This window comes from Streptomyces kanamyceticus (assembly GCF_008704495.1).
In the GTDB taxonomy this organism is placed as follows: Bacteria; Actinomycetota; Actinomycetes; order Streptomycetales; family Streptomycetaceae; genus Streptomyces; species Streptomyces kanamyceticus.
The window spans coordinates 9072782-9188124 of the sequence record NZ_CP023699.1 but is presented as its reverse complement, the minus strand read 5'-3'; the positions used below and the strand labels follow the sequence as shown (position 1 = coordinate 9188124).

The 115343-nt window shown below is 71.8% G+C and carries 100 protein-coding genes and 2 pseudogenes (2 of these 102 running past the window's edge); 57 read left to right on the top strand and 45 right to left on the bottom strand.

Annotated elements, in window-relative coordinates:
* Positions 1-1163: the 3' portion of an ATP-binding cassette domain-containing protein gene (locus CP970_RS39810; protein WP_055553994.1), read on the top strand. Its footprint begins 517 nt before the window's first position; the window shows 1163 of its 1680 coding nt (coding positions 518-1680); its start codon lies off the left edge, out of view; its stop codon occupies positions 1161-1163.
* On the opposite strand, the gene CP970_RS39805 is transcribed toward CP970_RS39810, so the two are convergent.
* From CP970_RS39805 to CP970_RS39795, 3 genes are all read right to left on the bottom strand, one after another.
* Complete coding sequence (locus tag CP970_RS39805; protein ID WP_055553996.1) at positions 1129-2529, bottom strand: aminotransferase class V-fold PLP-dependent enzyme; 1401 nt, start codon at positions 2527-2529, stop codon at positions 1129-1131. The two genes, CP970_RS39810 and CP970_RS39805, sit on opposite strands and share 35 nt — an antisense overlap.
* A gap of 59 nt (positions 2530-2588) precedes the next feature.
* Positions 2589-4031 carry an FG-GAP repeat domain-containing protein gene (locus tag CP970_RS39800; protein ID WP_055553998.1) on the bottom strand — a complete coding sequence of 481 codons (1443 nt, stop codon included), beginning with the start codon at positions 4029-4031 and terminating at the stop codon, positions 2589-2591.
* A 234-nt stretch (positions 4032-4265) separates the two neighbouring features.
* Positions 4266-4811: a hypothetical protein gene (locus CP970_RS39795; RefSeq protein WP_055554000.1), complete on the bottom strand. Its 546-nt coding sequence runs from the start codon at positions 4809-4811 to the stop codon at positions 4266-4268.
* Between the two features lie 219 nt (positions 4812-5030).
* On the opposite strand from CP970_RS39795, the gene CP970_RS39790 reads away from it, so the two are divergent.
* Positions 5031-6680 (top strand): helix-turn-helix domain-containing protein, encoded by a 1650-nt coding sequence (locus tag CP970_RS39790; protein ID WP_150494583.1) that lies wholly within the window; start codon positions 5031-5033, stop codon positions 6678-6680.
* On the opposite strand, the gene CP970_RS39785 is transcribed toward CP970_RS39790, so the two are convergent.
* From CP970_RS39785 to CP970_RS39775, 3 genes are read right to left on the bottom strand one after another with little or no spacing between them, the layout of a single operon-like run.
* Positions 6646-7626, bottom strand: a complete 981-nt coding sequence (locus CP970_RS39785; protein ID WP_055547724.1) for an NAD-dependent epimerase/dehydratase family protein — start codon at positions 7624-7626, stop codon at positions 6646-6648. The genes CP970_RS39790 and CP970_RS39785 overlap by 35 nt on opposite strands.
* Positions 7627-7643: 17 nt before the next feature.
* Positions 7644-8996: an activator-dependent family glycosyltransferase gene (locus CP970_RS39780; protein ID WP_055547722.1), complete on the bottom strand. Its 1353-nt coding sequence runs from the start codon at positions 8994-8996 to the stop codon at positions 7644-7646.
* Between the two features lie 4 nt (positions 8997-9000).
* The gene (locus CP970_RS39775; protein WP_055547720.1) at positions 9001-9849 is read right to left on the bottom strand and encodes an SDR family NAD(P)-dependent oxidoreductase; all 849 of its coding nucleotides are present in this window, start codon (positions 9847-9849) and stop codon (positions 9001-9003) included.
* A gap of 152 nt (positions 9850-10001) precedes the next feature.
* On the opposite strand from CP970_RS39775, the gene CP970_RS39770 reads away from it, so the two are divergent.
* Positions 10002-11240 carry a cytochrome P450 gene (locus CP970_RS39770; protein ID WP_055547718.1) on the top strand — a complete coding sequence of 413 codons (1239 nt, stop codon included), beginning with the start codon at positions 10002-10004 and terminating at the stop codon, positions 11238-11240.
* A 26-nt stretch (positions 11241-11266) separates the two neighbouring features.
* Here CP970_RS39770 and CP970_RS39765 read toward each other — a convergent pair whose 3' ends face one another.
* Positions 11267-11635, bottom strand: a complete 369-nt coding sequence (locus CP970_RS39765) for a nuclear transport factor 2 family protein (RefSeq protein ID WP_107098939.1) — start codon at positions 11633-11635, stop codon at positions 11267-11269.
* Between the two features lie 238 nt (positions 11636-11873).
* Here CP970_RS39765 and CP970_RS39760 point away from each other — a divergent pair, with 238 nt between their 5' ends.
* The 5 genes from CP970_RS39760 to rfbA are packed head-to-tail and all read left to right on the top strand — an operon-like array spanning position 11874 to position 16472.
* Positions 11874-12653, top strand: a complete 780-nt coding sequence (locus CP970_RS39760; protein WP_055547714.1) for a cyclase family protein — start codon at positions 11874-11876, stop codon at positions 12651-12653.
* 38 nt (positions 12654-12691) lie between these two features.
* Positions 12692-13402: a class I SAM-dependent methyltransferase gene (locus tag CP970_RS39755; RefSeq protein ID WP_055547712.1), complete on the top strand. Its 711-nt coding sequence runs from the start codon at positions 12692-12694 to the stop codon at positions 13400-13402.
* A 37-nt stretch (positions 13403-13439) separates the two neighbouring features.
* Entirely contained in the window at positions 13440-14549 is a 1110-nt protein-coding gene (locus CP970_RS39750; protein ID WP_055547710.1) for a DegT/DnrJ/EryC1/StrS family aminotransferase, read from the top strand.
* A complete protein-coding gene (locus CP970_RS39745) occupies positions 14546-15583 on the top strand; it encodes a Gfo/Idh/MocA family protein (protein ID WP_055547708.1) in 1038 nt (345 codons plus the stop codon). The genes CP970_RS39750 and CP970_RS39745 overlap by 4 nt, the downstream gene beginning before the upstream one ends.
* A gap of 13 nt (positions 15584-15596) precedes the next feature.
* On the top strand, positions 15597-16472 hold the full coding sequence (gene rfbA, locus CP970_RS39740; RefSeq protein ID WP_055547706.1) for a glucose-1-phosphate thymidylyltransferase RfbA: 876 nt from the start codon (positions 15597-15599) through the stop codon (positions 16470-16472).
* Positions 16473-16534: 62 nt separating this feature from the next.
* On the opposite strand, the gene CP970_RS39735 is transcribed toward rfbA, so the two are convergent.
* The 3 genes from CP970_RS39735 to CP970_RS39725 all read right to left on the bottom strand — a co-directional run bounded on the left by CP970_RS39735 (position 16535) and on the right by CP970_RS39725 (position 19619).
* On the bottom strand, positions 16535-18070 hold the full coding sequence (locus CP970_RS39735) for an alpha/beta fold hydrolase (RefSeq protein ID WP_055547704.1): 1536 nt from the start codon (positions 18068-18070) through the stop codon (positions 16535-16537).
* Entirely contained in the window at positions 18067-19086 is a 1020-nt protein-coding gene (gene rfbB, locus CP970_RS39730; protein WP_055547702.1) for a dTDP-glucose 4,6-dehydratase, read from the bottom strand. Before rfbB ends, CP970_RS39735 begins: the two co-directional genes overlap by 4 nt.
* Positions 19087-19184: 98 nt before the next feature.
* Entirely contained in the window at positions 19185-19619 is a 435-nt protein-coding gene (locus CP970_RS39725) for an ester cyclase (RefSeq protein ID WP_055547731.1), read from the bottom strand.
* A 181-nt stretch (positions 19620-19800) separates the two neighbouring features.
* Between CP970_RS39725 and CP970_RS39720 the strand changes: the two genes are divergently transcribed.
* Positions 19801-20868 carry an SDR family oxidoreductase gene (locus tag CP970_RS39720; RefSeq protein WP_079043522.1) on the top strand — a complete coding sequence of 356 codons (1068 nt, stop codon included), beginning with the start codon at positions 19801-19803 and terminating at the stop codon, positions 20866-20868.
* Here CP970_RS39720 and CP970_RS39715 read toward each other — a convergent pair.
* From CP970_RS39715 to CP970_RS39705, 3 genes are all read right to left on the bottom strand, one after another.
* Positions 20861-22189, bottom strand: coding sequence for an activator-dependent family glycosyltransferase (locus CP970_RS39715; protein WP_055547700.1), 1329 nt, complete (start codon positions 22187-22189; stop codon positions 20861-20863). The genes CP970_RS39720 and CP970_RS39715 overlap by 8 nt on opposite strands.
* A gap of 117 nt (positions 22190-22306) precedes the next feature.
* Positions 22307-23191 (bottom strand): SDR family oxidoreductase, encoded by an 885-nt coding sequence (locus CP970_RS39710; protein WP_055547698.1) that lies wholly within the window; start codon positions 23189-23191, stop codon positions 22307-22309.
* Positions 23188-23799, bottom strand: coding sequence for a TetR/AcrR family transcriptional regulator (locus tag CP970_RS39705; RefSeq protein ID WP_055547696.1), 612 nt, complete (start codon positions 23797-23799; stop codon positions 23188-23190). The genes CP970_RS39710 and CP970_RS39705 overlap by 4 nt, the downstream gene beginning before the upstream one ends.
* Positions 23800-23919: 120 nt before the next feature.
* Here CP970_RS39705 and CP970_RS39700 point away from each other — a divergent pair, with 120 nt between their 5' ends.
* From CP970_RS39700 to CP970_RS39675, 6 genes are all read left to right on the top strand, one after another.
* The gene (locus tag CP970_RS39700; RefSeq protein ID WP_224058967.1) at positions 23920-25746 is read left to right on the top strand and encodes an ABC transporter ATP-binding protein; all 1827 of its coding nucleotides are present in this window, start codon (positions 23920-23922) and stop codon (positions 25744-25746) included.
* Positions 25747-25858: 112 nt separating this feature from the next.
* The gene (locus CP970_RS39695) at positions 25859-27160 is read left to right on the top strand and encodes an activator-dependent family glycosyltransferase (RefSeq protein ID WP_055547694.1); all 1302 of its coding nucleotides are present in this window, start codon (positions 25859-25861) and stop codon (positions 27158-27160) included.
* Positions 27161-27293: 133 nt separating this feature from the next.
* Entirely contained in the window at positions 27294-27908 is a 615-nt protein-coding gene (locus tag CP970_RS39690; RefSeq protein ID WP_055547693.1) for a dTDP-4-dehydrorhamnose 3,5-epimerase family protein, read from the top strand.
* A gap of 47 nt (positions 27909-27955) precedes the next feature.
* Entirely contained in the window at positions 27956-29383 is a 1428-nt protein-coding gene (locus CP970_RS39685; protein WP_079043525.1) for an NDP-hexose 2,3-dehydratase family protein, read from the top strand.
* Positions 29384-29408: 25 nt separating this feature from the next.
* Positions 29409-30641 carry a cytochrome P450 family protein gene (locus tag CP970_RS39680; RefSeq protein WP_055547689.1) on the top strand — a complete coding sequence of 411 codons (1233 nt, stop codon included), beginning with the start codon at positions 29409-29411 and terminating at the stop codon, positions 30639-30641.
* A gap of 10 nt (positions 30642-30651) precedes the next feature.
* On the top strand, positions 30652-31938 hold the full coding sequence (locus tag CP970_RS39675) for an activator-dependent family glycosyltransferase (protein WP_055547687.1): 1287 nt from the start codon (positions 30652-30654) through the stop codon (positions 31936-31938).
* A gap of 63 nt (positions 31939-32001) precedes the next feature.
* On the opposite strand, the gene CP970_RS39670 is transcribed toward CP970_RS39675, so the two are convergent.
* From CP970_RS39670 to CP970_RS39660, 3 genes are read right to left on the bottom strand one after another with little or no spacing between them, the layout of a single operon-like run.
* Positions 32002-33324 (bottom strand): activator-dependent family glycosyltransferase, encoded by a 1323-nt coding sequence (locus CP970_RS39670; RefSeq protein WP_055547685.1) that lies wholly within the window; start codon positions 33322-33324, stop codon positions 32002-32004.
* Positions 33325-33352: 28 nt separating this feature from the next.
* Complete coding sequence (locus CP970_RS39665; RefSeq protein WP_055547683.1) at positions 33353-34180, bottom strand: NAD(P)H-binding protein; 828 nt, start codon at positions 34178-34180, stop codon at positions 33353-33355.
* A gap of 15 nt (positions 34181-34195) precedes the next feature.
* Positions 34196-35005: an FkbM family methyltransferase gene (locus CP970_RS39660; protein ID WP_055547681.1), complete on the bottom strand. Its 810-nt coding sequence runs from the start codon at positions 35003-35005 to the stop codon at positions 34196-34198.
* Positions 35006-35187: 182 nt separating this feature from the next.
* Here CP970_RS39660 and CP970_RS39655 point away from each other — a divergent pair, with 182 nt between their 5' ends.
* Complete coding sequence (locus CP970_RS39655; RefSeq protein WP_055547679.1) at positions 35188-36321, top strand: nucleotide disphospho-sugar-binding domain-containing protein; 1134 nt, start codon at positions 35188-35190, stop codon at positions 36319-36321.
* Positions 36322-36395: 74 nt separating this feature from the next.
* Here the strand turns inward: CP970_RS39655 and CP970_RS39650 are convergent, their stop codons facing one another.
* From CP970_RS39650 to CP970_RS39640, 3 genes are read right to left on the bottom strand one after another with little or no spacing between them, the layout of a single operon-like run.
* Complete coding sequence (locus CP970_RS39650) at positions 36396-36821, bottom strand: ester cyclase (protein ID WP_055547678.1); 426 nt, start codon at positions 36819-36821, stop codon at positions 36396-36398.
* The gene (locus tag CP970_RS39645) at positions 36818-37732 is read right to left on the bottom strand and encodes an alpha/beta fold hydrolase (protein ID WP_055547675.1); all 915 of its coding nucleotides are present in this window, start codon (positions 37730-37732) and stop codon (positions 36818-36820) included. Before CP970_RS39645 ends, CP970_RS39650 begins: the two co-directional genes overlap by 4 nt.
* A complete protein-coding gene (locus CP970_RS39640; protein ID WP_079043521.1) occupies positions 37729-38790 on the bottom strand; it encodes a methyltransferase in 1062 nt (353 codons plus the stop codon). The genes CP970_RS39645 and CP970_RS39640 overlap by 4 nt, the downstream gene beginning before the upstream one ends.
* A 192-nt stretch (positions 38791-38982) precedes the next feature.
* Here CP970_RS39640 and fabG point away from each other — a divergent pair, with 192 nt between their 5' ends.
* The 4 genes from fabG (at position 38983) to CP970_RS39620 (ending at position 44454) form a co-directional block, all read left to right on the top strand.
* A complete protein-coding gene (gene fabG / locus CP970_RS39635; RefSeq protein WP_055547671.1) occupies positions 38983-39768 on the top strand; it encodes a 3-oxoacyl-ACP reductase FabG in 786 nt (261 codons plus the stop codon).
* Positions 39769-39830: 62 nt separating this feature from the next.
* Positions 39831-40781, top strand: a complete 951-nt coding sequence (locus CP970_RS39630) for an aromatase/cyclase (protein ID WP_055547669.1) — start codon at positions 39831-39833, stop codon at positions 40779-40781.
* Between the two features lie 23 nt (positions 40782-40804).
* Positions 40805-42112 (top strand): activator-dependent family glycosyltransferase, encoded by a 1308-nt coding sequence (locus CP970_RS39625; RefSeq protein WP_055547667.1) that lies wholly within the window; start codon positions 40805-40807, stop codon positions 42110-42112.
* Positions 42113-42306: 194 nt separating this feature from the next.
* Positions 42307-44454: an AfsR/SARP family transcriptional regulator gene (locus CP970_RS39620; RefSeq protein ID WP_150494581.1), complete on the top strand. Its 2148-nt coding sequence runs from the start codon at positions 42307-42309 to the stop codon at positions 44452-44454.
* Between the two features lie 109 nt (positions 44455-44563).
* On the opposite strand, the gene CP970_RS39615 is transcribed toward CP970_RS39620, so the two are convergent.
* Positions 44564-45781, bottom strand: coding sequence for a class I SAM-dependent methyltransferase (locus CP970_RS39615; RefSeq protein ID WP_150494580.1), 1218 nt, complete (start codon positions 45779-45781; stop codon positions 44564-44566).
* A gap of 157 nt (positions 45782-45938) precedes the next feature.
* Between CP970_RS39615 and CP970_RS39610 the strand changes: the two genes are divergently transcribed.
* Both CP970_RS39610 and CP970_RS39605 read left to right on the top strand, forming a co-directional pair.
* Positions 45939-46667, top strand: coding sequence for a class I SAM-dependent DNA methyltransferase (locus CP970_RS39610; RefSeq protein ID WP_150494578.1), 729 nt, complete (start codon positions 45939-45941; stop codon positions 46665-46667).
* Between the two features lie 46 nt (positions 46668-46713).
* Complete coding sequence (locus CP970_RS39605; protein WP_150494576.1) at positions 46714-47511, top strand: phytanoyl-CoA dioxygenase family protein; 798 nt, start codon at positions 46714-46716, stop codon at positions 47509-47511.
* 64 nt (positions 47512-47575) lie between these two features.
* Here CP970_RS39605 and CP970_RS39600 read toward each other — a convergent pair whose 3' ends face one another.
* Genes CP970_RS39600 through CP970_RS39590 form a run of 3 tightly spaced genes read right to left on the bottom strand, consistent with a single transcriptional unit; the run spans position 47576 to position 51169 of the window.
* Positions 47576-48793 (bottom strand): acyl-CoA dehydrogenase family protein, encoded by a 1218-nt coding sequence (locus CP970_RS39600; protein WP_150494574.1) that lies wholly within the window; start codon positions 48791-48793, stop codon positions 47576-47578.
* Between the two features lie 11 nt (positions 48794-48804).
* Positions 48805-49569: an NAD-dependent epimerase/dehydratase family protein gene (locus CP970_RS39595; protein WP_150494572.1), complete on the bottom strand. Its 765-nt coding sequence runs from the start codon at positions 49567-49569 to the stop codon at positions 48805-48807.
* Between the two features lie 16 nt (positions 49570-49585).
* The gene (locus tag CP970_RS39590; RefSeq protein ID WP_150494570.1) at positions 49586-51169 is read right to left on the bottom strand and encodes an FAD-binding oxidoreductase; all 1584 of its coding nucleotides are present in this window, start codon (positions 51167-51169) and stop codon (positions 49586-49588) included.
* A 181-nt stretch (positions 51170-51350) separates the two neighbouring features.
* Here CP970_RS39590 and CP970_RS39585 point away from each other — a divergent pair, with 181 nt between their 5' ends.
* On the top strand, positions 51351-52211 hold the full coding sequence (locus CP970_RS39585; RefSeq protein WP_398657029.1) for a class I SAM-dependent methyltransferase: 861 nt from the start codon (positions 51351-51353) through the stop codon (positions 52209-52211).
* Here CP970_RS39585 and CP970_RS39580 read toward each other — a convergent pair.
* From CP970_RS39580 to CP970_RS39550, 7 genes are all read right to left on the bottom strand, one after another.
* Positions 52189-53217 carry an acyltransferase domain-containing protein gene (locus tag CP970_RS39580; protein WP_150494567.1) on the bottom strand — a complete coding sequence of 343 codons (1029 nt, stop codon included), beginning with the start codon at positions 53215-53217 and terminating at the stop codon, positions 52189-52191. The two genes, CP970_RS39585 and CP970_RS39580, sit on opposite strands and share 23 nt — an antisense overlap.
* Before the next feature lie 49 nt (positions 53218-53266).
* The gene (locus CP970_RS39575; protein ID WP_055549685.1) at positions 53267-54298 is read right to left on the bottom strand and encodes a ketoacyl-ACP synthase III family protein; all 1032 of its coding nucleotides are present in this window, start codon (positions 54296-54298) and stop codon (positions 53267-53269) included.
* A gap of 11 nt (positions 54299-54309) precedes the next feature.
* Complete coding sequence (locus CP970_RS39570; RefSeq protein ID WP_055549687.1) at positions 54310-54585, bottom strand: acyl carrier protein; 276 nt, start codon at positions 54583-54585, stop codon at positions 54310-54312.
* Entirely contained in the window at positions 54582-55799 is a 1218-nt protein-coding gene (locus CP970_RS39565; protein WP_055549689.1) for a ketosynthase chain-length factor, read from the bottom strand. Before CP970_RS39565 ends, CP970_RS39570 begins: the two co-directional genes overlap by 4 nt.
* Positions 55796-57067, bottom strand: a complete 1272-nt coding sequence (locus CP970_RS39560) for a beta-ketoacyl-[acyl-carrier-protein] synthase family protein (RefSeq protein WP_055549691.1) — start codon at positions 57065-57067, stop codon at positions 55796-55798. The genes CP970_RS39565 and CP970_RS39560 overlap by 4 nt, the downstream gene beginning before the upstream one ends.
* 300 nt (positions 57068-57367) lie before the next feature.
* On the bottom strand, positions 57368-58141 hold the full coding sequence (locus CP970_RS39555; protein ID WP_055549693.1) for a polysaccharide deacetylase family protein: 774 nt from the start codon (positions 58139-58141) through the stop codon (positions 57368-57370).
* Between the two features lie 188 nt (positions 58142-58329).
* Positions 58330-58818: an RrF2 family transcriptional regulator gene (locus tag CP970_RS39550; RefSeq protein ID WP_055549695.1), complete on the bottom strand. Its 489-nt coding sequence runs from the start codon at positions 58816-58818 to the stop codon at positions 58330-58332.
* A gap of 128 nt (positions 58819-58946) precedes the next feature.
* Here CP970_RS39550 and CP970_RS39545 point away from each other — a divergent pair, with 128 nt between their 5' ends.
* The 8 genes from CP970_RS39545 (at position 58947) to CP970_RS39510 (ending at position 70645) form a co-directional block, all read left to right on the top strand.
* Positions 58947-59693: an SDR family oxidoreductase gene (locus CP970_RS39545; protein ID WP_055549697.1), complete on the top strand. Its 747-nt coding sequence runs from the start codon at positions 58947-58949 to the stop codon at positions 59691-59693.
* Positions 59694-59924: 231 nt separating this feature from the next.
* A complete protein-coding gene (gene abc-f, locus CP970_RS39540; protein ID WP_055549699.1) occupies positions 59925-61559 on the top strand; it encodes a ribosomal protection-like ABC-F family protein in 1635 nt (544 codons plus the stop codon).
* 81 nt (positions 61560-61640) lie between these two features.
* Positions 61641-63290, top strand: coding sequence for an ABC-F family ATP-binding cassette domain-containing protein (locus CP970_RS39535; protein WP_055549701.1), 1650 nt, complete (start codon positions 61641-61643; stop codon positions 63288-63290).
* 90 nt (positions 63291-63380) lie between these two features.
* Positions 63381-64082: a hypothetical protein gene (locus CP970_RS45290; RefSeq protein WP_224058963.1), complete on the top strand. Its 702-nt coding sequence runs from the start codon at positions 63381-63383 to the stop codon at positions 64080-64082.
* Between the two features lie 114 nt (positions 64083-64196).
* Positions 64197-65231, top strand: a complete 1035-nt coding sequence (locus CP970_RS39525; protein ID WP_224058961.1) for a sulfotransferase — start codon at positions 64197-64199, stop codon at positions 65229-65231.
* A gap of 181 nt (positions 65232-65412) precedes the next feature.
* On the top strand, positions 65413-66543 hold the full coding sequence (locus CP970_RS39520) for an alpha/beta hydrolase (RefSeq protein ID WP_055549703.1): 1131 nt from the start codon (positions 65413-65415) through the stop codon (positions 66541-66543).
* 113 nt (positions 66544-66656) lie between these two features.
* The gene (locus tag CP970_RS39515; protein WP_055549705.1) at positions 66657-67442 is read left to right on the top strand and encodes an SAM-dependent methyltransferase; all 786 of its coding nucleotides are present in this window, start codon (positions 66657-66659) and stop codon (positions 67440-67442) included.
* A 170-nt stretch (positions 67443-67612) separates the two neighbouring features.
* Positions 67613-70645 carry a family 16 glycoside hydrolase gene (locus tag CP970_RS39510; protein ID WP_055549707.1) on the top strand — a complete coding sequence of 1011 codons (3033 nt, stop codon included), beginning with the start codon at positions 67613-67615 and terminating at the stop codon, positions 70643-70645.
* A gap of 25 nt (positions 70646-70670) precedes the next feature.
* Here CP970_RS39510 and CP970_RS39505 read toward each other — a convergent pair whose 3' ends face one another.
* The 7 genes from CP970_RS39505 to CP970_RS39475 all read right to left on the bottom strand — a co-directional run bounded on the left by CP970_RS39505 (position 70671) and on the right by CP970_RS39475 (position 77539).
* Positions 70671-71129 (bottom strand): OsmC family protein, encoded by a 459-nt coding sequence (locus tag CP970_RS39505; RefSeq protein WP_055549709.1) that lies wholly within the window; start codon positions 71127-71129, stop codon positions 70671-70673.
* A gap of 99 nt (positions 71130-71228) precedes the next feature.
* Positions 71229-72446 carry an ABC transporter permease gene (locus tag CP970_RS39500; RefSeq protein ID WP_063806130.1) on the bottom strand — a complete coding sequence of 406 codons (1218 nt, stop codon included), beginning with the start codon at positions 72444-72446 and terminating at the stop codon, positions 71229-71231.
* On the bottom strand, positions 72434-73132 hold the full coding sequence (locus tag CP970_RS39495; RefSeq protein WP_055549713.1) for an ABC transporter ATP-binding protein: 699 nt from the start codon (positions 73130-73132) through the stop codon (positions 72434-72436). The genes CP970_RS39500 and CP970_RS39495 overlap by 13 nt, the downstream gene beginning before the upstream one ends.
* Positions 73129-74349, bottom strand: coding sequence for a hypothetical protein (locus CP970_RS39490; protein WP_055549715.1), 1221 nt, complete (start codon positions 74347-74349; stop codon positions 73129-73131). The genes CP970_RS39495 and CP970_RS39490 overlap by 4 nt, the downstream gene beginning before the upstream one ends.
* Entirely contained in the window at positions 74349-75344 is a 996-nt protein-coding gene (locus tag CP970_RS39485; protein WP_150494565.1) for a hypothetical protein, read from the bottom strand. The genes CP970_RS39490 and CP970_RS39485 overlap by 1 nt, the downstream gene beginning before the upstream one ends.
* A gap of 107 nt (positions 75345-75451) precedes the next feature.
* Positions 75452-75865, bottom strand: coding sequence for a peptidase inhibitor family I36 protein (locus CP970_RS39480; RefSeq protein WP_079043661.1), 414 nt, complete (start codon positions 75863-75865; stop codon positions 75452-75454).
* 276 nt (positions 75866-76141) lie between these two features.
* Positions 76142-77539, bottom strand: coding sequence for an FAD-dependent oxidoreductase (locus CP970_RS39475; protein WP_055549721.1), 1398 nt, complete (start codon positions 77537-77539; stop codon positions 76142-76144).
* Positions 77540-77951: 412 nt separating this feature from the next.
* Here CP970_RS39475 and CP970_RS39470 point away from each other — a divergent pair, with 412 nt between their 5' ends.
* The 5 genes and pseudogenes from CP970_RS39470 to CP970_RS39450 all read left to right on the top strand — a co-directional run bounded on the left by CP970_RS39470 (position 77952) and on the right by CP970_RS39450 (position 82258).
* Entirely contained in the window at positions 77952-79364 is a 1413-nt protein-coding gene (locus tag CP970_RS39470; RefSeq protein ID WP_055549723.1) for a family 2B encapsulin nanocompartment shell protein, read from the top strand.
* Positions 79365-79408: 44 nt separating this feature from the next.
* Positions 79409-80689, top strand: coding sequence for a family 2 encapsulin nanocompartment cargo protein terpene cyclase (locus tag CP970_RS39465; RefSeq protein WP_055549725.1), 1281 nt, complete (start codon positions 79409-79411; stop codon positions 80687-80689).
* A 17-nt stretch (positions 80690-80706) separates the two neighbouring features.
* The gene (locus tag CP970_RS39460; protein ID WP_055549727.1) at positions 80707-81588 is read left to right on the top strand and encodes a geranyl diphosphate 2-C-methyltransferase; all 882 of its coding nucleotides are present in this window, start codon (positions 80707-80709) and stop codon (positions 81586-81588) included.
* Positions 81589-81630: 42 nt separating this feature from the next.
* A pseudogene (locus CP970_RS39455) lies at positions 81631-81801 on the top strand (SAM-dependent methyltransferase); the annotation flags it as partial.
* A gap of 25 nt (positions 81802-81826) precedes the next feature.
* Complete coding sequence (locus CP970_RS39450; RefSeq protein WP_055549731.1) at positions 81827-82258, top strand: VOC family protein; 432 nt, start codon at positions 81827-81829, stop codon at positions 82256-82258.
* A 1-nt stretch (position 82259) separates the two neighbouring features.
* Here CP970_RS39450 and CP970_RS39445 read toward each other — a convergent pair whose 3' ends face one another.
* Positions 82260-82874 carry a dihydrofolate reductase family protein gene (locus CP970_RS39445; protein WP_055549733.1) on the bottom strand — a complete coding sequence of 205 codons (615 nt, stop codon included), beginning with the start codon at positions 82872-82874 and terminating at the stop codon, positions 82260-82262.
* 254 nt (positions 82875-83128) lie between these two features.
* Here CP970_RS39445 and CP970_RS39440 point away from each other — a divergent pair, with 254 nt between their 5' ends.
* The 3 genes and pseudogenes from CP970_RS39440 to CP970_RS39430 all read left to right on the top strand — a co-directional run bounded on the left by CP970_RS39440 (position 83129) and on the right by CP970_RS39430 (position 88334).
* Complete coding sequence (locus tag CP970_RS39440) at positions 83129-84628, top strand: carotenoid oxygenase family protein (RefSeq protein WP_055549735.1); 1500 nt, start codon at positions 83129-83131, stop codon at positions 84626-84628.
* A gap of 50 nt (positions 84629-84678) precedes the next feature.
* Positions 84679-86412: pseudogene (locus CP970_RS39435) on the top strand (ABC transporter ATP-binding protein).
* Positions 86409-88334 (top strand): ABC transporter ATP-binding protein, encoded by a 1926-nt coding sequence (locus CP970_RS39430; RefSeq protein ID WP_055549737.1) that lies wholly within the window; start codon positions 86409-86411, stop codon positions 88332-88334. The pseudogene CP970_RS39435 and the gene CP970_RS39430 overlap by 4 nt, the downstream one beginning before the upstream one ends.
* Positions 88335-88355: 21 nt before the next feature.
* Here CP970_RS39430 and CP970_RS39425 read toward each other — a convergent pair whose 3' ends face one another.
* The 7 genes from CP970_RS39425 to galE all read right to left on the bottom strand — a co-directional run bounded on the left by CP970_RS39425 (position 88356) and on the right by galE (position 95914).
* On the bottom strand, positions 88356-90428 hold the full coding sequence (locus tag CP970_RS39425) for an iron ABC transporter permease (protein WP_055549739.1): 2073 nt from the start codon (positions 90426-90428) through the stop codon (positions 88356-88358).
* Positions 90429-90432: 4 nt separating this feature from the next.
* Positions 90433-91419, bottom strand: coding sequence for an ABC transporter substrate-binding protein (locus CP970_RS39420; RefSeq protein WP_055549741.1), 987 nt, complete (start codon positions 91417-91419; stop codon positions 90433-90435).
* Positions 91416-92276, bottom strand: a complete 861-nt coding sequence (locus CP970_RS39415) for an ABC transporter ATP-binding protein (RefSeq protein ID WP_055549743.1) — start codon at positions 92274-92276, stop codon at positions 91416-91418. Before CP970_RS39415 ends, CP970_RS39420 begins: the two co-directional genes overlap by 4 nt.
* A 102-nt stretch (positions 92277-92378) precedes the next feature.
* The gene (locus tag CP970_RS39410; RefSeq protein ID WP_055549745.1) at positions 92379-93209 is read right to left on the bottom strand and encodes a hypothetical protein; all 831 of its coding nucleotides are present in this window, start codon (positions 93207-93209) and stop codon (positions 92379-92381) included.
* A 15-nt stretch (positions 93210-93224) separates the two neighbouring features.
* Positions 93225-93956, bottom strand: a complete 732-nt coding sequence (locus tag CP970_RS39405) for a GntR family transcriptional regulator (RefSeq protein ID WP_055549746.1) — start codon at positions 93954-93956, stop codon at positions 93225-93227.
* A gap of 45 nt (positions 93957-94001) precedes the next feature.
* Entirely contained in the window at positions 94002-94913 is a 912-nt protein-coding gene (locus CP970_RS39400) for a UTP--glucose-1-phosphate uridylyltransferase (protein WP_055549747.1), read from the bottom strand.
* 47 nt (positions 94914-94960) lie between these two features.
* Complete coding sequence (gene galE / locus CP970_RS39395; protein ID WP_055549749.1) at positions 94961-95914, bottom strand: UDP-glucose 4-epimerase GalE; 954 nt, start codon at positions 95912-95914, stop codon at positions 94961-94963.
* A 690-nt stretch (positions 95915-96604) separates the two neighbouring features.
* Here galE and CP970_RS39390 point away from each other — a divergent pair.
* From CP970_RS39390 to CP970_RS39300, 18 genes are all read left to right on the top strand, one after another.
* Positions 96605-97627 (top strand): NAD-dependent epimerase/dehydratase family protein, encoded by a 1023-nt coding sequence (locus CP970_RS39390; RefSeq protein WP_055549751.1) that lies wholly within the window; start codon positions 96605-96607, stop codon positions 97625-97627.
* A complete protein-coding gene (locus CP970_RS39385; protein WP_055549753.1) occupies positions 97624-99276 on the top strand; it encodes an alpha-amylase family glycosyl hydrolase in 1653 nt (550 codons plus the stop codon). Before CP970_RS39390 ends, CP970_RS39385 begins: the two co-directional genes overlap by 4 nt.
* A 57-nt stretch (positions 99277-99333) precedes the next feature.
* A complete protein-coding gene (locus CP970_RS39380) occupies positions 99334-100674 on the top strand; it encodes a glycosyltransferase (RefSeq protein WP_055549755.1) in 1341 nt (446 codons plus the stop codon).
* Between the two features lie 49 nt (positions 100675-100723).
* Positions 100724-101425 (top strand): SDR family oxidoreductase, encoded by a 702-nt coding sequence (locus CP970_RS39375; protein ID WP_055549758.1) that lies wholly within the window; start codon positions 100724-100726, stop codon positions 101423-101425.
* A 37-nt stretch (positions 101426-101462) separates the two neighbouring features.
* Positions 101463-102674, top strand: a complete 1212-nt coding sequence (locus tag CP970_RS39370) for a sedoheptulose 7-phosphate cyclase (protein ID WP_055549760.1) — start codon at positions 101463-101465, stop codon at positions 102672-102674.
* On the top strand, positions 102664-103422 hold the full coding sequence (locus CP970_RS39365) for a cupin domain-containing protein (RefSeq protein ID WP_055549762.1): 759 nt from the start codon (positions 102664-102666) through the stop codon (positions 103420-103422). The genes CP970_RS39370 and CP970_RS39365 overlap by 11 nt, the downstream gene beginning before the upstream one ends.
* Positions 103419-103793 carry a cupin domain-containing protein gene (locus tag CP970_RS39360; protein WP_055549764.1) on the top strand — a complete coding sequence of 125 codons (375 nt, stop codon included), beginning with the start codon at positions 103419-103421 and terminating at the stop codon, positions 103791-103793. Before CP970_RS39365 ends, CP970_RS39360 begins: the two co-directional genes overlap by 4 nt.
* 111 nt (positions 103794-103904) lie before the next feature.
* The gene (locus CP970_RS39350; protein WP_079043664.1) at positions 103905-104477 is read left to right on the top strand and encodes a VOC family protein; all 573 of its coding nucleotides are present in this window, start codon (positions 103905-103907) and stop codon (positions 104475-104477) included.
* Positions 104478-104480: 3 nt separating this feature from the next.
* Positions 104481-105395 carry a TIGR03619 family F420-dependent LLM class oxidoreductase gene (locus CP970_RS39345; RefSeq protein ID WP_055549766.1) on the top strand — a complete coding sequence of 305 codons (915 nt, stop codon included), beginning with the start codon at positions 104481-104483 and terminating at the stop codon, positions 105393-105395.
* Positions 105392-106291 (top strand): SDR family NAD(P)-dependent oxidoreductase, encoded by a 900-nt coding sequence (locus CP970_RS39340; protein WP_055549768.1) that lies wholly within the window; start codon positions 105392-105394, stop codon positions 106289-106291. The genes CP970_RS39345 and CP970_RS39340 overlap by 4 nt, the downstream gene beginning before the upstream one ends.
* A 4-nt stretch (positions 106292-106295) precedes the next feature.
* Entirely contained in the window at positions 106296-106772 is a 477-nt protein-coding gene (locus CP970_RS39335; protein WP_055549770.1) for an NUDIX hydrolase, read from the top strand.
* Positions 106769-107446: an HAD family hydrolase gene (locus CP970_RS39330; protein ID WP_206188661.1), complete on the top strand. Its 678-nt coding sequence runs from the start codon at positions 106769-106771 to the stop codon at positions 107444-107446. Before CP970_RS39335 ends, CP970_RS39330 begins: the two co-directional genes overlap by 4 nt.
* A gap of 66 nt (positions 107447-107512) precedes the next feature.
* Positions 107513-108688 carry a zinc-dependent alcohol dehydrogenase gene (locus CP970_RS39325; RefSeq protein WP_055549772.1) on the top strand — a complete coding sequence of 392 codons (1176 nt, stop codon included), beginning with the start codon at positions 107513-107515 and terminating at the stop codon, positions 108686-108688.
* Positions 108685-109929 (top strand): MFS transporter, encoded by a 1245-nt coding sequence (locus CP970_RS39320; RefSeq protein WP_150494563.1) that lies wholly within the window; start codon positions 108685-108687, stop codon positions 109927-109929. Before CP970_RS39325 ends, CP970_RS39320 begins: the two co-directional genes overlap by 4 nt.
* Entirely contained in the window at positions 109926-111278 is a 1353-nt protein-coding gene (locus CP970_RS39315) for an amylo-alpha-1,6-glucosidase (protein ID WP_150494561.1), read from the top strand. Before CP970_RS39320 ends, CP970_RS39315 begins: the two co-directional genes overlap by 4 nt.
* Position 111279: 1 nt before the next feature.
* The gene (locus CP970_RS39310; RefSeq protein WP_055549777.1) at positions 111280-112314 is read left to right on the top strand and encodes a Gfo/Idh/MocA family protein; all 1035 of its coding nucleotides are present in this window, start codon (positions 111280-111282) and stop codon (positions 112312-112314) included.
* Between the two features lie 26 nt (positions 112315-112340).
* Entirely contained in the window at positions 112341-113504 is a 1164-nt protein-coding gene (locus CP970_RS39305) for an aminotransferase class V-fold PLP-dependent enzyme (protein WP_224058959.1), read from the top strand.
* Between the two features lie 211 nt (positions 113505-113715).
* On the top strand, positions 113716-115343 hold the 5' portion of the coding sequence (locus CP970_RS39300) for a hypothetical protein (RefSeq protein WP_055549781.1). The gene runs 2059 nt beyond the window's last position; the window shows 1628 of its 3687 coding nt (coding positions 1-1628); its start codon is at positions 113716-113718; its stop codon lies beyond the right edge, outside the window.

Here is a 115343-nt window from a genome sequence, read left to right as displayed (position 1 = left end):
GGGCGCGGCTGACCCGGTATCTGGTCCGCCTCGCGGCGAGTGGCGTCACCGTCGTGTTCACCACGCACACACCGGCCGACCTGCACCACTGCGACCAGGTCATGTTCATCGCGCCGAACGGCCGCCCCGGCCCGTCGGGCACCCCGGCCGAGCTGCTCGACCTGTCCCCCGACGGCACGTTCGAGGCGCTGTACTCGATGGAGGTGCCGCAGGGCGGCGAGCAGTCGCGCGGCAGGGCACCACGGGCGTCGACCGAGCCGCCCCTGCCGTCCACCCCCGCCCGCTTCTCCCCCGCGACCGGCCGACTGCGCCAGTGGGCCGTCCTGACCGGCCGTGATCTGCGGCTCCTGCGGCACGACCGGCTGACGGCCGCCATCACCGTCGGCTCGCCGCTGATCATCATCACGATGTTCGCGCTGCTGTTCCGGCCGGGTGTCTTCGATCCCGCACGCCCCTCGCCCGCCGCCTCCGCGATGGTGTTGTTCTGGATCGCGTTCGGCGCGTTCTTCTTCGGGCTCGCCTACGGACTCCCCCAGATCTGCGGCGAGTTGGCGGTGGTGCGCCGGGAGCGCAGGACCGTACTGCGACTGTGGCCCTATCTGCTGGCCAAGCTCACCGTCCTCGGCCCCGTCCTGCTGCTCGCGGACGCGCTGCTGCTCGTGGTGCTTCGCGCCCTGGACCGGCTTCCGGCCGCCGCGATGTCCGTCCACGCCTCGCTGTTCGCGACGACGGCGCTCGCCTCGTTCGCCGCGCTCGCGCTCGGCCTGTGCTGCTCGGCGCTCGTCTCCGAACCGAGCCAGGCCGCCCTGGTGCTCCCGCTGCTCTGCTTCCCCCAGGTGCTCTTCTCAGGGGCGTTCGTGCCGGTGCCCGGCATGGCGGCGGGCGGACGCTGGATCAGCGTCGCGATGACCAACCGGTGGGCCTTCGAGGCCCTCGGTTCCGGGGCCGGCCTGGAGACGCTGTGGCGCGGCGGCGGCGCGGCGGGGCGGACGCTGCTCGACTCGTACGGGAACAGCTTCGGCCACCCGGCGTGGGTGGGGTGGCTGATCCTCGCCGGATGCGCCGTCGCCCTGCTCACCGCGGCCTGGCTGGTGCTGCGGCGGCGCTGTCCGACGTCGGCGCACCGGCTCAGCACGTCAGACGCGGGGCCAGTTCGCCCCTGACCGGCGTGGCGGCGGCGAAGGTCGCGTGCAGGAAGTCCACGAAACGGTCGATGTCCGCGGCCACGTTCGCGATGCCGGGCGAGACGCGCACCGCGCCGCCGGACGGCAGCCCGAGCCGCCGGATGTACCCGTCGATGGTCTCCGCGCGCGCCCGCCCGGTGCCCGTGCGCCGCAACAGGCGCGGCGCGATGGCGAAGGCCTCCTCGCCCGCGCCCGGATTGCAGAAGCATCCCGTACGGACCGAGATGCCCGCCGCGGCGCACTCGCGGGCCACGATCCGCTCGTCGACGACCTTCCCCCTGCCGTCCAGGACGTTCAGGGCGACCGTGCCGCCGCGTCCCTCGGTGCCGCGCGGGCCGTAGACGCGGACCAGCGGTCGGCCGTCCCGGTGCCGGAGCTCGGCCAGCGCCCTCAGCAGACGCCCGGTCAGCCCGCTGACGTGCCCGGCCACCGCGTCGGCGCCCACCGCTTCGTACCAGTCGAGTCCCGTGGTGATCTGAGGGACGGCGTGGAAGTCGGGGGTGCCGTCCTCGAAGGCCGCGGGCGCCTGCGCCATGCGGTGCCAGTGCGCCTGCGCACTGACCACTTGTATCGTGCCGCCCGCGAACCAGGGCCTGCGCAGCCGGGCGAGCGCCTCGCGCCTGGCCACCAGGCTGCCCACGCCGGACGGGTAGCCGAAGACCTTGTACCAGCTGGCGACCACGAAGTCCGCGGGCACCCGGCGCAGCGACAGCGTTCCGGTCGGCAGGTACGCCGCCGCGTCCAGGAGCGTCTGCCAGCCCGCCGACCGCGCCCGCGCCACCCACTCCAACGGATGCCGTACGCCGGTGAAGTTGCTCTGCGCCGGATAGCAGAAGAGACCCCGGTGCCGCCCGGCGAGCGCCCTGCTCAACGCCGCGTCGGAGAGGCGCAGTTCGTCCCCTTCGAACGGGACGAGGCCCACTTTCGCGCGGGCGGCCCGCGCGAACTCCCGTACGCCGTTGACGGAGTTGTGGTTGTCCTGCGTGAGCAGCAGCGCGCCCGAGCTCCGATGGAACGGATAGGCCTCGGCGACCAGCTTGACCGCCTGGGAGGCGTTGGCCGTGAACACCACCGTGTACGTGGCCGGATCGGCGTCCAGGAACCGCAGGACCCGGAGCCTGGCCTCCTCCACCAGGTCGGTCGACGCGGCGGACGCGGGGCTCTCGGTGTGCGGATTGCCGAACACCTGCCCGCCCAGGCGCGCGGCCTGCGCCCGGGCGAGACTCCGCGGCACCGGCGCGGTGCCGGTGTGGTCGAGGTAGGTCTGCCCCGTCTCGTCGAGGTACCCGAACTCCTCGGCGCGCAGCCGCTCGAAGAACGCCGCGCCCTTTCCGTCCTCCTCCATGCCCGCAGGGTCTGGCATCCGCGTGCGGCTGTCCAGACCGCCTGGGACGGGCGCGGGTGTCAGGATCCGAACGCGCTGCTCGGCATGGAACGGCCGAAGTAGGTGTACGGGTCCTTGGAGAGTCCCGCCGTCGCCGCGGAGAAGCTCACCGCGTGCGAGGAGGTCACCCCGCCGGCGGATCCGCGCAGGCTCCACAGCGCGCCGTTGCTCTCGTTCTCCATGGGAGCGGCGGCGGCGAGGTCGGCGTGGCCGTCACGGTTGGTGTCGGTCAGGCGCACGGCGGAGCCGAAGCGGTCGTACGCCTCGTTCGCGCCCGGCACTCCCTCGGTCCCCTGGTGCACGACCTGCGATCCGGTGCCGGTGAGGCCGTCGGCCGAGCCGCGCAGGACGACGACCTCGCCCGCGTTGGGGACCGGGCCGACGGTCTCGAACTCGACGCCCACCGCCGCGTCGTCATAGCCGTCGCCGTCCACGTCGCCCACAGCGACCGCCTCGCCGAAGGCGTCCTCGGGCTCGGTGACGCCCGGGACCCCGGGGCTGTCCTGGGTGAGGGTGCGACGCCCCGTCGCCGTCAGGCCATCGGCACCGCCTCGGTAGGCGGTGACCGCGTTGGCGTCGGGAGATCCGAGGAGCAGGTCGTCCTTGCCGTCGCCGTCGAAGTCGCCCGTGGCGGCCGCGTGCGCCTCGTCCGGCAGGACGGTGGGGGTGCCGGTCGCCGCGGGGTAGACGAGCGAGGCACCGTCGTAGCTGCCGTCCTTGTCGTAACGGCCTCCGACGACGAGATCGTCCTTGCCGTCCCCGTCGAAGTCGCCCGCCACCAGGGCACGGTAGTAGTCCGAGCCGTCCGGGGCCATGTCGGTCCGCAGCTCGCGGTGGCCCGCGACGCCCGTCTTGGAAATGCCGTCGTAGATCCACACGTCGTCGCTGCCGGTGCCCACGGCCAGCTCGGGACGTCCGTCGCCGTCGAAGTCACCGACGGCGAGGCGGTTGCCGAAGAGGTCGTGCGCCGCGGGAGCCGGGTCGGTGAGCGTCACACCGCCGGAGAGCCCGGACTTCGAACCCCACAGGACGGCCACGGTGCCGCCGTCCACGTCGTCGCCGACCTTCTCGTGAGGGGTGCCCGCGACGACGTCGGTGTAGCCGTCGCCGTTCAGGTCGCCGGTGGCGAGCGCCGAGCCGAACTGGTCGTTCTCCTCGGCGGCGCCGGGGACGCCGGGCGAGTTCTGCGTGACGATCTGCGTACGACCGGCCGAGACCCCGTCGGCCGAGCCGGTGTTCACGACGATCGCGCCCGCGCCCTTGGCGCCCGAGACGGTGGCCTCGGAGGCGGTGACGAGATCGCCGTAGCCGTCCCCGTTCACGTCGCTCTGCCCGCTGGGCGAAGCGGACGGCGCGGCAGGCGCGGTAGGCGCGGTGTGGGCGGCGTGGGCGGGTGCCGCGGCGAGCAGACCGGCCGCCAGAGCTACGGCGAGGGCGGGGGAGGTACGGAAGCGGGGATGCATGGGCCCTTTTCTGTTGGTGGATCCCTGTCGGCGGACATCTGCCGGTGGAGCAGGCCGATCACGACTCGTCCCGGCCCGCGAGAACAAGACACACCCGCACGTCAAAGGGTTGTACGAGGCCCCGCATGTCGACGAAGCCGTTCGCCACGAAAAGAGCTGGCGGACGGCTTCGTCGTGTCAGCGCGTCGCTGACGGCGCGCGCTCAGGTCGGTGATCCCCCCGACCAGGCGTCCCTCACGGGAAGGTCACATAACACCTCGCCACCGAACCCAGGGTTTCGCAGCGTGCGTTGTCGATGTCGGTGATCTTCGTCCAGACGCCCTTCTTGAAGCCGCCCATGTACTTCATCTTCTTGTTGTCGCCACTGCCGAACTGCATGTACAGGTCGTAGGCGCGGTCTTCGAAGGTGAAGCCGTCGACGTCGTCCCCGGGACCGCCCGCCTTCTTCCCCGCCTTCAGCGCAATCTGCTCGCAAGGCAGGTTCTTCCAGTTGTCTTTGCGCGCCGTCAGGCTGTTGTTCCACACATCGCATCGGTGAGCGTTACCACTGAAGTAGGCATACTCCATGGTCCAGCGCGTGTTGTTGCGGAGCTCCCCGTAGGCGGCAGCCGGAGCGACGCCGGACGCCCCGCCCTGGTCCGCCGCGGCGGTGCCGCTCGGCGTCAGCACCAGGAGACTCGCCACCGCGGCCATCGGCACCGCGATCCCGACCGCCGTCCGGCGGAGCGTCCGCCTCGGCCTCGTCCTCTCCACCCAGATCCCCGTGTTCGTCTTGCCCATGGTCGTTCCCCGTGTTCTCGAGCGGTGAGCGAGCCGACTTCAGCCGTCGGCCCGGCGGGGCCTACTATCCGGCCTCGGCCGCCCAGCAGCTCGCGGATCCGCGTCCCACATCGTCACGGGACGCGCGCTCCCCCGCTGAACTGCGCTTTCATACACCGAATGGGACAGCCGTAGAACGCGAGGACGAGCCGATGAGGCCCGTCGGGGGGGGTGGGGGATGTGGCAGAGGCAGACGGCGTACGGGAGTTGGCCGCCGCACTCGCGGCGCTCAAGGAGCGCAGTGGGCTCAGCTACCAGGAGTTGGGTCGGCGGGTGTTCACCAGCCGCTCCACGCTGCACCGCTACTGCACCGGCCGGGCCGCGCCGGGCGACTACGGCCTGCTCGTCCGCATCGCCGAGGAGTGCGGAGCGGGACCGGAGGAACTCAACGAGCTGCTGCGGCACTGGCGGACGGCCACGGGACGCGAGCAGCCGCCCACCGGCTCCCCAAGCCCACAGCCGCGGCCCCGGCCCCGGCCCCGACCCCGACCCCGACCCCGACCCCGACCCCGACCCAACGCTCCGACCGTGCGGTTCGTCCTCGCCGTCGTCGTCGCCCTGTTCGTCCTCAGCGGCGCAGTGGCCAGCGCGCCGGGTCACGACGCGGCCGCGCGCGTGCCCGCTCCCACGGCCGCGGCCGCGGCGAGTTGGGCGGGGGCGCCGAAGGCGGTCGATCCAGAGGTGTTCGGTGTGACGATGAACAGCTCCAGCGGGGCGACACCGTCCTTCCGGGTCGGCTCCCTGCGCCTGTGGGACAGCGAGACGCGCTGGGCCCAGCTGGAGCCCGAGCAGGGCACGTACGACTGGTCCACTCTCGACCGGCTCCTCGACGCCGCCGAACGCGAGGAGCTGCCGACCCTGTTCGTCTTCGGCGGCACCCCCGCCTGGGCCGCACCCGATGCCCGCAGGGCCGCCTACCCGGACGGCTCGCGGGCGGCGCCGCCGGACGACCTCGCCGACTGGGACGCCTTCGTCCGTGCCCTGGTGCGGCACGCGGGCGACCGGATCGACGCGTACGAACTGTGGGTCATGGCCAACCATCCCCACCACTACAACGGGAGCGTGCGGACCCTGGTGGAGATGACCCGCCGGGCGAGCGCCACCATCCGGGCGGCCGACCCCGGCGCGACCGTGGTCTGCCCCTCGGTCACCGGGCTGTGGGACCGGAAGGCACACGACTACCTGCTGCGCTTCGCCGAGGCGGGCGGGTACCAGTACTGCGACGCGGCGGGCGTCAAGCTCTACCAACGCCGCGTCACCGACCCTCCGGAGACCATGCTGGACGCGGTCCTGGGGATCGAGCGCACCTTCCAACGCGCCGGATACCACCTGCCGGTGTGGAGCACGGGGACCACCCAGTCGCTGCCGCTCAACGATCCGCTGGACGAGGACACGGCCGCCGACTACGCGGTCCGCTTCTATCTGACCGGTCTGTACGCCAGGAACCGCGGCGTGGCCCGCCTGTACTTCTACGCCTGGGGCAACGGCAAGCTCCCCCTCGTGCTCCAGGCGGAGGGCCAACCACCCACCAAGGCGGGCGAGTTCGTGGGCCGCCTCCAGCGGTGGCTGTCCGGCGCGCGGCTGCGCGGCTGCGGCAGCGGCGCGCGGGCCTCCCTCCCGGACAACGTCTGGCAGTGCGAGTTCCGCGTACGCGACTCCGGCGGCCGCCCGCGGACCGCCCGCGTCCGGTGGACCCACACCGGCACGGCCGAGGTGCCAGGCGGACCTGGCGCCGAACGCGTCCGCCGACTCGACGGCTCCACGCAGCGGGTACGGCCCGGAGACCGCCAACTCGTCACGGAACGGCCGGTGTTGATCGAGTACGGGTGACGGTGGGGGTGTGGCTCGCCACGGCGCGGGTGGCCCACATGTCCCGCATGGCTCGGGCGAGATCGATGCGGGGGCGCCAGCCGAGGAGTCGCTCCGCGAGGGAGATGTCGGCGCGCGTCCAGCCGCCGCCCTTGCTCTCCACCGCCGCGGAGCGTTCCCTGACCGCGTGGGCGGGGAAGCCGGACGCGGCCACCAGCAGCGCGACGAGTTCCCGCATGCTCACCGCCTCCCCGCGCCCCACATTGACCACCTGTCCGACGGCCGGGGCATGTGCCGCCTTGACCACCGCTTCGGCCAGGTCCCGCACGTCCAGGTAGTCGCGCCGGGCGTCGGCGACGGTCAGTTCGATGCCTTCCTCCTCCGTCGCCACCGCCAGGCGGGCCATGACCGCACCGAGGAAACTGGCCTCCGTGGTGTGCGGGCCGCACACGTTGACGGCCCGCAGCACCACTCCGTCGACGTCGCCCGCCCTGGTGGCGGCGAGCACCGCTTCGGAGCCCGCGTGCTTCGTCACGGCGTACGGCGTCGTCGGATTCGGCGCGATCCGCTCGTCGATGGGCACTCCCTCGGGGACGAACCCGTACTCGTGGATGGTGCCGACCTGTACGACCCTGGGCCGTTCGGCCATGCGCGCCGTCGCCGCCAGAACGCGGTCGACCAGGCGGACATGTGCGTACTCCATGGCCTCCTGGGTGAGCACCCACCCGCCGGTCGCGTTGACGACCACGCCGACCCGCTCGGACGTCAACACCTCGGCCAGCTCGGCCGGTTCGGCCGCTGCGACGTCGAGAGGGATGAACGTGTGACCTTCGACGTGGGGGCGGTGGTTCCGGGCGATGGCGAGGATCTCGTGTCCGGTGCGGGCGAAGGCGGCGCACACCTCTCGGCCGACGCACCCGGTCGCGCCCAGTACGGCGACCTTGGGCGGTGTGTGGGGTGAGTTCATGGCGGTACGTGACTCCTTTACCGAGGGGTGCGGTGTGACCGAGGGCCGCGGTGTGCGGCGGTGAGCCGTTCCAGTACGGGGACGAGGTCGGCCGGGGCCGGTGCGGCGAGCGTCTGTGTGCGCAGCGCGGCGGCGGACCGGGCGAAGGACGGCTCGCCGAGGACCCGGGTGAGCATGGTGCGCAGCTCGGCGGCCGAGAAGTCCTCCGCGGGACGGCACAGCCCCGCGCCGAGTTCGGCGACCCGGCGCGCCTTGGGGATGTTGCACCACATCCGGGCGGGCACCATGATCTGCGGCACGCCGTGCGCGAGCGCCGTGGCGACCGTGCCCGATCCGCCGTGGTGGATGATCGCGGCGCAGGTCGGCAACAGCAGGTCGAGGGGGACGAAGTCGACCACGCGCACGTTGTCGGGAACGCCGTCGAGCTCGGCGAGCTGGTCGGCGTTGAGGGTCGCCACCACCTCGATGTCCAGGTCGGACACGGCGTCGAGGAGAGCGGGCACGGAGGCCTTGTCCCCGCCGACGATCTCGCGGAAGGAACGGCCGAGGGTCAGGCAGACGCGGGGCCGCGGGGGCGGTTCGCGCAGCCAGTCGGGCAGTGCGGAGGGGCCGTTGTACGGCACGTAGCGCACGGGGACGTAGGGGTGGTCCACGGGCAGTCGCAGCGCGGTGGGCAGCGGGTCCACCGTCCACTGGCCGAGCACGGCCTCTTCGGCGAACTCGCGTCCGTAGGGGGCGAGGAGCGAGCCGAGCCACTCCTCCATCGGGTCCTCGCGCAGCACGGGCGGCCGCTCGGACAGGAGGGTGCGGTAGCGGGCGCGCATCCGGCCCATCAGGTCGAGGCCGAACATGAGGCGGGCGTGCGCGGCGCCCGTCGCCATGGCCGCGACCGATCCCGCGTAGTACATGGTGTCCCAGATCACCAGATCGGGCCGCCAGTCCTCGGCGAAGTCGACGAGTTCGGCCACGACCGGGCGGGGGTTGGTGGCCTGGTGGATCACATGGGTCCAGGCGGTGAGGGTGCCGTGGACGTAGTCGTAGGTCAGTCGCTCGGGGCGCCGCTCGCCGATGTCGAGCACGTCGAGCCAGGACTCGTCGTCCGCGTCGAGTTGCGCTTCGTCGGCGGTCGACGCTTCGTCAGCGGGATCGGATCCGTCGACGGACGCCGCTTCCTCCTGGTTCATCTTGGCGCCGACGTCGAGGACTTCGCCGATGGGCACGGCCGTCAGTCCCGCGCCCAGGATGTCCTCGCACACGTCGGGCTGGGTGGCCACGCACACGTCGTGGCCCGCCGAGCGCAACGCCCAGGCCAGCGGCACCTGCGTATTGACGTGTGTGGTGGCGGGAAAGGGAGTGAACAGGACCCGCATCCCGTCAGCCGCCCTGACGGCTCAGGGAGGCCCACTCGGTGTACGCGTCGGCCCGCTCACGCTGCTCCGCGACCGCCTCGTCGTACGCCGCGGCCCCCAGGACGAGGCGGCGCGGCGGGTCGTCCATCCCGACGACTTCCAGGACGACGGCCGCCGCAAGGGCGGGCGACGGCGGGGGCGGCGAGTCGGCCCAGGACGCCTCCAGCGCGGCGCGGGGACCGTCGTAGGCGGGGTCCGGCTCGGTGGCGGTGAGGCCGTGGTGGCCGAGTCCGGTGTCGTAGGGGCCCGGCTCCAGGAGGGTGACCTTGATCCCGAACGGCTCGACCTCCTCGGCCAGTGCCTCGCTCAGCGCGTTCAGGGCCGCCTTGCCCGCGCCGTAGAGACCGGTCGCGGCCGAGCCGCCGCCCGCTCCCGCCACGGTGACCTGGAGGATGTGTCCTGACCCTTGCGCGCGCAGTACGGGCAGTACGGCCTGGGTGACCCACAGCGCGCCGAAGAAGTTGGTGTCGAGATGGTGGCGGGCCTGTTCCTCGGTGGTCTCCTCGACCATGCCGAACAGGAGCTGTCCGGCGTTGTTGACGACGACGTCGATCCGGCCGAAGGCGGCGGTCGCGCGCTCGACCGCGCCGTGGACGTCCTCGCGGCGGGTCACGTCGAGGGGCAGGGCCAGCAGTCGGCCGTCGTGGGCGGCCGCGCGCGCTTCGAGCGCGGCGACGTCCCTGGCCGTGGCCACCACCCGGTCTCCGGCAGCGAGCGCGGCCTCGGTGAAGGCGTACCCGAGGCCCCGGGAGGCTCCGGTGACGAACCAGACCCGGCTCTCGTGAGGCGGTTCGGTGACGGGAAGTTGAGTCATCCGGCCACCGTGCCCGGAGGTCATCGAGTTTGCGTTGAGTCGCGCTCGAAGCCCAACGCCCACGCTACGCACGACACGTCGACGCGTGTCGCCCCGCCGTGTCGCACCCGTGTGCGGCGCGGCGGACCGTCATCGAGCGAGGGAGCAGCAGCATGAACACCGCAGACCACGTCCTCGACCGGCTCCTCGCCCAGGGGCAGGACGATCCGTATCCGCTCTACGCGGAGCTGCGCGGCACCGCCCCGGTGCATTTCAGTCCCCAGCTGGGCAGTTACGTGCTGACCCGGTTCGAGGACTGCGCGTACGTGATGAAGAACCCCGCGCTGTTCCCCGCGCCGGACCCCGCGTCCTTCGCCTCGTTCATGCCGGAGCACAGCACGTACGACGCGTTCCGCGTGCTGGTGAACTCGATCGTGAACGCCAATCCGCCGCAGCACACCCGGCTGCGCCGACTGGTGAGCCGTGCCTTCACCGCCCGGCGGGTGGAGTCCCTGAAGGCGGGCGTGCTGACCATCGCGGGCGACCACGTGGACAAGGTCGCCGCGCGGTCCGCCGACGGCGCGGTGCTCGACTTCCATGACGAACTGTCCGTTCCCGTGCCGCTGCAGGTGATGGCGCGGCTGCTCGGGCTGCCCCTGGAGAACGACCGGCTGCTCGCCGGTCTGATTCCGCGGATCATCAACGTGGTCGACCCGAGCAGTGACACGGCGGCGCTCAAGGACGCGGACGACGCGTTGCACACCCTGCTCGACCTGCTCTGGGAACTCGTCGAACAGCGGCGGGCACAGCCTGCTGACGACCTGGTGTCGGCTCTGGTGGCGCTGGAGTCCGATCGTGGCGTCGCGGCCGCTGACCGGCTGACCGAGGACGAGCTCAAGGCCGTGTTCGTGGCGTTGCTGACCGCGGGGTTCGAGACGTCGGCGACGGCGATCGACATCGCCGTCCACACGCTTCTCACCCGTCCCGAACACCGGCCGGGCCTGCGGAGCTACGCGGGGGCGCTGCGCTTCGTCGACGAGGTGCTGCGATGGGACGCGCCCGCGCCCATGTCGGCGGGGTTCCGGTACGCGGCCGAGGAAGCCGTGTTCGGCGAGCACGTGGTCCCCGCGGGGTCGCCTGTGCGGGTCCTGCTCGGCGCCGCCAACCGGGATGCCGCGGCCAACGTGGACCCGGACCGGTTCGACCCGGCGCGCAAGGCGCCCCGCACGCTCGTCTTCGGCGGCGGGGTGCACCACTGCCTGGGCATGAACCTGGCGCGGATGGAGATCGCGGCGGTGCTGATGGCGATCGCGGACAGGCTCCCCGGCCTGCGGTTCGCCGAAGAGCCCGTCCGCCGCCGCTCGTTGCCCCTGCGGGACTTCGCCTCGTTCAAGGTGCGGCTCGAAGGATGATCGCGGTCACCGGAGGGTGACCGCGATCAGGCCGGGCGGTCGTCGCGGGTGACCCGGCGTTCGCGTACGAGCAGTGCGCCGCCCTCGCGTACCAGGACGTCCTCGCACACGCACATCAGGTGCAGCCTCGGCTCCCCGCCACGCGGGGTTGCGATGATCTGCGCGTAGCTGCGGACCCGCAGGGATCCTTCGCCCTGCGGGTCGATGTGCACCGTGCTGAGGACGTGCCGGTGCGCCTCGCCCGCCTCGGCGAGGGCGGCCGCCGACTTGCGGACCCCGGCGGCCAGTTCGGCGCGGCCCCGGACCGGCTCCGGGAGGGACGGCGGGGCGAACGTGCCGTCCTCGGTGAAGGTGCGGGCCCAGCCGTCGGCGTCCCCGCTGTCCAGGAGTTGCATGTGGCGTGCGAGGAACTGCTGTACCTCTGCGACGACTTGGGCTGACACGGCGTCCGACACGGCGGTCTCCTCAACGGCTGCGGATGGGTACGGGGACGATCCCGTACCGGCTTCGAGATCCGTTCAATGCGCCGCCCCAGCGATTCGACGTGTCGCCCCAGCGATCCTCGATCGGCGCGCGGTGTGCTGCGCGCACCATCGGACCGCCCCCGCGTTCCGGCCGTCCCGAAGGTGACGTATGCGCCTCATCGACCTGTCCTCGCCCGTGGATTCCTCGTTCGTCGAGCCCGACCCGGTGATCCACGACATCCTCACGCCGCGCCAGGGTGCCGTGCACATGAGCGCGGAGATGCGGGAGCACTTCGGCATCGACTTCGATCCGGACGAGCTGCCGGACGGCGAGTTCCTGTCCCTGGACCGGATCTCGCTCACGACGCACACCGGCACCCACGTCGACGCGCCCTCGCACTACGGCTCGAAGGCCGGTTACGGCAGTGGAGTGCCCCGGCACATCGACGAGATGCCGCTGGACTGGTTCCACCGGCCGGGGATGGTCCTCGACCTCGGCGACGCGCCGACCGGGGTGATCGGCGCGGACCGCCTGGAGAAGGAGTTCGCCCGGATCGGCAGGCGTCCCGAGCCGCTGGACATCGTGCTGTTGCGCACGGGCGCCGACGCCCGCGTGGGCGATCCCTCGTACTTCACCGACTTCGCGGGGCTCGACGGTCCCGCCACCCATCTGCTGCTCGATCTGGGGGTGCGGGTGATCGGCACGGACGCGTTCAGCCTGGACGCCCCGTTCGGCGACATCATCGCCCGCTACCGGGCCACCGGTGACCGGGAGGTGCTGTGGCCCGCGCACTTCGCCGGGCGGCGGCGCGAGTACTGCCAGATCGAGCGGCTCGCCCGGCTCGACCAGCTGCCCGCCCCCTACGGCTTCACCGTCTCCTGCTTCCCGGTGAAGATCACCGGCGCGGGGGCCGGGTGGGCCAGGGCCGTGGCCCACGTCGAGGAGTGAGTCCCCACCGATGCCAGCTCCGACCCCAGGGAGAAACGATGTACGGGCAGGAACTCGCCAAGGTCTACGAGATCTTCTACCGCAGCCGCGGCAAGGACTGGACCGCCGAGGCCGAAGAGGTCACCCGGCTCGTCCGGGCCCGCATGCCTGAGGCCGGCACCCTGCTGGACGTGGCCTGCGGCACCGGCGCCCATCTGGCCACCTTCCGCGAGCAGTTCGACACGGTGGAGGGCCTGGAGATCGCTCCCTCGATGCTGGAGCTCGCACGCCAGCGGCTGCCCGGACTGACCTTCCACGACGGCGACATGCGCGACTTCGCGCTCGAGGACACCTTCGACGCGGTCGTCTGCATGTTCTGCGCGATCGGCTATCTCGGCACGGTCGAGGAGCTGCGGGCCGCGGTGCGCGCGATGTCGGACCACCTCTCCCCCGGCGGAGTGCTGGTGATCGAGCCGTGGTGGTTCCCCGAGGACCACGTCGAGGGATACGTCGCGGGCGACCTCGGCAAGGAGGACGGGCTCACCGTCGCCCGGATCTCGCACTCCACGCGCCAGGGCCGGGCCACCCGCATGGAGGTGCGCTTCCTGGTCGGCGAGAGCGCCGGGATCAAGGAGTTCACCGAGATCGACGTGCTGACCCTGTTCACCAGGGACGAGTACACCCAGGCGTTCCTCGACGCCGACTGTTCCGTCGAATACCTGCCCGGCGCGCCCACCGGCCGGGGGCTGTTCGTCGGTATCCGTCATTGACCAACCACCAGCGACTGCCAGGAGGGCCGACCACGCCATGACCACACACGTGTGGGACTACTTGCCGGAATACGAGAACGAGCGCGCGGACATCCACGACGCCGTCGAGACCGTGCTGCGCTCCGGGCAACTGGTGCTCGGCCGCAGCGTCCGCGGGTTCGAGGAGGAGTTCGCCGCCTACCACGGCCTGCGCCACGGGGTCGGTGTCGACAACGGCACCAACGCCATCAAGCTCGGCCTCCAGGCCTGCGGCATCGGCCCCGGCGACGAGGTGATCACGGTGTCGAACACCGCGGCGCCCACCGTCGTCGCCATCGACGGCACCGGTGCCACCCCCGTCTTCGTGGACGTCGACCCCGAGACGTATCTGATGCGCGTCGACCAGGTCGAGGCCGCGATCACACCCCGCACCCGGGCGCTGCTGCCCGTGCACCTGTACGGCCAGTGCGTGGACATGGCCCCGCTGAAGGCGCTGGCCGAGCGGCACGGCCTGGTGATCTTCGAGGACTGCGCACAGGCTCATGGCGCGCGCCACCACGGTCGGCTCGCGGGCACGATGGGCACGGCGGCCGCGTTCTCCTTCTACCCGACCAAGGTGCTCGGCGCCTACGGCGACGGCGGCGCCACGCTCACCGACGACGACGAGGTCGAGCGGAACCTGCGCCGACTGCGCTACTACGGCATGGAGGAGCGGTACTACGTCGTCCGCACCCCCGGCCACAACAGCCGTCTCGACGAGCTGCAGGCGGAGATCCTGCGCCGCAAGCTCACCCGCCTGGACGCCTACGTCGAAGGGCGGCGGGAGGTGGCCAGGCGGTACGCGGAGGGTCTTGCGGACACCGACCTCGTGCTGCCCGCGCTCGCGCCGGGCAACGACCACGTCCACTACGTCTACGTCGTGCGCCATCCGCGCCGCGACGCCGTCATCGAGGCGCTCAAGGCGTACGACATCTCCCTCAACATCAGCTATCCGTGGCCGATCCACACCATGAGCGGCTTCGCCCACCTCGGGTACGCGCGCGGGGCGCTGCCGGTGACCGAGCGGGTGGCGGACGAGATCTTCTCGCTGCCGATGTATCCCGCCCTGTCCACCGGCGTACAGGACAAGGTGATCGGCGCGCTGCGCGATGTGATGGCCGCTCTGTGAGGGACGCCCGCCACGGCCCCGTGCGCGTCGGCGTGCTCGGGTGTGCCGACATCGCGCTGCGCCGGATGCTGCCGGTCCTGGCGGCGGAGGCGTGCGTCGAGCTGGTGGCGGTGGCGAGCCGGGACGCGGACAAGGCGGCCAGGACCGCGGCCCGGTTCGGGTGCGACGGCGCCCGCGGCTACGACGCGCTGCTGCGGCGGGACGACGTCGACGCGGTGTACATCCCGCTGCCGCCCGCCCTGCACCGCCACTGGATCACCGAGGCGCTGGGGGCCGGAAAGCACGTGCTGTGCGAGAAGCCGCTGAGCACCTCCTACGACGACACCCTGGAGCTCCTGAAGCTGGCGCGCTCGCGGCAGTTGGTGCTCGCCGAGAACTTCATGTTCCCGCACCACTCCCAGCATCGGGCGGTGCGGGAGCTGCTCCAGGAGGACGTGGTGGGGACCGTGCAGGTCTTCTCCAGTTCGTTCGGGGTGCCGCCGCTCGATCCGGCCGGATTCCGCTACCGGCCGGATCTCGGCGGCGGCGCGCTGCTCGACACGGGGGTGTATCCGCTCCTCGCCGCGCAGCTGTACCTGGGCGGCGAGCTGGAGGCGCTGGGGGCGACCCTGCGCATCGACGAGCGAACAGGCGTCGACGTGGCGGGCACCGCGCTGCTCTCGGCGGCGGACGGTACCGCGGCACAGGTGTCGTTCGGTTTCGACCACTCCTACCGGGCGCACTACGCGCTCTGGGGAACCCGGGGCCGCCTCACGGTCGAGCGGGCGTTCACCCCTCCCGAGCAGCTCAGGCCGCCGGTGCGGATCCAGCAGCAGGACCGGGTCACCGAGTTGACCCTGGCCCCGGACCATCAGGTCCGCAACTCCGTGCGGGCGTTCGCCGAGGCCGTCGTCTCGGGTCCCCTCGGGCCCGCGGAGGAAGAGCTGACGCTACGTCAGGCCCGCCTCGTCGAGGACATTCGGCTCAAGGCCCGTCGGTTCAGCCACCGGCCGGGCCCGGTGTGGAACGCACCGGACAGGACGCATCAGAGATGAGGACGGGGCGAACATGAAGGGCATCATTCTGGCCGGCGGGGCGGGTACCCGGCTGTACCCGATCACCTTGGCGGTGTCGAAGCAGCTCATCCCGATCGGCGACAAGCCGATGATCTACTACCCCCTGTCGGTGCTGATGCTGGCCGACGTCCGGGAGATCCTGCTCATCGCCACCCCCGAGGACCTGCCCCAGTTCCAGCGGCTGCTCGGGGACGGCGCGCATCTCGGCCTGCGGATCGAGTACGCCGAGCAGGCCCGTCCCGGCGGTCTCGCCGAGGCGTTCATCATCGGCGCGGACCACATCGGCACGGAGCCGGTGGTGCTTGTGCTCGGCGACAACATCTTCCACGGCCACCGCTTCTCTGACGTCCTGGCCGGGCACGCGGGACACGTCGACGGCTGTGTGCTGTTCGGATACGCCGTGCACGATCCGCAGCGGTACGGGGTGGGTGAGGCGGACCCCGAGGGCCGGTTGGTCTCCATCGAGGAGAAGCCGGTCCACCCGCGCTCCAACCGCGCCATCACGGGCCTCTACTTCTACGACAACGACGTGGTCAACATCGCCAAGAACATCACCCCTTCCCCCCGGGGAGAGCTGGAGATCAGCGATGTGAACCGGGTCTACCTGGAGCGCGGCAAGGCCCAACTCGTGGATCTGGGGCGGGGGTTCGCCTGGCTGGACACCGGCACTCCCGAGTCGCTGCAGGAGGCGGCCCAGTACGTGAGCACGCTGGAACACCGGCAGGGGATACGGATCGCCTGCGTGGAGGAGATCGCCCTGCGGATGGGGTTCATCGACGCGGACGCCTGCCATGCCCTGGGGAAGGCCATCGGAAAGTCGGACTACGGCAAGTACGTGATGTCCATCGCGCGGGAGTTCCACGACTGAGGCGGCCGCATCGAGGGGGCGGGACCACCGTGGCGGCCCCGCCCTCTTCGTGCCCCCGGCGGCTAGGGCTCAGGAACGGCCGGACAGCTCGCGCCGCGCGGCGGCAGCGCCGAGGTGGCCAAGTAGCGGTCGACCCGCTCGGAGATACAACCGCTGACCCAGTAGTTGCCGTGGCCCCAGCCCTCGTACGTGAGCAGCCGCGCCCGCGATCCGGCCTGGGCGCTCACCTTCCGCGCCCAACCGTGCGGCGTGGAGGGGTCGTGGCGGCTGTTGGTGAGGAGGATCGTGGGAGCCCTCGCGTCGAGCCGCAGCGGCTGCTGCGGGTTCTTCACCTCGTCGTCCTGACGGCCCAGACAGTCGGTGACGCCGCTCCAGGCCAGGGCGGTGAGCCGACTGTGCGGAGCGTTGGCGAGGGCCAGTTCCCGTAGCCGTACGAGATCGGCGAACCCCCGTACCGGCATGCGGTGGTCCGCGCAGAACGAGGCGCTCTGCGGGTAGTGGATCTTCCCCGGCGGCACCGACGGGACCTCGGCGGCCGAGCCGTCGAAGAGGCACCCGGGCCGGTTCGCGTCGACCTCGCCGAGACAGCGGGAGAGTTCGGGCCACCGGCGCTGGAAGAAGGAGAAGGCGACCTGGGTGCCGAGCAGATAGCCGTCGAGGGCGAACGGCGGGGTGCCGGGCAGGGTGACGGTCAGCTCGCCCCGCTCGGCCCTGCCGCGCAGCCGGTCGTACCACCGCGCGCTCCCTCCGGCGCGCTGGGCGCAGGACGGGGCGCGGTCGCACCAGGAGAAGAAGCCCTGGAAGGAGTCCTCGACGGCTGCCGAGCGTTCGGCCACCCAGCGGGAGACGTCCGTGGTGTGGTCCATGTTGCTGTCCCAGACCGCGGCGCGCAGCCGGGTGGGAAAGAGCTCGGCGTACGCCTGCCCGACGAGGGTGCCGTAGGAGTCGCCGTAGTAGCTCAGGCGTCGCTCGCCCAGCGCGGCGCGGACGGCGTCCAGGTCGCGGGCGACGCTGCGGGCGTCCATGTGGTCGAAGACGGGCCCGGTCTGCGCACGGCAGTTGGCCACGAACGCCTTCTGCGCCTCGACCGCGCGTGAGTACGCGGCGGGGGTGGCGGGGACGGTCCCGGCGTCGGCGGGGTAGGCGGCCGCGTCGCACAGGACCGGGTGGCTACGGCCCGTGCCGCGCGGGTCCACGCCGATGAGGTCGAAGCGCTCGGTGGTCCCCGCGGAGAACAGCTGCGGGTTGTGGACCACGGCGTCCACACCGGAAGCGGCCGCTCCCGGCTGGTACAGGAGCGGTCCGACGCGCCGATCCGGTGCGGTGGCCGGTCGCCGGGCGACGGCGATGTCGAGGGTCGGGCCGCCGGGATCGGCCCAGTCGACGGGGACGGTGACAGTGGCGCAGCGCACCGGGTCGTCTGCGGCCGCCGCGGCACAGGGGGTCCAGACGACGGGGCGCTGCCCGGCTGGCTCGGCGGCCCGCGCCGCCTGCGCGGGGGCCGGTGCGACGAGCGGTCCGAGCAGCGTCGCGGCCAGGAATCCGGCCGCGACGCCCCGGATCCTCGTCGCACCGGCCGCGATGTGCCCGCGTCTCACCCCGCCTCCCGTACGCCGCCCCAGTCGCCCTCGTTGACGGGTGCGCGGTCGAGCAGCGGCTCCCACCAGTCGCGCCGCTCGGCATACCAGCGCACGGTCTGCCGCATGCCCTCCTCGAAGGGTACGCGCGGCCGCCAGCCCAGCTCGTCGCGGAGGGTGCTCCAGTCCAGGACGTACCTGCGGTCGTGTCCTGGCCGGTCCGCCACGATCGTCTTCATCGAGGCGGGCAGGCCGAGTTCGTCGAGGACCAGGTCGGCGATCTGCTCGATGGACGCCTCGTCCCCGGTGCCGACGTGGTAGGTGCGGCCGACCTCGCCGCGTTCCAGGACCGCCTCGATGGCGCGGCAGTGGTCGACGACGTGGATCCACTCGCGCCGGTTCTCCGTCTGCGCGTACAGCTGGAGCGGCTTTCCGTCGAGCGCAGCCGTGGTGAAGGCGGGGACGACCTTTTCGGGGAACTGGTGGGAGCCGTAGTTGTTGGCGCAGTTGGAGATGGTGATCGGCAGCCCGAAGGTGTGGTGATAGGCGCGCACCGCGTGGTCGGCGCCCGCCTTGCTCGCGTTGTACGGGGTGCGCGGGCGGTAGGGGGTCGATTCGGTGAAGAGTTCGGTGGCCTCGAGGGCGAGGTCTCCGTAGACCTCGCAGGTGGACACGTGGTGGAAGCGTGCGAGGCCGACGCGTCGGGCGGCCTCCAGAAGGGTCTGGGTGCCCATCACATTCGTACGGAAGAACTGGCCCGGCTCCAGCAGGGCGTACGAATTGTGGGACTCCGCGGCGAAGTTGACGATCACGTCGACGTGGTGGGTGCGCAGGACGCGCTCCATCGCCGCGAGGTCGTCGATGCTCGCCTTTTCGAAGACGATGTCGTCCCAGACGTCGTCGAGATTGGCTGTGTTTCCCGCGTACGTCAGCGCGTCCACGACAATGACGCGGTCCCCTGGATGGGTACCGCGCCAATGCCTGATGAAGTGCGATCCGATGAATCCGGCCCCGCCGGTGACCATGAGGGTACCCATGCGCTCACGCTAGGAAGGCGCGGTGGTGAACCGGCCGGATCCCGCTGGAGGCCGCCGGACGGTCGCCCGCGCGGGCACCTCCGGCCGCCTCTGTGCGGCTACGGGCGCCAGCCGCCCGCCTCCGGCCACGGCTCGCCGAGCTGGCGCAAGGTGCTCTGGAACTCCGGCCAGTCCCGGTGGTCCCGGATCTTCCCGTCGACGAAGCGGAAGAGGTGGACCTGCTCGCCCGCGAACTTACGGCCGGTGGGGGCGAAGCCGACGAGGTTTCCGACGTGCCGTCCGTAGAGCACCAGGTAGGCGCGGACCCACTCGCCCTTCTCCTCGATCCTGACCTCTTCGAGGTGGGCCTCGTCGGAGAAGGTCATCCGCACCCACTTGACGATCATGCCGAACCCGGCGGGGCCCGGCGGAATGCCGTGCTCCTGCGTGGCCGGGTTCAGGTACTCCTCGTGGAGGTACTCGCCCGCGTCGTCGGCCTCTCCGGTGTTGAAGGCGTTGATCACTCGTCGTACGGCATCTATTTGATGGCTCATCAGCTGCACTCCGGTTGGTCTCGTCGTCGGCCGGTACTGCCTGGGCCGAACGTGACAGCCGGCGGTCGCCGATGCGTCGACATCCGCTCGATGCCGTCCAACCGGCCCCCAGCGGGCCGCGAGAGGCGTCGCCCATGCTGGCCCGGCCCAGCCGTAGACCTTTCAGAGGGGTGTGCCGCACATGACCGATCACCAGCCCGGCGACGGGGTCACCTTCGTCAACACCTTCACGCTCTCGGCCCCGCCGGAGGAATTCGAGGCGGCCTTCGCCCGGACCTCGCAGTTCATGGCCCGGCAGCCGGGTTTCCGGGAGCACACGCTCGTCCGGGGCACCAAGGACCCGACGCGTTACGTCAACATCGCCCGCTGGGACGACGCCGCCTCGCTCCAACGGGCCGTAGGACAGCCGGAGTTCCAGGCACACGCGGCCGCCCTGGGCGAGCTGAGCAGCAGTGATCCGCAGCTCTACACACCGGTCCGCACGGTGCGCCCCGCACCGTCCGGGCACTCCCCCGTGGTGGTGGTCACCGGCGGCGGCACCGGCATCGGCCGGGCCACCGCACGCGCCTTCGCCGGGCAGGGCGCTCGCGTTCTGGTCGTGGGGCGCACGGAGTCGAGCCTGGCCGAGACCGCAGAGGGACACGACGGCATCAGGACCGCGGTGGCCGATCTGACCGCCCCCGGTGCGGCCGATGAGGTCGTGGAGCGGGCCCTTGCCGCCTTCGGCCGGATCGACGTCCTGGTCAACAACGCGGCCGTGTCCCTGCACGGGGGCCTGGCCGACCACACCCGCAAGGACGACGAGACACAGATCGCGACGAACCTGCTGGCGCCGATCTCCCTGACGCGCGCGGCCCTGGACGCGCTGGAGGCGAGCGGCGGCACCGTCGTCAACGTCAGCACCTCGGGCTCGCTGGGGCTGCGGACCTGGCCGGGCGCGGGCGTCTTCGGCGCGAGCAAGGTGGCCCTGGACTTCCTCACCCGCACCTGGGCCGTGGAGCTGGCGCCGCGCGGGGTGCGGGTGGTGGGTCTTGCCCCGGGGGTCGTGAACAGCGGCATCGGGGTGCGGAGCGGCATGTCCGCGGAGCAGTACGACGGGTTCCTCGACCAGATGGGCGACAAGGCCCCGGCGGGCCGGGTGGGGACGCCCGAGGAGATCGCCTGGTGGATCACGCAGTTGGCGCGGGACGAGGCCGCCTACGCCAACGGCGTGGTGGTGCCGGTGGACGGCGGGCTCTCGCTCACCTGACGGCCAGCGGGCTGGGGCGCCTGTGCAGGGCCGTCAGGCGCTCCAGCACGGGCACGATGTCACCGGGCGCCGGGGTGGCGATGACCTCGTCGCGCAGCCGAGCGGCCCGCTCGGCGAAGGAGGGGTCCTCCAGGATCCGTACGAGCAGGGCGCGCAGTTCGGCGGCGGAGACGTCGTCCACGTCGGCGACCCGGAGCGCGGCTCCGTACTCCTCCATGCGCTGCGCCTTGCGCTCGCTGTCCCAGATCATGCAGGGCAGGAAGATCTGCGGGACCCCGTGGGCGAGCGCGGTCTGCGAAGTACCGGCGCCGCCGTGGCTGATGACGGCCGCGCACGTGGGCAGCAGGGCGTCGAGGGGGACGAAGTTCACCACGCGTACGTTGTCGGGGACGTCCCCGCCGAGTTTGGCCACCTGCGCCGGGTGCAGGGCGGCGACGACCTCGATGTCGAGCGTGGCGACGGTCCGGATGATGTCGCCGACGGAGGACCGGTCGCGTCCGAACACTTCCTGGTTGGAGACGCCGAAGGTGACGCAGACCCGGGGCCGCTTCGGGGGCTCGAGCAGCCATTCGGGCAGCACGGAGGGCCCGTTGTACGGGACGTACCGCACGGGTACGCGCAGTCCGTCGGTCGGCAGGGCGAGCGAGTCGGGCACCGGGTCGATGGTCCACTGCCCGGTCACGACCTCCTCGGTGAAGGACAGGCCGTGGTCGGCGAGGGCCCAGCCGAGCCACTCGGACATCGGGTCGTCCCGCAGCACTTCGGGCCGGTTCCGCAGCCCCGCCAGATGGTGGCGCCGCATGCCGCCGACGAGGTCGAGGCCGAAGAGGAGCCGGGCGTGCGCGGCGCCGGAGGCGAGCGCGGCGATCGGTCCCGCGTAGGTGAGGGTGTCCCAGATGATCAGGTCGGGCTGCCACCAGCGGGCGTAATCGACCAGGTCATCGGTCATCTCCCAGGAGAAGTACCGGAAGATGAGCGGGGCGTAGGCGGCGAACACGCCCTGGGTGTAGTCGGGGGTGAGCCGGTCCGGGGAGGTCTCGGCGATGTCGAGGATCTCGGTCCAGGTCGTCATGTCGACCGCGTGCGGGTCGGCGGCGGTCTCCGGTTCGAGCGCCCGGTCGTCGATGGTGGCCGCGTCCGCGGCCTGGTCGAGCGGCTGGCCGAGGGGAACGGCGGTCAGTCCCGTACGGGTGATGTCGTCGGCCAGGTCGGGCTGCCCGGCGATCCGGACGTCGTGCCCCGCCGAGCGAAGCGCCCAGGCCAGCGGCACCTGGGCGTACATGTGCGACCGTGCCGCGAACGTCGTGAACAGGATCCGCATCCCCAACTCCTCTGCCGGTGCCTTGCGTGCGGAGGCCACCGTAGAGGCGGGCCTGCGGATCCGGCTCGCATCGCGCTGGAGTGCCCCCGCGGGCGGGCGGGGGCACTCCAGCGGCGCTCAGCGGAAGTCGTCGGCGTGGTCGTGCGCCCAGGTGAGGTACGAGCGCGGGGCCCGGCCCGTGACCGCGTCGGCGGTCACCGTGCCCGGGGCCGTCTCGGGCTCCGCCTGCTCCGGCTCGTCCGCATCGCCGGGCTCGTCGGGGTCCGACTCCACACCGGAGTAGTCCTCGTAGCCGAAGAGGAAGTCGACGTTCGCCGCGGCCCAGCCGCCCTGCTCGTGGTAGAAGGCGCGGGCTTCGGCCGGGGTCACCGTCTCGATGCGGATCTCCTCGCCGATGGCCTCGGCGATCGCGGCCACCTGCTCGCGGGGAGTGACAGGACCCGGCCCCGACAGGGTGTACGCGGTGCCGACGTGCCCCTCCTCGACGAGCGCGGCGGCCGCGACGTCGGCGATGTCCCACTCGTGGATCGGGATGCCGACGCGGTCGGGGTACGGCTCGACGACGGTGCGGCGCGCACGGACCGAAGGGCCCCACATGTGCAGGGAGTTGACCGCGAACTCGCCGGGCCTGACATGGGTCCACTCCACGCCGGACGCCTCCACGGCCCGCTCGACGGGCAGGTGGTACTCGGTGTCCCAGCCCGCGGTGACGGTGGCGGAGGAGAGCAGCACGATCCTGCGCACCCCTGCCTTCACGGCCAGGTCGATCACTTCCTGGGCGGCTTCGAGGACGGGGAAGAGGAACATCCTCTCCACTCCCGTCAGGGCGTCCCGCAGCGTCTGCGGACGCGCCATGTCGCCCGCGACGACCTCCACCCCGGCGGGCAGCCCCGCGCTGTCCGGCCTGCGGGTCAGCGCCCTGACGTCCTCACCGGCCCTCAGTAATTCCCCGACCACCCGTCGGCCCACGTTCCCCGTCGCGCCGGTCACCAAGATCGTCACTGCGCTTCACCGTCCCCTCGACTCTGTACACGGATACCGTTCTCGAGCATGCGGATGACCGCGGCGGCGACTCCGTGCCGCGGCAGCACGCCGCGGCTCGCCGAGTCACAGCCGGTGTAGACCAGGGCCCACACCGTGTCCTGGATCCACTGCACGGCGACGCTCGGGTCGAACACCCCCGCCGCCTGGCCGCGCTTGATCAGGTCGGTCATCATCTGCGCCACGGAATCCGGCCCGGCTCCCGCCTCCTCGTCGCCCGCCTCGAAGCCTTCGAGCACGCTGGAGTCGCCGTACAGGAACAGCAGGCGGTCGCCCGTGTCCACCATCGCCGCGACCAGTCGGCGCAGGGCCTCCACGGGCGGGCCCTCGTCCACCGACGCGTCCTGGATCGACTGCTGGATCACCAGGTAGGCGTCGGCCACGGCCGCCTTGACCAGGACGTCCCTGTCGGGGAAGTAGCGGTGCAGCGTGCTGCGTCCGACCTCCGCGGCCTTGGCGATGTCGGCGAGTGTCGCGGCGCGGTCCCTGGCGAGCACTTCGGCGGCCGCCCCAAGGATGGCGCGACGCGTACGACCACGCGTTCCGGACTCCACAGATGCGCTACTCATGTGCCGAACGTAGCAGATCAACATTCAATCCAGGAACTCGACATGCTATTTTGGGACACCGATGTTCCATTTAGAGTCTTGGACGTACTGCACACGCTGTCCTAGCGAAAGGGTCTGCACGTGAACGTGGAGGACACGACGGTGGCGGCGACCTCGCCACCCGAGAAGCCGCCGAAGCGCTTCTCCAACCTGCGGGTGCTCTGGTCGTTCGTACGCCCGCACCGGTGGACTTTGCTGACAGCCTTCGTACTGACCGCCATCACCACCGGCACCACACTGGCCACCCCGATGGCCACCAAGGGGATCCTGGACGGACTCGCCGACGACTCCCCCCTCGCCCGGTCCATCTGGATCCTGGTCGGCCTGCTCGCCATCGGCTCGGTCGTGGGCTGGATCCGGCTGATCATGCTCGGCAGGCTGGCCGAGCAGATCGTCCTCGACGCCCGCGTCGGCATGGTGGAGCGGCTGCTGCACGTGCCGATCGGGGGCCTCGGCCGCCGCTCCCCCGGCGAACTCGTCACCCGCGTCACCTCCGACACCCTGCTGCTGCGGGAGGCCGCCTCCTCCACCGCGCTCGAATTCTTCGGCGCGGTGGTCATGGTCGTCGGCTCGCTGGCGCTGATGGCCTCCCTCGACTGGGTCCTGCTCCTGGTCATGTTCGTCACGATCGTCGTGATCGCCGGGGTGATCGGCCTGGTCATGCGCCCGCTCGCGGCGGCGCAGCGGGAGGCGCAGGCCGCGATCGGGCGGCTCGGCGGCGTTCTCGAGGGCGCCATGCGCGCCATCCGCACGGTGAAGGCGAGCCGGGCCGAGCGGTGGGAGAGCGACCGCATCCTCGACGAGGCGCGGGAATCCTTCCGCCAGCGGATGCGGGCGGTCCGGATCGAGGCCCTCACCTGGACGCTGACCGGTGTCGGCTTCCAGGGCGCGATCCTGGCGATCCTCGGTGTCGGCGCCTGGCGGGTGAGCCTCGGCGAGCTGACCGTGTCGGGCCTCGTCGCCTTCCTGCTGTACGCCTTCCTGATCGTCGACCCGATGACCCAGCTCAGCCAGTCGGTCTCGCTGCTCCAGTCCGGTCTCGCCGCCGCGTCCAGGATCCGGGAGATCCACGAACTGCCCGTCGAGGACACCCGGGCGGTCCCCGCGCGGTCCCTGGCCCCCGTGACCGGCGGTGCCTCGCCGGTGCTCGCCTTCCACGACGTCCACGCCCGGTACGGTCCTGGCGCGCCCCGCGCGCTGAACGGGGTCCGCCTGGACATCGCACGGCGCGGCCACACCGCGATCGTCGGCCCCTCCGGCGCCGGAAAGACCACGATGTTCTCGCTCATGCTCCGCTTCCTGGAGGCGGAGAACGGGGTCATCTCGCTCGACGGCGTACCGCTGGACCAGTACGTCCTCGCCGACCTGCGCGAACGGATCGTCTACGTCGAGCAGGACACCCCCCTCGTCTCGGGCACCCTGCGGCAGAACCTGCTCTACACCCACCCCGACACTGACGAGGAGGCGCTGTGGGCGGTCCTGCGGGACGTCCGCCTCGACGACCGCGTCCGCACCCTGGAGCAGGGCCTCGACACCCCGCTCGACGGCTCGGTGATATCCGGCGGCGAGCGGCAGCGCATCGCGCTGGCGCGGGCCCTGGTCGGCGAGCCGGAGATCCTCCTCCTCGACGAGGCGACCGCTCAGCTCGACGGCCTGACCGAGACCGCGATCCACGACGCGGTCGAGCGCGTGGCCGCCAGGGGCGCCGTGATCACCATCGCGCACCGGCTCTCCACCGTCGTGGACGCCGACCAGATCCTCGTCATGGAGGACGGTCTGTGCCGGGCCACCGGTACGCACGACGAACTGCTCGTCACCGACGACCTGTACCGGGACCTGGTGGCGGCGCTGCGCATCGCGACGATCACCCAGGACCGGGAGAAGGAGGACTCGGCCGTGACGGGCTGACCGGACCCGGCGACGGCTGGACGCCCGCCGGGCGGGCGTCCAGCCGTCGTCGATCGGGCTGCGAGGGACGTTGGCCACGCTTCGGGGCGGAAGAAGCAGAGGAGAGTCCTTGATGCGGGTCCTGTTCACGACCTTCGCCGCCAAGTCCCACCTGCACATCCAGATTCCGCTCGCCTGGGCCCTGCGTTCGGCGGGCCACGACGTGTGCGTGGCCAGCCAGCCGGATCTCGTCGAGTACATCTCCCACACCGGGCTGATGGCCGTCGGGGTCGGCGAGAACCTGGATCTGGACGTGCAGATGGCCGGGGCCAACAGACGGCGAGACGACACCGAGGAGGAAGTGCCCGGCGATCCGGACTTCCTCACCCACGCCGACCTTTCCGGCCTCGACCCGGAACACCGTACCTATCCCTACCTGCACGACGCCTTCGCGCTGATGGCCGATCACGTCTACCCGGCGCTCTCGTCGGGCGCGATGATCGACGACCTGGTCGGGTTCGCCCGGCAGTGGAAACCCGACCTGGTCCTCTGGGACACCCACACGTTCGCCGGGGCGATCGCCGCGACGGCGGCCGGCGCGGTCCACGCCCGGCTGCTGTTCGGCGCGGACCTCCTCGCGCACTCCCGGAAGACCTTCCTGCGGGAACGGGACCTCCTCCCGGCCGCCGAGCGCGCCGATCCGCTGGCCGACTGGCTCGGCGGTGTCCTGGACCGGTACGACCTGCCGTTCACCGAAGAGGTGGTGACCGGCACGTGGGCGGTGGACCCGGTGCCCGCGTCCATGCGGCTGCCGTCGGACCAGCACCACGTGCCGATGCGCTACGTCCCCTACAACGGCCCGTCCGTACTGCCCGACTGGCTGAGCGAGCCGCTGGAGCGGCCCCGGGTGTGCCTGACCCTCGGCTGGAGCGGCCGGGACGTGCTCGGCGCCGACCGGGCGTCGGTCGGTGAACTGCTCGCCTCCGTCGCCGACTTGGACGTCGAGGTGGTGGCCACCTTGTCGGCCGGTCAGCTGGCGCGTCTGGAGAAGGTGCCGGACAACGTCCGCGTACTGGACTTCGTCCCGCTGGACGCGCTCCTTCCGACCTGTTCGGCCGTCATCCACCAGGGCGGCGCGGGCACGTTCCAGACCTCCCAGCTCCACGGCGTCCCCCAGATCATCGTTCCTGACCTGCTCTGGGACTACGCCCACAAGACGCGCCACGTGGAGTCGACGGGCAGCGGACTCGCCGTGCCCGACGTCGACCGGTTCACCGCGGCGGAGCTGCGGAGCATGCTCGTCCGGCTCCTTGGGGAGCCCTCGTTCGCCGAGAACGCGGCCGGGATCCGCAGGGAGATGCTGAGCATGCCCGCGCCCCGTGACGTCGTACCGGTCCTGGAGCGGCTGACGGCCGAATACCGCAGGTCGCCGTGACCACCGCGCGCGCCGCACACACGTCGCACACGTCGCGCACGACGCACACCTCGCACACCTCGCACACCGAGAACTTCCCCCGTACCGCGCAGATTTCGCCGATCACCGTACGCAGCACCCGGGAGACGGACAGATGACCTTCACCATGCAGTCACGCAAACTCGCCGTCGACGGCGCCTTCGAGTTCAGTCCGCGGGTCTTCGGGGACGAGCGCGGGACCTTCGTCTCTCCCTACCAGGAGAGCGCCTTCGTCGAGGCCGCGGGCCACCCGCTGTTCCGGGTGGCCCAGACGAACCACAGCAACTCCCGGCGCGGTGTCGTGCGCGGGCTGCACTTCACGGCCTGCCCGCCGGGCATCGCCAAGTACGTGTACTGCGGCCGCGGGCGCGCGCTGGACATCGCCCTCGACATCCGGGTCGGCTCGCCCACCTTCGGCACCTCGGACGCGGTGGTCCTCGACCCGGCGGCCGCCCGCTCCATGTACTTCCCCGTCGGCGTCGCCCACGCCTTCGTCGCCCTGGAGGACGACACGGTCGTCTCGTACATGCTCTCGGGCGAGTACGTGAAGGAGGACGAGCTGGCCCTCTCCGTGCTCGACCCCGCGCTCGCACTGCCGATCCCCGAGGACATCGACCCGATCATGTCCGAACGCGACACCGGGGCCCCCACCCTGGCCGAGGCGGCGGCGTCCGGGATCCTTCCCGACTACGAGAAGTGCCTGGAGATCGACCGGGCGCTGCGGTCGTGAGGGCCGCCCACCACAGATCCGACACGCCGCTGCGGCTCGCCGAGTCGATGGCCCACGGCCCCTCGGACGGCGGCGGCATGCGTGACCGGGTGGACGACATCCAGCGGTGGTTCACGGAGTTCGGCCGGTACGCCTACACCACGGTGACCCCGGTCGACCTGGACGCGCTCGAAGGCTGGTCCCGCGACCGGCGCACCGGGAACATCCACCACCACAGCGGCAAGTTCTTCACCATCGAGGGCCTGTCCGCCCTGGCTCCGGACGGCCCTGTCCCCCGCTGGACCCAGCCCATCATCAACCAGCCCGAAGTCGGCGTGCTCGGCCTGCTCGTCAAGGAGACCGGCGGTGTGCTGCGCGCGCTCGTCCAGGCCAAGGTGGAGCCGGGCAACCGCAACGGCCTCCAGCTCTCCCCCACCGTGCAGGCCACCCGCTCCAACTACACCCGGGTCCACCAGGGCCGTGCCGTGCCGTATCTGGAGTACTTCCGCGAGCACCGGCGGCACCGGGTGATCGCCGACGTGCGCCAGTCCGAGCAGGGCGCCTGGTTCTACCGGAAGCGCAATCGCAACATGGTGGTGGAGACCGTCGAGGACGTCGAACTCCTCGACGGCTTCCGCTGGCTGACGCTCGGTGAGCTGTACGCGATGCTCGCCGAGGAGGACCGGGTCAACATGGACCTGCGCTCGGTGCTGTCCTGCCTGCCGCTCGCCACACCCGGCCTGGACACCGTGCTGCGCGGCGACGGATCGGGCTTCCACGGCGCGCTGGTCCGCTCCTGCGCGCCCACGTCGGGCACCCGCCACTCGCTGGGCGAGCTCCTCAACTGGATCACCGACACCCGCACCCGCACCGACATCCACACCGAACGCATCCCGCTCGACGGGCTCGACGGCTGGCGGCGCACGCCCGCGTCGATCACGCACGAGAGCGGACGGTTCTTCTCCGTCATCGGGGTGGACGTCGCGGCCGGGGGCCGGGAGGTCGCCCACTGGACCCAGCCGATGGTCAGGCCCGAGGGCCAAGGGGTGATCGCCCTCCTGGTGGGTGTGATCGACGGCGTTCTGCACGCACTGCTCCACGCGTGTGTGGAGCCCGGGTATCTGGACGTGGCCGAACTGGCCCCGACCGTGCAGTGCGTCCCCGACACCCTGGAGGCGCTGCCCGCGGCGGCCCGCCCGCCGTTCCTCGACGCCGTGCTGAGAGCGGATCCTTCCGACATCCGCTACGACACGGTCCTGTCGGAGGAAGGCGGCCGCTTCTACCACGCCCTGAGCCGGTACATGATCGTGGAGACGGATCCGGCAGGGATCGACCATCCCGACTACCGCTGGATCGCGGTCCACCAGCTGATGGAACTCCTGCCGCACAGCCACTACGTGAACGTCCAGGCGCGCAGTCTGGTGACGTGCCTGCACAGCCTCGTCGGCTCGTACGGGGCGACGAGGCGGAGCACAGCGGGAGTCGAGGGAAGCTAGAGGGACCCGGCCTAATTTCGGTCCCATGATTTCCACCAAGACCGACAGCGATCTGGGTCCCGAACTGATGACGCTCCGCGGCATGCAGTGGATCTACGGCATCAAGAACGACCCGTACGCCCTGCTGCTGCGGGCCGAGAGCGACGAACCGCACGCACTCGGCCGCCAGGCGCGCGAACACGGCGCGCTGATGTGGAGCACGGCCGAGACCTGGGTGACGGCGCGGTACGACACCGCGTCGGCGCTGCTGAGCGATCCGCGGCTCGGGGTGCACTACCCGCGTCCGGAACCCGGCGCCGGTGACGAGGAGGCGATGGCCTGGCAGATACCGGCGCTCCACGACGTCCTCCCCCTGGGCGACGTCTCCCTCGCCCTTGACCGGGCGTCGTACCGGCGGCTGCGCGGCCAGGCCGTGGCAGCCGTTGGCACCGGACGACCGGCCTTCGCGGCGGAACTGGCGAAGCGCTCGGAGGGCCAACTCGACCTGCTGGACACGGACTTCGACCTCATGACCGACTTCGCGCACCCCCTCGCGGCGCACGCGCTGGCCGACCTGCTGGGGGTGGCGGTGGCGGACCGCGAGCGGTTCGCCGGGCTCTGCGTCGACGTGGCGCCCGCGCTGGACGCCACGCTCTGCCCGCCGCGTCTGGTGACGGCGCGGGAACTCATCACCGCCGCACGGGAGATCGGGGAGCTGCTCGGTGCCCCGGCCTCGGACCGGGGCGCGGACGACGAACGCGCCTCCCGGCTGCTGCTGGCCGTCGCCGGAGTGCAGCTGGCCGCCAACCTCACGGCCAGGACGGTGTCGGCGCTCCTCGACCACCCCGAGGCCTGGGCGAGCGTCCGCGACGACGCGGCCCTCGCCCCGGCCGCCGTGCGGGAGACGGTGCGGTACGCGCCTCCGGTACGGCTGCAACAGCTCTTCGCCCACGAGGACGTGAAGGTGAAGGGCACGACGATCACGGCGGGCCGCACGGTGACCGTCCTGGTGGAGGCGGCCAACCGTGACCCGGAAGCCTTCACCGAACCGGACCGCTTCGACCTCGGCCGGGAAGCAGCCGCGGCGCCGCTGACCTTCGTCGACGACCTGTACACCGGCACGCTCGAACCCTTCGCCACAGCGGTGGCGACGGCCGGTGTGGCCACGCTCGCCGCCCGGCTCCCCGCCCTGCGCAGGGCCGCCCCCGAACTGCGCCGACTGCGCGCCCCCGTGACCGGCGGAGTGCTCCGGATGCCCGTGACCGGCACGGCGGGCTGAGGAGCTGACGATGCGGGTACTGATGACGTCGTTCGCGGAGGAGAGCCACTTCAGCGGTTCGGTGCCGCTGGCCTGGGCGCTGCGCACCGCCGGTCACGACGTGCGGGTGGCGAGCCAGCCCGCGCTGACCGACACGATCGTCGGCGCGGGCCTCACCGCCGTGCCGGTCGGCGACGACCCGGCCCTGCACACCGTGTTCGGCGCGGTGGGCGCCGAGCTCATGGCGTTCCACGGCGAGCCCGACTACCTGGAGAAGCGGCACGAGCAACTGCCGTTCTCCTTCCTCAAGGGCCACGACACGATCATGGCCTCGCTGTTCTACTCCTGGATCAACAACGACTCGATGGTCGACGAGCTGGTGGACTTCGCCCGCAGCTGGCGTCCTGACCTGGTCATCTGGGAGCCCTTCACCTTCGCGGGGGCCGTCGCCGCCCGGGCCAGCGGGGCCGCCCATGCCCGACTGCTGTCGTTCCCCGACCTCTTCGGCAGCACGCGGCGACTGTTCCTCGAACAGTCGGCGGCGCGGGGGTTCGGTCAGTACGACGACACCCTGGGCGAGTGGCTGGCCTGGACCCTGGCCCGGCACGGCTGCGCGTTCGACGAGGAGATCGTCACCGGCCAGTGGTCGATCGACCAGATGCCGCCGAGCGTACGGCTCTCGCTCGCGCAGCCGCTGGTGCCGATGCGGTACGTCCCGTACAACGGTCAGGTCCCGACCGTCGTGCCGCACTGGCTGCGTGCGGAACCGGACAGGACCAGGATCTGTGTGACGTCGGGGATGACGGCCCGCGGTGCCGGCTCTCCCCACACCGCCCTGGTCGAGGACGTCTTCGAAGCGGTGCGGGGTCTGGACGTCGAGGTGGTGGCGACGCTGACGCCCGGCGAGCGGGAGCAGTTCCCCGACACGGCGGAGAACATCCGGATCGTCGACCACGTGCCCTTGGATGTCCTGCTGCCGACCTGCTCGGCGGTCGTCCACCACGGCGGCGCGGGCACCTGGGCCACGGCCACGGTCGCCGGGGTGCCGCAGATCTCGCTGGGCCGCATATGGGACTCGGTCTACCGCTCGCGGCGGCTCCAGGAGATCGGCGCGGGCCTCCATCTGCCGCCCGGTGGCGTCTCGGCGCGGAGCATACGCGGCGGCCTGCTGCGGCTCCTCGACGAGCCGGGGTTCGCCCGGCGAGCGGGTCTCCTGAAGGAAGAGGTCCGTTCCGCCCCGAGCCCCAACGAGGTGGTGGAGGTGCTGGAAAGGCTCACCGGGCGCCACCACGGCCGCCCGGTCGCGGTGGCGTCCTGAGCCGCCCGGTCCGCGGCGGCGTGGTGTCGCCCGCCGCGGACCGGGTCCCTCGCACCGGCACGGTCAGCGCGCGAACGTCCCACCGCGGTGGTCCTCGGTCAGGCGTTCGAGGACGGGCACGAGCTCACGGGGCGAGGGCGTTCCCAGCATCTCCCTGCGCAGCTCCTGGGCGCGGCGGGTGAACGACGGTTCCTCCAGGACCCGTACGAGCATGTCCCGCAGGGTCGTGGCGGTCGGGGCCTGCCCTTCGCGGACGTGCAGCCCCGCCCCCGCCTCCTCGATCCGCCGGGCCTTGAGGAGGTTGTCGAACAACAGCGCGGGGACGACTACCTGGGGAACACCGTGGGCCAGCGCCGTCTGGGTCGTGCCCGAGCCGCTGTGGTGGATGATCGCCGAGCAGCTCGGCAGCAGCGCGTCCAGCGGGACGAAGTCCACGGCCCGTACGTTGTCCGGCAGCCGGGGCAGTTCGGCGAGCTGGGCGGCGTTGAGGGTCGCGACGACCTCGATGTCCAACTCCGCGACCGCGTCCAGGAGTTCGGCGACCGACGCCCGGTCGCCGCCGAGGAGCTCACGGAACGAACGGCCCAGGGTGAGGCAGACCCGGCGCCCGCGCGCCGGGGTGCGCAGCCAGCCGGGGATGGTGGAGTGGCCGTTGTACGGGACGTACCGGACGGGCAGGTACGGGTGGTCGACCTCCAGGCGCAGCGAGGACGGCACCGGATCGATCGTCCACCGGCCGACCACCGCTTCCTCGGAGAACGCGCTGCCGTACCGTTCGAGCAGCGGTCCCAGCCACTCCTCGAAGGGGTCCTCGCGGTGTTCGGGCGGCCGCTCGCGCAGCGCGTCGAGGTAGCTCCCGCGCATCCGGCCGAGCACGTCGAAGCCGAACATCAACCGGGCGTGCGCCGCGCCCGTCGCCATCGCCGCGACCGCTCCGGCGAAGGTCGTCGGGTCCCAGATCACCAGGTCGGGCCGCCACTGCCGGGCGAAGGCGACCAGGTCGTCGACGGTCTCCGGTGAGGAGGTCTGCCGGAAGTTGTGGGAGATCCAGGCTTCGAGCACGCAGTGCATGTAGCTGTACGTCAGGTGCTCGGGGCGCAGTTCGCACAGGTCGAACAGGTCCCAGGCGATGCCGCCCTGCGCGTTCCAGATGTTCTCCTCGCGGTTCAGGTCCGCCTCGCTCAGCGGGGAGACGTCCGCCCACTGCTGGGGGTCGAGGGCGCGCCCGACCGGTACGGCGGTGAGGCCGGTGCGGACGATGTCGTCCACCAGGTCGGGCTGGCTGGCCACGCGCACCTCGTGACCCGCGGCCCGCAGCGCCCAGGCCAGCGGGACCTGGGCGTGCAGGTGGGTCGCTGCCGCGAGGGTGGTGAACAGCACGCGCATCAGCGGGCCCCCTCACCGGCGCGGGCGGTCACCGGAAGTCCTGCCTGTGGTCGGCGCCCCACCGGGCCAGATCGTGGGCGGGCCTTCCGGTGAGCCGCCGGACGGTGTCGTGGACGGGGGCGGGCCGGTCCACCCAGCGCGCCTGGTGGGCGAGGATGTAGTCGGCGACGGACTCCGGGAAACCGTCGCGCAGCATGTCCGCACGGGCCTCGTCATGACCGACCTCCACCAGGCGCAGCGCCCGGTCGAGGCCCCTCGCCAGGGCGGCGACCTGGTCGCGCACGGCGAGCGCCGAGGGCCCCGACACGCGGTGCACCGCCCCGGCGTGCCCGTCCTCCAGAAGCGCCGCGGCGGCCACGGCGGCGACGTCGGCCTCGTGGACGGGGGCGCCGACGGCGGTGGGATAGGCGCTGCGGACGACGCCCTCGGCGCGGATGGAGCGGTGCCAGAGGCTGAGCTTGTTGGCGGCGAACTCACCGGGGCGTACGTGGGTCCAGGCCAGGCCGGAGGCTTCCACGGCCTCCTCGACGGGGCGGTGGTGGTCGGGGTCGCTGCCTTCGGTGACGGCGTCGGAGGAGAGGACCACGATGTGTGCGACGCCCGCCCGTTTCGCCCGGTCGACGACCTCGTGGGCGGTGGCGGGCTCGGGGAACAGGTAGAGGCGCTCGACCCCGGCCAGGGCCGGGACCAGGCTGTCCGGGCGCAGCAGGTCGCCCTCGAACACCTCGGTGCCGGGCGGCAGTCCGGCGGCGTCGGGTGTGCGGGTCAGCGCGCGGACCGGTGCGCCGGCCGTCACGAGGAGGTCGACGACGTACCGGCCGACGCTTCCGGTGGCTCCGGTGATCAGAATGGTCATGTGGGAGGGGTCCGTTCAGTCTCGGGTGGCGAGGACCAGGTGGACGCTGCCGCCCGCGAACACTCCGTACTGGGACACCTCGGAGCGCAGTCCGTGGCGGTCCAGCAGGGCGACGGTCTCCGCGAGGCGGCCTTCGATGTCGTGCACCTCCAGCAGGACGCGGCGGACCATCGGCCAGTGCGCGTCGTCCAGGCCCTTGAGCACGTCCAGTTCGCCGCGCTCGACGTCGACCTTGAGGAGCCCGATCCGCTCGACGCCCTGCTCGCGGATGACCTGGCTGAGCGTGCTCACCTCGACTTCCACGTCCTGCCGCACGTCGAACATCTGCCGGACCACCTTGCGGGTCAGATCGTCCGCGTCGACGTTGTCGAGGTTGGCCGCGAGGTTGCGTTCGTTGTCCTCCGCGTCCTCGAACAACGAGGACGCGGAGGGGATGTACGGATGGAAGACGAGCGCGGCGGTGCCGGGCTCGGCGCCGAGGGCCAGGTTGAACGCGGTGCCGCCGGGGACGTGTTCGGCGAGGTTGGCCGCCAGACAGCCGTAGGTCTTCGGGGCGGGCTCGAAGGCCAGGACGCGGGATCCCGCCGACTGCCGCGCGAAGCTGAGGGCGGCCAGCCCGATGTGCGCGCCGACGTCGACGATCGCCTCGTCCGGGCCGAGCCCGGCCGCCGCCTTCCGGTATTCGGGTGCTTCGGTCAGCTCCGTCCAGATGGTTTCGGCCTCGGCCTGGTTCATGGCCTGGACGGTGGGCCCGTCGGCGAGCGTGCAGCGCACGGTCGGCGGGTCCAGCGGGAGCTCGGCCGGGAGGTTCCAGTAGTCCACCATGCGGGCCACGATGGGGGTGCGTCCACGAGTTCCCCCAGCAAACCGGTGGAGCCGCGCGCCGGGCCCCCGCTCCCGAGGTCCACCGATGATCCGTTCCCGTACGAGATCGCCCTGCCACGCTCGCCCGAAGCCCGCGCCCTGCCGCCCAGAGGCCGGTGGCGCACTTTGTCGACAGGGGAACCATGCGCGCACTGTTCGTCACGTCTCCCGTGCTGAGTCACATCTTTCCGACGATCCCGGTGGCGCACGCGCTGCGGGCGGCCGGGCACGAGGTCCGGTACGCCGCGGGCGAGGCGCTGGACGCCGTCACGGCGGCCGGGCTGCACGCCGTCGACGTCACACCCGGGGTGGACTACGAGAAGGTCTGGGTGCCGGAAGGCACCGAGGATCCGATGCACGTGCGGGACGCCGGTGTGGAGTTCCTCGCCGAGCTGTTCGGCCGGGTGTCGGGTGTCGAGGTCGACGGTGTCCTGGCGGCGGCCCGCTCCTACCGCCCCGATCTGATCGTGCACTCGGCCGCTCAGGGCGCGGGAGCGCTCGCCGCCGCCGCGCTCGGGATCCCCTGTGTCGAGTTGCCGCTCGGCCCCGCCGACAGCGACCCGAGGCTGGCCGGGCTGCTGCGCGAGGCCATGAAGGACGATTACGCGCGCCACGGCGTCACGGGCACGCCGCGCGGGACCGTGCGCATCAACACGGTGCCGCGACGCCTGTCCGCGCTGCTGCCCGGTGGGGAGCGTCCCGAGAACGAGTGGGCGATGCGCTACGTCCCGTACAACGGCGGGGGCGTGCTCCCCGAGTGGCTCGCGCGGCCGACCGAGCGGCCGAGGATCGCGGTCACGCTCGGTTCGATCGGCGCGCAGTGGGGCGGGATCACCGTGCTGGCGCCGCTGATGGCGGCGGCGGGCCAGGTGGACGCGGAGTTCGTCCTCACCCTTGGCGGCGGTGACGTGGAGCTGCTGGGCGAACTGCCGGAGAACGTGCGGGCGGTGGAGTGGGTGCCACTGGCGCCCCTGCTTGAGACCTGCGCGGGCATCATCCATCACGCCGGGTCGGGGACGCTGCTGACCGCCCTGACGCTCGGTGTTCCGCAGTGCGTGATTCCGGACGGCGCCTATCAGCAGGCCAACACCGAACTGCTCGTGGGCAGCGGCGCGGGGTTCGCGGTGGCCCCGGACGAGCTGGGGGCGACGGAGTGCCGTCGGCTGCTTGAGGACGGGGAGCTGAGGGCCGCGGCGGAGGGGATACGGGACGAGCTGCCGAGGACCATGCCGAGCCCGGCCTCGCTGGTGCCGCGGTGGGAGGAACTCGTGGCGTGAGAACGGCCGGTGCCGGTGTCCCGTGGAGGTGGCGGGAGCACCGGCACCGACGTGCGCGGGCGGTCAGGGGCGTGTCAGAGGCCGTCGGGGACGCTCCCCAGCGCGCGGAAGAGGGGCGAGAAGTTCATGACGTCCCAGTGCTCGACGACCTGGCCCCGCTCGTTGAAGCGCAGCTCCTCCAGGTAGTGCCAGGTGACCGGTTTCCCGGTGGCGGGTACGCCCATGAAGTCGCCCGCGTGGGTGGCGGTGACGGTGATCCGGAGCATCACGCGGTCGTCCTCGGCGACGATGCTCTTCGCCTCCAGGTGGAGGTCGGGGAAGGAGTTCAGGGAGCCCCGCATGATGTCGGCGATCTGTTCGGCGGGCATGGGCCCGCCGTCCTCGTCGTAGTGGACCGCGTCGGGTGCCCAGTAGGCGATGACACCGTCGGGTTCGCCTCGGTTCCAGGCGGCGACCATGTCCAGGGCACGGCGCTTGTTGTCGGCGGGTGACACGGTCATCGCTCTCCTCGCGGCAGGGGGCTCGCGCCCCGGACGTGGGTGGTGATCGCCTCGGCGAGCACGGCGTGGACGGAGCCGGGCAGGGCGTGGCCCATGCCGGGAATCTCCACGAGCGAGGCCCCCGGAATCAGTTCCGCCAGGTGGCGCCCGTGCGGGGGCGGGGCGATGGGGTCGTTCAGGGCCTGGACGACCTGGGTGGGCACGCGGACCCCGGCGAGTTCGGTGGCGCGTTCCCGTGGATGGGAGCCGAGCCCGTGGTGGGCGGTCGGTTCGGCGGCCGTCCCCGCGTGGTCGGCGGCTGCCCGCTCCCAGCGGCGGAACTCGGCCGGGTCGAAGGGCACTTGGTCGCCGGAGAAGATCCGGGACCGCTCGACGCGGCGCTCGATCTCGGCGTCGTCGCCGTCGACGGGCTCGGACATCAGGGCGAGCACGTCGAGCAGGGCCTGTCCGGGCAGGGGGAGACCGTCCACGGACGGCTCTGACTTGAAGAGCCGCTCGATGTTCCCGTCGAAGTCGACGTCGAGTCCGCCGCCGAGCATCAGGGTCAGGCTGAGCAGTCGGCCGGGGTGGTCGAGGGCGAGGAGCTGGCCCGTGATCGTCCCCATGGACATGGTGACCACGTGCGCGGCGGGGATGTCGTGGGCGTCCAGGACGGCGACGACGTCCTCGGTCAACTCGGCGTACCCGTAGGGATGTTCGGCGAAGTCGCGGGTGGTGGAACGGCCGGTGTCGCGCTGGTCGTAGCGGATCACCCGGTGACCGGCGGCGGTCAGCAGGTCGACGAAGTCGCGCGGCCAGGCCCGGGAGGACTGGTTGCCGCCCGCGATCAGGAGCAGTGGCGGGTCTTCGGGGCCGCCGAGGGCCTCGCTCCACAGCTCGACGTCCTTGGACACCGCGATGCGCTCGGTCATACGGGGCTCATTTCGATGAGGCAGAAGTCGAAGGGGACGACGGGCGAGCTGATGGGCGTCACCAGCGAGGTGACGGCGAGACCGGCGGACGCGGCGAGCGCGGTCCACTCCTCCTCGGTGCGCACCCTGCCGCCGAGGAACACCAGCATGCGCATGTCCAGCACGCTGAAGTAGCGGTCGGAGGTGGAGACCGTCGCGTCCTTCTGGGGTTCGGCACGTTCGCGCAGCAGGATGCGGCCGCCGGGCTCCAGGGCTTCTCTGCACCGCAGCAGGATGCGCCGGGCATCGTCGTCCTGCCAGTTCAGCAGGACCATGGAGAGCAGCACCAGGTCGGCCCTGACCGGCAGTTCGTCGAAGAAGTCGGCGCCGACGACGTCGATGGGCGCGTTGGGGTCCATCGCGGTGAGCCGCCCGCGGGTGCGGTCGGCCGGTCCCGGCAGGTCGAGCACGGTGCCGCGTACGTGGGGTGCGTGGCGGACGACCGACTGCAGGAAGCCGCCGGGGGCGCCGCCGACGTCGAGGACGTGGCGCACGCCACTCCAGTCGTACGCGGCGACGGGCGCGGCGTGGACGGCCTCCTCCTCCGTGGCCATCAGCCGGTCGAAGGACTCACCGAGTTCGGGCTCGGCCGACAGGTCGTCCCAGAACGGGCGTCCGTACAGCGCCTCATAGGTGGGGCGGCCCGTCCGCACTGCCTCCAGGAGCTGTGTGAAGGCGAGGTCGGCGCGGCCGATCGGCTCGTCGAGGGCCAGCCAGTGCCGCTGCTGGACGGGATGGTCGTCGGCGAGCAGCAGCCCGACGTCGGTGGGGGCGAACGTGCCTGGTTCGCCCTCCCGGTACACCCCGACGGCGGCGAGGTGGCGGACGAGGCGGTGCAGTGCGCCGCTGTCGCTGCCCGTGGCCCCGGCCAGGGCGTCGGCCGTGGTGGCGCCGGACAGCATGTGGTCGGTCAGCCGCAGCGTGGCCGCGACCCGCAGCGCCATGGGGGTCACCAGGTCGCACATGCTGATCAGGGCGTCCATGGGGGTTCCGTCGTGCTGCCTGCTGGAACTCGTCACGTGGGGCTTCTCCCGGAGTCGGTCGCCGGCCGGCGCTTGCTCACGGCCGTTGCCCGGTGAGTGTGTGCCCTCGCTCTCGCAGGCCTCTCGACCTTCGGTGGGCGAGCGTGGAACGGCGCATTCGCCCCTGTCCAGTGTGCTGCGAGCGCCCGCTGGCAGCGTGGGCCGCCGGAACTCTGGCGAGGGGAAGGCATGACGAACCAAGATCTGGGCGTGGCCGTGGTGACGGGTGCGACCAGCGGAATAGGCGAGGCGGTGGCGACCTTGCTGGCCGAGCGCGGCCACCAGGTGTTCCTCTGCGCCCGCGACAAGGACAACGTCGAGGCGACGGTGCGGCGGCTGCGCGAGGAGGGGTACGACGTCGACGGGCGGACCTGCGACGTCCGCTCCACGGAGGAGATCGACGCCTTCGTGAAGGCCGCGGTGGAGCGGTACGGGCCGCTGGGCGTCCTGGTGAACAACGCGGGCCGCAGCGGCGGCGGCACCACCGCCGAGATCACGGACGAGCTGTGGCGCGAGGTGATGGAGACCAATCTCGACGGTGTCTTCCGGATGACGCGGGCGGTACTCACCGAGGGCGGCATGCTGGAGCGCGCCGACGGGCGGATCATCAACATCGCCTCCACCGGCGGCAAGCAGGGCGTGATGTTCGGGGCGCCCTACTCCGCCTCCAAGCACGGGGTCGTCGGCTTCACCAAGGCGCTGGGGCTCGAGCTCGCCAAGTCGGGCGTGACGGTGAACGCCGTCTGTCCCGGCTACGTCGAGACGCCGATGGCTCAGCGCGTGCGGCAGGGGTACGCGGCGTTCTGGGAGACGTCCGAGGACGAGGTCCTGAACAAGTTCGAGGCGAAGATCCCGCTGGGGCGGTACTCCACACCGCGGGAGGTGGCGGGCCTGGTCGGCTATCTGGTCACGGACACGGCGGCGTCGATCACCGCGCAGGCGCTCAACGTCTGTGGCGGGCTCGGCAATTACTGAGCTGGACGGTTACTGCGCTCGGCGATTACCCCGTGCGGACCGAGGGAGACGGAGACCATGACATGACACAGCCGGTGACGCACGAGACCGAGCACACGATCACGGTGGCGGCCGCCGCCGACGTGGTGTTCGAGCTGATCGAGAACGTGGGCCGGTGGCCCGTGACCTTCCCGCCCACGGTGCACGCGGAGCAGCTCGAACGGAGCGGGAACACCGAGCGGATCCGTCTCTGGGCGACCGCCAACGGCACGGCGAAGGGCTGGACGTCGCGCCGTGAACTGGACCTCGATGGTCTGCGGGTGCGCTTCCGTCAGGAGGTCTCCCAGCCGCCGGTGGCCGCGATGGGCGGCGAGTGGGTGATCGAGCCGCTGCCCGCGGGCGGGACCCTGGTGCGCCTGCTGCACGACTTCCGCGCGGTGGACGACGATCCCGCGGCCACGGAGTGGATCCGGCAGGCGGTGGACCGCAACAGCGGCAAGGAGCTGGCGGCCCTGCGCGACGCGGCGGAGCAGCGCGAGCGGCGGGCCGATCTGCTGCTGACGTTCTCGGACACGGTACGGGTGGCGGGCGCGGCCAAGGACGTGTACGACTTCCTCGACCGGGCGGACGCATGGCCCCGGCGGCTGCCCCATGTCGCCCGGGCCGAACTCACCGAGGACACACCCGGGTTGCAGACGCTGGAGATGGACACCAGGACGGCGGACGGGTCGACGCACACCACCGAGTCGGTGCGGGTCTGCTTCCCGTACGACCGGATCGTCTACAAGCAGCTGCGCACACCCGCGCTGATGTCCGCGCACACCGGCGAGTGGACCGTCCGGGAGGACGGCACGGACACGGTGGTCACCAGCACGCACACCGTCGTCGTCAACCCCGGTGCGATAGCCGGGGTCCTCGGCGCGGACGCCGGTGTCGCCGAGGCCCGTGCCTTCGTGCGCGACGCGCTGGGCCGCAACAGCACCGTCACCATGCTGCACGCCAAGGAGCACGCCGAGGGCGTCGCACGCGGCTGACCGCCGAACCGGAAGGCCCTGCCATGCGCGTCCTGTTCACCACGCTCGCCGCCGCGACCCACGTCCACACCCAGGTCCCGCTGGCGTGGGCGCTGCGCGCGGCCGGGCACGAGGTACGGATGACCAGCCAGCCCGACGCGGTGGAACACATCCGCAGGGCCGGTCTGACGGCCGTCCCTGTCGGCGCGCCGCTGGCCCAGGAGGCGCTCGTCCAGGAACTGGACGAGCGCAGGGCCGACGCGCTGGAGTCCGGCATGGACGGCCCCGAGACGCTCGACTACCTGGCGCTCACCGACATCAGCGAGACCCGCCCCGAGCGGATGACCTACCCGGACATGCACGCCAAGCAACTCATGCTGGCCCAGGGGGCGTTCCCCTCCCAGTCCGATCCGGGCATGATCGACGACCTGGTGCGGTTCGCCCGCTGGTGGCGGCCGGACCTGGTCGTGTGGGACACGATGACCTTCGCGGGCCCGGTCGCCGCCATGGCCTGCGGCGCCGCCCACGCCCGGCTGCTGTTCGGCCTGGATCTGATCGGGTGGCTGCGCCTGCACTACCGGGAGGCCCTCGCGGCCCGGCATCCGCTGCTGCGGGACGATCCGCTGGCCGACTGGCTGGGCTGGACGCTCGACACGTATGACTGCGCCTTCTCCGAGGAGGCGCTGGTCGGTCAGTGGACCCTCGACCCGATGCCGACCTCGCTGGCGCTCCCGGTGCCGGGCCCGCGGGTGCCGGTGCGGTACGTGCCGTACAACGGTCCTTCCGTCATCCCCCCGTGGGTCCACGAGCGACCGGCCAAACCGCGGGTCTGTGTGACGCTGGGCGTGTCCCAGCAGGAGGTGTTCGGCGCGCACCGGGCGTCCGTCGGTGACATCCTCACCGCGGTCGCCGAACTGGACGTCGAGGTGATCGCCACGCTCGACGAGGACCAAGTGGGCTCCCTGGGCGTGGAGTTACCGCCCAACGTGCGCGCGGTGGGATTCGTTCCGCTGGACGCCCTGCTGCCGTCCTGCGCCGTGGTGATCAGCCATGCCGGTGCGGGGACGATGCACACCGCCCTGCACCACGGGGTTCCGCAGGTCCTGGTCCCCGATCCGCTCTGGGACGCCGCCCGCAAGGCCGAACGTCTCGTCGCGGCGGGCGCCGGGCTCGCGGTGGCGGATCCGCGGTGCTTCACGGCCGACGAACTCCGCGCGCTGGTGCGGCGGGTGCTCGAGGAGCCGTCATTCGCGGCGGGGACGGCCAGGATTCGCGCCGAGACGCTGGCCACGCCCGCCCCGGCCGACATCGTCCCCGGCCTGGAACGCCTCTCGGCGGAATTTCGACGGTGACGCCTCCCCGACCTCATCTCCCGCCTACATAGGTCAATCAGTAAGAAAACGGGTGGGCCCCCTCACGTCCACCTGTTTACCATCTGTTGACCTTACCTTAGGAAACCATTGACAACCGCTTTACTGGAACCATAAGGTCGGAAACTAGTTGCCGACGATAGCTCCATCCAACGGCTGAGCAACTGGGGGACTTCATGGAATTCCGTGTTCTCGGACCTTTAGAAATGCTCGACGAAGGGCGGAACGTGGCGCCGACCGCGCCCAAGCCCCGGCAAGTCATCGCACTCTTGATAATGCGGCGAAACGCAGTGGTGCAGACGACCGAATTAATCGATGAATTGTGGGAGGGCGGCCCGCCAGTCAGCGCGCTCACCACCCTCCAGACGTACGTGTACAAGCTCCGCAAGATCCTGATGCTCCACGGCGGCAAGGAACTTCTCCACACGCGCCCCGGCGGCTACGTGCTCGAAATCCCCAACACCTCCATCGATCTGCACCGGGTCGAGCACGCGGCGAGCGAAGGACAGGCTTCGCTGGAGAACGGAAATCCGACCCGCGCCCTCGAGATCCTGACCGAGGCTCTCGCCGCCTGGCGGGCACCGGCCCTGGTCGATGTGGACCAAGGCGGACTCCTCTCCTCGTACGCCACCCGGCTCGAGGAATTCAGGTCCCGCACCCTGGAGTTGCGCATAGAGGCCGACCTCAGGCTCGGCCACCACCGCGAATTGGTGAGCGAGCTGAAATCCCTCGTGCTCACCCACCCCCTGCACGAGCACCTGCACGCGTCCCTGATGATCGCGCTGCACCGGTCGGGACGGCGGCACGAGGCGCTGGAGATCTTCCGGCTACTAAGACGCAACATGATCGAGGACCTGGGCCTCGAACCCGGTGAGGAACTGCGTCAGCTCCACCAGGCGCTGCTCGCGGACGCCCCCATCGGTCCGCCGCTGGAAGCCCGGCAGACCGTCCGGCTCGCCCCCTCGTCGGGCGCCGCGCGCCATGCGGCCGAGCGGCACACGGCCGAACACCACCCGCCCGAGCGCCCCGCGACCGAGCGAAACCCCGGCGCCTCCCCCGGCAACGGAGCCCGGCACACCGACACCGCCCCGCCCCGCTCCCCCGGCCAGGAGCCGGAGCCCGCACCCGAGCCCGCCGACCGGTCCGCACCGACCCCCGGGGCGGCCGAAGGCAACGGGACCCCGCAGCTCACCGTCCCCGCCGAACTCCCGGCCGATGTCGCCGACTTCACCGGACGCACCGGTCTCGTCGAGCGGCTCGGCGCGCATCTGACCCCTGCCGAGCCGCACGGCACGGCGAGCCGGGTCGCGGTGATCGCGGGGATGCCCGGGGTGGGCAAGACCGCCCTCGCGGTCCATCTGGCCCACCAACTGCGCCACCGGTTCCAGGACGGTCAGCTCCACGTCCACCTGAACGGATCCTCGGCCGCCCCCAGGGACATCAGGGAGGTCCTCCACGAATTCCTGCACTCCCTGGGGGTGCCGGACAGCCTGATCCCCGAGGGCCTGGAGGAGCGCAGCAAGTTGCTTCGGTCGACGACGGCCTCCCGGCGTCTGCTGCTCGTCCTCGACGACGCCTCGTCGTCCGCGGACGTGCGCCCGCTGCTGCCGGGCGGCGCCCAGTGCGCCGTGATCCTGACCAGTCGGCAGCGGCTGCCCGGTCTGGCCGGGGCGCAGCACGTCGACCTCGACGCGCTCGCCTGCCCGCAGGGCCTCGACCTGCTGGCCTCCCTGATCGGGCGGCAGCGCCTGGAGAAGGAGCCGGAGGCCGCCGACCGGCTGGTGGCGCTGGGCGACGGACTGCCGCTCGCGCTGCGGTGCATCGGGGGTCGGCTCGCCGCCATGCCGGGTCTGCCGCTGACCCGCGTCGCCGACCAACTCGCCCGCTCCCGGGACTTCCTGGCCGAGCTGCGGCTCGGCGATCTCGACGTGAAGGCCGGGTTCGACACGGCGTACGGACGGCTCACCCGCGACGAGCAGGCCGTGTTCCGGCTGCTCACCATGCTCCCCGCCGAGGCGTTCACCGCGGACGCCGCGGCCCGGCTCCTGGGCTGGGAGCTGCCCAGGGTGGAGCTCGTGCTCAACAGCTTCGTCAACTGCTACCTCATCCGGATCGTCCGCTACGACCACCACGACGCCCACTTCGCCTACCCTCCGCTGACCTGGAAGTACGCCCGGTCGCGGCTCGACGCCACACTCGCCCCGCACCCGCGCGGCGGGATCGGGGAGCAGCGCGGAGGGCTCCCCGAGCGGCACGGACACCTGCGATCCGCCCTCGTCGAGGGCCATGCCCAGCAGGGCAGCGGATACGTCAGCGTGTTCTGACCCGCGGGACGCTTCGACCCGCACGAGCACGCGCACGGAGAGGGAGCGATCCCTGCCCGTGCGCGTGCTCGTGCCCGTACTGACCTTGCACTCAGACCACTCAGACCACTCAGACCACGCGGACGTGCGGGACGTAGAGGATCCACTTCCCGCCCGCCTCACGGAACCGGGTCTCCTTCGCGATGATCTCCTCGGAGTGGTTCCAGGCGAAGAGCAGCGCGTAGTCGGGATACGGGTTCTCGAACGCCTCGCGGGGGCGCACCGGGATGTGGGAGCCGGGGGTGAGGCGCCCCTGTTTGTTCGGCGTGGTGTCGGAGACGAAGGACACCAGATCGGGGCCGATGCCGCAGTAGTTGGCCACGGTGGCGCTCTTGGCGGTGGCGCCGTATCCGACGACCGTGCGCCCCTCCGCCCTGAGTTTCCTCAGCAGGCTCACCAGATCGTCGCGGGAGCGCTCGACCTGCCCGAAGAACGCCTTCAGCGTGTCCAGCCGGGTGAGCCGCTTCGCCTTCTCCTCGGCGAGCAGCTCCGCGACCGAAGGGTCGGGAGTGCGGCGGCCCTTTCGGGCGATCGTGTAGCGGACCTCGCCGCCGTGGACCTCCAGGCGTTCGGCGTTGACCAGCTCGAAGCCGAACCGTTCGGCCATCGCCGCCACGGAGGTGACGCTGAAGAAGTAGTAGTGCTCGTCGTAGATCTGGTCGTAGGAGGTCTTCTCGACGATGTCGGCGAGGTAGGGGTCCTCGAAGACGAAGACGCCGTCCGGGGCGAGCAGGGCGTCGACGCCGCGGAAGATCGAGTCCATGTACGGGATGTGGCAGATGGTGTTCGCCGCGTAGATCAGCTGGGCCGGGCCCTCGGCCTCGCGGATCTCGGTGGCGGTGGATTCCTGGAAGAACTCGGTCGTCACGCGGATGCCGAGCCTGCGGGCGATGTCGGCGACGCTCTCGGACGGCTCCACGCCCAGGTGCCGTACGCCCGCCTCGGCGAGGGCCTTGAGCATGATGCCGTCGTTGCAGCCGAGTTCGACCGCGAAGGAGTCGGGGGACGTCAGCTCCGTCTTCAGGAAGTACTGGGCGGTCTGCTCGAAGTGCTTCCTCATGACCGAGGACCCTGACGACAGATACGGGTAGTGCCCGTTGAACATCAGATGCCGCGGTACCTCCTCCATGAGTTGGACCATGCCGCACGAGGCGCATACGCCCAGTGCGAGCCGGAAGAAGTACTCGTCCCCGATGTAGTCGGGTTCGAGGAACCCGCTGGACAGCGGCTGCGTGCCGAAATCACCGAACTCGTGAAGTCGGCCGCCACAAATACGGCAGCTCGTCATGGTGAACAGCCTGCCGACCGGCTCTCGCAGCCATGTCGACGACGGCTCGACCCGCGGCGCCTCCACCGGGTCTCGGCGGGCCCTCTAGCCCCTGTTCGGACGATGAGACGGACAGGACCAGCCGGGCGCGGCTGCGGTGAGGCCATGAGGAGTCGCTTTGTACGGCACGGAAGCCAGCGAGATCTACGAACTGCTGCACCAGGGCAAGGGCAAGGACTACGGCGACGAGGCGGAGGAGATCGCCTGGCGCGTCAGGACCCTGCTCCCGAACGCCGATTCGCTGCTCGACGTGGCCTGCGGCACCGGCGCCCATCTCCAGCACTTCCGCAAGGAGTTCGCCCGCGTCGAGGGCTTGGAGCTGTCCGAGCCGATGGCCGCGGCCGCGCGTCGGCGGCTCCCCGGAGTGAGCGTGCACGGCGGCGACATGCGCGACTTCGCGATCGGCGCCTCCTACTCCGCGATCACCTGCATGTTCGGCTCGATCGGCTATCTCGCCGACACCGCCGAACTGAACGCCGCGCTCCGCCGGTTCGCCCGGCACCTGGTCCCCGGCGGGGTGGTCGCGATCGACCCCTGGTGGTTCCCCGACACGTTCCTCGACGGCTATGTGTCGAGCGGCACCGCCACCGCGCGGGGCAGGACGCTGGCCCGGGTGTCACACGCGGTGCGCGCGGGGAACGCGTCACGGATGGAGGTGCACTACCTCGTCGCGGACGCGGAGTCGGGTGTCCGGCACTTCGACGAGACGCATCTGATCACGCTGTTCACCCGTGAGCAGTACGAAGCGGCGTTCACCGGGGCCGGTCTCACCGTCGAGTACACCCCCGAACTGCACGGCGGCCGGGGCCTGTTCACGGGTGCGCTCACCCGGCCCCGCGCCGCCTGACACCTCGCTCCGGACAGCCGGAGCCCGACCACAAGGAAGCCGTGACATGCCGCACCTGAGCGAACTGACCACGCCCGAGAACCTGTCCGAGGACACGGTCTGCCGATATCGCGACGAAGGCTTCGTCCACGTGCCCCAAGTGCTCTCGGCGGAGGAAGTGGCCACCTACCGGGCGGCCGCCGAGCGGATCCTGGAGCGTGACATGGAGATCTGGGCGGGCGGCGACGACGGCGCCCAGGTCGAGGTCAACTACGTGACGCAGGCCTGGCGCAAGGACGAGACGCTGCGGCAACTCGCCCTGCATCCCGGCCTCACCGGCATCGCCGGCCGGCTGGCCGGCGGCCCGCTGCGGCTCTACAGCAGCGAAGTCCTGGTGAAGGAGCCCCGCGACGCACCGCCGACCCTGGTCCACGACGACGAGGCCGGGTTACCGATGGACAACCTGTCGTTGACGCTGACCGCCTGGATCGCGCTGGTCGACGTACCGGTGGAACGGGGCTGCCTGAGCTACATCCCCGGCTCACACCTGCGCAAGGCCTCGGAGCGGCTGGTGCACATGACCAGTTTCGAGCACTTCAAGTCCGCCGAGGAGGTGTGGCCCGACTATCCCTGGCAGCCGCGGGTGACCGTGCCGCTGCGCGCCGGGGACGTCGCGTTCCACCACTGCCGGACGATCCACATGGCCGGTGCCAACCTCACCGACGAGCGGCGGGTGGGCCACGGCGTGATCTTCATGGACGCCGGAACGACCTATCTGCCGGGGGTGATGGACGAGTACCTCTCCCATCTGCGGCCGGGGCAGCCGCTGGACGACGAGAAGGTGTTCCCGCTCATCACCGGCTGACCGGTGGGACGTCCGAGGGCCCCGGGAGCGTCGCGCTCCCGGGGCCCTCCGTCCGTGCCGTCGGTCAGGACTCCAGGTCCAGGGCGCGGGCGCTCAGGTGGTCGACGGCGTCGGCGTAGGTGAAGGGCTGCATGAACCATCCGGCGCGCACGTCCCGGTAGCGGCGGGCCAGGGGGTGGCCCGCGGTGAAGGAGGCCCCACCGGCGAGGGTCATGCAGTCCTCGACGACGGCGGCCGCGTTCCGGTTGACCACGAGCTTGGCGTACTGGAACGGCGCGATCATCCGCAAGCCGCGTTCGGCCGGGTCGTCGGCGGTCCGCGCCGCGTGGTGGTCGGTGTGCAGCAGTGCCGCGCCGAGCGCGGTGCGCAGGGAGTAGAGCTTGACGTCCAGTTCGGCGACCGTCGTGCGGACCGCGGCGGCCGGAGTACCGCCGCGGCGCTTGAGACCGGCGACGGCGATGTCGCGGGCGGACTGGGCGATGCCCGCGTACACGCCGAGCAGACCGATGGAACTGACGGTCTGGCCCGCCATCGCCGCGTGGTTGACCTCGTCGACGGGGCCGCGCAGGAACAGGTCGTCCTCGGGGACCGGGCAGTCGTCGAAGACGACCTCGGAGCTGGCGGAGGCCCGCATGCCCATGCCGTCCCACGTGTCGGGGACGGAGAGGCCTTTGGTCCCCGCCTCCAGGAAGGCGGAGGCTCCCCTGGCGGGCCCCGAGTCGGGGCGGGTGCGGGTGGCGACCACGAAGTGGGTGGCGACCGGGGCCATGGAGACGAGGATCTTGCGGCCCGCGAGCAGCCAGCCCCCGTCGCCGTCCGGGCGCAGGTCGGTGACCTGTCCGGCGTCCTTGAGCGCCCCGCCGATCAGGGCGCCGCCGGTGCCCATCAGCCACAGGACGCGTTCGGCGAGGGCCTGTCCGGCGGGGGTGGCGTGGCGCAGCTCGTACGCCATGGTGATGCCGCGGCACAGCTGCATGTGCAGACAGAGCGCGGTGGCGGCGTCGGCCTCGGCGACCCGCATGACCGCGAGGGTCAGGTCGTGGACGCTGCTCACCCCTCCCCCGCCGAACTCGCGCGGCACGGTGGCGGAAAGCACCCCGTCGGCGCGCAGGGCGTGGAACACCTCCGTGGGGAAGGTGCCGGGACGGTCGTGGGTGTCGGCGGCCTCGGCGATGCGGGGCAGATGACGGTCGAGGACGTCCAGGAGCTGCCGTCCCTCCGGGGTCACCGGAGCGCCGAGGTCGGCCAAGTGCGGGAGCGTGACGCCGACTTCGCTGATCATGGGGTCCTTCCTCAGGGGGTGTGCCCGACCTGGCAGTCGAGGCTCTGCGGGCTCGCGGCGAGGTACCGGTCGATGGCGGTCCTGAAGTAGCCGGACCGGAATCCCAGTCCCGCCACCTCGGGCAGGAGCCGGTGGAGTTTGGCGACCGACGCGCAGTGCGAGACGGTGTGCCCCGCGGTCCTGCGCTCGGCCGCGGTGCCGAGGCGGAGTTCGAGGTGGTCGAGGACGTCGGTGATCTCCGCGCAGTCCCCGGAGGCCACGTTGACGGTTTCGTCGGTGATGCCCGCGCGCAGCAGCAGATCGAGGACCGCGACGAACTCGTCGACGTGGAGCAGGTCCCTGCGGGCGCCCTGCTGGACGGTGACCTTTCCGGCGCGCAGTTGGCGGACGAGTACGGAGAGCAGCCGGTACTCCGGTTCGCCGGGACCGAGGACGTAGCCCAGGCGCAGGATCAGGTGCCGTACGCCGGATTCGCGGACCCGTGTCTCCAGGTCGAGTTTGTGCTGCCCGTAAGCGAGCGCCGGGACCACTTGTTCGTCCTCCCGTCCCTGGCAGCCGGGGGCGCCGTACATGGAGACGGTGGAGAAGAAGACGAGTTGGTGGTCCCGGTCGAGGCAGCGCTGGATGGTGTCGCCGACGAGCCGGTGTTCGCGTGCGTGCGCGGAGTCCGGCAGCGGGTGTCGCGGCACCCCCGCGGCGAGGACGGTCGTACCGGGGTGGGTACCGGCCAGCGGCCGCAGGTGGCGGGCGAGGAACCCGGTGCCGATGAGCTCCATCAGTGTCTCTCCCCGGTCAGGCCTTCGGGCGGACGGACAAGGCGTGGTGGAAGACGTTCCCGGGGTCCCAGCGGGCCTTGATCTGCTGGAGCCGGGGGTAGTTGTCGCGGTAGTAGAGGGTGTGCCAGGGGATGCCGGAGGTGTTCCACTTCGGGTCGGCGAGGTCGGCGTCCGGGTAGTTGACGTAGGCGCCGCTGTTGGCGTCGCCGGGCACGGGCACACCGCCCGTGTCGGCGTACACCTCCTGGTAGAAGCGGCGGATCCAGTTGATCTCCTCCTTGTTCGCGGGGTCCTCCCAGTACAGGTCGTAGGAGACGCTGAAGAGCGCGTCGCGGTGCGGGAAGGCGGTCGCGTCGGGGGCGACGGTGTTGATCGCCCCGCCGAAGGAGGTGACGTGGACGGAGGCGCCCCAGCGCTGGTCGCCGTCGTTCAGGTACTTGTGCACGACGGCGATCTGCCGGTCGCTCCAGCGTCTGCGCAGGAAGCCCGCCTTGGACTTGGCGGGGGTGCCGCCCGCGTAGGTCTCCGCGCCGAGAGTGGCGGTGAGCCAGGGCTGGTCGGAGCGGGCGGTGGTGGAGGGGGCACCGGCTCCGGCCGTGACGTCCTTGACGTAGGCGTCCATGAGGCGGGCGGCTTCGGGCTGCGGGGCGTCGGCGCCGACCAGGAGCTGGAACTGGCCGCCCGCCCGGTGGCCGAGCGCCAGGGAGCTGGAGACGGGGCTGCGCGGGTGGCGTTCGTGCCACGTGCCGTGGTCGCGGACGAGCGTGGTGAACGCCCGCTCGCCGACGTCCGCCCACTGCCAGGTGACGGCCAGGCCAGGTGCGGTGGCGGGCGGGGTGGGCAGCAGTGTCGCCGGGTCCTTGCCGCGGGCTCCCGGGGAGCGCAGGAGGTAGCGCAGGACGACGCCGAAGTTGCCGCCGCCGCCACCGGTGTGGGCCCACCACAGGTCTCGGTGGGGATCGTCGGCGCGCCGGGTGGCGACCACGCGGCGCGCCTTGCCGTTCTTGTCCACGACGACGACGTCGACGCCGTAGAGGTGGTCGACGACCATGCCGTCCCGCAGCGAGAGGCTGCCGTAGCCGCCGCCCGCGATGTGTCCGCCCGCCCCCACGCTGGGGCAGCTGCCGCCGGGGACGGTCACCCCCCAGCCGTAGTAGAGGCTCTTGTAGACCTGGCCCAGGGTGGCGCCCGACTCCACGGCGAAGGCCTGGTGTTCGGGGTCGAAGCTGACCTCGTTCATCTCCGAGACATCGAGGACGATCTTGACGTCGGGGTGGGTGACGAAGTCCTCGTAGCAGTGCCCGCCGCTGCGGACGGCGATCCGCTTCCCCGTGCGTACGGCCTCGTCGACGGCCTGGATGACCTGCTCGGCCGAGTAGACGGCCCGGACCGCGTCGGGGCGCGGGGTGAACCGTCCGTTGTAGGTCTTGTTCATGCTCGCGTACCGCGGATCCGCCGGAACGACCGTGACGGGCCCCGGCACCCCTGCGCGGTTCTTTCCTGGTCGCGCGGCGGCCGTACCGCCCAGTCCGGTCAGTGCCGCGGCACCACCCGCGACGACCGTTCCCCGCAGTACGCGACGGCGTGGCAGCTTGCCCACGTGAACACCGTTCCTTCCCCCGTGACGTGTGTGTCGAAGCGCGGCTCACGCTAGGCAGGGCGCCTGTCGCATCCCTCGGCTTCCGCTGTAGGGGCCCTCGAGGCGTGTTCGAACCGGCCGCGACGCTGGCGCGAGAGGGCGGCCGCACGCTCGGCGCATGGCAGCGAACAGTGATGGCACGGTGGACGACACGGCGTACAAGGCGGCGGTGGCCCAGGCCTTCGACCGGGCGGCGGCGCACTACGACCGGCTGGGCGTCGAGTTCTTCACGCCGATGGGCAGGCGGTTGGTGGAGCGGGTGGCTCCGAGGCCGGGTGACCGGGTGCTCGACGTGGGGTGCGGCCGGGGCGCGGCCCTGTTCCCCGCGGCGGCGCTCGCCGGGCCCGAGGGCTCCGCGCTGGGCATCGACATCGCCCCCGCGATGATCGACGAGGCGCGCCGGGAAGCCGAGCGGCAGGGCGTCACCAACGTGGAGCTGCGGACGATGGACGGGGAGCATCCCGAACTCCCGCCCCGTTCCTTCGACTTGATCACCGGCAGCTACAGCGTGATCTTCCTGCCGGACGCTCCCGCGGCGCTCGCCCGCTATGCGGCGCTGCTGCGGGACGGCGGCCGGATCGGCTTCACCAGCCCGGTGTTCACGGACGACACCTTTCCGTTCCTGCCGCCCGTGTTCACCGACCTGATTCCGCGGTCCTTGCTGAGCGATCTGCCGCCCGAGTGGCAGCCGGAGGCGCTGCGGCGGCGCTTCAACAGCTGGCTGGGACACGCCACCGATCTGCGCCGGACACTGGAGAAGGCCGGGTTCAGGGACGTCGAGGTCGCCGATGAGCCAGTGGAACTGGTGGCGGAGTCGGGCGAGGCGTGGGTCGACTGGTCGCACACCCAGGGAATGCGGCTGCTGTGGACGCACCTGTCGGCGCGGGAGAGCGCGCAGCTGCGGCAGCGGCTGATCACCGCCCTCGACGCGATGCGGGACGGTGAAGGGCCGCTGACGATCGACACTCCGGTGCGCTACGTCACCGCGACGGTTCGCCGATAGGTTCGCCGATGAGGCCGTACGAGGCGAGGCTCTCCCTGGCCGCCCGCACCGCTGCGCGATCCCGCTCCGGAGGGCCGGGGCGGGCGGGCAGCAGCGGGACGACCGCGCTGTCACCGGCCCGTACGGAGGGGTGGCGCCTGGCGAGTTGGGCGAGCCCCTGCCCCGGGCCCGCCTCCACCAGGACGGCGTCGCCCTCGGACAGGAGGGCGTCGAGCGCGCTCCAGAAGAGCACCGGGGCGACCGGCTGGCGGGCCCAGTAGAGCGGGTCCGCGACGTCCTCCTCGCTCAGTGGCCGCGCCGTGTAGCAGGAGTGCAGGGCGATCGTCGGCGCGGCGGTCGCCAGTGCGGCCACGGCCGCCTCGGAACCGGCGACGGCGGGTGCGAGGGCGGGGCTGTGGAAGGCGCTGTGGGAGGGCAGGCGCCGACAGGTGAAGTCCTGTGCCTCCAGGTCCTTGTGGACCAGTTCGAGGGCCGGGTCGGGTCCCGCGAGTACGGTCTGGCGCGGGGCGTTGACCGCGCCGACGACGACGTCGCCCACCAGGAAGGGCGCGAGCTCCCGCGGCGTCGCGGCGACGGCGAGCATGCCGCCCGGCGGGGCGTCGGCGAGGAGCCGGACGCGGTCCAGGACCAGCCGGGTGGCGTCGGCCAGGGTGAAGACTCCGGAGAGCACGGCTCCCGCCAGTTCGCCGATGCTGTGGCCGAGCAGGGCGTCCGGCCGGGCACCCCAGCTCCGTACCAGTCGGCCGAGTGCGTGGTCGACGGCGAACAGCAGCGGCTGGGAGCGGCTGACGTGGTCGAGGTGCACGGCGGGGCGCTCGCTAAGCCAGTCGGCCCTGAGCCGTTCGCCCTCTCCTGCCGCCTCGGTGTCGACGAGGGCGAACACCTCGTCCATGGCGCCGGTGAACACCGGTTCGGTCCCGTACAGGCCGGTGGCCATCCGTGGGTGCTGAGCGCCCTGGCCCGGCAGGAGGAGCACCATCGTCGGTCGGTTCGCCACTGTCCCCATCGCCCTTCGGTCGACCACTGTCCGTACTCTCTGCGTGCTCCGTATCCGTTCACGGCTGGGCCCACCGGGGGCGTTCGTGTATGTCGAGCACGGCGCAGGACCAGGAGAATCCGGCGCCGACGCTGACGAGCAGACAGGTGTCTCCCGGGCCGAGGGCCCCTGTCACGGCGAGCCGGTCGAGTCCGGCGATCGGGTCACCGGCCCCCAGGTGGCCCACCTGTCTGCTCCAGGGCCAGGTGGTCCGCTCCGGGTCGATGCCGAACGGGCCGAAGTAGGCGGCCTGGAGTCGGCGCCGTCCCAGGTGGGGCAGCACGATGCGGGTGATGTCGTCGAGATCGAGTTCCGCCTCGGCCAGGGCCTGTTTGACCGCGCTCTCCTGCGCGGCGGCGACCCGGGAGACCGCGTAGGAAGCACCGGTCTCCGCGAGGAACGCACGCTTGCAGGCCTCCAGATCGACCTGGGGACGGTGCTCGAACGGCGTCCGCGCGAACGGGTCGTCGCCGCGGTGCATCCCTTCCAGTTCCGCCACGGAGACCGTGACGAGGCTGCGGATCCGGGCGAATCCGCCGCGGCGCGAGAGCACGAGGGCGGTCCCGCCGTCGGCGTACACGGTGCCGGGGTCGCTGTGCCAGCGGTCGAAGCCGGGCGGGCAGAACTTGTCGCCGGTGGTGATCAGCGCGGCCGAGCGGCCCGGGTCGACGGCCAGGTAGGCGGAGGCGAGCTCGATGGCGGCCATGCCGCCGTTGGAGACCTGGCCGATCTCCATGGCGGGGCAGTTGGTGCCGACGGCTTCCCGTTGGACGTACGAGGCGGGGGCCCACAGGTCGTGGCCCTGGTGGAAGAAGCTGGCGTGCAGGACGAGGTCGATGTCGCCGGGGGCGGTGCCCGCCCGCTCCAGTGCGGAGCGGGCGGCGCGTACGGCCATCTGCGGGGCCGATTCGTCGTCGCCCGCGACGGCGACGGCGAGACTGCCGGTGGCGCGCGCGAGGGCGGCGGAGCATCTGCCGTCGGCGACGGCGTCCTCGGTGCGGACCGCGGGCGGCAGTCTGCTGCCGGTGGCGGCGATGTAGAGCGGGTCCATGGGCGGCCTCGTCAGACGGACGGGCGCGCCCCGGCCGAGGCCAGGGTGTCGTTGACGGCTGCCACGAACTGGTTGAGGGTGCGGATCTCGGCGAGGGCGTCGTCGGTGAGTTCGGCCTTGTACTGGCGCTTGACGCGGCCCGCGGCCTCCATCAGCGCCAGCGAGTCGTAGCCGAGGTTCTCCAGCTCGACGTCGCCGACGTCCGCGCCCGCGGCGGTGACCGCCTCCTCCTCACCCGCGCATTCGCGCATGATGTCGACCAGTTCGGGCAGGGTGAGCTCGCTCATCGGTGGTCCTTTCCTCGCCCGCGCAGCACGAGGGCGCTGTTGAAACCGTTGTGTCCGCGGGCCAGCACCAGGGCGGCGGTGCCGGTGAACGGCCGCGGCCCCTCGCGCACCAGGTCGAGTGCGTAGCCGGGGGTGACCTTGATGGTCGGGGGGATGAGGCCCTCGCGCAGGGCGCGCAGGGCGAGGACGACGTCGAGGGGCGCGCCGCCGGAGCAGAGGCGGCCGATCATGGTCTTGGGGGCGGTGACGGGTACGCCGTACGGGCCGAAGAGCCGCACGAGGGCCTCCGCCTCCGCACGGTCGTTCTCCGGGGAGCCGTCGGCGTCGGCGAAGACGACGTCGATGTCGCCTGGGGCCAGCCCCGCGTCGGCCAGGGCGAGTTCGATGGCGCGGCCGAGGTTGCCGGGGCGCATCGCGGAGGGCCGCGGGTCGAAGGTGGCCCCGTGTCCCGCGATCTCTCCGTGGATGCTCGCCCCGCGCCGCAGGGCCCGGTCCTTCTCTTCCAGGACGAGGATCGCCCCGCCCTCGCCCGGCACGTGTCCGTCGGTGTCCGGGTCGAAGGGGAGGAAGGCGCGGTCGGGGTCGTCCCGGGTGGAGAGCCTGCCCGCGGCCATGCGGGCGGCCATTCCGTACGGGCAGAGCGAGGAGTCCATGCCTCCGGAGAGGACCACTTCGGCGCCGCCGCGCAGGGCGCGCCGGGCGTGGGCGAGGGCGTCGATGCCGCCGGCCTGTTCGGCGACGAGGACTCCGGTGGGGCCCCGCAGGTCGTTCTTGATGGAGATCTGGCCGGTGTTGACCGCGTAGAACCAGGCGAAGGACATGTAGGCACTGACGTGGTCGGGCCCTTCGCCCCAGAGGTTCTGCAGCTCGCGCTGGCCGAAGTCGAAGCCGCCGGCGGCGCTCGCGGTGACGACGCCGAGGTCGGTCCTGGCGAGTTCACCGGTGTCCAGGGCCGCGTCGGCGAGGGCCCAGTCGGCGGCGGCGAGCGCGAACTGGGTCATCCGGTCGGTCTGCGCCAGGAGCCTGCTCGGCAGGTACCGTGCGGCGTCGAAGTCCCGCACCTCTCCTGCCAGCCGACTGGTGAAGCGCGTGGTGTCGTACCGGTCGATCGGTTTGATGACGTGGTCGCCGCGCAGGGTCGCCGACCAGAACGCCTCAGTCCCCAGGCCGTTGGGGGCGACGACCCCGGCTCCGGTCACTACGGCCGTCGTCATGAGGCCTTCCTCTCCGCGTCGGTGAGCACCATGGCGCTCTGGAACCCGCCGAATCCGCTGCCGACCGTGAGGACCGTCTCCAGCCGCTGCTCCCGTGCGGTCAACGGCACGTAGTCCAGGTCGAGTTCGGGATCGGGGTGGTGCAGGTTCGCGGTCGGCGGTACGACTCCGTGTTCCAGCGCCAGCGCGCAGGCGGCGATCTCGATCGCGCCGATCGCGCCGAGCGAGTGGCCGACCACGGCCTTGATGGAACTGATCGGTACGGCGTGGGCGTGGCCGCCGAGGCTGCGTTTGAAGGCGGCCGTCTCGTGCCGGTCGTTCTGCTGGGTGGCGGTCCCGTGGGCGTTGACGTAGTCGACGGCGTCCGCGTCGATCCTGGCCCGGTCGAGGGCGGAGGTGATGGCGGTGGCCAGCTCCCGTCCGTCGGGGCGCAGCCCGGTCATGTGGTGGGCGTTGCCGTGCGAGGCGTATCCGGCGATCTCCGCGTGGATGTGAGCGCCGCGGCGCCGCGCCCGACCCAGCTCCTCCAGGACGAGCACGGCCGCGCCCTCGCCGAGGACGAAGCCGTTGCGCGTCCTGTCGAAGGGGCGCAGGGCGTGTTCGGCGTCGTCGTTGCGGGGCGAGGTCGCCTTGATCGCGTCGAAGCAGGCGACGGTGATGGGGGCGATCGGGGCGTCGGCACCGCCGGTGATCATGATGTCGGCGCTGCCCTCGCGGATGAGGTCGCAGGCATAGCCGGTGGCGTCGATGCCGGAGGTGCAGCCCGCGGAGACCACGGCGTTGGGGCCTTCCGCCCCGGCGAACCAGGCGACCTCCGCGGACAGGGAGCTGGGGACGAAGTAGTCGTAGAGATGCGGTGAGGCGCGGGCGGGGTCGACGACCCAGTGGCGGCCCGCGTCGCTGACGGCGAGGTATTCGCGCTCCAGCTTCTGGGTGAGGCCGACGGCGTTGCCGATGCTGACCCCGGCCCGGTGGGCCTCCTCGGGCGCGATCGAAAGGCGGCTGTCGCCCAGTGCCTCGCGGGCGGCGATCATCAGCATCTGGGCGGCCCTGTCGAGGCGTTCGGTGTCCCGCTCGCCGAGTCCCGCGGCGAGCGGGTCGAAGTCGCATTCGGCGGCGATCCGCGAGCGGAAGGGGGCCGGATCGAAGGCCGTGACACGGCGGGTGGCGGGCCTGCCGGAGACGACGCGCTCCCAGAACGCCTTGGTCCCGGTACCTCCTGGCGCGACGACCCCGATCCCGGTGACGGCCACGCGACGTTCCCCCATGACGACCCCTTCTCACCAGCGACAGCACGGACTGTTGATTGCCGGGTTCGACGATGGGGCGGGTCGGTCGCACGGGCGTCGAGGACGACTGGACGGGGGCGAAGGACGCCTGGACGGGGGCTGAGGGCATCTGAGGGGACGCATACAGAGCACACGTCACTGCACATTCGATCGATGCGGACTGGTCGCGCGGTCGCCTCGCGATCGTCTCGATGCGAGCGGAAAGCGGAAGGTCCGTTGCTCCGGTGCGATGCACCAGGAACAACGGACCTTCTCGGCGGGGCGTCGGCGGGCCGGGGCTCAGCGCACCGGGAAGCCGAAGGTGTGGCCCTGCTCCTTGAGCCGGGGCAGGAGGCGGCGCAGGGCCTCGACGGTCTGGGTACGGTCGCCGCCCGCGTCGTGGAAGAGGAGCGTGGGTCCGTTGGACAGTTCACGCTCGACCGTGGCGACGATGGCGTCCGTACCCGGGCGCTCGAAGTCCTTGGTGTCCACGTTCCAGCCCAGCGGGCGCATGCCGCGGGAAGCGGCGAGCTTGCGGCTGTACGGGGTGAAGGCGCCACCGGGCGCCCGGTAGTACATCGGCCGTACGCCCCCGGACGCCTTCGTGATCATGCGCTCGGCGTCGAGTATCTGCTGCGACTGGTAGGCCTGGGAGTCCTTGTCCATGCCGGTGTTGTGCGACACCGTGTGGTCGCACAGCCGGTGCCCGGCCGCGACCACCTTCTTCACCATGTCCGGGTGGGCCTGCGCCTGCGTCCCCACCATGCAGAACGTGGCCTTCACGTCGTACTCGCGCAGCAGGTCGAGCACCTGCGAGGTCCACTTGGGGTCGGGGCCGTCGTCGATGGTGATGTTGATGCCGCGCTTCCCCGCTTCCGAGGAGTGCGCGATGGTCGCGGAGACGGGCTTGGCGGCACCGCCCGGCGCGGCCGGGGCGGTCGCCTCCGGTGACGCGTCGTCAGCGTCACCGGCCTGCGCGGTCCACACGGACGCACCGGTGGCGAGCATGGTCACCCCGACCGCTGCCCCGATCACTTTGCCGTACCAGCCCCGCCCACCGCTGTGCCGTGCCATGCCCGCCCCTTTTCACGCAGTTCCTCGCCGATCCCCGGTCGCCTTGCGACCAACTGGCAGGACGAGGAACGGGGGCCCGGGGATCCGTCCGTTACAGATCACGGACAATTCCGGGAAGGATCACGGACAACTCCGCGTCAAGTGCCGCGCCGGGGGCGTGCCGGTGACGCCGGATCAGGAGGCGCCGGTCAGAGCGCGCGGGGCTCCCCGGTGAGCCAGGACCCGATGCCCGGGAGGGCGTCCGGGCCGCTGTCGCTCTCCACCGACGTGACGAGGTCGGCGATGGTGACGGCGGCGAGCGACGCCCGCCACGCGGCTTCCGCGGCCCCCATCGCGCGGGCGATGGGGCACTGCTTCGCGCACTGCTCAGGGGGCGTCGCGAACGGGCCGCGCTGGCGGATCTCGGTACAGACGAAGGCCGGATCGTCACCGTCGACGGCCTGCACCACGTCGAGCAGCGTGATGTCCTCGGCCTTCTTCGTCAGCACATAGCCGCCGGTCTTGCCCTGCACGGAGCGCACCAGGCCCGCCCGGGACAAGGCCTGCAGCTGCTTGGCCAGATAGCTCGGCGACACCTCGTGCAGCTGCGCGAGCCGGGCGGCGGGCACGGGCTCGTTCGCCGCGGTCAGGACCACGCAGCAGTGCAGCGCCCATTCCACGCCACCCGACAGCTTCACGCGTCCTCCCCATTCATCCGTGCTCCCCGCCGCGACGCCCCTGTCCGAAAGTCGCTTTGACTCGGACACAGACTATCCGAGTATTATCTCGGATATCAGATGTCCGAGTTTCCGAGGGAAGGCACACCATGAAGATCACCGTCATCGGCGGCACCGGACTCATCGGCTCCCAGCTCGTCACCAAACTGAGGGACGCGGGCCACGAGGTGGTCGCCGCATCGCTGTCGTCGGGCCTCGACCTGCTCACCGGCGCGGGCCTCGACGAGGCGCTGGACGGCGCCCACACGGTCGTCAACGTGAGCAACTCCCCCACCTTCGACGAGCGGTCCCTCGCGTTCTTCCGCACCACGGTCGGCAATCTGCTCGGCGCGGGCGAGCGGGCAGGCGTACGTCACCAGGTCGCGCTGTCGATCGTCGGCGTCGACCAGGTGCCCGGCCTGGACTACTACCGCGCGAAGGTGCTGCAGGAGGACCTGCTGCGCGGCGGGCCCACGCCGTACTCGATCGTGCGTGCCACCCAGTTCTTCGAGTTCATGGACGCCGTGATCTCCATGACCGCCGACGACAAGGCCGTCCGGCTGCCCGCGACCCCCGTCCAGCCGATCGCGAGCGCCGAGGTCGTCGCCGCCCTCGCCGACGTCGCCGCCGCGCCGCCCCTGAACGGAATCCTCGAAGTGGCGGGCCCCGACACCTTCACCCTCGACGAGCTCGGCCGCCTGACCCTGGCCGCCCGCAAGGACGAGCGGCCCGTCATCACCGACGCCGGTGCCGGTATGTTCGCCGCCGCCCCCGGCACCGTCCTGACCGCGGGCCCCGACGCCCGCCTTGCCCCCACCCACTACGAGGAGTGGCTCGCCGCCTCCCTCGACGGCTGAGGCAGCCGGGCACACCTCGACGCCTGCTACGCTGCGGGTGACCTGGCCCATTTGATCGAGGAGTGGCAGACGTGGCGGGTGACGACGACATCTCCGGATGAGATCCGGATCTGACGGCCATCGGACGGCGCCGCTAGGGCGCTGACGCCGTGGCCGCCTTCGTCGTACCCCCCTTTCCCACGTTGCCCAGGGCAGTGCTCTGTCTGCCCGCACTTCATCGAGGTCACCTCCATGTCCGATGCCGCCATCGTGTGCTCGAACCTCTCCTTCGCCTGGCCCGACGACACGCCGGTCTTCCACGACCTGTCGTTCACCATGCCCACCGGCCGTACCGGCCTCGTCGCTCCCAACGGCTCGGGCAAGAGCACCCTGCTCAAGCTGATCTCCGGTGAACTCGCGCCCGCCACCGGCTCGTTGACGGTCGGTGGCACGCTCGGCTACCTCCCGCAGAGCCTCCCCCTGACCGGCGATCTCACGGTCGCCGAAGTGCTCGGTGTCGCCGCGGTGATCCGCGCGCTCGACGCCGTCGAGTCCGGTGACGTGAGCGAGGAGCACTTCGCCACCATCGGCGACGACTGGGACATCGAGGAGCGCACCCGCGCCCAGCTCGACCGGCTCGGCCTGGCCGGACTCGCCCTCGACCGGGGCCTGAGCACGCTCAGCGGCGGTCAGGTCGTCTCCCTCGGCCTCGCCGCCCAGCTGCTCAAGCGTCCCGACGTGCTGCTGCTCGACGAGCCGACCAACAACCTCGACCTGGCGGCCAGGCACCAGCTCTACGACGTCCTCTCGGACTTCACCGGCTGTCTGCTCCTGGTCAGCCACGACCGCGCGCTGCTCGACCGCATGGAACGCGTCGCCGAGCTCGGCAGTGACGAACTGCGCCTGTACGGAGGCAACTTCACGGAGTACGAGGAAGCGGTGCGGGCCGAGCAGGAGGTCGCGGAGAAGAACATCCGCAACGCCGAGCAGGAGCTGAAGCGCGAGAAGCGCGAGCTGCAGCAGGCCCGCGAACGCGCCGACCGCCGTCAGAGCAACGCCGCCCGCAACCTCAAGAGCGCCGGTCTGCCCCGCATCTTCGCCGGAAACATGAAGCGCGGCGCGCAGGAGTCGGCGGGCCGGGCGGGGCAGATGCACGCGACCCGGGTGAGCGAGGCCAAGGCCCGGCTCGACGAGGCCGGGCGCGCGCTGCGCGAGGAACAGCGCATCACCCTCGACCTGCCCGACACGCAAGTGCCCGCCGGACGCAACCTCTTCATCGGCGAGGGGCTGCAGGTCCACCACGCGGGACGTGCCGTGTTCGCCGACGGCGGCGTCGACCTCACCGTCCGCGGTCCCGAGCGCATCGCGCTGACCGGCCCCAACGGCGCGGGAAAGACGACCCTGTTGCGCCTGATCACCGGCGACCTCGCCCAGGACGGCGGGGAGATCAAGCGCAGCGAGGGCCGGATCGCGTACCTCTCGCAGCGCCTGGACCTCCTCGACCTGGAGCGCACCGTGGCGGAGAACTTCGCCGCGTTCGCCCCCGAGCGGCCCGAGGCGGAGCGGATGAACCTGCTCGCCCGCTTCCTCTTCCGGGGCGCGCGAGCACACCTTCCCGTACGTGTGCTCTCCGGCGGCGAGCGGCTGCGCGCCACCCTGGCCTGCGTCCTGTGTGCCGAACCGGCCCCGCAGCTGCTCCTGCTCGACGAGCCGACCAACAACCTCGACCTGGTCAGCGCGGGCCAGTTGGAGAGCGCCCTCAACTCCTATCGGGGCGCCTTCATGGTGATCAGCCACGACGAGAGGTTCCTCGCCGAGATCGGGGTGAACCGCTGGCTGCGCATCACCGACGGAGCCCTCAAGGAGACCGGGGCCCCCGAGGTGTGAGCCACCGACGTGTGACGTGGCCCGCGTCCGAGGCCGTGTGCCCGGCGGGCCGACCACCGATCACGTAGGAGGGACATCCGCATGCCCCAACCCGCCCTGCTCGCCCACGACATCGTCCGCGGCCACGGCGGCCGACGCGTTCTCGACGGCGTCAGTCTGACCGCGTCGCCCGGCCACCGCATCGGCCTGATCGGCGAGAACGGCGTCGGCAAGTCCACCCTGCTGAGGGTGCTCGCGGGCGCCGACGAACCCGACGCCGGCCGTGTCACCCGCCCCGGCGATCTCGGCTTCCTCCATCAGGAGATGCCGTTCGACGCCGCGTCGACCATCGCCGTCGTACTCGACGACGCGCTGCGCGAGGCACGTGCGGACCTCGCCGAGCTGGCCCGGCTCGGCGCGGAACTCGCGCGCGTCCCCGAGGACGACCCCGCCCACCGGGAACTCCTCGACGCCTACGGCAGACGCCTGGAGCAGGCGCAGGACCGCGAGTCCTGGGACGCCGACCGGCGCGCCGCCCTGGTCCTCGACGGCCTCGGCATCGGCTCGCTGGGGCACGGGCGCACGCTCGGCTCGCTCTCCGGCGGGCAGCGCGGCAGGCTCGCCCTGGCCGCGCTGCTCGTCCGGCGGCCGTCGGCGCTGCTCCTCGACGAGCCGACCAACCACCTCGACGACAGCGCCGCCGACTTCCTGGAGGAGCAGCTCCGCGGTCTGCCGGGAACCGTGGTGGCCGCCAGTCACGACCGGGCGTTCCTCGACGCCGTCTGCACCGACCTGATCGACCTCGACCCGGCCGTGGCGGGACCGGTCAGGCACGGCGGCGACTACAGCTCCTACCTCGGCGCGAAGCACGCCGAGCGGGACCGCTGGGAGCGGCGGTACGCCGATGAGCAGGAGGAGCTCGACGAGTTGCGCCGCTCGGCAGGTGTGACCGCGCACCGGGTCGCGCCCGACCGGGGGCCGCGCGACAACGAGAAGATGGGCTACGGCCATCGGGCGGGCCGGGTGCAGAGCCAGATCTCCCGCCGGGTCCGCAACGCCGCGCGCCGTCTCGACGAGCTGGAGCGTCACCAGGTCGCCGAGCCCCCGCGCCCGCTGCGGTTCGCGGCGTCGGCACTGGCCGCGGAGGCGGAGGCAGGGACGGAAGCGGAGGTGGAGGCGCAGGAAGACACCTGCACACGGCCGCTGGTCTCGCTGCGGGACGTACGGGTGCCGGGCCGCCTCTCGTTGGACGCCCTGGAGGTGTCGGCGACCGACCGGCTGCTGGTCACGGGCGGCAACGGCGCGGGCAAGTCGACGCTGCTCGCCGTGCTCGCCGGGCAGCTCGCGGCCGAGGGCGAGGTGCACCGACGGCGTCACCTCACGGTGGGACTGCTCACCCAGGACACCGTGTTCGAGAGGGACGACCGCACGGCCCGGGACACCTATGAGCTGTCGGTGGGCCCGGGGCCCGCCGACGAGGTGCCGCTCGGTTCGCTCGGTCTGTTGCACGCGGCGGACCTGGACAAACCCGTCGGCCGGTTGTCCGTCGGGCAGCGCCGGCGGCTCGCCCTTGCTCTCCTTGTGGCCCGCCCGCCCCAGTTGCTGCTGCTCGACGAGCCGACGAACCACCTCTCCCCACGCCTGTGCGACGAACTGGAGGACGCCTTGGGGACAGGACCCGGCGCGATCGTCCTCGCGAGCCACGACCGCTGGCTCCGGCGAAGGTGGCAGGGGCGCGCGGTCCGGCTCTGAGCCTCCCCTACGTATCGCCGTTCACATGTTTCTGGTGCCCTCCGTGTGAGTACCATGCGCAACACATTCAGATAGAGGGAGTGAACGTTTGTGAACAGCCAACCAGTCGCCGACCTCCGGTCGCGATACGTGGACCAGGTCGCGTCGGATCTGGAGGAGAACCGCAGGCGTCAGGAGGAGCTGGCGAAGCGGCTCGACCTCCTGAAGCAGGAGGAAACCCTCCTGGCGGACATCCTCAACCTCACGGAGCGGTACGAGGGCTTGGCGGATGTCGCGCTGCCGAAGCAGGCGCAGGAGGAGCCCGCGGTCGCGAAGGCGAAGCGGCGGAACGAAACCGGCGCCGACGCGCGGTCCTCGGCACCGAACGGCGCGGCGTCCTCGGGTGCCAAGGAGACCAAGGAGACCAAGAGCCCCAAGACGAGCGCCACGAAGACCGTGGCGAAGGCCGGAGCGAAGGGCAAGGTGAAGGCCGACGCGAAGAGCGGCGCGAAGTCCGGCGCAGCGGCCGGCGTCAAGTCCGGTGCGAAGTCCGGCGCGAAGTCCGGCGCGGAGACCAAGCCGCAGCAACCGCTCCTCGGAGACGTCCTGTTGGGCCTGCTCTCCGCCTACACCGAACCCCGGCTCGCCCAGGAACTCCGCAACGAGCTCCTGGAGAAGCACCCGAGCCGCACCCCCAGCCCGCAGGTGGTGCGCAACACGCTGGAATCCCTGGTCGCCAAGGGCCGCATCCAGCGTCACAAGCAGCAGCGCTCGGTGATGTACACCGTCGTGAAGTCGGCCGACGCGGGCTGAGGTTCACCCGAGGGAGCGCGTCGGGGGCCGCTGCCACCTGGTGCGCCCGGCGCGAGTGTGCTGGGCTGCGGGAAGCCCAGAACACCCGAACACCCGCCCCCGCGCCCCCGGAGAGTGACCTTGCGCAGCCTGACCTTCGTCATCGGTACGGGTCGCAGCGGCTCCACCGCGCTGTCCCGCATCCTCAGCACCCACCCTGACGTGCTGAGCCTCAACGAGTACATGGCCTCGGTCGGCGACGCGGCCTTCCCCGAAGGCCCGTTGTCGGGCGCGGAGTTCTGGGCAGCCCTCTTCCGGCCCACGCCGTACTTCGCGAGCATGATCCGCAGCGGGCTGCTGATGCCGGAATTCCTCTACACCCGGCGCCCGGGGCGGTACTCGGCGCAGAGCACCGGCATTCCCGCGCTCTCCCTCATGGTGCTCCCCCACCTCACCGACGACCCCGACGGTCTGCTCGACGAGCTCCGCGCGGCGGTCACCGGCTGGCCGGGCCGTTCCGCCGCCGAGCACCACGAAGCGCTCTTCGCGTTGCTCGGCGCGCGGTTCGGCCGCACCGCCGTCGTGGAGCGCTCCGGCTACTCGACGGGCTGGGCGCCGGGGCTGCGGCAGACCTTCCCGTACGCGAAGTTCGTGCATCTGCACCGGGACGGTCCTGACTGCGCGCTCTCCATGAGCCGTCACATCGGGTACCGCACGATCACCCTGATCCGTGAGATCAGGGAACGGACGGGCGTCGAGGACTTCGCCGAACTGACGGCCGAACATGTGCGTTCCCTGCCGCCGGACCTGGCTCCCCTGCTCGCCGAACGTTTCGACCCCGCGCTCGTCCGGGACCGGGAGTTCCCGCTGCGCCGGTTCGGCGACCTGTGGTCCGAACTCGTCGTGGACGGCGCCCGGTTCGTCGACGCCCTGCCTGCCGGTCAGGGCACGGCACTCGCCTACGAGGAACTGCTCGACGCGCCCCGCGAGGAACTCGCCCGCCTCGCCGCGTTCATCGGGGTCGAACCTGTCCCCCGGTGGCTGGACGGCGCCTGCGCCCAGCTCGACGGCGGCCGCAGGGGCGCCGCCGCGAAGCAGTTGACGGCCGCCGATTTCGAAGCGCTCAAGGAGAGCTGCGCCCCGGGCACACGTGCGCTGTTGGCGCGGTAGGGGCCGTGCCGCGCCGGGACACGTGTCGGCCGCGTAAACCACCGCGGTAGCCGATGTCCAACCGCCGCTGTACGCGGCCGCGCGGCGGCGGGGATAGCGTCAGGGCCCCAGCTGCGCGCGACCGGCCGGTCCCCCACACGACGGCGCGGCACATCCATGAGTCGAACCGATCGGGGATCCCATGCGTCGATCCGTTTCCACCGTCAAGTCCTGGCTGGCGGCAGCCACGTTGGGGGTCGGCCTGGCCTTCGTCGGGCTGCCCGCCCCCGCCGCTTCGGCGGCCGCGGTCAGCTGCCCGGACCTCGGGACGGGGGACTCCAACGGCCTGGACATGCAGTACTGGCGCCCGTCGCCCGACGGCCTTGTCTGCGAGGCGGAGTTCACCTCGGACGCCCTCTTCACCGCGCGCGGACCGGGGGCGCCCCAGATAGATCCGGTGCGCAAACCCGTGCGCGTGCGCGTCCACCTGCCCGCGGACTACAACCCGTCGGCCCGCTATCCCGTGCTCTATCTCCTGCACGGCGGAGCCGCCGACTACGAGCAGTGGTCCAGCGGCGGCGGTGACATCACGCGGAGCGTCAGGGAGGCCGGATTCAAGGGCATCGTGGTGATGCCCGAGGGCGGCAAGGTCGGCTTCTACTCCGACTGGCCCGGCTACACCTACGGCAACTTCACACCGCAGTGGGAGACCTTCCACATCAAGCAGTTGGTGCCCTGGATCGACGCGCACTTCGCCACGTCCGGCAAGCGCGCCGTCGCCGGGTTGTCGATGGGAGGCTTCGGCGCCCTGAAGTACGCGGCCCAGCACCCCGACGTATTCAGCGCCGTGGGTGCCTTCTCCGGCGGCACGGACCTCCGTCGCCCCGACCACCAGGAGATCATCAACAACGGCACCACCGTCTACGGGGCCCGCTTCTGGTGGCACGGCGCCGGAGCGGATGTCGGGAACTTCTGGAAGTACCTCTTCCCCGGCAACCCCAACGCGCTGCAGCGCACCGAGCTGGTCTTCGGACCGCAGGCGGGGTGGCCCTCGTTCAACCCCGCCCAGGTCGCCGAGACGCGTCCCGCCGCCTACCGGTCGTACGGCGGCAAGATGGCGCTGTACAGCGGTCGCGCCGAGGACCCGTACGCCTGGAACACCGAACTCCACCAGACCCTGAAGCGGCAGAGCGTCCCCCACCTGTACTGCTCGGGGCCCGGCGGGCACGACTTCACGACCTGGACCCCGGCACTGAAGCACTTCCTCCAGTTCGCCTACGGGACCGCGTCCACGACGTGCCCGGACAGCAGCGGCTGGCGGCAGGAGCAGTGAGGCGCGCGGCGGGTATCACGATGGGCATCCCTGTCGGCCACTCACCGCGATGATCAGGCCAATGCCATAATCGCCGGGGTCCCTGCCGCGCCGCGCACACGCTGGAGTCACGCATGACGTCACAGTCCTCCGGAAGCCGTATCGACACGAGCAGAGCGCATCCGGCGCGCGTCTACGACTGGCTGCTCGGCGGCAAGGACAACTATCCGGTCGACCAGGAAGTGGCGGAGAAGCTGCCGCGGGAGGCCCGGCTCAACGCGATGCGCAACCGGGCCTTCATGCACCGGGCGGCGGCCTGGCTCGCGGGGAACGGGATCGATCAGTTCCTCGACGTCGGGACGGGCATCCCGACCGAGCCGAACCTGCACCAGATCGTGCAGGGCATCGTGCCCTCGGCACGGATCGCCTACGCCGACAACGATCCCATCGTGCTGCGGCACGCGGAGGCACTGCTGGTCAGCAGCCCCGAGGGCGCGACCGACTACATCGAGGCCGATGTGCGCAGGCCCGGCGCCATCCTCGAACACGCCCGTACGTTCCTGGACTTCTCGCGGCCCGTCGCGCTCTCGATGATCGCGCTGATGCACTTCATCACCGACGAGGAGGACCCCTACGGCCTGACGCGGACGCTGGTCGACGCGCTGCCCAGCGGGAGTTACCTGATGTTCTCGCACGGCACCACCGATGAGCACCCGCACCTCGTGAAGTCGGTGACGACCACCTACCGCAAGGGCGAGATCCCGCTGCGGATGCGGACGCGCGCGGAGGTCGAGCCGTTCTTCGACGGCCTCGACCTGCTGGATCCCGGCCTCGTCACGGCGACCAAGTGGTACAAGGACTCACCGGCGCCCGTCGAGGAGCTCAGCGGCTTCTACGTGGGCGTCGCCCGGGTGCCGTAGCCGACCGAGGCCGCACCGACACACCTCAGTTCTTCCTTTCTGAGGACAAAGTATGGACGCGCTCCGAGGTCATCCCTACGCTGAGCGTCGCTTTGCCACAGAGATCTGCGTAACCCATGCCGGAATACCGGAACCACGCAGGAGGAAGAGTGAAGCCACGTCCCAGGCCGATGTCCGGACCGCCCCGCCGCAGACCGCGAAGGGCCCGAAGATCCGCCGGGTCCACCGGTGTACTGCTGGCCGCCCTCCTCTGCGGCGGGCTGCTCGCTCCCACCGGCGCCGCGTCCGCCACGGACGATCCGGGGCCCTTCGCGGATCTGCCCCCGCAGGAACCCGGCGTCACCTTACGGGTGTTCGACGTCCAGACCCCGCTCAAGAAGCTCTGCGACCTCAAGCCCGCGCAGACCCCCAACGTCGACAAGCTGATCCCGGCCGCCGACTGGAGTTCCACCGAGGGGTTCGGGTTCAGCGACAACTTCGTGTCGCAGGTCATCGGCAATCTCCGGGTGCCCGAAGCGGGCGCGTACGACTTCCGGCTGATCAGCGACGACGGCTCCCGGCTCTTCCTCGGCGACCGGCGTGTGATCGACCACGACGGGCTGCACGGCGCCGAGCCCAAGGACGGCTCGGTCACCCTCAACGCGGGCTACCAGCCGCTGCGCATCGACCACTTCGACGCGGGCGGCGGGCAACAGGTCACCCTGCAGTGGAAACCGCCGGGAGCCGACGCGTTCACCACCGTGCCCAACTCCGTGCTCAGCACGGACGCCGGTGTCGTACGCGTCACCGCCCCGGGCCGCAAGGAGTGCGAGGGCACGCTCGACACCCCCGGCGACGGTCTGCCGCTCACCGAGGTCAACCCGGGGTACAAGCTGACCGACCTGCGCCCCAAGGGCTTCGAGCCGCAGGTGTCCGCGATGGACTGGCTGCCCGACGGGCGGCTCGCGATCTCCACCTGGGGCGGCAGCACGGAGACGAAGGGCGAGGTGTACCTCCTCGACAACGTCACCGGCGACACCGGGCCCGACAAGGTCACGTACAAGAAGATCGCCGACGGGCTCAAGGAGCCGATGGGCATCAAGTACGTGGACGGGAAGCTGTACGTGTCGGAGAAGCACCAGCTGACCGAGTTGAACGACACGAACGGCGACGACGTCGCCGACGAGAAGCGGAAGATCGCCGAGTGGCCGTACGGCGGCAATTTCCACGAGTTCGCCTTCGGACTGCTCTACGACAAAGGCGACTTCTATCTGAACCTCTCCGTCGCCATCAACTACGGCGGAGCCACCACCGATCCGCAGCCCGCCCCGAACCGCGGCACGACCATCAAGGTCAACAAGGCCACGGGCAAGGTGAGTTACCTCGCCGGTGGGCTGCGCACCCCCAACGGCATCGGGCGCGGACCCGGCGGTGACCTGTTCGTCACGGACAACCAGGGCGGCTGGCTGCCCGCGTCCAAGCTCGTGCACATCAAGCAGGACCGGTTCTTCAACCACTACATGAACCCGGACGGCCCGTACGACGACAAGGCCGTCACCAAGCCGGTGCTCTGGCTGCCGCAGAACGAGATCGCCAACTCACCGAGCACACCCTTGCAGTTGAAGAAGGGTCCGTTCGCCGGACAGATGGTCTTCGGTGACGTGACGTACGGCGGACTGCAGCGGGCCGATCTGGAGAAGGTCGGCGGCGAGTACCAGGGCGCGGTGTTCCGGCACACGCAAGGCCTGGAGTCGGGGATCACCCGGATCAGCGAGGGCCCCGACGGCGCGATCTACACCGGCGGTCTGGGCGCCGACGGCAACTGGGGCCAGGCAGGCAAGCTCCGCTTCGGGCTGCAGAAGCTGACGCCGAGCGGCCGGACGGCCTTCGACGTCAAGACGATGCGCGCCACCCGCGACGGCTTCGAACTCACCTACACCAAGCCCCTGTCGGAGGAGACCGCGGCCAAGCTGACCAAGGGCGCGTACGCGGTCGAGCAGTGGCGCTACGTTCCGACACCCGCGTACGGCGGCCCGAAGATCGACGAGGAGTCGCTGCCGGTGGCATCGGCGCGGCTCTCCGACGACCGCCGCAAGGTGACGCTGACCATCCCGGGCCTGAAGTCGGACCGGGTGGTGCACGTCCGTTCGCCCCGCCCGTTCTCGTCGTCCGACGGCGAGCGGCTGTGGTCCACCGAGGCCTGGTACACCCTCAACGCCAAGCCGGGGCCGCCGGAGCCCGTCACCACCTACGACGCCGAGTCCGCCCGGCTCTCGGGCGGTGCGGCCATCGACACGGAGCACGCCGGATACACCGGTGGCGGCTTCGTGGACGGCTTCGGCGACAAGGGCGCGCGGGCCGCCTTCGACGTCGTGGTCGACAAGAAGGGCGCGTACGACGTGGGTCTGCGCTACGCGAACGGTCCGCATCCCGCGCCCGGCACCAAGACGATCGGTGTCAGCGTCAACGGCGCCGCCGCGCGGCGGACGAGCCTGCCCTCCACCGGCGAGTGGAAACGCTGGTCCACCAGGACCGAGCGGCTCGACCTGCGCGCGGGCCGCAACACCATCACCTACGCCGTCGGGGCCGAGGACACCGGCCATGTGAACCTCGACGCGCTGGAGGTGCGTGGGCCCGGCGCCAGGATCGACCTCTTCTCGGGCGGCAGCGTCTCCACCGCCTGGCAGCACTCCGACGGGCGCAGCGCCGAGTGGCCGCACACCGCGGAGAATTCGATGGAGGTCTGCTGCGGCGATCTGCGCACCAAGCAGCACTTCGAGGACTTCAAGCTGCACGTCGAGTTCCGGGTGCCGAAGCTTCCGGACGACGTCACCGGGCAGGACCGCGGCAACAGCGGGGTCTACCTCCAGGAGCGGTACGAGGTGCAGATCCTGGACTCGTACGGCGTGGCGAAGCTCGCGAACAACGAGGCGGGGTCGATCTATCTCAAGAAGGCCGCCGACCTCAACGCGTCCACGGCGCCGGAGACCTGGCAGACGTACGACATCACCTTCCGCGCCGCCCGTTTCGACGCGGCGGGGAAGAAGACGTCGGACGCCCGGATCACCGTGGTGTGGAACGGCGAGAAGGTCCACGACGACGTGGCCGTCGACGGTCCGACGGGCGCGGGTGACCCGGAGTCGGCGGCGGCCGGCGCGATCCGCCTCCAGGACCACGGCAACAAGGTCCGCTTCCGTGATGTGTGGGTGGAGCCGCTGTCCTGACCGCCCCGTGGTGAGGGGCCCGCGGTCATCCCCCGGCGAAGAGCGTGCTGCCGTCGGGTCCCAGCGCCTCCACGCGCGCGCCGTGCTCGACGGTCCGGCTGACCGTGCAGTACTTCTCGTGGGTCAGCCGGATGGCGCGCTCCAGCGCCTCGGCGGCCTGGCCCTGGCTGTCGCCGTCGCCGTCGCCGTCGGGCAGGTCGATCTCGTAGGCGACCCTGAGGACGCCGACGCGGCCGTCGTCCTCGGGCCTGGACACCGAGTCCACGACGATGCGCAGTCCGTCGTGTTCGACGGTGCGGGCGGTGCGGTCCACGACGAGTCCGCCGCAGCCGCCGAGCGCGGCGAGAAGGAGCTCGACGGGGGTGAAGGAGGGCTGGGCCCCGGGGTTGTCGGCGGCGGCGATCCGGACTTCGGCGCCGCGGTCGTTGCGGGCTGTCCAGTCGCGTTCGCCATTGCGTACGGTCTCGATGCGGTAGTCGGCCATGGCGGAACGGTAACCAGCGGCGGGCCCGCCGCCCCGCAGGCCGGTCCGGCGTGTGTCGGACCGGTACCGGGCAGATCGCCGGTTGCCGGGCTGCGGGTGTTACGACGCGAGCGCCGCCACCGGTTCAAGGCGTGCGGCCTTCAGCGCCGGGTAGAAACCGGCGGTGAGGCCCACGGCCAGACCGAGCAGGGGGCCCGCGACGAGCAGCCAGGGCGAGAGGGCGGCGGTCCAGCCCTTCGCCAGGGCGATGGAGATGGTCAGATCGAGGCCTCCGACCGTGCCGACCAGACCGCCGAGCAGACCCAACAGGCCACTCTCGAACAGGAATTGGGAGAGGATCGAGCGGCGCGACGCACCGATCGCCCTGCGCAGCCCTATCTCGTGGCGCCGTTCCAGGACCGCGACCAGCGTGGTGTTGCCGATGCCGATCGCGCCGATCAGGAGGGACACCGCGGCGAGCGCGAGGAAGAGGGTTCTGGTGTCGTTCTCGACATGGGCCCTCAACTGCTTCGGATCGGGCGGCACTTGGGCGAGCAACGCGTCGGGGCGGCCCGGCGAAAGAGCGATCTTGGCCTCGGCGCCCACCTGCTGGGCCGCTCCCGGCCGGGTCCGCACGAGGACCTTCGGCGCTTCGAAGGCGATGCCCGTCTCGGACGTACGGGCCGTCCATGACGGCAGGATCGCGGAGAACGGCGCCTGCGAGTCGAAGTCGGGCGTCTTGACGATGCCGATGAGCAGGTACGGCTTGCCCGCGACGAAGAGCGTGGTGCGGCCGTCCACCGCACGCACCCCGAGGTTGCGGGCGGCGACGTCGCCGAGCAGGGCGACCCGGTAGCGCCGCTCCTCGGGCACGTCATCGAACAGCCGACCCGAAACGGGCTTGAGACGCAGCGCTCGGAGCGCTCCCGGGTCGGCGGCGAGCACCGGGGTGTCGACCCCGGTCGAGGGGGCGCGGCCCGCGGTGCGTGCGACGTTCGGCAGCGTGTCCCGCGTGGTGTGGACGACTCCCGCGGCGACGACGCCGTTGAGCCGTGCGGCGCGGCCCACGGCGGCCCGGGACAACGCGGCCCCGTCGTCGAACCCCTGGATCGACACGCTGGTGGCCTGCAGCGCGTTGAAGCGCGCCGACACCTGCGCGGCGGCGGTGCCGGTGAGGCCGATGGTCGCCACCAGGGTGAGGATGCCGAACGCCACACCGAGCAGGGTGAGGGCGCTGCGACCGCGGCGGCCACGGATCGCTCCCCACGCCTCGGCCGGGATGTCCCGGAGCTTGTCCCAGGGCACGATCCGGTTCCGGGCGGCTCTCAACGTCCGCATGTCTCCTCCGCCCGGTCGAGCCTGCCGTCCTTGACGCGAAGCACCCGGTCCGCCCGCTCGGCGACCGTCAGGTCGTGTGTGACCACGACGACCGCGAGGCCCTCGGAGGCCAGCTGCGCGAGGTGGTCCATGATCATGCCGGTGGACTCGGTGTCCAGGTTGCCGGTGGGTTCGTCGCACAGCAGCAGCGAGGGCCGGTGCACCGTGGCGCGGGCGATGGCCACCCGCTGCTTCTCGCCGCCGGACAGGGTGTGCGGCAGCGCGTCCATCCGGTGCCTCAGGTTGACCCGGTCCAGGGCTTGTTCGGCGGCGCGTCGGCGCTCGTGGCGCGGGGCGCGGTTGTAGACCAGGGGCAGCACCACATTGACACCGGCGGACTTGTGCGCGACCAGGTGGAAGGCCTGGAAGACGAAGCCGATCCGCTCGGCCCGCAGGCGGGTGCGTTCCTTCTCCCGCAGGCCCGCGGTGTCGACGCCGTCCAGGAGGTAGGTCCCTTCGCCGGGCCGGTCGAGCAGTCCCAGAATGTTGAGGAGCGTCGACTTCCCGGATCCTGAGGGGCCGATGATCGCCACCAGCTCCCCGGCGCGGACGGCGAAGCTCACCCCGTCGAGCGCGCGGACAGGGCCCGACACCGCCTCGTACGTCCGTCCGACGCTTCGCGTGTCGATCACCGCGGGCGCCGTCATGACGAACCGCCCTGGCCCGACACGTCGGACACGACGACCTTGTCGCCCGCGCGCAAGGCTCCGCGCGGATCGCGTACGGCGGCCTCGCCCTCGACCTCGAAGACGGGCACGACGCGGATCTCCCGCTCCGTGCCGCCGCGTACGACCTTGACGACCGTCGTGCCGCCGGGACGGGACCACAGGGCGGACGAGGGGACGACCGGGCCGCGCGCGGGCGCCTTGTCCACCTCGACGCGTACCTGGTAACTCCCCTTGAGCGTCGGCTCCTTCGGGGTGCGGACGACGATCTCCGGGTCGGAGGTCCCCGCGTCGCCCTTGTCCTCCGCTCCCTCGGAGGCTTCCTCGGACGCTCCCTCGGAGGGGCTCTCGCTCGGGCCCGGCGACGGTGCGGCCGCAGCCCCGCCGGGGACCGGTTCCACACGCCCCCGCGCCGTGGACCCGTCGGGGGCGACGACGGTGGCCGTGGCGCCGGACCGGATCTTCCGGGCGGCGCCGTCGTCCTGCACGGGGCAGTGCAGCGCCCGCTGCCCCGCCTCCACGGTCAACTCCCCCGGACGGGCGGGGCCTCCGACGACCGAGGAGACCGTGCCCATGCGGCCGGGCAGCCGAGGGACGAAGAGGAGCTCGCCGCGGGCGGCCACGGCCTCGTCCGTGTCGTCCTTTCCGTGCGGTGCCGGATAGCCGCGGTCCCGGTAGAGCCCGGCCAGGGCCCGCTGGGTCCTGGTGTCGAACACCCGGCTGGGTGTGCCGGGTTCGAGCAGCCCGATCCTGACCAGCGCCCGCTGCAGCTGCGCGACGTCGGGCCCGGTCGCGCCCGGTGTCAGATCGCGGTACGCGGGCAGTCGGCCCGCCAGGGCGATCACCGGGCGCCCGGAGATCTCGGCCACGACCTTGCCCTCCGCCACCTCGCGCCCCCGCGCGAGCGGCAGCGCCGTGACGACCGCGTCGCCCTCCGGCCCTCCGGAGGACTCACCCGCGGGGATGGGCACGGGCAGCACCGTGCTCGGCTTCACCGTGCACTCCACCGCCACGGAGCGGACCAGCGTCTCGACCTTCACGGGCACGGTGATCCGGGACTTGGGCGGTGCCGAGGCATCCGCCGCGAGCTGCGCGGGGGTGCGGGCCTGCGCCGCGAGGGCCCAGGTCGTCCCGGTGACGGCGAGGACGGCGCCCACCGCGGTGTAGGCGAGCCAGCGCGTGCGGCGTCGGGGTTCCATCAGTCCCTCCCCGACAGGACGCGCCGGGCGCGCTCCTGGGCGTCACGGTTCAACTCGCGCACCGCCGTCACCTCGGCCTCGTACTTGTGCATTCCCGCGGTGAGGTACAGGTCTTCGACCAGTCGGCGCCGTGGCGCGTAGCTCAGGCGTTCCTGGCAGGTGGCGTCCGCCCCGGCGATGGCCGTCTCGAAAGTGAAAGCGGCCTGCGGGCCGCGTTCCTTGTAGGTGTCACCCGCCCGGACGGCGGCCTTCGAAGGACCGGCGAGGCCCGCGTATCCGTGGTTCTTCATGCACGTGGACCAGCGTTTGTCGAGCGCGGTGACGCGCGGGTCGCGTGCGGCCCGCTGCTGCATCTGTCCGGCGAAATTCCCCTGGAACGTGACCAGTTTCAGGAATTGTTCAAGCGATCCGTACAACTGCTTCCTCGCCTTGGCGACGCAGCCGCCGTCACGGGTCTGCATCTGGCCCACTTCGGGCACGGAGACCTTCATCATCGGGGCCTCGCGCCCGCCGGAGAACGCGTTCTGCCACTTCTCCCGCTGTGACGTCGGGAGCGCCCGCAGTGCGTCGTTGTTCGCGTCGCGCGGCGCGTTCGCCGCGGATTTCATCTGTGCCCGCAGTCCGTAGCCGCGCTCCTCCGCCTCATCGGGCGATATCGCGTAGTCCGCGGACATCTTCACCGGCGCGGTGTCGTCGGGCGCCTTGACGTAACGGAATCCCCGCTCCGCCATGCACTGACGGATCAGCTCTTCCTCCGCGGAACTTCGCGCGCCGATTCCGTCCATCAGCCCGGCCACCGCGTCGCGGACACCTGGGTCCGGTCGCCGCGGCAGCTCCCAGGAAGCTCCGGTGTCCTTCTCCGCCGCGGGACCGCCACAGGCGGCGGTCCCGCCCTGCAGCACGATCACCGTGGCCAGCACGCCGAGGACCGCGCGCCTGCTCCGTACGGCGCGGCCGCTCCCGGCCGCGCGGCCCTCCGGGTTCAAGCGACTCATGTCGTCACCACCACTCTTCTCGTCGTCACCGGGCGGCAGGGCCACGGCGGACGCGCGGGTCACCCCGTTCCCGCGAAAGTCCGCGCGTCCGCCGTGGCCTCAGTCGGTCAGCAGGTGGTGTTGACACCCTTGTGGCTGGAACCCTTGTCGCCGTTTCCGTAGTGGTGGGTGCGGCCCGAATGCTTCGGCATCCAGATCGTCATGCCGCCCCTGTAGTACGGGTCCTTGTAGATGCACGCGTACTTCAGCGTGTTGAAGTTGTCGTACGACGAGGAGTCCCTGTCGTTGAGCCGGGCGGTGACGTCTCCCGCCGTGCGCCAATCCTGGATCGCCGTCTCGACCTCGAAGTGCGTGCCCTTGTAATCCGCGTCCTTGTAGACGCAGAAATTGGCGGAGTCGCACTTCTGGTCCATGGTCTGACTCGCCTGTGCCGCACCGGCGCCCATGGACAGGGTCGCGGCGGCAGAGGCCGCCACCACCAGACCGACGATCCCTCGTCGTATCCCCCTGGCTTTCCGCATGTCCTCTTCCTTTCCTCTGGAGTCCTTTTGGAGTTCCTGTGGAAATCGACAACTCACCGCTCTCAAGCGGTATGTGAAGTAGTCGATCGCACCACGGAACCCTAGGACCGGGAAAGGGAACACCGCGTCAATCCAGAGGTGTCAGATGGGTGCACCAGCGTGGTAGTGCCCGCCAAACTCTCGCGGTAGGAGGTCAACCCAGGGGTGGAAATCCGCACCGGAACGGAACCGTCCGGCGTGGACCGCCCCTCTCAGAACTTCTGAGGACGAGCGGACCTACCCGCCCGAGCGGCGTGTGAGTGCTCGGCGCAGCACGGCGCCGAGCACCCGCGGCCGGAACAGCAGTGTGGGCGGGGCCGTCATGTTCAGGACGCGGACGAACCGCGCCCACACGTCCTGGTCCCGCACGGCCAGCGCGAAGACATGGCGGTTGTACCAGTGGGCGAAGCGCGCGGAGAGCGGCTGGCCTTCGGGTGACCACATGAGGTCGGAGCTGGTGGCCATGGTCCAGGGGACCTGGATGACCCGGGCCGCCGCGCGCAGGTAGGCGCGGCTGAGTCCGTCGAGTCCGGACGCCTCCGCCCTGCGGCGCCGCAGCAGGCCGTCGAGCAGCTTCGCTTCGAGCGCGGCGACCGTCAGCCCTTGCCCGTACACCGGGTTGAAGACGCAGAGCGCGTCGCCGACCGCGATCAGGCGTTCGGGCCAGCGGGCGTTCTTGTGGTGCAGGCGCCACTCGTCGCCGGGGTTGGTGTAGCGGTGGATCTCCCCCTGCCGGGTGCCGCGCTTGATCTGTTCGGCGAGGCGGGGGTTGCCGAGGCTCTGGGCGAAGTCGAGGTAGCCGTCGTCGTCGGTGGGCGGCACGTGGTCGTCCACGCCGAACAGCGAGCACATCCAGCGATGGTGCTCCACGGCGAGGATCACTCCGCCGCGCGGTACGTCGGGCGCGAAGGCCATCTGGTAGGCGACGTCGAAGTCCAGCTGGTCCTGCGGCGGGCGTTCGTAGCACGCCGAGGTGTAGGTGATCTTCGCTTTGATCGCGGACTTGGCGGACACCGGGAGGCGCGCCTCGCCGAGCCAGCCGTCGACCTTCGTGGTGCGGCCCGAGGCGTCGACCACCAGGTCCGCGGTGATCTCCGTCGACTCGGCGGTGCCGTCGCCCGACGCGTCGGCGCCGTCCGTGCGGTAGCGGACCCGGTCGAGCCTGCCGGGGGCGCTCGACGTCACCGTCTCGCAGCGGGTCGCCGCGAGCAGGCGTACGGAAGGCAGGTCCAACACCCGCTGGCGCAGCCGCCGTTCGAGCTCGTCGCGGGTGAAGGTCTGCACGGGAACACCGACCTTGCCGGTCGGCGCGTAGCCGCTCGGCAGCAGGAAGCTGATCCGCTCGCCGTAGTCGAACACGGGCGCGCCGAGCTCAGCGAGTTCGGCGCGCAGCCCCGGGAAGAGGCCCTCAAGCGCGTCACCGCCCCGGGCGAGCAGCGCGTGCGCGTGGTAGCCCTGCGGTACGTGGGGGTGGACCCCGGTGTCCGAGTCCACCGGGTCGCGCTCCAGGACGAGCACCTCGGTGAAGTGGTCGGCGAGGACTCTCGCGGTGACGAGCCCCGCGTACCCGCCGCCGATGACGACGGCCCGGTCCCAGCGGGTGCCGGGTGACGAACTGTGCTGGATCTTGGCCATGACCGGTCCCGCTCCTCCGCGTTCGGCTCCTCGCCGCTTCCTTGTGCGCCACGGAGTATCGCGCCCGCCGCGCCGCGGCCCGACCGGTTTCTGTCCCGTTTGCGACGTCGCGACACACGGTCGGTCGCACCTCGCACACAAGGGGTGACTGCGTGCGGGTGCCCGAGCCCACCCGGTCGGCCGCGGTCACCCCCGGCCGTCAACGGCTGAATCCCGGGGGTACCCGGGCAAACATCCCAACGACACGATCATCGTATCGAGTTAACGTCCGCCCGTTTCCTTGCTGAGCGGGCCCGTGCGGCCACTAGTGTCCCTCTGGATCTGGAGGGATTCCCGTCGAGATACCCCTTTTCTTTCCATTGCCCCATAACACGCATATACACGCACGCCCTGTGCAAGGAGAGCTCACCCGATGACTGTTGACTCGAGCCCGGAAACGCGGCTGGAACCTCCCAAGCCGTCCAGCCTGGGCACGGCGGCCGCCCGCAACCTCGCCACCACCACCAAATCCGCCCCGCAGATGCAGGAGATCACCTCCCGCTGGCTGCTGCGGATGCTCCCCTGGGTGGAGACCAAGGGCGGCGCGTACCGGGTGAACCGCCGCCTCTCCTACACGGTCGGCGACGGGACCGTGGAGTTCGTCCAGGACGGCGCCACGGTCCGGGTGATCCCCCGTGAACTGGGTGAACTGGCCCTGCTGCGCGGCTACGACGACGTGGACGTCCTCACCGCCATCGCGGGACGGTGCGTCCAGCGCGACTTCCGTGCCGGTGAGACGCTGGTCGAGCGCGGCGCCCCCGCGGACCAGCTCCACCTGATCGCCCACGGCCGCATCAGCCAGACCTCCGAGGGCGGTTACGGCGACGAGGTCGAACTGGACGTACTCGCCGACGGCGACCAGTTCGGCGAGCACGTGCTCCTGGACGAGGACGCCCGGTGGGAGGTGACCGCCACCGCGGAGACCTCGGGCACCCTGCTCACCCTGTCGCGCGCGGACTTCGCGGCCGTCCGGTCCACGGCGCCCGGCCTGCGCGACCACCTCGAAGAGTTCACCTCACGCTCCCAGCGCCGGCAGAACCACCGCGGCGAGGCGGAGATCGCGATGTCGGCGGGCCACGTCGGCGAGCACGCGCTGCCCGGCGCGTTCGTCGACTACGAACTGAAGCCGCGCGAGTACGAGCTCTCGGTCGCGCAGACCATCCTGCGGATCCACACCAGGGTCGCCGACCTCTACAACGGCCCGATGAACCAGACCAAGGAGCAACTCCGGCTGACCATCGAGGCGTTGCGCGAGCGCCAGGAGCACGAGCTGGTCAACAACCGGGAGTTCGGCCTGCTCCACAACGCCGACTTCAAGCAGCGGCTCCAGCCGCACTCGGGACCGCCGACCCCCGACGACCTGGACGAGCTGCTCTGCAGGCGCCGCGGCTCCAAGTTCTTCCTCGCGCACCCCAAGACCATCGCGGCGATCGGGCGCGAGTTCAACGCGCGCGGCCTCTATCCGGACCACGTCGACCTCGGCGGCCAGCAGGTCCCCGCCTGGCGCGGGGTGCCGATCCTGCCGTGCGGCAAGATCCCGATCACGGAGGAGAAGACCAGCTCGATCCTCTGCATGCGTACGGGCGAGGAGAACCAGGGCGTCATCGGTCTGCATCAGACCGGCCTGCCCGACGAGTACGAGCCGGGTCTCTCCGTCCGGTTCATGGGCCTCAACGAGCAGGCGATCACCTCCTACCTCGTCAGCACCTACTACTCGGCCGCCATCCTCGTGCCGGACGCGGTCGGTGTCCTTGAGAACGTGCAGATCGCCCGCTGGCCCAGGTAGCGGATGGCCGCCGACCATCTCCCCGAGGAGCCAAGGAGCCATCGATGTCCGCGCCTGAGCTGACACCTCCGCAGTCGAGCCCGCCCGAGGCGGCCGCCCCCTTCGGGGCGCACGTCCTCGCCGACGCCGCGGCTCGCGCCTGCGACATCAAGGCCGCGACCGGCGCGGTGCCCTGCGCCTCGGCCGTGCCCGATCCGCCCGCACCGTCCGTGCCCGCGCAGCCGGATCCGACACCTGACGTCGACCTGGCGCGGATCCTGCGGGGCCCCAGCGGCCTGGGCACCCTGGGCCTGCGGCTGGGTCCGCGCGAAGAACCGCCCGCGGCACCGGAACCACCGGCGGCCGAGGGCAAGGCCATCCCCGGCCTCTACCACCACCCGGTGCCCGAACCCGACCCCGCGCGGGTCGAGGAGGTCAGCCGGCGGATCAAGTCCTGGGCGCTGGACGAGGTCTCCCTCTATCCCGACGACTGGGAGGAGCAGTTCGACGGCTTCTCCGTGGGCCGCTACATGGTCGGCTGCCATCCGGACGCGCCCACGATCGACCACCTGATGATCGCCACCCGCCTGATGGTGGCCGAGAACGCGCTGGACGACTGCTACTGCGAGGACCACGGGGGCTCGCCCGTCGGTCTCGGCGGGCGCCTGCTCCTCGCGCACACCGCCCTCGACCCGCTGTACACGACCGCGGAGTACCAGCCGCAGTGGGCCGATTCGCTGTACGCGGACGCGCCACGGCGCGCGTACCGCTCCGCCATGGAGTACTTCGTCCAGACGGCGAGCCCCGCCCAGAGCGACCGGTTCCGGCACGACATGGCCCGGCTGCACCTGGGCTACCTCGCCGAGGCCGCCTGGTCCCAGGAGGACCACGTACCCGAGGTGTGGGAGTACCTGGCGATGCGCCAGTTCAACAACTTCCGCCCCTGCCCGACCATCACCGACACCGTCGGCGGCTACGAACTGCCCGCCGACCTCCAGGCCAGGCCGGACGTGCAGAAGGTCATCGCACTCGCGGGAAACGCGACGACCATCGTCAACGACCTCTACTCCTACACCAAGGAACTCGACGCTCCCGGCCGGCACCTGAATCTGCCCGTCGTGATCGCCGAACGAGAGGGCCTCTCCGACCGGGACGCCTATCTGAAGTCGGTCGAGGTCCACAACGACCTCATGCACGACTTCGAGACCGAAGCCGCCGCCGTGGCCGCCGCCTGTCCCGTACCGAACGTGCAGCGCTTCCTGCGGGGCGTGGCCGCGTGGGTCGACGGCAATCACCACTGGCACCGGACCAACACCTATCGCTACAGCCTGCCCGACTTCTGGTAGGAAGAATGGACTCATCTGTGACCAGCACCGAACTCACCGCCACCGACGCCCCCGTACGCATCCCCGGCCCGACGACGCCCTATCAAGGGGACATCGCCCGCTACTGGGACGGGGAAGCCAGGCCCGTGAACCTGCGTCTCGGCGATGTCGACGGTCTTTACCACCATCACTACGGCATCGGTGAGGTCGACCGCACCGCGCTCGGCGACCCCGAGGACAGCGAGAGCGAGAAGAAGCTGATCGCCGAGCTCCACAGGCTGGAGTCGGCGCAGGCCGACTGCCTGCTCGGGCACCTCGGCGACATCGGGAGCGACGACACCCTGGTGGACGCGGGCTGCGGGCGCGGTGGCTCGATGGTGATGGCGCACCAGCGCTTCGGCTGCAAGGTCGAAGGCGTCACGCTCTCGGCCAAGCAGGCCGAGTTCGCCAACCGGCGCGCCCAGGAACTCCGCATCCAGGACCACGTCCGCGCCCGCGTCTGCAACATGCTCGCCACGCCCTTCGAGACCGGGCAGGCCGCGGCCTCGTGGAACAACGAGTCGAGCATGTACGTCGACCTCCAGGACCTGTTCGCCGAGCACTCACGCGTGCTCAAGGTCGGCGGCCGCTACGTGACCATCACCGGCTGCTGGAACCCGCGCTACGGCCAGCCCTCGAAGTGGGTCTCCCAGATCAACGCGCACTTCGAGTGCAACATCCACTCGCGCAGGGAGTATCTGCGCGCCATGGCCGACAACCGCCTCGTGCCGCAGGCCGTCGTCGACCTCACCCGCGACACGCTGCCCTACTGGGAGCTGCGGGCCACGTCCTCGCTGGTCACGGGGATCGAGGAGGCGTTCATCAACTCCTACAAGGACGGTTCGTTCCAGTACCTGCTGATCGCGGCCGACCGGGTCTGACGTCCGGTCGCGCTGCCGGGGGTGGCCCGTTCGCAGGTAACGGGCACCCCCATCAGGCAGCGGCGCACGCCCGCGCAGGTCGCCCGCTTCTTCGACGGTCTGGACGTCCTGGAGCCCGGCGTGGTCCCCTGCTCACGCTGGCGTGCGCAAGGTTCCGTGGACGAAGTGCCGGACGAGGTGGCGATGTTCGGCGGGGTCGGGCGCAAACGGTAGGCAGGACCGACAGGAAGGCAGTGTCATGAGCGTTCTCGACTCTCCGATACCCCGGTTCCACCTGGCGGTGCCGGTCGACGACCTGGTGGCGGCGCGCCGCTTCTACGGCGGCGTACTCGGTCTGGAGCAGGGCCGCAGCGCGGACACCTGGATCGACTGGAACCTGCACGGCCACCAGTTCGTCACGCACCTCGCACCCGAGCGGGCGCGGCGCCTCCACAATCCGGTCGACGGACACGACGTCCCCGTGCCGCACTTCGGACTGATCCTGACCGTCCCCGTCTTCGACGAACTCGCCGGGCGGCTGCGCGCGGCGGGCACCGAGTTCGTCATCGAGCCCTACGTCCGCTTCGCGGGGCAGACCGGCGAGCAGCGGACGATGTTCCTCCTCGACCCTGCGGGCAACGCGCTCGAGTTCAAGGCCTTCACCGACGACTCCCAGGTCTTCGCCGCCTGACCTACGCGTCGGCGCCGCCGTACGTCCCGAACCGCGGCGCCCCGGTCGACTCGAAGGTGTGCACCGACAGGCCACCCGGTGTCGTCCGATGGCCGACGAGCCGCAACCCGGCGGGCGCTCCGCCGTCCGGGAAGAGCCGTCGGCCCCGGCCCACCACGACCGGGGCGATCACCAGCCGCAGCGTGTCGACGAGCCCCGCGGCCAGCAGCGACTGGGCGAGCCGGGCGCTGCCGTGGATCTGCAGCTCCCGCCCGGGCCGCCGCTTCACCTCGGCGACCTGGGCGGGGACGTCGCCGGACAGGATCGTGGTCGGGTCCCAGGCGGCATGGGTCAGGGTGTGCGAGGCCACGTACTTCGGCAGCCCGTTCATGGTGCCCGCGAAGGGGTGCTCGGTCATCTTCGGCCAGTCCCGCGCGAAGTTCTCATACGTACGGCGGCCGAAGAGCAGCGCGTCGGCCTCGCCGAGCCAGGAACCGGCGAGCCGCTCGAACTCCTCGTCCAGATGCGGCACGAACCAGCCGCCCCGCTCGAATCCGTCGCTGACGTCCTCGTCCGGGGATCCCGGCCCCTGGGAGACACCGTCGAGGGACAGGAATTCCTGCACCACCAGCTTCATCGCGCACCTCTCCGGTTCTCCGGTTCTCCGGTTCTCCGGCCCAGCGGGACTGTCCCCGCATTGTCCAAGTTGTCTCAAGTTGTCTCAAGCCTCATCGATCCTCGCCGATCCCGGCCGGGGGTGGCGTCAGTGACACCCCCCGTCCGGGTTCCAGACCTCCTGTGTCGCGCCGTGCGTCGGAGCAGGCTTTCTCCTGTCACCAGCGAACACTCCGGCGCTCCCGCGCCGGACACCGACGGCGAACGGGAGACGCGATGAGCAGCCATACGCGACGCAGGATCCTTCAGGGGGCGGCGGTCGCCGCCGCGGGCAGCGTGGTCGGTGGCGGCTTCGGGCTCGGGCCCGGCGCCGCCACCGCGCGGGCCGCGGCGGGCGGCGGCGCGACGTCGACACCGTTCCTGGAGGGGGCGTTCGCGCCGGTCACCGAGGAGCGGACCGCGTTCGACCTGCGGGTGACCGGCCGCGTGCCGCGCGACCTGGACGGCCGCTACCTGCGCACGGGACCGAACCCGCTCGGCCTGGAGGACCCGCGGGCGCACCACTGGATGCTGGGCGACGGCATGGTGCACGGGGTGCGGCTGCGCGACGGACGCGCCGAGTGGTACCGCAACCGGTGGGTGCGCTCCTCGCAGGTGGCGAAGAAGCTGGGCGAGCCGTACCCGGGCCCGGTTCCGCCGGACGACTTCCCGTGCAACACGCACGTGATCCCGTACAAGGGGCGGATCCTGGCGCTCCAGGAGAGCGGTCCGCTGCCGTACGAGCTGGACGGCGAGCTCGGCACGGTGCGCCCGTACGACTTCCGGGGCACGCTGGAGGGCGCGTTCACCGCGCACACCAAGTACGACGCGGCGGCGGACGAGCTGCACGCGGTGGCGTACTACCCGACCTGGGACCACGTGCGGCACATCATGATCGACCGGACCGGGCGGGTGGCCCGCACCAGCAGCATCCCGGTGGCGGACGCGCCGATGATGCACGACTTCGCCCTCACCCAGAAGTACGTGGTGGTCGTGGACGTCCCCATCACGTTCGACCCGGCGGCCGCCGAGGCGGGGGCGATCGTGCCGTACGTCTGGAACACGAAACACCCGATGCGCCTCGGGGTCATGCCGCGCGCCGGTGGCACCACCCGGTGGTTCGAGATCGATCCGGTGTATTTCTCTCACACGCTCAACGCCTACGACCAGGGTGATGAGGTGGTCCTTGAGCACATCTCCATGCCCGCGCCGTTCTACGCGGCGGGACGCGGCAACGGCGGCCCTTCCTCGACGGGCAGGCCGACGCTGAACCGCTGGACGATCGACCTGCGCGCGGGCCGGGTGCGCACCACCCGCATCGACGACATGGCGCAGGAGTTCCCCCGCGTCAACGAGTCGCTCGTCTCGCGCAGGCACCGCTTCGCGTACACGGCGAACGCGGCGGAGATGTGGCGCGCCTACGAGACGGTGGACGGGGTGCCGCCGGACCACAAGTTCACCAACTGCCTGGTCAAGCACGACATGTTGCGCGACAGCAAGCAGGTGCACCGCTTCCCCACCGGCGCGGGGGCCAGCGAGCCGGTGTTCGTGCCGCGCCGCGGCGCACGGGACGAGGACGACGGCTACATCCTCTCCTACGTGCACGACCCCGACCGCGGCGCGAGCGACCTGGTGATCCTCTCCGCGCAGGACTTCAAGGGACGCCCGCTGGCCCGCGTCCACCTGCCGGGGCGGGTGCCGCTCGGCTTCCACGGGAGCTGGGTGGCGGACCAGTAGCCGACCGTCAGCCCGTGACCTCGGGGCGAGCGGCGAAGTAGGTTCGCTCCGTGCTGATCAGACTCGCGTTACACCGCCTCGCGCCCTACCGCTCGGCGGTGTTGCTGACCGTCCTGCTCCACGTCGCCCAGACCGCCGCCCTGTTGTGGCTGCCCGCCCTCAACGCCGTGATCATCGACGAGGGCGTGGTGCGCGGTGACACCGGAGTGATCATGCGGGTCGGCGGTCAGATGCTGGCCGTCACGCTGGTCCAGGTCCTGTGCGCGCTCGGCGCCCTGCACTTCGGCGCGCGCACGGCGCTGGCCGTGGGGCGTGATCTGCGGGAGGACGTCTTCGCCCACGTGCAGCGCCTCTCCGTGCGCCAGGTGGCCGGGTTCGGCACTCCGTCGCTGGTCAACCGGACCACCAACGACGTACACAACGTCCAGATGTTCCTCCTCACCGTCCTCACCCTGCTGGTCGCCGCCCCGCTGATGTGCGCGGGCGGCGTCATCATGGCCGTCGGCCAGGACGTGCCGCTCTCTTCGGTCCTGCTGCTCCTTGTCCCCGTCCTGGTGGTGCAGGCCGCGCTGATCCTGCGGCGACTGCGCCCTCTGGTGCGGTCCCTCCAGGAACTCGTCGACGACGTCTCGCGCACGCTCCGCGAGCAGATCACCGGCGTGCGCGTCGTGCGGGCCTTCGTGCGGGACGCCTACGAGCAGCGGCGCTTCGCCCGGTCCAACGACACGCTCACCGACATCTCGACGCGGGTGGGCCGGATGACCACGCTGCTCCTTCCGCTGGGCGCGACGACGGTCAATCTGTTCGGCGTCGCGGTGGTGTGGCTGAGCGCCCCCCCTGGATCGAGGACGGCAGCATGCGGATCGGGGCGCTGACCGCGCTCATCACGTATCTCACGCTGATCCTCACCTCCGTGCTGACCGTGGCCGGTCTGTTCATGGTGCTGCCGCGCGGCGAGGTGAGTGCGGAGCGCATCACCCAGGTCCTGGGCACGGAACCGGAGATCGGGCCGCCGGTCGGTGCGGCGGCCCGCCCTTCGCGGCCCTGCCGGGTGGAGTGGCGCGGGGTGGAGCTCAGCCATCCGGGCGCGGAGGCGCCGGTGCTCAGCGGCCTCGTCATGACGGCGGAGCCGGGCGCGCTCACCGCGGTCATCGGCCCGACGGGCAGCGGCAAGACCACCCTGCTCGGCCTGGTGCCGCGCCTCTTCGACGTCACGGCGGGGACGGTGCGTCGGCGGCCAGGACGTGCGCCGGCTGGATCCGGCGGTCCTCACCCGCACCGTGGGCATGGTCCCGCAGAAGGCGTACCTCTTCTCCGGGACGGTCGCTTCCAACCTCCGGTACGGCAGGCCCGACGCGTCCGACGACGAGCTGTGGCGGGCCCTGGAGGTGGCGCAGGCCCGTGACTTCGTGGCGCGGATGCCGGATCGGTTACAGGCGCCGATCACCCAGGGCGGCGGCAACGTCTCCGGCGGCCAGCGCCAGCGGCTCGCGATCGCGCGGACGCTGGTGGCCGGTCCCGACGTGTACCTCTTCGACGACGCGTTCTCCGCGCTCGACCAGCGCACCGAGGCCGCGCCGCGTGCGGCGCTCGCCGAGGAGACGGCCGACGCCACCGTCGTCATGGTGGCGCAGCGCGTGAGCAGCGTCCGCGACGCGGACCGCATCGTCGTCCTCGACGACGGCCGGGTCGTCGGCACCGGCTCCCACGAGGAGCTGTGCGAGAGCAGCCCGACGTACCGGGCGATCGTGCGCTCCCAGTCGCCGAGCGGGGTCATCGCATGAGGTGGGCACAGCGGGCGGCGCCTTCCGCCCAGCGGCCGGAGGCACCGGCACGGGCGGACGACTTCCAGGGCGCGGCACGCCGTCTGCTGCGCCGCGTACGACGTCAACGCGCCGTTTTCTACGGCATGTTGGTCCTCGGCACGACCAGCGTCACGCTCAACGTGGCCGGGCCGAAGGTCCTCGCGCACGCCACCGACCTGATCGTGGCGGGTCTCGTCGGGCGGCGGCTGCCGGAGGGGACGAGCAGGGCGGACGCCGTCGGGCGGCTGCGCGAGCAGGGCGACGACGGGCTCGCCGACATGCTGGGCACGGTGGACGTCGTGCCGGGGCACGGCATCGACCAGGGCGCTCTCACGGCGACGCTGAGCCTTGCCGTCGCCGTGTACGCCCTCTCCGGTCTGTGCTGGATCGCGCAAGGACGGCTGACGACCCGCGTCATCCAGCGCACGGTCCGCGCGCTGCGCCAGGACGTGGCGGAGAAGCTGTCCCGGCTGCCGCTCTCCCACTTCGACCGCCAGCCCCGCGGTGAGATCCTGAGCCGCGCGACGAACGACATCGACAACATCGCGCAGACGCTCCAGCAGACCATCAGCCAGCTCACCAACTCGCTGCTCCTGGTGGTCTGTGTGCTCGGAACGATGTTCTGGATCTCGCCGCCGCTGGCCCTGGTCGCGCTGGTCACGGTGCCGCTCACCTTCGCGGTGACCGCGGTGATCGCCCGGCGCGCCAAGCCGCACTTCGTACGCCAGTGGGGCCGTACGGGACGGCTCACGGCGCAGGTCGAGGAGGAGTACACGGCACATGACCTGGTGCTGCTGCACGGGCGGCAGCGGGCTTCCGCCGAGGAGCTCGCCCGGCACAACGAGGAGCTGTTCCAGGCCGGATACCGGGCGCAGTTCCTGAGCGGCGCCATCCAGCCCGCCCTCACCTTCATGGGCAACCTCGGGTACGTCCTGGTGGCCGTGGCCGGCGGCATCCGGGTCGCGTCCGGCGCCCTGTCGATCGGTGACGCCCAGGCGTTCGTGCAGTACTCGCGGCAGTTCGGCGGCCCGCTGACCAACGCGGCGAGCGTGGCCAACCTGGCGCAGTCCTGCGCGGTCTCGGCGGAGCGCGTCTTCGCGCTCCTCGACGCGCCGGAGGTGCGCCGGGTCCCGGCGGCCGCCAGGACGACCGGGGCCGACGGGCCGCGACCGCCCGCCGGACGCCTGGTCTTCGAGGACGTGTCCTTCCGGTACACGCCCAAGGAGCCGCTCATCGAGAACCTGTCCCTGACGGTCGAGCCGGGACAGCAGGTGGCCGTCGTCGGTCCGACGGGGGCGGGGAAGACGACCCTGGTCAATCTGCTGCCGCGGTTCTACGACGTCACCGAGGGCCGCATCGTGCTCGACGGCGTGGACATCGCCGAGCTGCCGCGCGAGGAACTCCGGCGCATGATCGGCATGGTGCCCCAGGACGCGTGGCTGTTCGCGGGCGCCATCGCCGACAACATCGCGTACGGCAAGGAGGGCGCGACCCGCGCCGAGGTGGCGGAGGCGGCCCGGGCGGCACGCGCCGACCACTTCATCCGCACGCTGCCCGACGGCTACGACACCGTGCTCGGCGACGGCGGTTCGGGGGTCAGCGCCGGTGAGCAGCAGCTCATCACCATCGCCCGCGCCTTCCTCGCCGACCCGCTGCTCCTCGTACTCGACGAGGCGACGAGCTCGGTGGACACGCACACCGAGGCCCTGGTGCAACAGGCGATGGCGCGGCTGAGCCAGGGCCGCACGAGCATCGTCATCGCCCACCGCCTCGCGACGGTGCGCGACGCCGATGTGATCGTGGTCCTGGACCGGGGCAGCGTCGTGGAACAGGGCACGCACGCCCAACTGCTCGCCGCACAGGGGACGTACGCGCGGTTGTGCGCGGCGCGGTTGCGGTGAGGGCGTTCGCCTGCCCGTCGGCTATCGGCCACCCCGGCTGCGCACCAGCAGATACAGGAAGTACGGCGTGCCGATCACGGCCGTCATGAGGCCCGCGCCGAGCTGCGCCGGGGCGATCACCGTGCGGCCCACCAGGTCCGCGGCGCACACCAGGATCGCGCCGAGGAGGACGGCGACCGGGACCACCCGGGTGTGCTGACGGCCGACCAGGGCGCGGGCCGCGTGCGGTGCGACGAGGCCGACGAAGCCGATCGTGCCCGCGGCGGCCACGGCGGTGGCGCTCAGCAGGACGCTGAGGACGAGGAAGCCGAGGCGGCCGCGGCTCAGGTTCAGGCCGAGCAGTCGCGGGGTGTCCTCGTCGAGGGAGACCAGGTCGAGTTCGGTGCGCCGGGTGAACGCGACGGCCACGCCCACGGCCAGGACGATCGCGAGGGGCACCACGTCGGGCAGGGTGCGCCCGTAGGTCGAGCCCGCGAGCCAGGTGAGCGCCTTCGTCGCGTTGAACGGGTCGGTGAGGATGATCAGCATGCTGATGACCGCGGCCGATCCGGTGGCGAGGCCGAAGCCGACGAGGACGAGCCTGTTCTGCTGGAAGCCGCCCCGTGCCGCGAGCCCGAAGACGATGACCGAGCCGATCGCGGCTCCGGCGAACGCGCCCCCCGCGACGGTCCACGAACCGGCCGTGGGCACGGTCGTCACGAGCAGGACGGCGCCCGCCGCGGCGGCGTTGGTCACGCCGAGGACGCCTGGTTCGGCGAGCGGGTTGCGCGTCACGGCCTGGATGAGCGTGCCTGCCAGGGCGAGGGCCGCTCCCGCGAGGAGGGCGGCGGTGACGCGCGGCACCCGGGTGTCCAGGACGAAGGAGACGGTCTGCCCCGCCCTGCCCTGCGCCCAGTTGACGACGTCGCCGAGGAGCAGCTTGCTGTCGCCGATGAGTACGGCGGCGATCGCCAGGCCGATCAGGGCGGCCGCCAGGACGACGGTCGTGCCGACGAAGACGCCTCGGCTGCGGATGCGCAGCCGGTCGGCGGGGGCGGCGCCCGCCGTGTCCTTGGCCCGCGCGGCCATGGTGATGAGGAAGAGGGCGCCGACCAGGCTGGTGACGACGCCGGTCGGCACCGCGACCGCCGTGTCCGAGGGGACGACGGCGCGCAGCAGCACGTCGGAGCCGAGCACCAGGGCCGCGCCGGTCAGACCCGCGAACGGCAGCCGGGCACGCGAGCGCGTGAAGGCGCGGAACCTGCGGGCGAGCGGGCGTACGAGGGCGGGCGCGCACAGGCCGACGAAGCCGACGGGCCCGGCGAGGGTGACGGCGGCGGCGGAGAGCATCGCGGCGAGCACGACGGCGATGACGCGGGTGGAGCGCACGGGCACGCCGACGCCGTGCGCGGCGTCGTCGCCGAGGGCCAGCGCGTCGACCCTGCGGGCGAGCAGGATGAGACCGGCGAGGCCGATGACGGCGATCGGCAGCATCTGCAGGACTCCGTCGAAGCCGTTCTGCGCGATGCTGCCCTGGTTCCACTTGTAGAGGCCCTCGGTCTCCTGCGGGAACAGCAGGAGCAGGCCCTCGGTGACGGCGAGGAGGCCGAGGGTCAGGGCGCTGCCCGCCAGGACGAGGCGGACCGTGCCCGCGCCGAGCCCCGACAGGCCGAGGACGACGGCCGCCGCGGCGAGGCCTCCGACGAAGGCGATGCCGGAGGAGGCGAGGAACGGCAGCGAGATGCCGGTGGCGGCGGCCACGCCGAGCGCGAGGTAGGAGCCCGCGTTGACGGCGAGGGTGTCGGGCGATGCGAGGACGTTGCGGCTGACCGCCTGGAGGGCGGCGCCCGCGATGCCGAGCACGGCGCCGACGAGCAGCCCCGCGGTCATCCGCGGCAGCCGGGAGGCGACCACGACGGAGGCGTCGGCCGTGTCGGCGCGGCCGGTGAACGCCTTCCATATCTCCGAGGGGCCGACGGCGGCCGTGCCCTGGGTGATGTCGACGACCGCGAGCGCGGCGACGAGGAGGAGCAGTGCGGCCGTCACCGCGGCCGCGCCCGTACGCGATGCGGCTGTCGACGGACGGGTGGCGGGGGTGGTTGCGGTGACGGCCATGGTGTTACTTCTTCAGCGCCTCTACGACGGAGTCGACGTACGTGTTCATCGACGCGGTGCCGCCGAACATCCAGATGCCGTCGGGCAGCCGGTGCACGTTGTCCTTCTTCACGAAGGGCAGCGACGTCCACACCTTGTCCTTCTTGAGGACTCCGGCGAACGGGTTGCTGCCCTTGTCGCCGTCGTTGCCGATGTAGGCGAAGTGGACGTCCTCGTCGAGCTTGGTGAGGCCCTCGACGTCGGTGGTGCCGAGGCCGTACGCCTTGTCGCCCTTGACCGACCAGTCGTTCTCGAGCCCGAGCTTCTCGTTGACGGCGCCGATCAGCGAGCCGCCGGTGTAGGGCCGGATCGAGGTCTGGTTGCCGGTGACGTAGCCGTCGGCGAAGGCGTACTTGGCGCCGCCGCGACCGGCGTCGGCGAGCTTCTTCTTGCCCTCGGCGAGCTTCGCCTCGAAGTCCTTCTTGAGCTTCGTGGCCTGCTCGGTGGTGCCGGTCGCCTCGGCCAGGAGGTCGAGGTTCTTCGTCATCTGGCCGATGGGGTCCGCGGCGTCGGAGGGACGCAGGTTCAGGACCGGGGCGATGTCGCGCAGCTGCTTCACGGCGGCCGCGGGCAGGTCGGTGGTCGCGATGATGAGGTCGGGCTTCAGGGACGCGATGGTGTCCATGCTCGGCTCACCGCGCGTGCCGACGTCCTTGGCGTCGTTCTTCAGCGGGGCGGCGGTGTCCCACGTCTTGTAGCCCTTGACGTCGGCGACGCCGGTCGGGGCGACGCCCAGGGATATCAGGCTCTCGACGGCGTTCCACTCGGTGCCGACGACCTTCTTGGCCGGGCCGTTCTTCAGCGTCACCTTCGCGCCGGTGCCGTCGGTGAGCGTGATCGCGTCGGCGTTCTTCTTGGCGTTGTCGTCGGCGGCGGGCTCGGTGGTGCCGCAGGACGTCAGGGCGAGGGCCGCCGCGGTGGCGGTCGCCGCGGTGATCAGGAGGCGTCTCATGAGGTGGTGCTGAGCCTTTCGCTTCGCGAGTGGTGGCGGCCGATGGCGCGGGTGCGCAGGCGGCCGGTGAGGGGGTCGGAGTCGACTTCGATGCGGATGCCGTACGTCTCGGTCAGTCGCTCCGGTGTCAGTACGTCTTGGGGGTCGCCGTCCGCGATGACCCGTCCCTCGTCGAGGAGGAGGATCCGGTCGGCGATGGCCGCGGCCTGGTCGAGGTCGTGCAGGACGGCTCCGACGGCGATGCCGTGGTCGTCGGCCAGGTCCCGCATCAGGTCGAGGAGTTCGACCTGGTAGCGCAGGTCGAGGTGGTTGGTCGGCTCGTCGAGCAGGAGCACGCCGGTCTCCTGGGCGAGGCAGCCCGCGAGCCAGACGCGCTGGAGCTGGCCGCCGGACAGGTGCTCGGCGCCGCGTTCGGCGAGGTCTTCGACGCCGGTCATGGCGAGCGCACGGTCCACCGCGGCACGGCCGCCCGGGTCGGCCCTGCCCCAGCGGCCGCGGTGCGGGTAGCGGCCGAACTCGACGACGTCGCGTACGGTCAGGCCGCTCGGTGTGGGGCGTCCCTGAGTGAGCAGGGCGACGTGCCGGGAGAACTCGCGGGGGCTGAGGGCGAGGCCGTCGGTGTCGCCGTCGATGACGAGCGTGGCGGTCCTCGGCCGCTGCAGCCGTGCGAGCGTGCGCAGCAGCGTCGACTTCCCGCTGCCGTTCGGACCGACGAGGACGGTCACCTCGCCCGGCTTCAGGGTCATCGAGGCGTCGTGGACGACGTCGACGCCTTCGTACGCCACGGTGACACCCGTGGCCGACAGTTCATGACCCTGGGGGCGTCCGGCCTCGCTGGTCTCTTCACCTTCATGCACGTCGCAGAGGTTAGCCTAACCTTACAAGCGAGCGGAACAGCACCCCACGTACTGGCCGCAAGCCACAATTCGGCCAGGCCGGAACAGGCAAGACCGGAGCCGTCAGCCGGCGGCGTCGAATTCGCAGTAGATGACCGTGCAGTCGTCGCCCGCCTTGTACCGCGGCCAGCGCGCGCCCTCCGGGTCGCCCGCCTCCGCCTCGCGCACCCGCCGGACGAGCTCCCCCGTCCCCCGGTCCGCGAGGAGGTCCAGCGTCTCGCCCCAGCCGGTGACGCCGTAGTCCTCGACGAGACAGGACGCGCCGTCGCTCATGACCGCGGCGCGGGTGATCCCGTCGCGCGGCAGCGAACCGGTCAGCGCGTGGTACGCCGCCTCGGGCGCGGAGCCCGCCACCCAGTAGCCGTCGGCGACGTTGCGGTGCGGACGCTGGGCGGCCACCAGCGCGCTCACCGCGCGACGGTGTTCCTCGGTGCCGATGCGCTCGCCGAGCGTGGCCTTGTGCTCCTCCTGCGCGAAGTCGTCGGCGCGGTGGTCGGAGATCACCCGAAGACCCGCAGGGCCGTCCAGGAGCAGGACGGAGTCGAAGAGGGAGAGGTGGTCGACGGTCTCCGGGCCCTCGCGCAGGAGCGCTATCGAGGACGAAGGGGTGCCGGGGTGGGCGAGGTCGCAGGTGTCGTGGTGGAGCCCGGCGACCCGGCTGATGGCCTCGGCCGCGCAGTCGGCGAGCGAGTGGTGCGGGCGCGAGGTCGCCGCGTGCAGCAGGTACGTGCTGAGGCGGGCCACGTACCAGGGGGTGCCGTGTACGCAGCCGCTGCCCAGTTCGGGCGGTGACGAGAGCCCGTCCACCACGAGGGCCACGTGCGGATTGACCGCCAGGAAGTCCTCGTTGGGCTTCAGGGCCGATCCCGCTGTGGACAGGAACGAGGTACGCATGCCCCTCCTTGAGGCTCAGCCGTGCTCGACGTCGAAGGTCACGGTGAGCGAGTAACGCTCCCCCGCGTACCGGGACTCGGTGGATTCCAGCGGATCGCCGTGCTGGTCGAGGATGAGCCGACGCTCCACCAGGAGTGCCGTTCCCTTTGCCAGGCCGAGGAGTTCGGCGTCCTCGCGCGTCGCGCTGTCCGCGCTGAGGACGGCGTGCCCGAAGGACGGTGTGTGTCCCAGGTCCACGAGCGCCTCGTGCAGGGAGCCGGTGGCGAGGTCGCGTTCCAGGAGCGCGGCGACGGCCACCGGGAAGGCCGAACGCTCGCGCGCCACCGGCGTGCCGTCCGCGAGCCTGACCCGCTCGACGGCCACCACGTCCGCGCCCGCGGCCAGGCGCAGTTGTTCGGCCTCGGCGGCGGTGGCCGCGCGCCGTTCGCGGGCGACGACCTCCGAGGACGGCAGCCTGCCCTGGCGGCGCATCTCCTCGCTGAACCGGACCAGGCTGTCGACCCTGCGGCCGCTGGGCGGCGGCGCCACGAACGTCCCCCGGCCGCTCTCGCGGTACACGAGTCCGTCGGCGACCAGGCGCAGGACCGCGGAGCGCGCGGTCATCCTGCTGACCTCGAACTCCCGCGCCAGCTCGGTCTCCGAGGGCAGCGGCGCGTGCGGCTGGAGGCCCGCGATGCGTCGCCGCAGGGCCTGTTCGATGGTGTGGTAGCGGGGGGCGAAGTCGGGCTGCGTTCCGCGGGTGGGCATGCGCGCATCCTAGTGAGCGGTCCGGTGGGGTGGCCGTCTCCTCCCTCAGCCGACCGCATGGGCGTCCTCGGGGACGTCGACCCGCTGCCGCAGCCAGCTGCGCAGCGCGGGACCGCGCGCCGGATCGCGCAGGGCCTCGTCGAGTGTCGCGCGGAGCATGCCGCCGGGGGTGCCGATGTCGTGCCGGACTCCGGTGTGCAGCACCACGTGCACCGGGTGCCCCCGCTCGATGAGGACGGAGATCGCGTCGGTCAGGTCGATCTCGCCGCGCGGTCCTGGGCCGATCTCCCGCAGCGGGCCGAAGACTTCGCGGTCGAGCAGATAGCGGCCCGCGCAGGCGAGCGTGGAGGGGGCCTCGTGCGGGGCGGGCTTCTCGACCATCGCGCGTACGCGTTTCACCCCCGGGTCCGCCGTGTCGCGCACGTCGAACACGCCGTAGGCGCTGAGGTCTTCGCGGGCCGCTTCGAAGGCGCACAGGACCGTCCCGCCGTACCGGCGGCGCACCTCGGCCATCCGGGTCAGGACGCCCGCGGGCAGCACGAGGTCGTCGGGCAGCAGGACGGCGACCGCGGTGTCCTCATCGGTCAGATGGGGTTCGGCGCAGGCCACGGCGTGGCCGAGGCCCAGCGGCTCGGGCTGCACGGCGTTCTCGACGCGCAGCAGCCGCGGGGCGCGCCGGACGGCCTCGGCCGCGTCGTCCTTGCCGCGGGATTCGAGGAGCTTCTCCAGGTCGTGGTCGCGGGAGAAGTGCGCGGCCACGGCTGCCTTCTCGGGGGACGTGACGGTGATGAGGCGCTCGGCACCGGCGGCCGCCGCCTCGGCGGCGACGATCTCGATGGCCGGTGTCGCCATGACGGGAAGGAGTTCCTTGGGGACCGATTTGGTGACGGGCAGAAAGCGCGTGCCCAGTCCTGCCGCCGGCACGACGGCGGTGCGGAATTCCCCGTGCGTGTTCATAGACGCCCTTCTCCTGTGGTCGTGTTCGGGATTCGGTGACCGGAAATTCAGGCTCGCTGGATGAGCGCCCAGGCGTCGGCCACCATGTCGTGCAGATCCCGTGTGGGCTTCCAGCCGAGTTCGTCGGTGATTTTCCGCGAGGAGGCCACGAGAACCGAGGGGTCACCGGCTCGCGGTTCGGTCAGGGAAACGGGAATGGAATGCCCGGTGACATCACGGCACGCCTTCACCACATCCCATACCGAGTGGCCGGATCCGCGCCCGAGATTGAATACCTCGTGACGCCCCGCCGCACAGGCGCCGAGGGCCAGGAGATGGGCCTGGGCCAGGTCCGCGACATGGATGTAGTCACGGACACACGTGCCGTCGGCGGTGGGGTAGTCGGTGCCGAAGATCTTCACTTCCGGGGCGTGCCCGGCGGCCACCGCGAGGACGTTGGCGATCAGGTGCGTCTCGGGGTCGTGGCGCTCGCCGAGCCCGGCGTAGGCACCGGCCACGTTGAAGTAGCGCAGGCTGACCGCGCCGAATCCGTGCAGATCGGCGTACGAGGCGAGGGCGGTGTCGATCGCCAGTTTGGTGGCGCCGTAGGGGCTCACCGGGCGGGTGGGATCCGTCTCGGTGATCGGGGTGCGCTCGGGGTCGCCATAGGTCGCCGCCGTCGAGGAGAACACGATCCGGCGTACGTCCGCGCGGCGCATCGCGTCGAACAGCGCGAGCGAATGCCCCAGGTTCTGCTCCCAGTAGAAGCCCGGCCGCCGCACGGATTCGCCGGTCACCGACTTGGCCGCGAAGTGCAGGACCGCGTCGAAGGAGTCGCTGGCCAGGACGGTTTCGGCCGCGTCGCGCAGGGTGTCGACGATCAGCCGCGCGCCGTGGGGCACGGCGTCCGCGTGGCCGGTGGAACAGTCGTCGAGGACCACCACCGAGTGGCCGGCCTCCAGGAGGTGCGCCGTGACGACGCTGCCCACATAGCCGGCGCCTCCGGTGACGAGTAACTTCATCGCCCTTTTCCTTTCCCGCGTCCGCAGGACGTCCGTGTGCGCCGACCGGCCGGGGTCGGTCGGCGGAGGGGTGGGGGTCGGTGGATGGGTGCGAGGGACCGGCACAGGGCCGCCCCGCGTGGCGGGTGCGGGCCCGTCTCGCGTGACGGGTGCTCACCGGCCGCGTACGGCAGCCGGGTCGGGGTCTCCGGGGCTCTGTGGTGGGCGGCCTCCGCGGTGTCGCGGAGGCCGCCCGTCGCCACCTCGCCCATCCTGTCTAGCTGTATAGACCGCTTAGTGTCAAGGGCGCACGCCCGCTATCAACAACGCGCCGTCAATTGAATTCTGAACGGTTTACCGGGACGTATCAGGGCCGTAAGAAATCAGCTCACTCGTCACGAACAAGCCAAGATCATCAGCGTGGTTGACACAGACTCGTGTACCCAACAACATTGCTGGAGCTACCGATTCTCTTGCTCTTGAGAGGTGTTTTCCTCGTGCGCCTTGACAAGGTGCCGCAGCACACCGGCAGATGACCTTCACCTCCTCTGAGTGCCGTTTTCCTGACGTTTCCCTGACGTTCCGAGGAGCGGCGCGGCTACGCATATGCCTTCTTGGAACAAGAAGGCGCGGCCGCACTCTCATAAATCCGTAAAAGCCTTTCTCCAACTCACCGTGATCCCCCTCGTCCAGCGGAGAAGAGGACCTCGCATGCTGCCTGAATCCCCCCACGTTCCCTCGGCGTTCACCGGTGCGACGCCCGCGTTCCGACGCGTCGGCGTCACCGGGGGCCTCGGGTTCGTCGGCCGCAACCTCGTACGCGCGCTGCACCGCCAGGGCGCCTCGGTGACGGTCTTCGACCTCGCGGCGCCGGGCGGCGCGGACCTGCCGGAGGGCGTGCGCCACGTGCCCGTCGACCTCCGCGCCCCCGCGACCCTGACGAGCGCGCTCGGCGATCTCGACCTGCTGTTCCACCTGGGCGGCAACTCCAGCGGCACGGTGGCGGTCACGGACCCGCGGCTCGACTTCGAGACCAACGCGCTCGGCACGTTCAACGTCTGCGAGGCGGCGCGGCTCGCCTCGCTCCCCCGCCTCGTCTACCTGTCGTCCGCGATGGTCTACGGCACCCCGCAGGCGGTACCGCAGCGCGAGGAGCACCCCACCCTGCCGTACTACCCCTACGGCGCCTCGAAGTTGTCCGGCGAGCACGTCGTCCGCGCCTACGCCCGCACCTACGGCCTGTCCGCCGTGCTGGGCCGCGCCTTCGTCATCTACGGCCCCGGCGAGGACCCCCGCAGGGCCGGCGCGGAGGTCGGCCAGTACCTGCGCTGGCATCTGAACGGCCAGCCCATCCGCGTCACCGGCGACCCCGACCGCAAGACCCGCGACTTCGTGCACGTCCACGACATCGTCACGGCGCTCCTGCTGCTCGCCGCACGGGGCGACGACGGCGAGGTCTACAACCTGGGCTCCGGGAGCGAGGTCTCCCTGCGTCAGCTGGTCGAGCACATCCACGACGTCACGGGGCGCCGTCCCCGGATGCTCACCGACGACACCGTCACCGACGACACCTACCGCCTCGTCGCCGACATCTCCCGCCTGCGCGGGCTCGGTTACCGGCCCTCCGTCGACCTGCCCGCGGGACTCGCGGGGCTGGTCGACGCGCTCGGCCCCACGCCCGAACTGCCGCAGCTCGACACCATCTTCCACCCGACATCGGGAGCCCCGGCATGACCACCGATGACACCGCTCCCTGGTGGCAGGGGGCCGTCGTCTACCAGATCTACCCGCGCAGTTTCGCCGACCACGACGGCGACGGCGTCGGGGACCTGCAAGGCGTCATCGACCGCCTCGACCACATCGCGGGGCTCGGCGTCGACGCGATCTGGCTCTCGCCCTTCTACCGTTCGCCGATGCGGGACTTCGGCTACGACGTCAGCGACCACACCGACGTCGACCCGCTCTTCGGGGACCTGGACACCTTCGACCGGCTCCTGACGGCCGCCCACGAACGGGGCTTACGCCTGCTCGTGGACTACATCCCCAACCACACGTCCTCGGAACACCCCTGGTTCACCGCCGCCCGCTCGGGACGCGAGCACCCCTACCGCGACCGGTACGTCTGGCGGCCCCCGGCGCCCGACGGCGGCCCGCCCAACAACTGGCTCAGCGTCTTCGGCGGCGGCCCCGCCTGGACGTACGACGAGCCGAGCGGCGAGTACTACCTGCACTCCTTCCTGCCCACCATGCCGGACCTGAACTGGCGCGAGCCCGCTGTCCGCGAGGCCATGTTCGACGTCGCGCGGTTCTGGCTCGACCGGGGCGTGGACGGCTTCCGCGTCGACTGCGCGCACTTCCCGATGAAGGACCCGCAGCTGCGCGACAACCCGCCCGCCGCCGACGGCGCCCTCGCCATGCACCGGCCCTACGGCGACTACGACACACAACGGCACGTCCACGACAAGGGCCACCCCGACAACCACGGCCTCTACCGCGAACTGCGCCGGCTCCTGGAGAGCTACGAACCGGGCGGCAGCCGCATCGCGGTGGGCGAGGTGCACGTCTTCGACTGGGCCGAGTGGGCCACGTACTACGGCGAACAGCTCGACGAGCTGCACATGCCCTTCAACTTCGGTCTGCTGCAGACGGCTTGGCGCTCAGACGACGTGCGCGACCTCATCGCGCGCATCGACTCCGTGCTGCCCCCGGGCGCCTGGCCCAGCTGGGTCGTCGGCAACCACGACGAGCCCCGCGTGGCATCCAGGATCGGCGCGGCCCAGGCACGGGTCGCCATGCTGCTCCTGCTCACCCTGCGCGGTACGCCCACGCTGTACGCCGGGGACGAACTCGCCCTGCCCGACGCCGATGTGCCGCCCCATCTCGTCCAGGACCCTTGGGGCAGGACGGGGCAGGCGCACGGCCTGGGCCGCGACCCGCAGCGCTCCCCCATGCTGTGGTCCGCCGCGCCCGGCGCCGGATTCACCCGCGACGGCGTCACGCCCTGGCTGCCGTTCGCCGACGATCCCGCCGTGCGCGGCGTCGAGGCGCAGGACGGACGCCCGGGCTCCATGCTCACGCTCACCCGCGCGCTGCTGCGGCTGCGCGCGGAGCGGCCCGAACTGCGGCGCGGCGCGCAGACGTTGCTCACCGAGCTGCCCGACGGCGTCGTCGGCTATCTGCGCCACACCGAGGGCTCTGCGCTCCTCGTGCTCCTGAACCTCACCTCGACGACGCGGCAGATCACCCGCGCCGGCCTCTCCCTCGAAGGACCGCCAGGGCCCTTCGAGCTCCTCGCCGCCACGTCGGACCGCGCCGCGCCAGGACCGGTCGGCCTCCCGCTGCTCCTCGGCGCGGACGAGGCCGTGGTGCTGCGGGTCAGCTGAACCTCGCGCGCCCGCCCAGAGAACAGCCCAGGAAACGGCCATGAAAAGAGGCCCCAGTTGAGCGTCTCCCTCGTCGACCTGCCGCCCGCGCCACGGACGCGGGGGCCCGCCGCGCCGCCGCACGACCGCACGGTCTGGCACATCAACACGACCGCGCACGGCGGCGGTGTCGCCGAACTCCTGCGCAGGTCCGTCCCCTCGCACAACGCGGCAGGGGTGCCCACCAAGTGGCTCGCGCTCGGCGGCGACGCGGAGTTCTTCGCGGTCACCAAGCGCCTGCACCACCGGCTGCACGGCTACCACGACCCGCACGGCCCGCTCGGCGCCGACGAGCGGCGGATCTACGCGGCCGCCACCGCGCAGTTGGGCAGGGAAGTCCTCGAACACGTGGCGCCCGGCGATCTCTGCGTCCTGCACGATCCGCAGTCCATCGGCCTGGCCCCCGCGCTGTCCGCCGCCGGGATCAAGGTGGCCTGGCGCTGCCACATCGGCAGCACCGAGCACGCCTCGCCCGAGGTCCGCGAGACCTGGGAGTTCCTGCGCCCCTATCTGGACGCGCCGTTGCGCTGCGTCTTCTCCGTCGACGGGTACGCGCCCCCGGGCCTGCGGCCAGGACAGTGCGTGACGATCCCGCCGTCCATCGACCCGGCCGCCGCCAAGAACCGCGCCCTGACACCGGACGAGGTGACGGCCGCGCTGCGCGCGATCGGCCTTGAGGAAGGCGCGCAGGGCACCGGTTCCGCGCGGAGCGGCACGGCGACGGTCCTCCAGGACGCGCCGCTGCCGCCCGGCGCCGAGGTCGTCGTGCAGGTGTCGCGCTGGGATCCGCTCAAGGACATGGCGGGCGTGCTCGCCGCGTTCGCCGAGCGGATCGCGCCCCGGCGTCCGGCCGCCCATCTCGTCCTCGCCGGTCCCGAGCCGCTCGACATTCCCGACGACCCGGAGGGCGCGGAGATCTTCGCGGGCGTGCGCGACGCCTGGGCCGCCCTGCCCGCGCCGGTCAGGGCCCGCGTGCACCTGGTGAAGCTGACGCTCAAGGACACCGAGGGCAACGCGCTGCTCGTCAACGCCCTGCAGCGGCGGGCCGACGTCATCGCGCAGAAGAGCCTACGCGAGGGGTTCGGCCTGACGGTGACCGAGGCCATGTGGAAGGGCGCCGCGATCGTCGCGAGCCGGGTCGGCGGCATTCCCTCCCAGCTGCGCCACGAGCGCGAGGGGCTCCTGCTCGCCGACGCGCACGACGGCGAGGAGTTCGCCGCCCACGTACTGCGGCTGCTCGCGAACGAGGGACTGCGCGAGCGGCTCGGGGACGCGGCCGCCCTGCGGTGCGCCGAACTGTTCCTCGCCGAGCGTGAACTCGCCGACCACTACCGCCTCTACCAGGAGCTGCGGCCCTGACAGGGCCCGCCACGCAACGCCGGAAACGGAACGAACGGAAGAGGACCTCATGTCGCAGGAACCCGTCGTCGTCATCGGGGCGAGCAGCGGCTTCGGCGCCGCCCTCGCCCAGGAGCTGACCCTGCGGGGCCACACCGTCCTGGCCGGGGCCCGCTCGCCCGAAGGTCCCGGTGGCGTGCCCTACCAGGCGGTCGACGTGACCTCCGAGGAGTCGGTCGCGGCGTTCTTCACCGAGGCGGCCGCCCGCTTCGGCGCGCCGTACGGATTCGTCTACTGCCCGGCGGACTCCTCCGCCGTCGGGCCCGGCTGGGAGGTCCCCGTCGAGGAGGTCTCCCGCGTCGTCGACGTGACCTTCGTCGGCTTCGTGCGCTGTCTGCGGCACGTCGTCCCGCCGATGAAGGAGCGGGGCCGCGGCAGCGTCCTGGCCATCGGCTCGCGCGGCGCCCGCGTCCCCGTGCCCGCCCTCGCCGCGTACTGCGCGGGCAAGGCCGCCCTCGAACAGCACGTGCGCTGCCTCGCCGAAGAGCTGGCCGACACCCCGGTGCGGGTCAACGCCCTCGGCATCTCCGGCGAGACCCCGCTCGCCCGTGACCATCTGAACCGCAAGGAGAAGGCCCTCGGCCTGACCACGCCCTACCCCGCCCTGCCCGACGTCCGCGACAACCTCCCTGCCGCGTGCTTCCTGCTGTCCGAGGACGCCGCCCATGTGTCGGGGCAGGTGCTCGACGCCCGTCCCCCTGCCTGGACCTGACATTTCTTCACCTCCCGAACCAACCTGAGGAAGTGCCATGACGAACACCCTCGACTCCCTCGACCCCTCCCCCCTCCCCACCGGCCTGCACGCCGACCGCGCCCAGGAGACCCGCTGGGTCGTCCAGGCGGTCAAGCCCGTCGAGTACGAGGTACGGATGGTCGCGGGGCTGCTCGACCCCGCCTCGTCCGACCTGGCCACCGCCGGGACCACCGAACGCACCGGAGACCGCCGCTTCGTGGTCGTGGACGCCCACGTCCACGAGCTCTACGGCGACCGCATCCGCGCCTACCTCGACCGGCACGGCCTCACCGGGCGGCTGTGCGTGCTGCCCGCGGGTGAGGAGGCCAAGACCATGGAGAGCGTGCTGCGCGTGGTGCGCGGCATCGACGAGTTCGGCATCTCGCGCCGCCACGACCCGGTGATCGCCATCGGCGGCGGCGTACTCCTGGACATCGTCGGCTTCGCGGCCAGCATGTACCGCCGCAGCACTCCCTACGTCCGGGTGCCCACCACCCTCATCGGTCTGGTCGACGCGGGGGTCGGGGTGAAGACCGGCATCAACTTCGACGCGGGCAAGAACCGCCTGGGCACCTATGCCGCGCCCGCCGTCTCGCTCCTGGACCGGACCTTCCTCACCACCCTCGACCGGCGCCACCTCAGCAACGGCCTCGCGGAGATCCTGAAGATCGCCCTGGTCAAGGACGCCCGGCTCTTCGCCCTTCTGGAGTCCCACGCGGAGGAACTGATCGAGACCTCGTTCCAGGGCCGGTTCGACCAGGACCCGGTCGCCACCGAGGTGTTGGAGCGGGCCATCCACGGCATGCTCGAAGAGCTCCAGCCCAACCTGTGGGAGAGCCGCCTCGAACGCCTGGTGGACTACGGGCACACCTTCAGCCCGACCCTGGAGATGGACGCGCTGCCCGCCCTCCTGCACGGTGAGGCGGTCAACATCGACATGGCCCTGACCACCGTGATCGGCCGCCGTCGCGGTCTGGTCACCGATGCCGAGCAGGAGCGCGCGCTGCGGGTGATGCGACGCCTGGAGCTGCCGCTGAGCCACCCGGTGTGCACCGGCGACCGCCTGGAGCGGGCGCTCGCGGACACGGTGCGCCACCGCGACGGGCTGCAGCGCCTCCCGCTGCCGGTGGGCATCGGCGACGCTTGTTTCGCCAACGACGTGACGGCCCGTGAACTGCACGACGCGGCCATGGAGTTGGCGGATCTGGAGCCGACCCATGCACGGTGACCTCCAGGTGTCGGACCTCGGCACACCCTCGGATGTGCACGGTGTGCACGGCGCCGCGGGGCGGACCCAGTGGCGCTCGCTGGCGGCGGGCCGGGCCCTGCGCGGTCCCTACGAGGCGGTGGAGTGGGCCTGCGTGCCGCCCGGCGGCATCAGCGGCGAGCACCGGCACACCCGGACCGAGGAGATGTACATCCTCCTCACCGGCGAGGGCGAGGCCCTGCTCAACGGCGCACCGCACCCGGTGCGCGCCGGAGAGCTGATCCTGACCGGCCTCGGCGCCACCCACGCACTGCGCAACACCGGTTCCGTGGACTTGAGTTGGCTCACCCTCGAAGTTCCCGCGCACCGCACCATCAGCACGGCACACGCGGCCCACGGGGGCCGGGAAGGCGAGGAGAACATGCCGGTACCACCGCCGGGCAGGACGGCCGTCGTCAGCCTGGACGAGCAGAAGGACGTCGATCCGCGGCCCGTCCTCCAGGGTCCGCTGCGCCGGGTCCGCCACCTGTCCGTGGCGCCCGGCACCGAGGAGAAGTTCTCCGGCGCGGGCCAGGAGCACAGCGTGTTCGTCCGCTCCGGCACGGGCGTGGCGCTCAGCGGTGCTTCCCGGGTGCCCGTGCGGGCGGACCTGGCGCTGACCACCTCGCTCGGCGAGGACCTGGTCGTGACGGCCGGTGCGGGGGGCCTCGACCTGATCTGCGCGACGTTCGTCGTCGACGACTCGTCCGGAGCGGAGGACGACCGGTGATCGTCACGGACAGCCGCTCGGCATCCGTCACCCACCGCGCGGACGGCGACGTGCGCTGGCGGACCCTGGCCCGGCGCGGCATGTTGTTCAGCGAGTGCGAGGCGGTCGACCACCTCGCCCTCGACGCGGGCGGCACGCTGGCATCGCGCCCCGACGACGGCACGGACCTCGTCTGGTACGTGCTCGCGGGCGGCGGCGAGTTCGAGGCGGCGGGCGAGCCGCCGCGCGCGCTCGCGGCGGACGACATGGCGCTGATCCCCGCAGGTGCCGCCATGCGGTTCAACTGCGCGGAGCCGACCGCCCTCCTCGTCCTCACGACGGTCCCGGAACGGGTCTCGCGCCGCCTGCCGCGCCGGGCGCCCTGCATGTAGCCCCGGCCCGCCGTTCCCGCCGTTCCCGCCGTTCCCGCCGTTCCCGCCGTTCCCGCCGGGAAGTCCAACTCCCCCTACGCCCCACCCTGCTCTTGCCCCACGGGAGTCACCTTGCCCCCACACCCGAACGCCCCCGCCGACCGCGGGGTCCGTACCCGAGGGATCCCTTCGGCCACGCACGTCGACCACGTCGCGTACACCGTCCCGGATCTCGACGACGCGATCCGCTTCTTCACCGAGGCGCTCGGCGCCGACCTCGTCTACCGGGAGGAGCCCGTGCGCGCCGACGACGACGCGATGCGCCAGACCCTCAACGTCCATCCGCGCGCGGTGGCCGAGATCGCCATGCTCCGCCTGGGGCCCGTCACCAACGTCGAGCTGTTCGCCTACCACGCTCCCGACCAGCGCCGTCTCATGCCGCGCAACAGCGACTACGGCGGCCACCACCTGTCCTTCCACGTCACCGACATCGACGCGGCGGCGGACCATCTGCGCGCCCAGCCCGGCGTACGCGTCCTCGGTGAGCCACGGACCGTCGCGTCGGGGCCCATCGCGGGCATGCGATGGGTCTACTTCCTCACGCCCTGGGGCATGCAGATGGAACTGAGCTGCCCGCCCGCGCGCCTGCCCTACGAGGAGTCGACCGTGCACCGCAGGTTCTCGCTCGCCGACCGGGGGGTGTGAGTCATGGACGTGGGCATCTCACTGCCGACGACATCGCGGCGCGCCTGGGACCCGGGCCTGGCCCACGTGGCCCGCGCCGCCGAGCGGGAGGGCGCCGCCTCGCTGTGGGTCAACGACCATCTGGCGATGGTGGCCGACCCCGCGTCGCCCTATCCCTACCGGGCCGACGGCACCATCGCCTGGGATCCGGCGGCCCCGCAGCTGGAGGCGCTCGTCGCGCTCGCCCAGGCCGCTGCGGTCACCGAGCGGGCCAGGATCGGCACGGCCGTCCTGGTGCTCCCGCAGCGCAATCCGGTGGAGCTCGCCAAGGCCACCGCAAGTCTTGACGTGCTGTCAGGGGGGCGCCTGCGCCTGGGTGTTGGCGCCGGTTGGCTCGCCGAGGAGATGCGCGCGCTCGGGCACTCCTTCGCGGACCGCGGCAGGCGCATGGAGGAGTACGTCCGGGTGCTGCGCGCCTGCTGGTGCGGCAGGCCCGACCGCTTCGACGGCGAGCACGTCTCCGTTCCTGACGGCCTGTTGATGTACCCGCGGCCCGTCAGGGAGGCGGGTGTGCCGATCCTGGTCGGCGGGATGAGCAAACCGGCCCTGCGCCGCGCCGCCCTGCTCGGCGACGGCTGGCTCGCCGTGGCGGACGCCGACGCGGTGGACAGCGCCGAACTGGGCGCCGCGGTGGCCCTCTTGGAGGCAGAGCGCGCGGCGCACGGACGCGGCCGCGCCGAGCGCGCTCTGAAGATCAACTGTCCGTCCGGGACGGACGCCTCCCGGTGCGCCGAGGCCACCGTCGCGGCGGCCGCAGCCGGGTTCGACGAAGTGATCCTCGACGTGTCGTGGGAACGCCTCGACGACGCGTCGGAGCTGCTGCGCGCCGCCCTGGACGCGGCGTCCGACGCGCGCACGACCTCGGGAGGTACGCGATGACCGGGCGCTTCACCGGCCGGACCTGTCTGGTCACCGGCGGCACCAGGGGCATCGGCCGCGACATCGCGCGGCGCCTCGTCGAGGAGGGCGCCGACGTCACGATCACCGGCCGCTCGGCCGGGCCGCTCGACGCCGCCGTACGGGAGTTGACGGGCGCGGGCCCCGGTTCCGCGCACGGCATCCGGTGCGATCTGGCGGACTCCGGCGCGGTGCGCGCCCTCGCCGCCGAGGCCCTGGAGCGCTCGGGCCGCGTGGACGTCCTCGTCAACAACGCGGGCACGGCGACCCTGCACCGCTTCACCGACGTGCCCGAGCGGGATCTGGACGAGGTGTGGGCCGTCAACCTGCGCGGCGCCTTCCTCCTGACCCAGCTGCTCGTGCCCGCGATGACGGCGGCGGGCGACGGCTGCGTGGTCAACGTGTCGAGCCAGGCGGCCGTCCAGGGCCAGGCCCTGATCTCCCACTACGCGGCGACCAAGGCGGCGCTGCTCGGCCTGACCCGATGCCTGGCCGTCGAACTGGCGCCCGCCGTCCGGGTCAACGCCGTCTGCCCCGGCATCATCGAGACCGACATGATCGCCGAGGACTTCCGCCGCCAGGGCGGTCTGCTCGGCACGGACGCCGACGCCGTGCGCGGCACGACGCTCGCGGGCATTCCCCTCGGCCGCTTCCAGCGCGGCGCGTCGGTGGCCTCGACCGTGGCGTTCCTCGCCTCGCCGGACGCCGCCGACATCACGGGCCAGACCTGGCACGTCGACGGCGGCATGACGATCGGCCGACGCGGTCCCGGTCATCGTGACCCCGACCAACACGGCCCCGCCCCTCAATGCCTCGACCCTCGCGGCCCCGACCACCGTGGCGTCCGAGCCACGGCCGACCTCGTACAGGAGACGTGACGCCATGCCGATTCCCCCCTTCCTAGCGGAGCTGCGCTCCCACGTCGGCACCCAACTGCTCTGGCTCTCCGGGGTCAGTGCCGTGGTCGTCGACGACGACGAGCGCATCCTGCTCGTACGGCGCGCGGACAACGGCCTGTGGGCGATCGTCGGCGGTGTGCTCGAACCCGGCGAGCAGCCCGCCCCCGCCATCGTGCGCGAGGTGCACGAGGAGACGGGCGTCCACGTGGTGCCCGAGCGCGTCTGCGCGGTCTACACCGAGCCGCCCATGACCTATCCCAACGGCGACCGGGCGCAGTACCTGGACATCGCCTTCCGCTGCCGCCCGGTCGGCGGCCTGGCGCGGGTCAACGACGACGAGTCGCTGGAGGTGGCCTGGTTCCCCGCCGACGCGCTGCCCGACATGGAGGAGAAGAACCTCCTCAAGATCACGCAGGCGCTGAAGGGCGGCGCCGAGTCGTGGTTCGTGGAGCCGTCATGAGCGGCATGGACCGTACGGGCGACGCTACGCCGCGTGCCCTCGTCTGGGACATGGACGGCACGCTCCTCGACTCCGGCGAGGTGGTGCCCGACGCCTTCGTCGAGACCGTCCGCAGGCTCGGCGGCGCGACGCCGGGCAGGGCCGAGGTCGTCGAGCTCTACGCCCTGGGCCCACCGCGCATCATGCTGTCCCACCTCCTCCAACGTCCGTGCACCGAAGAGGAGTTGGACCTCTATCACACGGTCCTGGCCGACACCGCCGTCGGCGCCGTCGTCTATCCGGGGATCCGGGCGGCGCTCGACGCGCTGCACGGGAGCGTGCCGCTCGCGGTGTTCACCGGCGCCAGCCGCCGTGCCGCGCGGATCCTGCTCTCCGCCACCGGCCTCGCCGACCGCTTCGACGCCGTCGTCGGCGGCGACGAGGTGAGCCGTCAAAAGCCCGACCCCGAAGGCGTGTTGAGCGCCTGTCGGCAGCTCGGGGTCGGCGCGCACGAGGCGGTCTACGCCGGTGACGCGCCGCGCGACCTGCTCGCCGCGCGCGCCGCGGGTGCTCGCGCCGCCGCGGCGGGCTGGGGCCATCAGTACGACCCCGGGGCGCCCGCCGACCTCACGCTGCGGACCCCCGAGGACCTGCTGCCGGTCTTCGGCCGCCCGGCGGGTCCCGCCTCCCCCTGACCCCTCTCGCACACCCACCCTCGACGGGCACCGTGCGGTGCCCGGCTGCACCCTGCTTGGAGACCCATGTACGTCCACATGATGACCGCCCCCGGCGAACTCGCCCTGTCCACCGTGCCGGACCCGGTGTGCGGGCCCGACGAGATCGTGATGCGGACCGAGGCGGTCTCCATCTGCTCGACGGACGTCTCGTACTTCCGCGGCCACCTGTCCCCCGGTGCCTGGCCGATCATCCCCGGGCACGAATACGTCGGCCGCGTCCTGGAGGTGGGGCGCGCGCTCGGCGCCTCCGTGGAGCCCGGTGACCGCATCTGCTACTGGGGGCAGACCGACTTCGGCGGCATGGCCGAGTACCGCGCGCTGCGCCCCCTGTTCCCCGGTCAGGAGGGGGCGGAGACCACCTGGTACACGGACCGCAACTTCTACGACGCCGACCAGGCCGCCTCGGTGGTCCTGCCCGCCACCGTCCCCTCCTCGCTCGCCACCGTCGTCGAGCCGCTCACCTCGGTCCTGCGCTCGCTGCTGTGGAACCCGCCGCGGCCCGGCGACACCTGCGTCGTCCTCGGCTGCGGCCCCAGCGCCCTGCTCGCGGTCCAGGTCCTGCGCCGCTACTTCGGCGTCGGCCACGTCACCGTCCTGGACCGCAACGACGACCGGCTGCGCCTGGCCCGCGAGCACGGCGCCGCCCTGTCCTTCAACACCGAGACGGGCGCCGAGGCCCTCGGCGACTTCGTGCGCGAGCACCACGACACCTACGCCGACTACGTCTTCGACGCGCTCCCCCACGTCGAGGCCGCCGCCGAAGGGGCCGTGCCCGCGCCCAAGGACGTCCGCGAGCAGGCCATGGGGCTGCTGCGGCCCGGCGGCGCCTACGTCGTCTACGGCGCGACCGCCGTGCCGCAGCTCATCAACACCTGGATGATCCTGGCCAAGGGCCTCAGCCTGCGGGCCGCCCCCTTCGACGTACGCCAGTTCCCGATGGCCCGCTCGGCCGAGGTCGCCGGGGTGGCGCTGCGACTCATCGAGACCGGACTCGTCGACGCCCGGCCGCTCATGACGTCGTACGTCTCGCTCGACGACGAGGACGGCGTGCGGCGGGCGTTCACCGAGTACGGGCAGGGCGCCTCGATGAAGACCTCGCTGCTCGCGCCCGACGTCTTCGCGCGGACCCGGGACGCCCTGGACCTCGGCGAGCCGCTGCGGGTGGGGCCCGCCGTCCAGGAGACCGGGGCCGCCGTGTGACCGGGCCACCAGGGAGGTTCACCCGCGACTCGGTGACGGGCATGGCGTACGGCGGTCTCGCCCTGTACGCGTATGTCCTGTACGTCCAGGGCCCGTTGCTCCCGCTGCTCCGCGAGGAGACCCACCTCTCGTACGCCGCGATGAGCGCGCACTCCACGCTCTTCGCCGCGGGCGGCATCGTCACCAATCTGCTCTACGCCCGTGTCAGCGCACGGCTCGGCGGCCGCCGGTTGTTCTGGGCGGCCGCGGGCTCCCTGGCGGTCAGCGCCCTGCTGCTGGCCCTCGGCGCGTGGGCGGGCGTGGCGTACACCCTGGCGGCCTCGCTCGCCATGGGCGTCACCGGGGCGACGCTCCAGACGGCGACCGCTTCGGCGCTCTCCGATCACCACGGGCCGCACCGCGAGCGGGCGTTGGTCGAGGCGAACGCGGGCGCGAGCGCCACGGCGCTGCTCGCCCCGCTCGCCGTCGGCGCGTTCCAGGCGAGCGGTCCTGGGTGGCGTGCCGCGCTGGTGGTGCCGCTGCTCGCGGGCGCCGTGCTGTACGTCGCGTGCCGACGGGTGCCGTTCGGCGCGGCGCCGCGCCGAGGCGGGCCAGGCGCGCCCGGGAAGACCGCCCGCGCGAAGGCCCCTCCTCTTCCGGCGCGCTTCCGGCTGCTGTGCACCCTGTTGGGCACCGTGGTCGGCCTGGAGTTCTGCGTGGTGTTCTACGGAGCGCCCCAACTGTCCAGCGGGGTGGGCCTGAGCTCCGACAGCGCGGCCACGGCGATGAGCCTGTTCGCCGCGGGGGCGCTCGCCGGGCGTCTGGTCGGCAGCTCGGTGGCCCGCCCCGGGCGCGCCCGTCCTCTCGTCGTCGCCGCGCTGGCGGTGACGGGCGCGGGCTTCCTGCCGCTGTGGACGGCGACCGCCGCCCCGGTCGCGCTCGTCGCCCTCTTCGTCACGGGCTTCGGCGTGGCGAACCTCTTCCCGCTGGTGCTCTCGCTCGCCATCGAGGTCGCCCCCGACCAGAGCGACCGGATCACCGCCCGCGTCTACCTCACGACGTCCACGGCCATCATGTGCGCCCCGCTGCTGCTCGGCGCGCTCTCCGACCGGGTCGGTGTCCGCCCCGCGTTCGGCGTCACGGCACTCCTCATCGCCGTGGCCGCGCTGCTCGTCCTCCTGGACCGCGCGCCACGCACTCCCCCATCCGCCATCCCCCGTCCCGCCGCGCCGCGGCCGGACCCCACGGAGGTCAAGAGTTGACCAGTCACGCTACGGCGGCGCACAGGGCCGCCGATGTGCTGCGCGAGAACCGGCGCACCGGCTTCTCGGCCGGTGCGGGCCTCGCCTACGACTACACCTGCCCCTCGCCCGAGACGTATCCGTTCCAGTGGGCGTGGGACAGCAGCTTCCACGCGATCGCCCTGCTGCACGTCGACACCGAACGGGCGCGCACCGAGCTGTCCTCGCTGCTCTCCGCGGTCACCGGGACCGGGTTCCTGCCGCACATGGTGCTCTGGCAGGACGACCTGCGGCCGCGCGCCACCGCCGAGTTCAGGATCGACCTGTGGGAGGGCTGGCGCTCGGTGACCGTCGCGCCGCCCGTGATCGCCCGGGCCGTCGAGCACGTCTACGAGGCGACCCTCGACCTGGCCTGGCTGCGGCGGACGCTCCCCGCCGTGCAGGGCTTCTTCGACTGGCTGCACCGGCACCGGCGCAGCCCGCGCACCGGGCTCATCGAGATCTACCAGCCGGACGAGTCGGGCCTGGACATGAGCCCCAAGTACGACGCGGCGCTCGGGCTCGACACGTCGGCGCGGGACGCCGTGCGCGACGACTGGCACGCCGCGATGCGCCGCCTCATCGACGGCTACTCCCACGACCGCCGCCCCGAGAGCCCGCTGCGCGCCGCCGGGGCGTTCGTCTGGAACGACGTGCTCGTCAACTCGATCTACGCCGACGGCTTGATGTCCCTCGCCCGGCTGCAGGCGGAGGTGGGCGCCCCCGAAGCCGTCTCGCGCGCCACCGACGCGGCGGCGCGGGACATCTGGGCGGCGCTCGTCGAGCACTGCTGGGACCCCGCACGCGGGGCCTTCTTCGACCTGGACCTGGTGTCGGGGCGGCGCTCCACGGTGCTGACGGCGAGCTCCCTCTTCCCGCTCATCGGCGACGGCGTCCCGGAGCCGATCGCGGAGCGCCTCATCCACGAACACCTGCTGAACGAGCGGGAGTTCTGGCTCCCTTATCCGGTCCCGAGCGTGGCCGCGACCGAGCCCTCCTTCGACCCCGCGTTCGCCACCGGCGCGATCTTCCGCGGGTCGAGCTGGGTGAACCTCAACTGGTACCTGTACGGGGGCCTGCGGCGCAGGGGGTACGACCGGGAGGCCCGGCGGCTCGCGCTGCGCACGGCCGAGTGCGTGGCGGCGCGAGGGCCGCGCGAGTGCTACGGCCCGTACGACGCGGCGGGGCACGGGGCGCGGTCCTTCGGCTGGAGCACGCTCGTCCTCGACCTGCTGCACACGGAGTGGCTTCTCTCGCCGGGCTCCCCCGCCGATCAGGCCGTGCACGACGACTCCGTGCCCGCGGGGCACCGACTGCCGACGGAGGTCTGAGATGGCCAACTGGGGATTCCTGGGCGCCGGTTCGATCGCCGCGTCGAGCCTGGCTCCGGCCGTGCACGCCGCGCCTGGCGCCCGCCTCCACGCGGTCGCCGCGCGCGACGAGGCCCGGGCCGCCGCGCTCGCGCCCCGGCGCACCTACACCGCCTACCCCGACCTCCTGGCCGACCCGGAGGTCGACATCGTCTACGTGGCGCTGCACAACTCCGCGCACCGCCCCTGGGTCGAGGCGGCCCTCGCCGCGGGCAAGCACGTGCTGTGCGAGAAGCCGCTGGGCCTCACCGAGACGGAGACCGCGGCGATGGAGCAGGCGGCGCGCCGCGCGGAGCGGACCCTCGTGGAGGCCGCGTGGAACCGGTGGCACCCGCGCACCCGCGACGCGGAGGCGGCCATCGCGGGATCGGCGATCGGCCGCCCCCTGCACGTCACGGCCGCCTTCCACGGCCTCGCACCGGCGCCGGACAACTACCGCCGCGTCCCCGCGCTCGGCGGCGGAGCCCTGTACGACGTGGGCTACTACGCGCTCTCGGCCGCGCTCGCGGCGTTCTCCTGGCGGATGCCGCGCGTCGAGCACGCGCGGTGGGAGAGCTGGGACGCCTCGTCCGCCGACCGCTCGGTGGTCGCTGACCTCGCTTTCCCCTGCGGCGGGACCGCCGAGATCCGGTGTTCCCTGGACAGCGAGCTCGCCGAGGAGTTCGCCGTCCACGGCACCGAGGGATCGCTGCGCCTGTCGGAGCCCGCCTTCACGGCGGGCGCGGCCCCCTGCACACTCGCCACGACGTCCGAACACGTGCGCCGAACCGCGGACGTACGGGAGTACGCGCCGACCGACCCGTACCGGCTGATGGTCACCGACGTGGACCGCGCGCTCTCCGTCGGCACGGGCTACCTGGTGCCGACGGAGCAGAGCCGTCTGATCGCGCGGCTGATCGACGCGGTACGAGCCGCGGCGTCGCGCGCCGACGGCGGGGCGGAGCACACACCGGCCCCGCACTTCGACCGCGAACGTGATCAGGGCCTGCCCGGATGACGGGTTCGGGGCCGACAATCGACGGTGTGACTCACACCAGCATCCCCGCCCCCGCAGCGCCCGCCGCGTTCCCCGGTGGCGCCGAGCTCTTCCGGCTCGGCCCGCGCGTCGCCCACCTCAACCACGGCTCCTTCGGTGCCGTCCCGCTCCCCGTCTCCCGCGTCCAACGGCAGCTGGCCGAGGAGGCCGACGACAACCCCGACGAGTTCTTCCTCGGCGTCGCCGACCGCGTCGCCGACGCCCGCACCCGCATCGCGGCCCACATCGGCGCGGACCCCGCGGGGACCGCCCTGGTCAGCAACGCCACCGAGGCCGCCAACCTGGCCCTCGACGCGCTGCGCCTGGCGCCCGACGACGAGGTCCTGGTCACCGACCACGGCTACGGCACGGTCGTGGCGGCCGCCGCCCGCAGGGCCCGCGTCAGGACCGTCGCCCTGGGTCCCGACCTGCCGGACGAGGACGCGGTGCGCGCCGCGGTGCTCGCCGGGCTCACCTCGCGTACGCGCGTCGCGCTGCTCGACCACATCAGCTCGCCCACCGCCCGCTTCATCGCCACCCCCGCGCTCCTCGCCGACCTCGCCGAGCGCGGTGTGACCACCGTGGTCGACGGCGCCCACGCCCCCGGCATGCTCGCCGAACCCCTGGCGGGCGGACCCGACTTCTGGTTCGGCAACCTGCACAAGTGGGGGTACGCCCCGCCGGGCAGCGCCCTGCTCGTGACGTCCCCCGCCCACCGCGACCTGGTGCCCGCGCCCGTCCCCTCCTGGGAGGACCACCGGGGCTACCCCCGCGCCGTCGAGTACCGGGCCACCGTCGACTACACGGGCTGGCTGGCCGCCCCCGAGGGCCTCGACCTGCTCACCGGCCTCGGCCCGGACCGCGTACGCGCCCACAACAGCGCCCTCGCCGCCTACGGCGCCGAACTCCTCGCGCGCCTGCCGGGACTGACCCCGCTGCCCTCCGACGACCGCCTCGCCATGCGGGCACTGCGCCTGCCGTCACGTCTCGGCCGCACCCAGGACGAGGCCGTCGCCCTGCGCGAGGAGATCGCGACACGGCTCGGCTGCCGGGTGCTGATCTGGGCCTGGCCGGGCGGCGGTGGCATCCGGATCTGCGGGCAGGTCTACAACGCGCCCGCCGAGTACGAACGCCTGGCCACGGGGCTTCGGTCGCTGCTCGACGGGCGGTGAGACCCCGCTCCGAGGGCCGCGGATGAGCAGGGGGAACCGGGCAGGAACACGCCAGACACCACATCGGCCGACACGGGTCTCACCGGGCCGACGACTCAGGGTGTATGCCCGGTTCGCCCACATTCACTCATTCGGGTGGCAACAGGTCCCAACAGGCAAGTGACCGGGGCGAGTTCGGGAGCCTTGAGGGGCCGTTTGACGGGAGAGTCACATGAGCGCTTCCTCATCCCCTCCGCCACCTCCCCCCTACCGTCTCCTGCGGGCCACCGACCTGCTGGACCTCACCTTCGGCTTCCTGGGCCTGAGTCTCGTCCGCCCCCTGCTCGGTCCCCGCCGTCTCGTCCGCAAGGACCCCGCCCAACCCGCCTTCCTCGTCGTCACCTTCGGCCCGCAGCACGTCGCCGAACAGGCCTTCTTCGAAGTGAGCCCCGGCCTGCCCGAAGCGGCGAACCCGCCGTCGGCTGCCCGGGCGGGCAGCGAGCAGCACAAGCCGCCGCCCGTCGCCTCGCGCATCGGCGGCCGCAGTGTCCTGGTCTTCGCCGTGGGCGCCGACGACGCCATCGACTACACCGAGTCGGGCCTGCTCACGGCCATGCGGACGCTCCCGTTGCGGGTGGTGGACGCCGCCCGTGAACCCGCCGCCGCGACCGGCCTCGCTCCGGTCTCCGGCGGTGCGCGCCTCGATGCGTTCCAGGCCCTGCGACTGGCTCGTGCGGTGGCCGAACTGACCGCGCGGCACGGTCCTGACGAGCCCCTCGCCGCCGGGCTCGTCGCCGCCCCCGCCGCGGAGTCCCAGGCCGCCGCGGGCCCCCGTCCCGAGAACCCCCTGGCCAACCCCGACGACCCGCGCACCGGGCTCGAACTGCCCTACCGCCTGCTCCTGTCACCGCCCCAGACCGCCGCGTGGACGCACGCCACCGCGCTGCCCGACCCGGGTGACCGGGTCGAGCTCTGGCACACCCGGATGCGGGCCGACCGCGCCCGCGCCGTATGGACCCGCGACCCGGGGTTCGACCCGGCGGTCCCGCGCCCGCTGGATCGCGGCGGCAACGAATTCACCATGGCCCTGGACCGCAAGGACCGGTCATCGGTGGTGCACCTGACCTCCAACAGGGAGCTGCCCGGCGGCTTCGTGCCCGAGCCGCTCGCCGTCGACCACCTGATCCTGTCCACCCTGGGCGGCTGGCTCGACTCGCTCGGCCGCTGGGACCGTCCGCCCACCGGCTTCGACGTCACCCAGTGGCGCCACCGCGCGGCCCTCGGCCGCGACCACTACGTACGCGTGATGTACCGGGGCCGCCTGTTCCCCTTCGGGCACCTGGCGGACCTGGTCAAGGTCACGGAGCGCAAGTTCGACCACGCGCGCCCCGACCGTGCCGCCTACCTCAACCAGCGGTTCTTCATCATGGTGCGCGAACCGGTGCGCGCCTACGGCACCCCGGAGGAGAACGCCGACCAGCGGCGCCTGCACCGCCTCTTCCCGTTCACCAGCGTGCGGCTGCTCACCCTGGTCACGCCTGACCTGTTGACGCCGCGGCCGATCCCCGGCCTGTCCTCGATCGACGGCGACCCGAACGAGAAGCTCGCCTTCTTCCCGGTGTCCTCGACCGATGATCCGTTCGCCTTCCAGGTCGCCATGGTCGATCTCGACGGACGCCGCCTGGAGTTCCGTACGCCGATGGCGTTCGTCGGCAAGCTCGTGCACGAGAACAAGGCCGATGTGCGGGCGGTCGTCACGCACTATCAGGGGCTCGTCTCCGGTCCGGTGCCCCAGCCGCCCGATCTCGGCGACCCCGCTGTGCGGCGGACCGTCGCGGACGTGCGCGGCCAGTCCCTCGC

Bases quoted from the DNA above. Each gene is read 5' to 3' on its own strand.
- CP970_RS39805 (WP_055553996.1), bottom strand. From the start codon at position 2,529: ATGGAGGAGGACGGAAAGGGCGCGGCGTTCTTCGAGCGGCTGCGCGCC.
- CP970_RS39800 (WP_055553998.1), bottom strand. From the start codon at position 4,031: ATGCATCCCCGCTTCCGTACCTCCCCCGCCCTCGCCGTAGCTCTGGCG.
- CP970_RS39795 (WP_055554000.1), bottom strand. From the start codon at position 4,811: ATGGGCAAGACGAACACGGGGATCTGGGTGGAGAGGACGAGGCCGAGG.
- CP970_RS39785 (WP_055547724.1), bottom strand. From the start codon at position 7,626: ATGAACTCACCCCACACACCGCCCAAGGTCGCCGTACTGGGCGCGACC.
- CP970_RS39780 (WP_055547722.1), bottom strand. From the start codon at position 8,996: ATGCGGGTCCTGTTCACTCCCTTTCCCGCCACCACACACGTCAATACG.
- CP970_RS39775 (WP_055547720.1), bottom strand. From the start codon at position 9,849: ATGACTCAACTTCCCGTCACCGAACCGCCTCACGAGAGCCGGGTCTGG.
- CP970_RS39770 (WP_055547718.1), top strand. From the start codon at position 10,002: ATGAACACCGCAGACCACGTCCTCGACCGGCTCCTCGCCCAGGGGCAG.
- CP970_RS39765 (WP_107098939.1), bottom strand. From the start codon at position 11,635: ATGCAACTCCTGGACAGCGGGGACGCCGACGGCTGGGCCCGCACCTTC.
- CP970_RS39760 (WP_055547714.1), top strand. From the start codon at position 11,874: ATGCGCCTCATCGACCTGTCCTCGCCCGTGGATTCCTCGTTCGTCGAG.
- CP970_RS39755 (WP_055547712.1), top strand. From the start codon at position 12,692: ATGTACGGGCAGGAACTCGCCAAGGTCTACGAGATCTTCTACCGCAGC.
- CP970_RS39750 (WP_055547710.1), top strand. From the start codon at position 13,440: ATGACCACACACGTGTGGGACTACTTGCCGGAATACGAGAACGAGCGC.
- rfbA (WP_055547706.1), top strand. From the start codon at position 15,597: ATGAAGGGCATCATTCTGGCCGGCGGGGCGGGTACCCGGCTGTACCCG.
- rfbB (WP_055547702.1), bottom strand. From the start codon at position 19,086: ATGGGTACCCTCATGGTCACCGGCGGGGCCGGATTCATCGGATCGCAC.
- CP970_RS39725 (WP_055547731.1), bottom strand. From the start codon at position 19,619: ATGAGCCATCAAATAGATGCCGTACGACGAGTGATCAACGCCTTCAAC.
- CP970_RS39720 (WP_079043522.1), top strand. From the start codon at position 19,801: ATGACCGATCACCAGCCCGGCGACGGGGTCACCTTCGTCAACACCTTC.
- CP970_RS39715 (WP_055547700.1), bottom strand. From the start codon at position 22,189: ATGCGGATCCTGTTCACGACGTTCGCGGCACGGTCGCACATGTACGCC.
- CP970_RS39705 (WP_055547696.1), bottom strand. From the start codon at position 23,799: ATGAGTAGCGCATCTGTGGAGTCCGGAACGCGTGGTCGTACGCGTCGC.
- CP970_RS39695 (WP_055547694.1), top strand. From the start codon at position 25,859: ATGCGGGTCCTGTTCACGACCTTCGCCGCCAAGTCCCACCTGCACATC.
- CP970_RS39690 (WP_055547693.1), top strand. From the start codon at position 27,294: ATGACCTTCACCATGCAGTCACGCAAACTCGCCGTCGACGGCGCCTTC.
- CP970_RS39685 (WP_079043525.1), top strand. From the start codon at position 27,956: ATGGCCCACGGCCCCTCGGACGGCGGCGGCATGCGTGACCGGGTGGAC.
- CP970_RS39680 (WP_055547689.1), top strand. From the start codon at position 29,409: ATGATTTCCACCAAGACCGACAGCGATCTGGGTCCCGAACTGATGACG.
- CP970_RS39675 (WP_055547687.1), top strand. From the start codon at position 30,652: ATGCGGGTACTGATGACGTCGTTCGCGGAGGAGAGCCACTTCAGCGGT.
- CP970_RS39670 (WP_055547685.1), bottom strand. From the start codon at position 33,324: ATGCGCGTGCTGTTCACCACCCTCGCGGCAGCGACCCACCTGCACGCC.
- CP970_RS39665 (WP_055547683.1), bottom strand. From the start codon at position 34,180: ATGACCATTCTGATCACCGGAGCCACCGGAAGCGTCGGCCGGTACGTC.
- CP970_RS39660 (WP_055547681.1), bottom strand. From the start codon at position 35,005: ATGGTGGACTACTGGAACCTCCCGGCCGAGCTCCCGCTGGACCCGCCG.
- CP970_RS39655 (WP_055547679.1), top strand. From the start codon at position 35,188: ATGCGCGCACTGTTCGTCACGTCTCCCGTGCTGAGTCACATCTTTCCG.
- CP970_RS39650 (WP_055547678.1), bottom strand. From the start codon at position 36,821: ATGACCGTGTCACCCGCCGACAACAAGCGCCGTGCCCTGGACATGGTC.
- CP970_RS39645 (WP_055547675.1), bottom strand. From the start codon at position 37,732: ATGACCGAGCGCATCGCGGTGTCCAAGGACGTCGAGCTGTGGAGCGAG.
- fabG (WP_055547671.1), top strand. From the start codon at position 38,983: ATGACGAACCAAGATCTGGGCGTGGCCGTGGTGACGGGTGCGACCAGC.
- CP970_RS39630 (WP_055547669.1), top strand. From the start codon at position 39,831: ATGACACAGCCGGTGACGCACGAGACCGAGCACACGATCACGGTGGCG.
- CP970_RS39625 (WP_055547667.1), top strand. From the start codon at position 40,805: ATGCGCGTCCTGTTCACCACGCTCGCCGCCGCGACCCACGTCCACACC.
- CP970_RS39620 (WP_150494581.1), top strand. From the start codon at position 42,307: ATGGAATTCCGTGTTCTCGGACCTTTAGAAATGCTCGACGAAGGGCGG.
- CP970_RS39615 (WP_150494580.1), bottom strand. From the start codon at position 45,781: ATGACGAGCTGCCGTATTTGTGGCGGCCGACTTCACGAGTTCGGTGAT.
- CP970_RS39605 (WP_150494576.1), top strand. From the start codon at position 46,714: ATGCCGCACCTGAGCGAACTGACCACGCCCGAGAACCTGTCCGAGGAC.
- CP970_RS39600 (WP_150494574.1), bottom strand. From the start codon at position 48,793: ATGATCAGCGAAGTCGGCGTCACGCTCCCGCACTTGGCCGACCTCGGC.
- CP970_RS39595 (WP_150494572.1), bottom strand. From the start codon at position 49,569: ATGGAGCTCATCGGCACCGGGTTCCTCGCCCGCCACCTGCGGCCGCTG.
- CP970_RS39580 (WP_150494567.1), bottom strand. From the start codon at position 53,217: ATGGGGACAGTGGCGAACCGACCGACGATGGTGCTCCTCCTGCCGGGC.
- CP970_RS39575 (WP_055549685.1), bottom strand. From the start codon at position 54,298: ATGGACCCGCTCTACATCGCCGCCACCGGCAGCAGACTGCCGCCCGCG.
- CP970_RS39570 (WP_055549687.1), bottom strand. From the start codon at position 54,585: ATGAGCGAGCTCACCCTGCCCGAACTGGTCGACATCATGCGCGAATGC.
- CP970_RS39565 (WP_055549689.1), bottom strand. From the start codon at position 55,799: ATGACGACGGCCGTAGTGACCGGAGCCGGGGTCGTCGCCCCCAACGGC.
- CP970_RS39560 (WP_055549691.1), bottom strand. From the start codon at position 57,067: ATGGGGGAACGTCGCGTGGCCGTCACCGGGATCGGGGTCGTCGCGCCA.
- CP970_RS39555 (WP_055549693.1), bottom strand. From the start codon at position 58,141: ATGGCACGGCACAGCGGTGGGCGGGGCTGGTACGGCAAAGTGATCGGG.
- CP970_RS39545 (WP_055549697.1), top strand. From the start codon at position 58,947: ATGAAGATCACCGTCATCGGCGGCACCGGACTCATCGGCTCCCAGCTC.
- abc-f (WP_055549699.1), top strand. From the start codon at position 59,925: ATGTCCGATGCCGCCATCGTGTGCTCGAACCTCTCCTTCGCCTGGCCC.
- CP970_RS39535 (WP_055549701.1), top strand. From the start codon at position 61,641: ATGCCCCAACCCGCCCTGCTCGCCCACGACATCGTCCGCGGCCACGGC.
- CP970_RS39520 (WP_055549703.1), top strand. From the start codon at position 65,413: ATGCGTCGATCCGTTTCCACCGTCAAGTCCTGGCTGGCGGCAGCCACG.
- CP970_RS39515 (WP_055549705.1), top strand. From the start codon at position 66,657: ATGACGTCACAGTCCTCCGGAAGCCGTATCGACACGAGCAGAGCGCAT.
- CP970_RS39510 (WP_055549707.1), top strand. From the start codon at position 67,613: ATGTCCGGACCGCCCCGCCGCAGACCGCGAAGGGCCCGAAGATCCGCC.
- CP970_RS39505 (WP_055549709.1), bottom strand. From the start codon at position 71,129: ATGGCCGACTACCGCATCGAGACCGTACGCAATGGCGAACGCGACTGG.
- CP970_RS39500 (WP_063806130.1), bottom strand. From the start codon at position 72,446: ATGCGGACGTTGAGAGCCGCCCGGAACCGGATCGTGCCCTGGGACAAG.
- CP970_RS39495 (WP_055549713.1), bottom strand. From the start codon at position 73,132: ATGACGGCGCCCGCGGTGATCGACACGCGAAGCGTCGGACGGACGTAC.
- CP970_RS39490 (WP_055549715.1), bottom strand. From the start codon at position 74,349: ATGGAACCCCGACGCCGCACGCGCTGGCTCGCCTACACCGCGGTGGGC.
- CP970_RS39485 (WP_150494565.1), bottom strand. From the start codon at position 75,344: ATGAGTCGCTTGAACCCGGAGGGCCGCGCGGCCGGGAGCGGCCGCGCC.
- CP970_RS39480 (WP_079043661.1), bottom strand. From the start codon at position 75,865: ATGCGGAAAGCCAGGGGGATACGACGAGGGATCGTCGGTCTGGTGGTG.
- CP970_RS39475 (WP_055549721.1), bottom strand. From the start codon at position 77,539: ATGGCCAAGATCCAGCACAGTTCGTCACCCGGCACCCGCTGGGACCGG.
- CP970_RS39470 (WP_055549723.1), top strand. From the start codon at position 77,952: ATGACTGTTGACTCGAGCCCGGAAACGCGGCTGGAACCTCCCAAGCCG.
- CP970_RS39465 (WP_055549725.1), top strand. From the start codon at position 79,409: ATGTCCGCGCCTGAGCTGACACCTCCGCAGTCGAGCCCGCCCGAGGCG.
- CP970_RS39450 (WP_055549731.1), top strand. From the start codon at position 81,827: ATGAGCGTTCTCGACTCTCCGATACCCCGGTTCCACCTGGCGGTGCCG.
- CP970_RS39445 (WP_055549733.1), bottom strand. From the start codon at position 82,874: ATGAAGCTGGTGGTGCAGGAATTCCTGTCCCTCGACGGTGTCTCCCAG.
- CP970_RS39440 (WP_055549735.1), top strand. From the start codon at position 83,129: ATGAGCAGCCATACGCGACGCAGGATCCTTCAGGGGGCGGCGGTCGCC.
- CP970_RS39430 (WP_055549737.1), top strand. From the start codon at position 86,409: ATGAGGTGGGCACAGCGGGCGGCGCCTTCCGCCCAGCGGCCGGAGGCA.
- CP970_RS39425 (WP_055549739.1), bottom strand. From the start codon at position 90,428: ATGGCCGTCACCGCAACCACCCCCGCCACCCGTCCGTCGACAGCCGCA.
- CP970_RS39420 (WP_055549741.1), bottom strand. From the start codon at position 91,419: ATGAGACGCCTCCTGATCACCGCGGCGACCGCCACCGCGGCGGCCCTC.
- CP970_RS39410 (WP_055549745.1), bottom strand. From the start codon at position 93,209: ATGCGTACCTCGTTCCTGTCCACAGCGGGATCGGCCCTGAAGCCCAAC.
- CP970_RS39405 (WP_055549746.1), bottom strand. From the start codon at position 93,956: ATGCCCACCCGCGGAACGCAGCCCGACTTCGCCCCCCGCTACCACACC.
- CP970_RS39400 (WP_055549747.1), bottom strand. From the start codon at position 94,913: ATGAACACGCACGGGGAATTCCGCACCGCCGTCGTGCCGGCGGCAGGA.
- galE (WP_055549749.1), bottom strand. From the start codon at position 95,914: ATGAAGTTACTCGTCACCGGAGGCGCCGGCTATGTGGGCAGCGTCGTC.
- CP970_RS39390 (WP_055549751.1), top strand. From the start codon at position 96,605: ATGCTGCCTGAATCCCCCCACGTTCCCTCGGCGTTCACCGGTGCGACG.
- CP970_RS39385 (WP_055549753.1), top strand. From the start codon at position 97,624: ATGACCACCGATGACACCGCTCCCTGGTGGCAGGGGGCCGTCGTCTAC.
- CP970_RS39375 (WP_055549758.1), top strand. From the start codon at position 100,724: ATGTCGCAGGAACCCGTCGTCGTCATCGGGGCGAGCAGCGGCTTCGGC.
- CP970_RS39370 (WP_055549760.1), top strand. From the start codon at position 101,463: ATGACGAACACCCTCGACTCCCTCGACCCCTCCCCCCTCCCCACCGGC.
- CP970_RS39365 (WP_055549762.1), top strand. From the start codon at position 102,664: ATGCACGGTGACCTCCAGGTGTCGGACCTCGGCACACCCTCGGATGTG.
- CP970_RS39345 (WP_055549766.1), top strand. From the start codon at position 104,481: ATGGACGTGGGCATCTCACTGCCGACGACATCGCGGCGCGCCTGGGAC.
- CP970_RS39340 (WP_055549768.1), top strand. From the start codon at position 105,392: ATGACCGGGCGCTTCACCGGCCGGACCTGTCTGGTCACCGGCGGCACC.
- CP970_RS39335 (WP_055549770.1), top strand. From the start codon at position 106,296: ATGCCGATTCCCCCCTTCCTAGCGGAGCTGCGCTCCCACGTCGGCACC.
- CP970_RS39330 (WP_206188661.1), top strand. From the start codon at position 106,769: ATGAGCGGCATGGACCGTACGGGCGACGCTACGCCGCGTGCCCTCGTC.
- CP970_RS39325 (WP_055549772.1), top strand. From the start codon at position 107,513: ATGTACGTCCACATGATGACCGCCCCCGGCGAACTCGCCCTGTCCACC.
- CP970_RS39310 (WP_055549777.1), top strand. From the start codon at position 111,280: ATGGCCAACTGGGGATTCCTGGGCGCCGGTTCGATCGCCGCGTCGAGC.